Below are 113,201 nucleotides of genomic sequence, written 5' to 3'. Positions count from 1 at the left end.
GCATTCGAGCAACACGAATAAGTGGGTAGCCAGTTCGGAGATCCAGTTCGCGCATCGTCATACGTGATCCGTTCCGTTGCAGCCATCGAAGCCTCCGGCACCGGACACCCGGCGGCCGGCCAGCTTACGCGACACGAAAGCGGACATCTCTATCTAGCCGCAAAAGAAAAGTTCGGTCATTGTATTTATGTAAAATGGAGTCCTAATAAATCGACAAAGACACTTCGCGTGGCTTTCGCAACTCTCTCGCGACCGTCTCTGTTGTGATCGCGGGTCTTCTCGCGATTGGCGCAACTATAAGGTTCTCATGGATTCACGCGGTCGCTGCTAACGATATCTTCGAGAGGGGATGGTGGTTCTTTGGTGGTGGCGTCATATTGTTGCTCATTTGGATTTGCTGGATCTTCTTACTTCACCGCATCCCCAATGAGCCCAACGGAGCAGACTCTTCGCGGACAGAGTGAAATGCCGCCTCGAGCGACCGATAGCCCTTCCGGGTTGACAGCACCGGCAAAGAAAAACCCGCAAGTCTCGGAAGAGAACCGGCGGGTTTGAGTAACAGCTGTATGGATCATATTCCCGGCGATGGGGTCTCGCACTTCGACTCCGGTTCGTCTCCGTACTGATTCCAGATAGCCTCAACAGCCGTCTCGATACCTTCCAAATATGCAGGTGAGTTGACGTCGATCCCGGCTACTGCATGTGCCAGGATCATCGACTCCACGCCATCGAGTGCCGCTTTCGCTTCAAGGCTTTCGCCTGCATTGTGCAGCGAAGACTGGATCGCACCAGCGCCCAGCGGCGACACCGTAATGACTATGCCGTGCCCCCAGAGACGAATCTCCCTCGACGCGTTCTGCAGGGTCCACTGTCCGTCGGCGCAGAGGTCCTTGTCGCGGAGGTCGCCCCCCAGCCGCAGATATTCAACCGCTTCTAAATGCCCGACCTCCTGCGCATCCCCTGCCGTTGCACGTACCCAGTTCCCGAAAGTCGCGTCACCACCCTGATCTGCATGGGTGGTTCGGAGAAACGTCTCGAGCGCCTGCAGTTTCCCTGATGCCACCCACTGCGTTTCCGGCAGAATCAGTGTGTCGGCTTCCGGTACAGGCAGCCCGACAATCTCTAGAGCCTTGACGGCAACCAAGTCGCCCGCCTCGGCCCGCTTCCGAACAAACTCGATAGCAGCGTCATCGCTCGCAAAGACCGATACCTCGTCGTCCCGCTGAATCTCACCGCGACCGGTGGCATCATCGATGTTAAACAGATTCCAGCCCTGTTCGTCTGCCACTGCACAGTCTTCATCCGTCCACTCCGGCAGTTTCGGCGGAGTGCCGCTTTTTAACACGTCACCAAACATCTGCATGATCGCCTCCTGCATTGGCGTAGTGAACTTACCATTCAGCTGAACTGCTGCAACCCAGTCATTGGCATCGAGTAGATGGTAAAAGTTCGCGTCACCGTCCGCCCGAACTCTGACATTAGGTATCGGCTGGACGATTACCGGCTGTTTCCCTTCAGAAGCGCCTACCGGTAGACCACCTTCCAGCTCGCTATAGCTGACCAACCGGTACAGATCCGACCAGGTCGCGCCGCACTCCCCACAACCAACACGCTGGAAGGCCGCGCCGTCTTCGATCTCGACTTCCTCGCCTCGAAGCCCAGAGCTCGTGCCGCACGACGCACAGCGAACTCCGCGCGAGCCCACGTACTCTGATTCGGTCATTGGGCCAGTGGCTGGTACCCCTGGCCGGACACGCTGAAACTGCTCTTCGTTTTCTTTCATCTTGCTGCTCCGTGACGATGGTGCGAGCGACGCCCCCTGACGGGAAAGCGTTCCCGCGGGGTTGAATTGGCATTGCCTGGAGAGATACAGAACAGCTGGTGGAATGGGGGAACAAGAAACACGCTTCCCGCATGCGAGAAGAATCCCCAGGTCTCAATGAGACACCGGGGATTGAGTTCAACAGCGGTCGTCGATCATTCGACCCCGACCAGTACCGTCACGCGGACACCATTTCCGTTCGCGCGAACGTCGGGAACGCGATGCTCCCAACTCGTCGGAATGCCTGCAGTGCGCGGCCGATCGCGTTGAAGACGGCGATGAATGGCGGGACGCTGACAGCCTGGCCGAGCACCTCGTGCCCAAACGTCTGGGTCACACCTTCCACCAGATCCTCCCAGACGCCCTTGCAACGTGCGTGCTCGCAGACCGTTGGGATCCGCAGCAGCTCAGGATCTGCCGGATGCCGGATGAACGTGCCGGTGCTTTGCCGTTTGGCGAGGGTCTTGTTCAGCGTGAAAACCTTCTCGGATTCGGCGTCGACGATGTTCATCTTGAAGCCCTTGCCGGCCGCCGCGTCCCGCTCTTGCTTGTCCTTCAGGTACGTGAGCGGGCTCCACGACTTGTCATCGAGCGCTACGGTCTCCAGTATCTCGCCAACTTTCCGCGAACGCCGCGCCGGACGTTCGACGAGATCGAAGGAGAACTCGAGGCCGAGCGTTACCGCAACGATGCACATCCGCTCGCGATGCTCGAGCATGTTCCAGTCGGCCGCGTGCAGCACGGTCTCGTGGACGATGTAGCCCAGATCACGCAGCGTCGACCGCGCAATTGCCGCGGAGGCGGTGTTCAGCCAGCCCGGTACACACTCGACCACCACGACACACGGCGAAGTCTTCGCGACGGCCGCGAGGAACGGCACGACAAGATGACCAACGTCCGGGTGCGCCTCGGGGCACGTGAGCTTGCGCTTCGTGCGACCGGCGTTTGACGCTCCTGAACACGGGATGCCGATCGTGAAGACGTCCAGCTTCGGCAGCTGCGCCATTGCCCAGTCGTCGAACACGACCTCCTGCATCGGTGCGGTCAAAAGGATCGTCCGCGCGTCGAAGACTGGATTGCGCTCCGCCGCGTGCTCCATGCAATCGGCCCGGATCTCGTTCGCGACCGCGAGGCGGGAGCCGACCCCTGCTTGCGTGAGGCCGACGTGCGCCGCGCGATCCAGGATGCCGACACCGGACGAAAACGAACCCATGACGAGCGGTTCGTCGCGTTCCATCTTTGCCTTCAGGCGACAGAGCCGTTCCTTCGCACGCAACTCGGACGAGATCGGCATCACGAAGATCCGGTGCAGTTGGACCACGATGCGTACAGCGGACAGCCCCATTCGCACGAAGTGTCCGAGGAGACCTTCGTTCTGGATGTCGATCACCGGAATCTCGCGCTCGCGCACGACCTTCTTCGACACGATGCGGCGACCCTCTTCCGACGCCTCGATGATGACCATGCTCCGCTCCGGGTCAAGTTTTGCGGTGAATTTCACACCCGGTACGAATCCCGCCTTCACCGCTTGTGCACCTTCAATCCAGAGGCGCGGTGTACCCTTGTTGCTGCCGATTCGACGGAACTCCATTCCTTGAAACGTGTTGGCTTGCGACATGTTGCTTCTCCTGAAGTGGATGGGAGATCGACGTCGCGCCGGTCGGCGCGGTGTCGAACGACGTGCATTGCTTCAGGAGATGCCGGCTGCGAGATGGAATGACGATACGACGGATCCTGCCGAGGAGCGCTACGCAGGCGCCGGAAATGAAAAAGCCCCTGAATCCGTGGATTCCGGGGCGATGGGTCATGGCAAATCTGAGGCGTCACCGGCGAGAAGCCGCGTGAACGCTCCACGGCCGTGGTTCTTTCCGCCACAACGGCATTCGCATGTACCGTTGAACTTGCCATTCAGGCACTTCGCGTTGCATTCGTGACGGGAGGGGTACGACTTGTACTCGATTCTCCGGGTCACCGGTAGCCACCGATCCGACCCAGATGTGGGCTCTCAGAAGAGATGTCTTTGGCCCCCTAGACAGATCAAGGACTTGGACATCTTTTTTGAGACGACTGCATGGCGCCTGCCTCAGAAAAAGTGTCCTTGGGCACGGGAATTCTCAGAAAAGTCGTCCTTGGGCAGGTTGCCCATCTACGTCGGGATCCTTCGCGCGCGCAGCTCTCGAGGTGAAGAAGAAGACTTTCTTGTAACCGCGATTCGTGGCCATGATGCCGGCAACGTCCGATCGCGCCTTATCTGCCCAAGTTTTCTTCGCACTGAAGGCGAAGGCCCAACGCTCGCTGCCGCTGTTCGGCAAGCCGATATAAGAAGGCTTGCTGATCGCATCGGACATCTTTCTCGCCAACCCTCCGAGATGACGCGATAACCTTCTACAGAATAGGCGTTCGCGACGAATCCGCATCCGTGCTCGATGCCGTCTGCACGACCACACCTACACCGTCACCCCGACAGGCGATGGCGAACCATGTCGTCGATGCGCTCACCCGGCACTTCGCGGTACAGGCGGATCGTCCATGGTCATCTCGAACAGCATGGAGGGGCCGCAGGCGAACTGCCGCCCCTCTGCACGCGACTAGAACAGCGTGGCGACACCGGCAAACGCACCGAACTGGCTGTGACCATAGTTCGGATTCAGGCTCGACGGATTACCGTTGACTGGATCGTTGTTCGTGTTCGCCCCGTACGATCCTCCATTGAGTCCGAGGTTCGAGGTCGCACTATTCCGCAGATAGCCAAGTTCCGTGTACAGACGAGTCCGCTTCGAGAGCTGATATCCGCCGGACAGCGTATACATGGTCGCGTTGCCGTTTCCGCGATTGGCATTCGCATGATAAATCGCCCCCGTTACCGAAGTCGCGGGCGATATCTCCCATCGCGCGCCTGCCCACTCATGGTCGACTGCGCTCGGCAGAGACGTGCCGGCGGGCAGGGTGGACGCGGCTGTCGTTCCGTAATAGCCGGCGTCGGACGCATCGGGCGCGGAAAGGTGCTGGTAGCCGGCATAGAACGTCACTGGCCCCCATGCATACGATCCGCCAGCGAACAGGGAGCGCGACGCGAAGTAGACGTTGCTGAACTTCCCGTTCCCGTCGCGCACCTCGTCGTAGATCACCTGCAAGTCGAGGCTGTGCGTGTTGTATTCCAGCTTGAGGCCGGCGACGCGGCCCTGCGAACTGCCGACTCCCGTCGAGGTGCCGAGCTGGCTAGGTGCGCTGCCTGGCGTACCGGAATTCCACTTGGTGGAGTTGGTCAGGTTGTACTGGCCTTGAACCGTGAATCCACCAAAGCTCGGCGAAACGTATTCGAATCCGTTTGCTGCCTGCGGGAACATGCGACCGCGCACAAGGGTCCCGAACGAATATTTCATTGTCTGCTGTGGATCGAGAATCCCCGCATATTGCAGCAATTCGCTCGCACCAAAGTTACCGATCCGGAACGAACCATAGCTCGCGTTGCTCATCCCGACAGTCGCCTGCCCCTCGAAGAACGAGCCGTTCGCATAAGACCCGTTCTGCGTATTGAGCCGGGACTCGAGCTGGAATCGCACGGACGTGCCGCCACCGATATCCTCGACGCCCTTCAGGCCGAATCTCGATTGCGCCCAGTTGCCCGATTCCGCGGACAGACGATGGCCATTCGGCAAGCCCGTCTCGTACTGCACGCCGTTGTCGACGAGGCCGTACAGCGTTACGCTGCTCTGTGCACTGGCGACGGTGGCCAGACTCATGGTCAGCGAGCCCAGAATGATACGTTTCATCTTTATCTCCGATCCCCAAACTTTGATAACTGCTCTTTTTAAATACGTACTACTTATTAAAAGACGGTTTCTGTTTTTTTCCTCCCCTCTGTTCCGACCGAATCCTCGGCCGGCGTCACGCCTGTCTCGGGCTCAAGTCCGATTGGCCGGCGCGCAAGTCCCGCCGACGCGCTGCCTGCGCCGCTGATGTGTCGCTGTCGGATGTGCTTCGATTGCCGGACGGACCGGCCCTTGTCGATCTGCCGGCGCGGCGTGTCAGGCCGGATGATCTCTGGAGCCGTGTCGGCAGGATGATCTCGGTTTACCGGAACGCGAGCCATTCCTGTCGTCGCGTTCCGGCCGTCCCGGTCTGGATATCAGGTGCGGTTCTCGCCGTTGCGGCGGAAGCGGTCGAGTGCTACGGCCGCGATGATGACGAGGCCCTTGATGATGAATTGCCAGATGTCGGACACACCGAGAATCACGAGGCCGTTGGAAAGTACGGCGATGATCAGTGCGCCGACGAGGGTGCCCCAGATAGAGCCCACGCCACCGACGAAGCTCGTTCCGCCGAGAATCACGGCCGCGATCGCGTCGAGCTCGTAGCCCTGCCCGATCTGCAGCCCGTTCGCCGCATAGAGTCGCGCGGCGGACATCACGCCGCCCAGGCCGGAAAGCAGGCCGGAGATCGCATAGACAAACAGCAGGATCAGACTGACCTTGATGCCCGACAGACGCGCGGCCGCCGGATTCCCGCCGAGCGCATAGATCCAGATGCCGAGCACCGTGCGACGCAGGATGAACCACGAAATCAGGATGACAGCCAGTGCGATGATCGCCAGTACCGGCACACCCAGCACGCTTGCGTTACCGATCCACGCGAAGCCCAGGTTCTGGTTCATCACGGTGCTGTCGTCGCCGAGCAAGCGTGCGAGCCCACGCACGGCGGTCAGCGAGCCAAGCGTGACGATGAACGCCGGCAACCGCAGATACGCAATCAGCAAACCGTTGACCACGCCGAGAAACGCACCGGTCAGTAGCCCGACCGGCAGCGCCAGCGCACCGAATGACGGACTGAGCGACACCATCATCGCCGTCATCGCGGCGGTCGCCACGATCGAGCCCACTGACAGATCAATGCCGCCCGTCAAGATGACGAAGGTCATCCCCGCCGCGAGGACAGTATTGATCGCGGCCTGCTGTGAAACGATCGCGATGTTCTGGCCAGTGAAGAACGTACCTTGCGTGGCGAAATTGAATGCGACGCAGAGAATGATAAGCACGGGCAGCATGCCAATTGCGCCGATCAGCCTGCGAACTTGCACCTTGCGGGACGACATGCCGACGCCGTCGGTGAGCGTCTGGCTCGCCTCGGTAACGCCAAGGGTCGATTTGTTCATGATTTGTCTCCGAAATCCATGCTTCATGCGGCATCCATGGTTGCATCGGCGCCTGCCGCCAGGGCCATGATGCTTTCCTGCGTAATTGCTTCCTTGTCGGGACCACCGACTTCACCGACGATCTGGCCCGCGCGCATCACAAGCGCGCGATCGCAGACGCCGATGATTTCCGCGAGCTCGCTCGATATCACGACGACGCCGATACCCTGACGGGCGAGGTCGTCGATCAAGCGATAGATCTCCGATTTCGCGCCGATGTCGACGCCGCGCGTCGGCTCGTCGAGAATCAGGACCTTTGGGCCGATCTGCAGCCAGCGTGACAGCAGTACCTTCTGCTGGTTGCCGCCCGAGAGGCTACCCACATTCACCAGCGGGCTTGCCGCCCGTACGCGCAACTGCTGGAACGCCGACTTCGCGCGGCTGCGGCCTTTCGCGAGATCGAGCAGACCGCCGAATCGCGAATCCGGCGCGATCACACCGACGTTGATATTTTCGGCGCAGGACATGTCGAGGAAGAGACCAAGCGCCTTGCGGTCTTCGGTCAGATATGCGAGCCCGTGCCTGATCGCGTCTGCCGGCTGCCGGATGTCCAGTGCCTGGCCGTTGATGAAAACGCTTCCGCTCGTCTTGTCGTCGGCTCCGTAGATCAGACGGGCAAGTTCGGTACGGCCCGAGCCAACCAGCCCGGCGATGCCCAGCACCTCGCCACGATGGACCTGGAAACTGCAGGGTTTGATCTTGTCGCCGTCCGAAATGTCCTTCGCCTCGAAGATCACCGGGCCGCGGCTGCCGCCGGCGTCATGCTCCTTCATGTAGAACGTCGATAGATCCCGGCCGACCATCATCTTGACGATCGCCTGAGCCGACAGCTCGGCGCGATCGATCGTGCCCACATAGCGACCGTCACGCAGTACCGAAACGCGGTCGGACAGGTCGTAGACCTCTTCCATCCGGTGGCTGATGTAGATGATCGCGATGCCTTCGGAGCGCAGTTGTCGGATTAGCGCGAATAACCGTTCGCTTTCTCGCGACGAAAGCGCCGTGGTCGGCTCATCGAGCACCAGGATCCGCGATTTCGCGTGCAGCGCGCGGCCGATTTCAACCAGTTGTTGCTCCGCGATCGAGAGCGTACCGACGATCGTTCGGGCGTTGAACGGCACGTCCAGTCTCTCCAGCACCTCGCGACAGCCGGCGTACATCGCCTGACGATTCGCCATGCCACGGGATGCGAGTTCGCGGCCGAGATAGATGTTTTCGGCAACGGTGAGATTCGGCGCGAGGCTCAGTTCCTGATAGATGATCGAGACGCCGTGCTGTTTCGCCTCCAGCGGATCGGCGATGCTGACCGGCTTGCCGTCGATCAAGATCTCACTGCCCGTATCGGCCTGATACGCACCGGAGAGGATCTTCATCAGCGTGGATTTTCCGGCGCCGTTCTCTCCCATCAGGGCAAGAACCTCGCCGCCCCATGCGCACAGCTGAACGTTGTCGAGCGCCTTGGTGCCGACGAACGTCTTGCTGACGTTCCGCATTTCGAGCAGAGGGGTTCGGTTATCCGTTGGCATGATGTCTCCTTTTGTTGGGGGGGCTGCCGCGCATCGGAACGCGCATGCGCGGCACCGGTGTCAGGCGATATGCACCGCCGATCACCTGCCTCAGTTGGCTGCCCACCCCTTGTACGAAGCGACGTTCTCCGGCGTGACCAGCTTCGGGTCGAGGAGAACGACGGGCTTTGCCGGCGGTTTGCCCGTCTTCAGAATTTCGTTACCGACATCGACCGCCTTCATCGCCATCGCGAACGGATTCTGCGCCACCGTGCCCTTGATCAGCGACGCCGACTTCAACGACGCTTCGACTTCAGGCGAACCGTCGACGCTGACGATCGAGAAGTCCTTACGGTTCATCTGCTTGGCCGCCAGATCGGCGCCGACTGCCGTCTGGTCACAGACGGTGAACACGCCGTCGATCTTCGGGAAACGGGTCAGCAGCGACTGCATCACGGCAAGGCCGCCCTCTCGGGTCGCTTTCGCGTTCTGATTGTCGGAGAGGATTTCGAACTTGCCCTTGCTCAGCACCTCCTTGCAGCCCTTGACACGGTCCTTGATGGACGACACGGACGGCCCGTTCAGGATCACGACCTTGCCTTTGCCGCCGAGTTTGTCGGACAGATACTGGCATGCCATCTCGCCTGCCTTGATGTTGTTGGTCTGGATGGTCGCCTTCGCACCTTCCGCGGACACGTCGACCGCCACAACCGGAATGCCGGCCGCTTCCGCACGCTTGACTGCCGGCAGAATTGCCTGCGGATCGGCAGCGACCAGCAAGATAAGGTCGACCTTCGCGGCGATAAAGTTATCGATCTGGGAGAACTGCTTGTTCAGGTCGTAGTCGGACGCAACCGCCGTGACCCGGACGTTCGAATTGATCTGCTTCGCACGCTCGGTGGCGCCCTTGACGATCGAGGTCTGGAACGGATCGCCCAGCGTGCTGACGGTGACGCCGAGCGAGGTCAGGTCCTTCGCCGACGCCGTGCCCGCCAACAGGCTCATCGCTGCCAAACTCACTGCGATTTTCTTGAACATCATTGTCTCCATTTCTGATTTGAAAGAATCTCTGCTACGTCACGTCCGTCCGTGTGATCCGATTCAGACTACTTGCGTGCCGAATTCGAAGCGTCTTGATTTGCATGACGAAATTTTTTATGGCGTATCCGACGAATCCACCGTGTCCGATAGATCAGCCGTCTTGACGACGTTGGCCGGCCCCTGCCGATGTTCCATCTTCGACGCGGGGCCCGGCTCGGGTCCTCAACGAGTTCGATGTCGTGCGCTCATCGAGTGAGCGCGGTCCACGCCCCGCCCTTCTCGCTGGACCGGACGGCCGCATCGATCAACGCCATCGTCTCCACGCCATCGGCGATGCCCGGAATGCCATCGAGATAGGACTGATAGGGCAAGTCGAGACGTCGTGCGATCAGGGCCTTCGCGAAATCCGCGTACAGGTTTGCAAATGCCAGCGCGTAACCCTCGGGGTGGCCGGCCGTGAAGCGCGTGGCCGCGGCGGCGGCCGGCGAAACGCTGCCGTACCCGCGGGCCAGTCGCTGTGCCGGCTTGCCGGGCGGCTTGAACCAGAGTACTTCCGGTTCTTCCTGAACCCAGCTGAGACTGCCCTTCTCGCCGAAGATTCGGAATGACAGACCGTGATCGTTGCCCGTCGCAACGTAGCTGCCCCACAGGCGACCACGCGCACCGCCCTCAAAGCGAGCTGTCAGGTAGGCGTTGTCGTACACTTCGCGCCCCTCGGCAAACGTCGTCATTTCGGCAGACACTTCTTCGACCTGAAGTCCGGTGATGTACGAGACGATATGGTGGGCATGAGAGCCGACCTCACCCAGCAACACGCCCTTGCCCATCGCCGACTCGCGGAACCGCCAGTGACGATCCGGATTTTGCGGATCGACGACGAACCCGGCACACAGCTCGCCTTCGATGCACTGAATCTTGCCAAGTGCACCCGACGCCACCAGAGCACGCGCCTCGCGTACCATCGGATAGCCCGTGTAGCAATGCGTGAGGAGGAACAGGCGGTCGTGTTTCCGAACGATCGCATCAAGCCGCTGTGCCTCGCCGAGATCGCGGCTCAGCGGCTTTTCGCAGATGACGTCGATGCCCTTTTCCAGGAACGCGCTCGCCACTTCGAAATGCAGCTGCGGCGGCGTCGCGATGACGACGGCATCAATCCGGTCCTCGCGTACGGCCTCACGCTCTGCCATCACGCGAAAATCTGTGTAGATCCGGTCTTCGTCGATCAATTCAGCGCGTGCAGATGCTTTCGCCACCTCGGGATCGACCGACATCGCACCGGCCACCACGTCGTAATACCCATCGACCCGCATAGCGACGAGATGGGTACGCCCGATGACGGAATCCTTACCGCCACCAACAAGGCCTACTCGCAAGCGACGGCCCAATTGAGAAAGAAGATCGATAGACATGAGTTTCACCTGCTGCACGCCTTCGACAAACGCCAAAGGCTGTTGGAATGTGCCGGCCGTGCCGAGGAGCGAACGGCCAACGTCGATGGAAGTACCTTTTCTTCAGCGCCTCGATGCAGGCGCCACGCAGCGGAGACTACTGGGCGAGATAACCGCCGTCGATCACCAGTTCGCTACCCGTCATGAAGGACGACTCGTCGCTGGCAAGGAACAGTACGACGTTCGCAACTTCCTCCGGAGTACCCATCCGCCCCATGGGCGTCTTCGCGATGATCTCGGCATTCATGTCGTCGGATTGGCTCGTGACGAGAGGCGTCCGAATCAATCCCGGATGCACCGAGTTCACGCGGATGTTTTCGGGCGCATACGTGACGGCCGCGTTCTTGGTCATGTTGCGAACGCCACCTTTTGCTGCGGCGTAGGCCGCGGCGCCGGCGACACCAACGATGCCCCACATCGACGAGAAGTTGATGATAGAACCCTTGCGCATCGCGCGCATCGACGGCAACACCGACTGAATACCGAGGAAGCTTCCGGTGAGATTGACAGCGAGCACGGTCTGCCAGCTCTCCAGATCGGTACCGTCCAGGGTTTCATAGCACCCGACGATGCCCGCGTTGTTGACCAGCACGTCGATGCGACCGTGCCTGGCGATCACCGATGCCACCACTCGCGACCAGTCCTCGGGCGAGGACACATCCAGCTTCTCGACCTCGAAACCGTTCGACTCGCTCGCCGGCTTCACATCGGCTGCGATGACCGTCGCACCTTCGCGTGCAAAAATCTGCGCCACCGTCAGTCCGATGCCCTGTGCGGCACCGGTGATCAAAGCGACTTTTCCTTTCAGCCGGTCCAATTTTCATCTCCTTGATTGATATTTCACTACTCGTGCAATCGTCTCGCCGCCCTGACGGAACGGCCGCCTCGTTCGGCAAGCCCGCGCTCTTACCGAGGCATCGCGACGAGGATCTTGAGCTTCGCGCTCGCCTTGTCCAGCAGCGCATCGAAGCCATCATGCTTCACGTCGGCCATGCTGATTTCGGCATCAACCACTTTCTCGACGGGAAAGAGGCCGCTGCGCATCATTTCGAAAATCCGCGGCCAGATCGTGATCGGATAGTTCAGCGAACCCTTGATCGTGATGTCCTTCACCGTCCAGCGGAATGGCTCGACCTCGACCTTGCCGCCCATCAGCCCAACCTGCACGATCGTTCCCTGCGGCTTTACCGCATCGACGCAGGCATTCAGCGCACGGCCGTTGCCGGAACATTCGATCGCCGCATCCACGCCGACCCCGTCCTCGGTCGCCTGACGAATGAACGCCCCCACATCGCACTCGGCCGGGTCAAGCACGACCGCGCCGATACCGAGACCCTCAATGCGCCTGCGCCGATTGGCGTTCGGCTCGCTGACGAAGATCCGGGCGACACCGGCGGCGCGGCCCGCGAGCGCGGCCATCGCACCAATCGTGCCGCCACCTGTCACCAGCAGACTGCCGCCGGGCTGCACGCCGGAGCGATCGACCGCGTGCACGCCGACCGCTGCCGGTTCGACAAGCGCGCCTTGTTGATCGGTGATGAACTCCGGCAGTCGGACCGCATTGCTCTCGTTCACGATCGCCAGCTCGGCCATTCCGCCCCACGGCCAGCTCAGGCCGATGACCGATGCCCGCGGCCCGAGGAACGGAACATTTCGTCGTCCAAAGTAGTCATCACGTGGGCCGGTCTGCGGTTGAATCGAAACGCGATCACCGGCTACCAGCGTGCTCACGCCCTCACCGACCGACACGACACGGGCCGCGAACTCGTGGCCGAGAATCTGAGGAAGGGAAGCACGGCTGTAGGGGTTCGGCTCCGAGGAGGTCCACGTCGGGCCGTGGTCGTATTCGTGCAGATCGGAACCGCAAATTCCACAAAACGTGGGCGCAACCAGCACTTCTCCGAACCCGGGATTTCGAGGGGCATCGACGTCGTCGATTCGAAGATCATGCTTGCCGTGAAACCGGACTGCCTTCATCGAATGTCTCCTACCAAGCCTGCGAGGGCGAGATGGTTTGGCAACTGTTGTTTGTGCTGCAATGCTCAGTGGCCACAGACTATTCGAACGTGGGGTAAAGAAATATGCGCCTCCGTGAAATCATATTTCCGGTGGGCGGAAATATCCGTGACTTCGTGATGGCGACCCCGGCTGTCCATCGGGATTTCCCCGAAAATCACGTCGTCATATCGACTGACGCGTTCCCGTCGCCGAGAGATTTCCTAACGAATGGCGCGCCATTTGGCGGCGAGTTGACGACGCTCGGTCCACTCGATCAGGAACTCGGTAAATACCCTGATTTTTGCAGGCTGATAACGGCGGCTTTGATAGGCGAGATTGATGGTGAGGCGCGGCAATTGCCAGTCTTCGAGGATCGGCACCAGCCGGCCAGCCACGACGTCGTCGTGGATGATATAAAGCGGCTGTATCGCGATGCCCAGGCCGGCGCGTCCTGCGGCAACGATCACCTGCCCTTCGTTGGAATCCAGGACACTGGTGATCGGCACATCGCACGTTTCCTCACCGCGCCGGAAGTGAAGAACGTACGGATCGACAGCCAGGTTATAGACCAGCATCCTGTGTTGATTGAGATCTTCCGGCCGGCTCGGGCGGCCGTATTCCGTGAGATAGGCGGGCGATGCGGCCAAAATGCGATTGGTGTCGGCCAGCTTGCGGACCGTGATGCCTGAATCGCCTTCATGCTCGCGCGTGCGGATCGCGATATCGATCCCTGCCTCGATGAAGTCGGGGTAGCGGTTTGCCGCGATGACCTGGACCGATATGTTTGGATACCGGCGATTGAACTCGGTCAGAAACGGCGCGATGTGAAGCGTGGCAAACGAGACCGAGCTCGTGACTCGCAGCACGCCGCTCGGTCGCAGCGTCGCCTCGCTGGCCGCGGCTTCGGCCTCGGCCATTTCGGAGAGGACGGCGACGCAACTCCGTTTGTAAGCTTGTCCCGCATCGGTCAACCACTGGCGACGCGTCGTCCTCTCGATGAGGCGCGCACCCAGACGCTCCTCGAGCGCGCTCAGCGTCCGGCTCGCCGCTGCGTTGGACATGCCGAGTTGCTCCGCAGCCTTCGACAAACTACCTAGTTCGGATGTCAATACAAATAATTCGATTTGCGTCCAACGATCCATATCGTGCGATTAATCCACCTAGCGGAAATGTCATTTCACTATAGCGCATTTCTTTTCCGTTGCGAGGCCATTACCCTGTCGTCTCATGCATAAGCGCACATTGGAGACGACAGGGATGCGCAACATCAACGAAGACACCATTACGCAGGCCGTACTTGCGTCAGTGGACAGTCGCTGCGACGCCAGGCTTCGCACGATCATTACCAGCCTAGTGCAGCATCTTCATAGCTTCGCGCGTGACGTCAAGCTCACCGAAGCGGAATGGTTCAAGGCCATCCAGTTCCTTACCGAGGTCGGGCATATCACCGACGATAAGCGGCAAGAATTCATTCTGTTGTCCGACACCCTTGGCCTGTCCATGCTGGTGATGGCACAGAACAACAAAAAGCCGGCCGAGTGTACGGAGGCCACCGTATTCGGCCCGTTCTACATCGAGGGGGCACCCGAGTATGAAAATGGCGCCGACATCGCGAACGGTGCACGCGGTGAGCCGTGTTTCGTCAGCGGTCAGGTGCGCGGCCCGGACGGCACGCCGGTGGCGAACGCCCGGATCGATGTATGGCAATCCGACGAAGACGGATTTTACGATGTCCAGAAATCGTCCGACGATCCCGCTCAGCCCACGCATCAGGCACGCGGCCGACTGCGCAGCGATGCGGACGGCCGCTTCCGGTTCCGCTCGATCCTGGCCGAGGCCTACCCGATCCCGCATGACGGGCCGGTGGGCCGGATGCTGGAGGCGCTGGGGCGGCACCCGTGGCGCCCGGCGCATCTGCATTTCATGATCAAGGCACCCGGCTACGAGACGCTGATCACCCACGTATTCCGTGACGGCGATCAGTACCTCGACTCGGACGCGGTGTTCGGGGTTCGCTCGACGCTGATCACCGACTGGATCAGGCATGACGCCGGTGTCGCGCCTGATGGCTCGATAGTTCAGGAGCCGTTTTACACGCTTAATTACGACTTCGTGCTCAACCCCGCGGAGGTGCCTGCATGATCCGGCATATCGTCATGTGGCGGCTTAGAGGTGAAACACCCCAAGAACGCCAAGAAGCGCGGCGGCTCGTCAAGGAGAGCTTCGAGGGACTGCGGGGGCGGATCCCCGGCATGCGCAAGCTCGAGATCGGACTCGATTCGAGCGAGGTCGACTATGCATGCGATGTCGTCCTTGTCACAGAATTCGACTCCCAGACCGCGCTCGACGCATATGCAACGCACCCCGAGCACCAGCGGGTTAGAGCGCTACTGGGCGACATCAGGACGGCCCGCTTCCAGGTCGATTACAGCGTCGAGACGAACGCGTATTCCGAGCGACGCGCGACCGCTGCCTCCACATCCTGAACCCGTGCACAAGCATATTCCCGGGCTCGTGTTGGACTACCGACACTTCAGGCCCGTGGCCGAGCGCAGGAGTGTATGCATTTCACGGTCTATTGTCGTGACCACTCAGGGACATTGCAGCAGCGCCTGGAACAATTTCTGTACGAGACGGACCGGATCGACGTGCTGCGGCTTTGTGTGATGAAGACCCGTTCAACAAGCCGGAGGGGTGTAAAAGTATCGAAATCCGCCCCTCCCTGAAGCGTGTCGACACATTAAGTCAGCCCGGCTGATCAACGCGCACGCCACGCGAGCCAGCCCGCGTGAATACCCGTGGCTGTGATTTTCTACCCATTGTCCTAACGCACGCGACCCCGACAGCGGTCTCGCGTGATTACTTTCCAAGTACTTTCCAAGGAACATCATGTCCGAACAGAACTCGCTGCGCTTCGTCACCCTCGTCGGCAGTCTGCGCCGCCTCTCGCTGCACGCCGCCGTTGCCGACTCTCTTCAGGAACTTGCGCCCGACAATGTCCGGATCACTCGGTTGCCGTCGGTCGGCCTGCTTCCCCACTACGATGCTGACGTACAGGCGGAAGGCTTTCCGCAAACGGTGCTCGATCTCGGTAACGCAATTGCCGAGGCTGACGGCATCATCATCGTGACACCTGAGTACAACTACTCGATTCCGGGTGCGCTCAAGAATGCGCTGGACTGGCTATCGCGTCTTCCGACAACGCCGTTCGTGGGCAAACCCGTGGCGATCCAATCGGCATCGCCCGGCATTTTCGGTGGCGCGCGCGTGCAATATCATCTGCGTCAGAGCCTGGTGTTCCTTGACTCACAGGTGCTGAACAAGCCGGAAGTAATGATCGGCGGCGCCGCGAACAAGGTCGATGTCGAAGGCAAGACCATTTCGGACGCGCCGACACGCGAGATCGTCTCGACCCAGCTGAAGGCCTTTGCACTCTTTGCCGCGCAGCGCAAACTGCTGAACAAGTGATGCCGTAACGGTGGCGGGGCGAAAGCAGCACGGTCGCCCTTCAGCTCCCCCAATTCATAAAAAGGAGACGCGTTGATGAAGCTGCTGATTACAGGCGGTCATGTGATCACGATGGACCCGGTCATCGGCAATGGCCGTTTCGATATCCTGATCGAAAACGACCTGATCGTCGAAGTCGGGCCGCAGATTCTGGCGAACGATGCGCAACGACTCGACGCCACCGGCTGCATCGTCATTCCGGGCCTCGTCAACGCACATATGCATACGTGGCAGACCGCATTGCGCGGAGTCACAGCAAACTGGACGTTACCGACGTATTTCCGAAGCGTTCACGCCGGGCTCGCGACGTTGTTCAACCCGGACGACCTGTACATCGGCACCTTGGTCGGCGCGCTGAATCAACTGAATCTCGGAACGACGACGCTTGGCGACTGGTGCCACAACAATCCGACGCCCGAGCACACGGATCGCGCGATCGACGGGCTGCTCGAATCGGGGATCCGCGCGGTCTATTTTCATGGCTCGCCGAAGCCGGACCCCAAACCCGGTCAGAAGCACTTCAGCGAGATTCCGCATCCGCGTAGTGAAATCGAACGGCTGCTGAAGGACCGATTCATCCGGCGCGATGCGCTGGTCACGCTCGGGATGGCGATCCTCGGTCCGCACTACTCGACCTACGATGTTTCGGAGCACGACTTCGAGCTCGCGGCGGAGTATGGGTTGATCGCCAGCATGCACTGCGCCGGACTCGAACCAAAGACACCGGATGGCTGGGAGCGCCTAGCCGAGCGCGGATTGCTCGGCCCGAGTACCAACATCGTCCACGGCAACAACCTGAGCGAGGCACAGCTTCGCATGATGATCGGCCGCGGCGTCACGTTCTCGGTCGCACCCGAGACGGAAATGACCCAAGGACACGGCCACCCGATCACGGGCCGCCTACGTGATGTCGGCGGTGCACCCTCGCTCGGCGTCGATCTCGAGTCAGCGATTGCAGGCGACATGTTCACGGTAGCGCGTGTTGCGCTGGCATCGCAGCGCGCGCTGGACAATGCACAGGCCCGAGCCGACAGCGGGCAACTGCCCGCTCACTCTACGATTTCCACCTCCGAGGCGCTCAGTTGGATCACGATTCGTGGTGCCGAGGCGCTCGGCCTACAGGATCGTGTCGGCTCCCTCACGCCGGGCAAGCAGGCGGATATCGTTTTGATCCGCGCCGACGGGCTCAGCATGAGACCGGTGCACGATCCCGTCGCGTCCGTGCTGATGCAAGGTAGTGCGGCGAACGTCGATACCGTGCTAGTGGCCGGCGCTATCCGGAAACGGGCGGGCAAGCTTCTTTACACCCACCTTGAACAACGTCTCGACGAACTCGATGCGTCGGGCAGGCGAATCAGCGACCGCTTCGCGGAGCTGGCTCCTGCCTGACGGGCTTCCTGCGCCGAGGCGGAGCCGACGGAACGGATGGCGAGGCGCGTCATCTGTCAGTCCGGCTGGCGTCGCGCCTCGACTTTCTGTTTCGTGAAAAGACCCGGCACGGCTTGCAGGCCGTCACGCACCGCAACACACATTCAAATTCTGCTTCCGGAGCACCTCAAGTGAACACAAGTGACATAGATCTGCTGGCCGCGTACTGGACGCTCGCCGGAGACGTGGATCCGCTGCGTCCCTCCATCAGCCCTTACTCGCTGCAGGCACGGGTCGAAGCGGCATCCAGGGCTGGCTGGCGGGGCATCGGTGTGATCCACGAGGACCTAGCGGCGACGATCGATCAAGTCGGCATCGACACGGTCAAGCACATTCTCGAAGACAATGGAATCCGCCATCTCGAACTCGAATTCCTCGTCGACTGGTATCGAGACGGTACCCAGCGCGAGGTATCGGACCGTGCTCGCCGCGCAATCCTTGAGTTCGGTGCCAGACTGGGTATGAAGAACGTGAAAGTTGCGGCTAGCGTTCTGGACCAGCGCGCCCCGGACTTCACGCGAATGGCCGACGAATTCGCGAAGCTGTGCCAGGAAGCCGCCGCAGTCGGATCGAACGTATCCCTCGAAGTGATGCCGTTCTCAATCGTCAGGACGCTCGAAGACGGTCTGGCCGTCGTGCAGCAAGCGAATCAGCCGAACGGCGGCCTGCTGCTCGATATCTGGCACATCGTGCGCGGCGGTATCGATTTCGGCGAGATCGCAAAGTTGCCGTCGCATTTCATCAAGGGCGTCGAACTCGACGACGCCAGCTCGACGATCGAGGGCACCCTGCTCGAAGACACGGTGTTCCGCCGCAAGCTTTGCGGTGAAGGCGATTTCGACACGCCGGGCTTCATTGAAGCGATTCAGGACGCCGGCTTCGGAGGCGAATGGTACGGAGTCGAAATCATTTCCACCGAGCTGCGCAAGCTGCCGCTTGAAGAGATGGCAACCCGCGCGTTCGACACGACCCGGCAACAGTTTCTCGAGGTTGCCGCGCGCAAGAACAAGGCTGCCCTCACTGGTCGATGACCGACGGCGCATAACGAAAGCCAAGGATGCATCCATGTACGATTTCATTTATACGTCCCAGCCTTCAAAGGTGATATTCGGCGCGGGCTCCCTCGCTCGCGTCGAGGAAGAGGTTAAGGCACTGGGCGCGCGAAAGGCCCTGGTTCTCTGCACGCCGGAGCAGGAGGCACAGGCCACGGAGGTTGCGCATCTGCTGGGCCCGCTGAGTGCGGGCGTCTTCCCCGAAGCGAGGATGCACGTGCCGATTGAAACCGCGAGGCGGGCGCGCGACCATGCCCGCGAGATCGGCGCCGACTGTGCCGTGGCGATCGGTGGCGGATCCACGGTCGGCCTCGGCAAGGCGATCGCGCTCGAGTCGAGCTTGCCGATCATCGCGATTCCGACTACCTATGCCGGTTCGGAGATGACGCCAATCTACGGTGTGACGGAAAATGGATTCAAACGGACTGGACGCGACGCGCGAGTCTTGCCGAAGACGGTAATCTACGATCCGATGTTGTCGTTGAACCTTCCGCTCGCCCTGTCGTTTGTCAGTGGCATCAACGCTATCGCGCACGCTGCGGAAGGGCTCTATGCGCGCGACGGCAATCCCGTCATGTCGTTAATGGCCGAGGATGGAATTCGCTCGATGGCGGCAGGATTGCGTGGCCTCCAGGAGCGCTCCCCGAGTCTCGCCGCACGTAGCGAGTGCCTTTATGGCGCATGGTTGTGCGGCAACGTCCTCGGTCATGTAGGGATGGCGCTGCATCACAAGCTTTGTCACACTCTGGGCGGAAGTTTCAATCTCCCGCACGCCGAAACTCACGCGATCGTGCTGCCGCATGCGCTGGCCTACAACAGCGATGTCGCACCGGACGCGATGCGGCGCATTTCCCGGGCGCTCGGTAGTGAAAGTGCGGCGCTGGGTGTCTTCGAACTCGGGCGCGACCTCGGCATTCCCACCGGATTGCGCGAGATCGGAATGCAAGAATCCGATCTCGAACGAGCGTGCGAAATCGCGCTGGCAAACCCCTACTGGAACCCACGCCCGATCGAACATGACCCGCTCCTATCCTTGCTTCACGACGCGTGGACAGGAAGCGCGCCGCGTTAAAGCGTAAGCGGCTCATTGCGACCGTTGTTGAGATACGCGCATACTTGACGACTGCAAACAGGGAGCGAGGCATACTGGACTGGACGTCGTTCCGCGGTATGTTTCGTGCCCCAATGCATTCGTCAAACTTCCGGGCATAGCCCAGGGAGAAATCGCGCAAAATTGATCTATAGGTATTCAAACATCACACCGATTTTCGGCAACAGATGAACGGCGCCGATTGGCCGACAAGCGTCCGTTGCGCCAAAGTTACACTTTCAGTGCAAGTTGAGCCGAGTTGCAGATCGTCGTTCCCAGTCGACCGAGGACCCATGCCTTGAGGAATCGTATTGGCGTCAACCTGGACGCGTCTCTCTCGTACGCCGCAATCGCACCTCCTTGAAGTGCAAGTGCATGCCACCCCGACTAAAAGGGCCGTGCGTAGCATCAAATTAGCCGCAAGTTCGTACGCGCAAGTCTCAACGGTGAATTTGCGGTTTAAGCGCCGCCAACGTGGCAACAACGATCTGACACTGTTGAGAAAACATTGCACCACGAGTCTATACAGATAAATATTCCGTGACTCTTTCGCTCTTGAGCGATGCCAGACACACCATTCGAGCGATCGGATGCGGTCAATTGTTCAAAGACAACAAATTGAGACTGCGGACATCTTTTCTGAGAAACAACACCAGATCCGTCGTCGGCCCACCCCGCGTACCTCGAGTACCCGTCACTACGCATACCTTTCACGTCCGGGAATCGCGCCGCGAAGTCCTTATTGAGCATCGTGGTGATGCCTTTCAACAACACGGACTGGCCGTTCCAGTCACTGAAATAGCGCATCGTTGCCATCATCGTTCTCCAAGAGTTGCCGCCCTGAAAAGAAAAACACCCAGGAATCCGAAGACGCATGGGTGTTTGGGTCCTATATGCCGATCGACCGATCATGCCGGTGCGATCGGATCCGCGTATCTGCCCCAGTCGCTGGCTTCTGTCAGCAGAACCGGATCGATCACCTTGGAGGGCAAGCCCTCCTTCTTCAGATGTTTGATAGCACCGATGCACGGCTTCGTCGGCTCGTCGTGACACGCCCACGTTTTGCCGTGATCGACACGCATCACGACGATCTCGCGCGGCGAAGGCAAAACGCCATAGTTCTGGCATTGCTCCGATATATCGGTAAACGCGAACGGGCAGGTACATTCCTGCGATTGATGGTCACAGGACATAGCGTCGATCTCCTCGATACACAAAAAGAAAAAGACCCAAAAATCCGAGGATTAGTGGGTCTTTTAGATCACGAAATTACATCTTTCGATGCATCGCCTTAGAACGGAATCCGTTCGTCCATTTCATCGTAGCGATCACCTGCCGGTTGTTCGACGCGGCCGCCGACGGGTTCGTCGCGCGACTCGTCTTCGACCTTGAACTTCGGCTCGATCAGGGTTTGAAGAATGCCCTTGTAGTACTCGGTTACAGCCTTCGAGCGAACAGTGGCGAGCATCTTGTTGTCGTCGAAGCCAGCCTTCTTCGCTGCTTCGACCTTGGACTTCACGGCTTCAACACCACCTTCGAAGATCCCGTCTGCCTGCTTGATTTCACCGCCTTCGCCCTTGAGCTGAACGGTGGAATCGTAGTACACACGACCGGTTGCCGTATCCTCGCGACCAGTCCCCGGGAACACCGAGAAGGCTTTGATGATCGTGCCACGGGTAACCGTGTCGTTTGCCAACTTGCGGATCAACATCTGAGCCGCATGACTGTAGAGCGGCAGCGTCACGAGATAGCCTTCCTTCGTGTCGCGATCGACGAACTTGACGCGGATGTCCTGGTAGGTACCGTTGTCATGCTCACGCTCGGAGTAGTAAGCCGAGACGATCTCGCCGTCGAGCGTTGTGCTCGAAGGGATGCCGTTTTCCTCCAGGAACTTGCGGACTTGACGAGCAATCGTCTTGCCTGTGAGCCCGTCGAACCCACGCTTCCAAGAATCCTCGCCGACCAATTCGCGCGCTTTGGTGACAATCGCGCGATTTGCTTCGTTGGAGATCAGGAGGACGCCCGGCGTCGAGCTGTATTCCAGATAGATCGACTTCGACGCACCGCCGTTTTGTTGGATAGCCATGGTGATTCTCCTTCAGAGAGTTGCCCGGTTGAGGGCGTAAGAAAATGGTTCCCGAGTGGCTCGGGGAATTGACATAGCGAACAGAGATGCAGGTGGAAAAGTAGAATGGCGCGATTCGAAAATTTTTTTCGGTTCCCCGCACTGGCCCCTACGCCTTCGAATCCGCCGCCTCGCCGGCGGCACGACGGTATTCGCTCACGTCTAGCGACAGGAAGGCGGTGGATTCGTCGTTCGGGTCGTCGAACTTGATCCAGGCGGCGAGCCGCAGCTTGTCGCCTGTCTCCGGGTTGACCGACAGATCCCCGGTGTAATCCGGGTGGTTCCGGCCCTCGACCTTCCGATCGTTGTCGAACAGGTTTCCTCGGAAGTAGGTCTTGTTCGCGCCCTCTCCGGCAACAAATGCGAGACGGATGTACATCTTTCCGCTCGCGGCAGTGTCACGGATCCCCGCGATCGCGATCTTCGTCCCCGACCCGCTACCGGTTACGTCGGCCGCATAGTCGGCAGCGACGCTCTCGCCCTTCTTCTTCCAGAACAGTCGCTTCGGGTCAGTATTGACCCGCAGTTCGGCGCGAAACGCCCTCAGCATGGTTGTCCTCCTCGATAGATCTCAAGCCCGCGCGCATCGACACGCTGCGTTTCTGCATGCGGGAACCGTGTGATAGAACACGGGGGCATTATCGAAACCTGGGGGAGAATGCAGAAATGATTCCGAGCGATACGCTGGTCATTGCGGAGAAGTTCAGCCTCGCGATGGATATCGCGAATGCGATTGCGAAGCCGTTCCGGGGAAATCCCAAGGATGGCTACCTAACGGCTGATTCGATGGTCATCAGCTGGGCCGCAGGCCATCTAATCGGTCTAGTCGACGCAGATATCTACGACCCGCAGCACAAGCGGTGGTCAATCGGGCCGCTACCCATCAGTCCGGATACGCTCCGTAAGGACGTTGTGCGAGATAAGAAGACCGCCCAGCCGAGCAAGAGCGCAGCGAGACAGCTCAAACTCCTGGGCTGTCTCCTGAAGAGCGCGAAGACCGTGATCCATGCAGGCGACCCCGATCGAGAGGGCCAACTGATCGTCGACGAGATCCTCGAGCGATTCCAGTTTCGCGGCGAGGTCAAACGCCTCTGGCTGAACGCACAAACGATGTCGGGAATCCGCGATGCGTACCGAAAAATGGAGCCCAACCATTCGCGCGCGAACCTCCTCGCGGCCGCGAAAGCGCGCGAGGAGCTGGATTGGCTCGTCGGCGTCAACGGCACACGCGGCTACACAGTCCTTTGGCAGGAGAAAGGACATGAAGGCATGTTGCAGGTCGGTCGCCTGAAATCCGCGATCGTCGGGATAGTCGAGATGCGTGAAGCTGAAATTGAGGCATTCGTGCGCACGGCATACTTCACGATCTCGGGGAAGATCTCATCGTCGAAAGGCGGATTCAGCGCAGGATGGCGGCCGCCGGTTGACGCGGCGCCGCCGCGCTTCGATCTCGACGGACGGCTCCTCGATCGTGCATATGCGAATTCCGTCCGTTCGCGAACTGAAGGTACGAAAGGCACGATCACCGTGGCCGATACGAAAAAAGGGGAGCGCAAACCGCCACCACTACTTTTCTCGTTGAGCGAACTCCAGAAAGTCGCTGGCGCTGCTTTCGGCCTGTCGCCTGGCGAAACGCTAGAAGCTGCGCAAAACCTATACAACAAGTACAAGCTCACGACCTACCCCCGCGTCGACTGCCAGTACGCGCCGGTCGAGATGTGGAAGGAGGCGACGCAGGTTTTCACCGCGGTGCGCGAGAATTTCGGTGCCGGATGGTCTTTAGGCGATCAGGCGGACGCGTCACGTCGATCTCGCGCGTTCGACGACAGCCGGCTTGAGGAGCACTTCGCGATCCTTCCGACGACGACACGTGCGCGCGTCGCAGATCTACCGGGTCCGGAGCGACTTGTCTACGGCGAGATAGTGCGGCGCTACATGGCGCAGTTCCACGAGGACTACATGTATGACTCGACGTCGCTCGAGGCTTCCTTCGCCGACGAGCGATTCGTGACCCGCGGCATTGTTCCTGTGTCGCTCGGATGGCGCTCGCTATACCCCACTACGGCTGACGACGAGAACGAAGCCTCGCAAGGTCTTCCGCCTCTCCTGCTCGGCGATGCTGTTCACATGGACGAGGTCGCCATCGACGACAAGGTGACGTCGCCTCCGCCCCGCTTCACCAGGACGACACTGCTCGAGGCGATGAAGAACGTCCATCAGTTCGTGACAGACCCGGGCATCAAGAAGGTGCTGAAGGAAAATAAAGGATTGGGTACGGCCGCGACGCAGGGCCCGACGATCGACGAGCTCGTCGACGCGCATTTTTTCGACGAGACGAAGGACGGGCGCACCAAGGTACTGCTTCCGACGCCCAAGGCACGTGCGTACACACGGGCTCTGCCTCCTGATCTTATCCGACCGGACTTTACCGCCTGGCTTGAGGACAAACTCGGCGACGTTGCTCAGGGCAAGCTCTCGAAGGCCGATTTCGACACGTACGGTCGACGGTTTGTGCAAAGGCTTGTGACCGGGATCAAGGACGGCTCCGTCGCCGCCGCGATGCCCACTCCGCAGGAGCTTCCACCCGCTGTTGTCTTGAAACGTACACGGGGAGGTGGCACCAAATCGGCATCGCCCCGAAAGACGCGGGCGAAGCCTTCCGGCTCGAGCGCGGGTCAAGGGCAGGCGGCAAAATCGACAGCGATTGCGCCGCCCAAGGTAGTCACGGCACCGTCGACCGTGCCGGCCGCCGGCAGCGGTTCCCCGACGGCAACACCGCGTGCCAATCCGTTCGCGCTCTCCAAGACTCCCAAGGCGCCGTCTCCGCGACCAGCGGACGGGGCATCCTCAGCGCCGGCCGCGAGCAAGCGGGTTGGCAATCCGTTTTCGCTCAAAAAATGATGCGGTTCTCCTTCTCGATGTTCATTTCTTGGTGCTCTGCCCTTTCCACATAGGAGATCACCATGAACACGGCTGTTACCCGCTACCGCAACCAGCTGTTGGTCGCCCGAATTCTCTCCGGGCGCTACCAACAGGAACTTGTCGTTAGCACCAAAGCCAGCACCGCCTCGACTGACGGCGACCGCATCACCTTCCCCGCAGCATGGATGCTTGCCGACAACGAAGATGTCGCGACCGTCATGGACGGCATTATCGATCACGAGGCCGCGGGCCATGGCCGGCACACCGACTTCCACGCACGTCGCTCGCGGACCCCCATCGTCAACCGGTTGGAAAATATCCTGGAGGACATTCGGATCGAGCTGGCCGCCGGCGTCGATTGGCCTGGCATTCCCCGCAATCTGGCTCGCATGGTCGCCGTTCTGGTCCGATGGGGTGTATTCGGAAGTGCCGAGTTGTTGACGTCTCCGAACTTGGACCCCGGCGTGCTGCTCTGCAATGCGATGTTGCTGAATTGCCGAGCGAAGTTTCTACCCGGGCAGGACGAACACCTTGGCATGCTCGCGGCGGCCTCCGGTCGCGCAGCGGAGCAGCGCTTCGGGATGCTTTGGACAGAAGCTTGGGGACTTGCCCAGCGTGCGCCGCGGCTCACGTCAACGAAGGACGCATGCAAGCTGGCGGCCGACATCGTCAAGTTGTTCAAACTGCCTCCCAGACCGGATTGCCCGACACCCCCAGGTGTCGGGAATGGCAGGAAGGGTGCCGAGCCCGACGATGGTGATGCGGGTAGCGGAAGCGGGTCCGCTGGCGTGGGAGAGGTGACCGGTCCAGCCACACCGGACGGGACGCCTGAAGAGGGGCTCACACCTCTGCAACGAGCCGCCGCTGCGGCAGCAGTAGACTCCACGGACAAAGACCTACCTCAAACGGATCTCGGCGATCTCGCCGGTGCCGCCGTCAATACGCACTCGAAAGATGCTCGCACCCGAGTGGCTCTCCAGGTTCCCCAAGCGGTGAGCGGAACACAGCCGGTGCCGCACAGCTGGCAGGTCCTCGCGACCAGACTGCGCAACAGTCTCGCTGGCGACTTGGCAGCGGAACTAGACACGTTGGTCTCTTGCCATAGGTCGTACGGCTACACAGGACGCGAGCTCGCTACCGGCAAGCTGTTTCGACTTCGTCTCGGCGACGGTCGCGTCTTCCGAAAGCGTGTCGACACCTATGAGTTAGACACGGCCGTCACGCTACTCGCAGACGTATCGTCCAGCATGGGTGGACTGATGGGTGTTGTCGACCGGATAACCCTCCAAGCAGCTCAACAGCACGGATCCGGATATGCCGACGACTCCGCTGTCATCGGTACCACGCGGTATAGCGTTTCACGGATGGACGTCTCCGGTGGCGCAGCGATCGCAATTGGTGAGGTGCTCGAGCAGTTTGAAATACCCAACGAAGTGATTGGTTTCGGTCGGGCATATCAGATCATCAAGTCTTTCGACGACACGTGGACGTCACTTGCCGGGCGAAGCGACGTCGTCGCACTTCGCGCCAGCGCAACGGCGACCGGGATGGCAATGACAATCGCACTCTCGCGGCTTGACTTCCGTGAGGAGGCGCGGCGTCTGCTGATTGTGTTGACGGATGGCGAAGCAGGTGATCCGGAGATGCTGGCCAGCGCGTACGCATATGCGAAGTCTGTCGATATTGAAATCGTGACGATATTTATTGGCGATAGCACCCGGGGCATTCAGCAGACACGGGCCGCGATGAAGTCGGGCGGTTACGCGGGACAGATGTCTGTCGTAAGGCGACCCGATGAGCTTCCGCAACGCGTGATCGAAGCTGTACGTCGATCAATTTGATCCAACCTCCTCCCAGTCGCCTGCGACCGGGAGGTTTTTTTTGCCTGCTCGATCGAAATGACCAGGATTTCGACGCCACTCCATTTCTCGATTTTTAAGACAGCTGGCAATATCACTTTGTCACTCACCAACGACGAGGAGAAAACCACATGGCGGGGTATTTGGAGCTTCTGGCGCAACGAAAACAACTCGATCAACAAATTGCATCGATACGCGACCAGGAGCGCGCGTCGCAAATCGAATCGATTCGAGAAACGATGCGGCTCTACGACATCTCGATCGACGAGATCCGCGTGAAAGCCAGCGGCCGCAAAGGGCAACCGGCGGTGCCGAAGTATCGACACCCGGATACCGGCGCGACCTGGAGTGGCCGCGGCAAACGACCGCGCTGGCTGGGTGACAATCCGGCTCAGTTCCTGATTGAGAAGCCGGCGGAAGTGACGCAATAACTATCTCGGTCCTCAAACAGGAGGCAGGCGCCGGACTCGTCGAGATCCGGCACCTGCCACGCTGTAGGATCGGCGAGCGCTGAATGGAAATGGTGCATCACCTTGAGCATTCACAAGCAGGATTGGATTTTCGAGGGCGACCGCGCAAATGGGTTTGTCGCGTTGCTCGCGTACCACCTCCCCCCGTCGGTCGAGCGATCCAATTGCCATTGGATACGGACCAACGAACAAGTCGACGGCATGAGATGCGGGCAGCTCGAGGCTAACGTCCTCCCGCTCCCTGTGGCGCGCAACCGACTGATCGAGATTCTCAAAGCGACGGACTGGCACGGGGTCAATCTTGAGCGAGGTTGGCGTCACGACCTGTCGTTGCACAACACCTCGCTGGATACGTCGGACGACTCCACGGTTCAGGCCTACATTCATGCAATTCATGCACTGGGACTCTCGTGGACACCACCGGAAGCGATGAGTGCGAATCCGTTTGGATGGCGACTCGCCCAGGCGGTCTATCCGTTTGACCCATCGCAATCGAACTGGGATTCGCTCGGCCTCAAGGGAAACGCCGCCGATGCGCTGGGCGAACCGGTCAATCCGGCTCGCCATGTCATCGTCCTGCTGACCGAAGGCGACGACTGACCGATCCGGTCAATCCTGCGCCGATCCCGCAAACATTGCTCAGCATTGCGAAGTCATCACGTCCATTCCATCTACCATCCCTTCTCGAAGTCCGGATCCACTACGTACGACCCTCGGGGCCCGCAAACTGCGAGAGGACGCTCGCGCACCGCGCGCAAGAACGTCTGCCACCGGATCTTCCTTCTGCACAGCAGCGAAGCCGCGTTGAACGTATACCTGATCGCGTAAAGCATGGCATCGGCTCCATACGTTATGCAGCAGTGGTCGGGGCACGGGTCGATTCGCGCCGCTGCGCCGCATACCAGACCATCATCGCGAAGTTGCCGACGTGGACCGCAAGCCTCGGATCGTTTGCGCATTGGATTCCGTGCGCGAGCAGGTTGTCGACGATGTCAGGCAACAGTGCAGGATCGTCCCAACCCACGCGCCCCTCGGCGACCTTGCGCGACATCGCACCCTTCATCGCGACCGTGAACGCGTCGATCGCCGCGTTGATCCCGGCGAGCTCGGCGGCGATCTCGTCGGCGCTCAGCACTTTGTTGTCGGGCAGTTTGCGCATGCGCTTCCTCCTGGGTTCAATCGACGTCGAGGTGACGTCGTCGCGGTAGTATCGCGACCGGGCAAAAAATGCAGAAATCTCGGAGGAAAAAGAAAAACCCTCGATCACCAAAAGGCAATGCGAGGGTTTGAGATCAACGAAGCTTCTTGCCCGGGGGCAATCCGAGGACTTGACTGTTCGCGCTTTGAGCCCAGAAATCCACATCTTGGCCGACAGATGCAGCCATGATCTCTTCGAAACGGACGAAGTCCTGATAGAGGCGCTGACGTTTGAAGTCGCCCTGCCGATCCTTCTCACGGACGTAATCCAGGCGGGCCTGGAAGTCCATGTAGAACCACTTGCTGTTGTACGGGACGAACGCGATGTGATCCCCGATGAAATGCGTCACGGGCCCAGGCATATCCCCTCGAATGAAGCTTGAGGGAACGCTAAGGATCATGCCGGCATGCTTTCGGAGCAGCGGTTCATCCAGCTTCGACGTGCCGTAGCACACAGCGGCATACAGCGTGCCCGACAACTCAAATTGAGTGACGGACAGGCAATAGTGCGGCCGTGGGCCAGGTTGGTTCGGGTGGGAATCGTAAGGAAAGCGGCACTTCAACACGGCGCCTCGCACAAACGGCGAGGAGCTCATGAGCAGGCCTTATCGGGAGGGTGTAGCCGGTTCGTTGAGTCGATCGAGCCCGTACTTCTTTCGGAACTCCGGCAGGGTCATGCCAAGCTTGGCGATCATCTTGTCCCGCATTCCGATCAATGCTTCGGCCGGTACGGACGCAGCGATATAGCCCGTCACTCCTGAGGGAGTCACGACCTTGACTACTTCTTCGCCGTTGGGTGCAGTGAACCGTTCCATGAGGGCATGATACACCCGCACGATTTGGCCGAGCAATCGCCCGATTGGGATGTCGGATTTGAAACGCATGATGGATTTCCTCCAAGTGTTGGCCATCGGCCAGAAGTCGTAGTGGAGAGAAATGCACGCGTGAGCGTGGAATGGCGACCTCCGCCACCGCGCCACGGGCACCGCGACCGCGCCCTTACCAGGCTAACGCCTGTGCTCCGCCCTCCCTGCAAGCCAATGCCTGCAAGGTGCGAACTCGACTCGCGCGCGCCGGCGCGCCCGGATCGAGGCGCACGGGGACCCGCGCCGAAGGAGCGGGGAGAGCGCCGACCGCCCGCAGGGCGGGCGATCCGGACAGGCCCGGGCGAACCGACGGCGGTCGGGGGCCGTCCAGCCGCCGGACGGCGGCGATGTATGCCCCCGCTCGCGGGGGCGACAATGTCTGCACGGCGGACAAAAAAAAGCCTCGACCGGGGAGATCGAGGCTTGAAGCAGGGGTAGCGCGAGAAAACCGGGCGAGGGGGCCCTTCCACACTTCCCTTCACGCGGAAGCTACTTTACCTTTCGGCGGCCAGTTAGGAATGGCCGGCTGTAACCCCCATTAAACACGCTGACTTGTGAAAGCTCGCGCCGTTCATGGTCGCGTCCACGACGCTTCTCCGGTTTGCCCCTTGTCCGTTGTCGCGACTACACCGGCCGTTTTCAAGGTCGCGAGCTGCTGGCCTGTGAACGTGATGAAGGCCGACGACAACGCTGTCTTCTCGCCATTGACGAGCCAGTTGATCCCGAGCACCTTGCCTTGCGTCACGGTACATGCGGCCCGCAGCACGATCTCGGCGGTCGACCCGGACTGCGTGATCGTGCAGACAGGGTTGTCGCCGGTCACCAACGAGAAGCTGCGCGAGGCAGTGAAGCTCGCCCCACCCTTCGTCGTTATGGTGGCACTGATCGTGTGGTCGCCGGCGGTCGACACGGGGATAACCGCCGCGGCCGCCGGGTTGGTCGCCGTGAGGGCCGGCACACCATCAAGGGCATACACGATCCGCGAGATTTGGTCCCCCTTCGGCATCGAGCTCAGCGACAGTACCGCCTGAACGTTCGACGGTGCACGGGACCACCGGTCGCTGCCCTGCAGCGTCAACGACGCGGCGAGCGTGGGCGCGTTCGCGACGGTGAACGCTCTCGTCAGCGTCTGGCTGTTGCCGCGGGTGTCGCTCACCTTCACCGACACCTGCTGGTCTCCCGCTTGCGTGAAAGTCGCACCGACGGTGGCGCCCCGTTCAGACGTGACGTTGGCACTGGCCGGCAACGACCAGTCGAATGTGAATTTCTCGCTTCCGACGTTGCGCGCGTCGGCCAGGTTCTCGTAGTTGGCGGTGAATACGCCGATCGCCGGTGCCCGAGCATCCGGCATCGACATCGTCATCACCATCTTCGGGAACTGGTAGGTCCACGTCGAGAAAATGAAGCCCGACTTCGTGAGCGAGGCATCCTTCAGCCCGTCAACCCAACTCTCGTAGCTGATCGACGTCTGGCCGGGCTGAATCGTCACGGTCACCGGATCGAAGCCGTCACGGGTCGTTCCGTCCGGCAGCAGCCAGTGTCCGACGATTGTTTGCGTCGTCACCTGGTTCTTGTTGAACGGCGAGTTCTGGGTGACCGTGAACGTCGCGGGCTTACCCGTCTCGAGTACGTGCGCGCCCGTGATGATCGGCTTCGGGAGAGCCAGCGCCGCCACTGCGTAGATTGCCGACGCCGTGCGCGTGCGCAGCGGGTTTGCGATGGTACCCGTGCTTTCCTGCCCCGTCAGCGTCACCCAGAGCGTTCCCGGCGTATCCGGCGTGAACGTGACCGTCTTCCCGGTGAACGTCTTCGGGTTCTGGTCGTTGTAGGCCGTCTTGATCGACCACGTGAACGAGGTGTCAGCGACGTCGGAAACAGCAGTCCAGGTCACCGGGCTGCCCGCATACCCAGCGGTCGCCCCGGTGATCGAAAGGGTCGGGCGCTGGAAGGCCTCGACGGTCACCGTGTTCGTGTCACTGGTTTGCCCGGAATGCTTGTTCGTCACGACCGCCTTGAATTGGTACGTCCCGGACTCGGTAATGCGCGGCCGCAAACCCGGGGAAGCGGTGTCGCCAGCGGTTTGCCACGTTGCACCGTTATCCGAGGACATCGACCAATGGATTGTCCCGAGATCCTGCAGTCGCTTCGAATCGTAGATGACGTTCAGTGCAGGCACGAACGCAGCCGAATTGCTGACGACCCCGCTCGTTGCTTGCGCGACGGCCAGCGACACCGGGATCGGCGAGCCGTTGGACACGGCCAGCATCAAGTCCGTTGTGGTGACCGTTCGGCTCGTCGGACCGTTGTTGTCGTAGAGGATCGCCTTCACGACGATGTTGGCCGTGCCAGCCGGCAGCTGGCCAACCGGCAACGTGAAGGTGCCGTCCGCGCGTACCGGCGTCGGAGAGTCGGACAGCGGCTCCAGCTTCGTGTCGATGATGATACCGGTCGGCGCGCGCGTAACAGTCTTCACGAATGCCTGAACGCGCCACTCGCCCATCGTCGCCGCGTTGTAGGTGAACGCCCCACCAAAAAGCATCCCGACGCTACCCGACAGGGTCGCGTCATTGGTCGACACGAGCGCCCCGACCTGACGGTTGAGGTTGATCGTGACGTTCGGCGGCTGGACGCTCAAGGTGAGCTCCGTGTGCCAGACCTTGTCCGGCCGGCGCGTGTAGTGGACGTCGAACGCATAGTGGAGCGTGTCCCACAGCGCTTCGTCGGTCGTATAGATCTGGCTGCCGAGGGTGTTCGACAGCGTCGCGAGCGTCGTGGCCTTGCTTGCGGGATCCGTGACGACCATCGTCAATCCCGGGTTCTGCGCAGTCGCCTTCAGCTGGCCGGCATACTGATTCGCGCCGAGCATCGCAATCGGGTTGGTGATCGATGAGCCCGCGGCCTGCGGCCCGTTGCCCGGCTGGTACGTCCATACAGGTGCGGCATCGTCGAGCGCCGAGCCAGTGAGCATCAGCGTTTGCTTTCCGGCCGTGAAGAAGCCGATCTTGCTCGTGGTCGGATCCCGATACAGAACACCCGGCTCGTAGACAGCGCGGTTCTGCCCAACGTTGTGGACATAGCCGACGATACCTTGCGTGGTGGTCGTGTAGTCGACGAGGTCACCGTCATCCGCATCGACCTGAATCGCGCACTGGTATCCGCCCGGGTTCAACGTGCCGCCACGCGAGTTGATTGTTGCCTGCGTCCCGTACTCGATCGAGCCGGAGCAGTCGCTACCGACGTCCGTCTTTGCGCCGATCAACGTCACGGGCGCGACGTCGACTGTGTAACTCGTCGCCTTGCCGGTAGCGACGAGCGCGATCTGCTGCCCGGGCGTCCAGGTGTCGAACTCGGCCTGCACGACCGGCGCGTTCGGGGCGAGCGTCGTCACGAGTAGGTAGGCTTTCCCGACCGCTCCGGTCGTGACCGGGCTGACAGGGAACGTCAGGACACTGCCGTTTTTCGTCAGGTCGAACGACGATGCAATCGTCTGCGTTTCGCCTGGCTGGATGGTCACACCGTTGACCGACAAAGGAATGTTCGAATCGCTTCGGAGCGTCGCCTGCACTTCGTACTGCCCGGTCAAGGCCTGGCCGTTCGGGAGCGTGAGCGCCGGCGTGCGCACGTTCGTCACGACCTGTGGAATCGCCGGCGTGCGCGCGACTCCATTTGCCATGCCCAGTGGGGTGATCGTCGGCGGCCCATAGGTGAAGGGCAGTGTCTGCGTGCCCGTGATGCCGTACTTATTGGTCGCGGTGACGGTCAGCTTGTACTGCCCACCGTCCCCAAGGGACGGGAAAAGCACCGGATAAAGCAACGAATACTGGTTCGTCTTGTCCGTCGCCTGGACCGGCAACGAGATGTTGATGTTGGCTGGCCCGCCCGTAATCGTCGTGGACTTGATCACGGGCGCATCGTCGAACGGGTCCGACAGCGAGATCAGGATGTCACCGATACTTGCGATCGACGCGCCGTCCTTCGCATTGAACGATACTTCCGGCGGCGTCCGGTCAAGCAGGAACGTGCCAACGTCGCGCGTCACCACGTTGCCTGCGATGTCGGTCACCGTCACGCTGAAGGCGTAGTAGCCGTCGGCAAGACTGCCTGCATTCGCCGTGACCGCGAACGCATTCGACGTCGTCGCCAACGTCGTTTTCAGATTCGTGACCGCGTTCGTCGCCTTCGATGTGGCCGTGACTTGAGCGGACTTCATCTTGGTCATGTTCCACTCGAAGCCCGTGGTCGACTTGGTACCGGTCGCGGTGATGTCGTAGGTTTTTTGGTCGTAGCTCGCCGAGTCGAACGTGGGAACCCCGTTATCGACGATGAACACACCGGTAGTGCTCGTGTTGAGAGACTTATCCGCGTTGTAGACGTGAAAAAAATCGATATAGACGGCGGTCGTGCCCGGCAGCATCGAGTGGATCCATGGGCCGACGATCGTGCACGATGTCTGGCCCGCAGGAATCGTGCATTGGACGGTCCCGGTGACCTTATTGTTCGACGATCCACTCGCGTGATTGGCAAGCGAGTCGATTACGATCTGGTCCGTCGGTTGCGCCTGCACGCTGACCGTGACCTGGTCCACCCGCACATCGCTCGTATACGCAAGATAGGTCGTTCCGGCCGGCAAAACGACCGGTTGCCCATTGACAATGTACGACATGCCGGTGACGATCGGTGCTACGCCCACGCTCGGCGCAAGCACCACGTTATAGGTCAGTGCCGTTCTACCATCTCCGTTGTAGAAATCGGAGCGCCAGTACATCGAGTTGCCGGTCGAGAGGGTGGGACTGTACTGGGTCGAAACCGCCTTGTACGCGTACTGGCTGTCGACATAATCCGGCTTTGTCGGTGTCGTATCGCCAAGGCTCCCGTAGAGATACCAGCCGTTCGCAGAATTCCCATACCACTGACTGAGAGGCACCCGCACGACAAACTTCAGCGGGTTGCTGTAGGTAGTCATGCCTGGGGTGTACGGGTCATAACCGGTAAACGGCGACCCAGCAATGAGGTTTGTCTTCGTACTCGGGTTGAACACCCCGACGATGCTCCAGTTCGGCCCAAGTGAATCGTTCCAGATGAACTCGCTCGACACGGTCGTCTTATTTCCCGCCTTGTCGTAGATATCGAACTGCGTGACAACCGGACCGATAAAGTTCGTCGGAAACACGCCCGGGCCGATATTCGCCGAGCTGTTCCCGATTGTGACGGTACCTGCGGACGCATTGTAGGTCGCCGCGACGGTGTTGTAGACGACGCCGTCGGGAGTCTTGGTCGTCAGGGTTGCTGATGCGACGCCGCCCCCGGTATCCAAGACATTCTGAACGCCAAATGCCGTGAAATAGTACGTGGTGATCACGGCGTCCTTGTTCATGACGCAAAGCCCCGTGGCTGCACCGCCGGACGACTTACACGCACCTACCCCCGTGCCGACGATAGCGCCGGCGCCCGGCCCTTTAGTGACCTGAATGAGCGGGTAAGTGCTCGCAGATACGACCTTCCCATTCGAGTCCAGAATGTCCGCCTCGACGGTGTAGGTGCCATCCGCCGGCGCCGGCAGCTGAAGCTGCTTGCCGTAGTAGTTGTTCCCGTTGAGCGCGATCGTGTCCGACGGACCGATCGGCGTACTGATCGCGGAGTTCACCAACTGGTTCTGGCCGTTCAGCAACTTGACCTGAACCTTGTTCGTCACGCCACCGTCCAGCGTGAATGTGATCTGGCCTGCGGCATTCGCATAGGTCGCGTTCGGAGCCAGAGTCTTTTGCGTGCCGTCCACCGCGGTGAAGCTGTATTGCACGAGCGACGCATGCGTGAGCGAACTCACAGCGAGCGTTGCGACGGCCGCCGCGCCTCGCAGCCACGCACTGACGCGATCGCGCCGCGCGCGAATGGACGTGCCGAATCCCGGCCCGCCTCGATCTTTATCGATGGTTTGCATTTCCACCCCCGTAATCATTTGGTGGGCCCCACCCCGTATAGCTGGTAACCCACTGTGGACCCTAAAGGGCGTCGATCGAGTTAGGAAAGCCCTTGAACAACCCCGGATGATCATGCGGGGTTCTGCGGGCACCCTGCGGCGAGCAGGATCTGCGTTGGTCGGCCACGCTCGGGTGTTTCTGCATTTCGAGAGCCGAAGGCACACTTCGCTCATCTCGAATTACTCGCCCAGAGGAGCCTCCCGATGCAAAATTCGTGGATCATTTTGTCGACCACCCTGCTCGCGACAGTCGGCTGCGCCGGCGTCCCCGCTACGCCACCGTCCGCACACTTCGCCGACGGCGCTGGAATCCTCACCTTCCGAGTCGGCGAACCGTCGCCGACGGTCGCGTATGAGGGCTCCGGTCCCTCACCCAACGGCATGAGCGCTTCGCAGGTCTTGGCGGCCGCTCAGGACGGGACGCTCGCACCACAGCGCGCGCCGAGCCGGGTTATCCGAGATTCCGATCGGGCCGCCGCAATGTCGTTGATGCACGGTTCAATCGGCAGAATCACGACGCCCGCAGAGCAGCCCTCGGAGAGCGGCACCCCGATCGCGCGCGTCGAGCAGTTGCCGGTTTTCGAAGGAGCGCGCCGTGGCGAGTAACCCGATCCTCTCTCCGTTTGAACAATCTCCGCGGACCGCGGCACTCCAGATGGTGATCGGGGGCGCACTCGCGGCTTTGGCGATCGTCGCACTGCTGCATCGTGATCCACGCACCGCAAGCCCCACGTCGCTCCTCGTCGTCGCGCTGTTGGTGTGTGCAGGCGCGTACCTGATCCGACGCGGTGCGCCAGTGATCGCCGCGCACCGCTTCGCGACACGATCCGCACGCGCGATCCAGCGGAATCTCAAGAGGACCTGGGTACTGGAACGCCCCAAGGGCCAGCCATTGCCTGTTGTCGTGCTGACGTCACCGGACGAACAGCGCTGGGTGATCTTGATCCATACGCTGCCTCGGGTGCAGATCCGTCGAGCGTTCGGCGGTCTCGGCCGCCAGCGTCTTTTCCTCGGACGCCACGAAGGCGAGCTCGCTGGAACCGCGCAGGCCGCAGCGGCTGCTTTCGGCGGCCACCCAATCGTTTGGTTGCCGGCGGTGCCTGGCAAAGGGGGCCTTTTCGAGATGGACAGCGGTATCCCGATCGCCGCTGGAAAGGTGCGCGCGTTACTCGACTCTATCGACGCACGCAAAACGTGGAGCCTCTTCTGATGGGTGCACGCGAGCCGTCGGCGACTGCTGCGGCCGGCGGCGCCGCCGGCAGCTTTCATCTAATGCTACCTCCCGGGCCCACGACAACGCCGGACCAACTTGCTCGCGCATTCCTCGCGTGCCCGCGGATCCGCAGGATCGTGTATAGCGTCGTTGATCGGCGTGGCGTGCGTCTGGAATTCGAACCGATCATGAACGACACGTTCATGGCGTGCCTTTCCGTCTTCGACAAGATCGACCTTCCGATCAATATCTACAGCTACATCTACCGCACGGCAGACAATCTCGCGCTCGTGGCATTCCGCCAACTGGTCGACTTCGAGTCCGACGAGCTGATCACCGCGAAAGAAGAGCAGGACGCACGCGATGCGGTCGAACCGGACACGCTTGCGCACTCGCCGATGTCCGAACTGGAACAACGCCAGGAGGTGACGTCGGTTTCGGAGAATCGCGCGCGGTTTCGCGAGAAGCTGGCGAAGAAACCATTTCCCAAGCACATCTCGCGCGACCTCGAGCAGAACCTGAAAGGCACAAAGGAGCGCCGGCGCGGCGCGTCAGTGAATCGCGAGCGTCCACCTCATCCGCTATCCGCGGAGCTATGCAGCATCCGCTCCCAGCTCGGTCTCACGATCTTCGAATTCGCCGAGCGTTGCAGCGTTCCCAAGGCGCGCATGTGGTCTTACCTGCGCGGGCTCGTGCAATCGGACGTCGTCATGAAATCAGTGCTGGAGACGGCGCGTCTTCTGCTCCCTGCCCATCTCCAGATGACCCGCGGTGCTGAAAATCGCGATTCGTGACTGGCGCTCTCGCGCCCCGACCGGCCGGCTGCCGAACAAGGACTGAACATGAAGAGACTGATCATGGTGTTGGCCGCCCTCGCTGCCACGAATGCGGCGTACGCTCGCGATTCACTGACGCGCAGCGCCGAGCAGTTCGTCGAGCAGCTACAACTCGGGCAGCAGGGCGCGACGCTCGATCGAGTTGCGCTCGCAAGCGCCGAGCGTGAGCGACTGGCTGCCGAGCAACGTATCGACGATACGCGATTCTGCTATTACGCCGGACAGGCCTTCTCAGCAGGGGCCGTCCTCAACGGTATGCGATGCGACGATCCGCACGATAGCGTCGCGGTGGTAAGCGGCGTCGCGCGCCGTCTTCCGACGTACAAGCTGCGATGGATTTCGGTCAAAGTGTCTGCGGCCGCAGGCGCCCATTGAGGAGGTAGCGGGCGCGCCGCGCTGGTGTCTCGGCACTGCGCGCCCCAAGCGACCTTGCGATTCTCTCGACGCGCTCGAATCGAGATCCACTCCGCTATTTCGGTACCACGAGTTCCCGCGCTTACCTGAAGATGTCCTTCGCCCATGCTTCAAGGACCCCGAAGTCATGGTCGACCTCCTTCCGAGCGAAAAATCGATCGAGGCACGCAAGCCGGAACGTCAGCACCTCGCGATCGGCGAAGCCGGCGTCAACGTTCCAGTCGTAGTTGAGCGCCTTCAAGTCTTGCTGGTCCGACCGAATTGCCGCCGCCAGGCGCGCGGCGTGTCGAAGATCAGTGACGAACATGACGAACGGCCACTGCCTGGCCGCCAGCCCGAGCATCCTGTGTCCCTCGCAACTGCTGACGGTGCGAACGACCCCCTGCACGTTCATCGCCGCAACCAGACCGCGAATACGAACGTCGATCACCTGTAGTGAAAGAGCCTCACCGTGCGGTCGCACCGCGCCCTTGAAATGCTGATCGCAAGTTAAGATCATTGCCCCCCCTAGAACTTGATCTGCAGACCCTCGGAGACCTGATAGTGCCCACCGCAGTCATCGCAGACTTGGCTCGTCCCGCGAGGGTCACTTACCCATCCATGCTGGTCCTCTCCGCAATACGGGCATGCGATCGCGAAGGAATGGACGGTCATAGTCTCAGCGATCTTCGCATCGGGCCCAGGATTGGATGTAGCGTTCGTCATTTTTGTCTCGCTTCAGCTGGTAGAGGGACTGTGTCTACAGGGTGGATCGGGTTGGTTACCACGCGTCTTCGACCGTTCGCGCCGCGGAGCCAGCAAGCGCGACACGGATGATCTTGACGCCATCGATCGTCATAACGTCCGCGCCATGGATCCGCCCTGCTTCGACGTCAGCAATAAATACCGCTGCGTCCGAGTATCCAAACGTCTCGAGATGCAACGCCTGTACAAGATACTCGCTGTCCCCTCGGACCAGTAGCACCCCAGCAGTCTCGTTCACTCGTCCCTGCAGCGTGCCGCTTTCGAGGCCTCGCTTCGCGTGCTCCGCGAGCACCGCGGATGCAATCGGGCGAACGGACGGTGGCGGCAGGGGTACTGGCAAACGATCAGCAGCCGGTAACGGTTGTGGCGGAAGTCCCGAGATCTCGTTCCCGCATGCGGAAGTCGATTCGCCCACCGAGGCCGCGTCTTCTTGCGATCGCGGCATGTCAAACGGTGCAGGCGGAAGCGTGTCGCTGCCTCCGTCGACGGCACTCTCCTCGTCGACATGGTCAGCGCCACCAACGCGATCGGACGCCTCGGGGATGACCCAGCCACCGGTGTCGGCGGCGGTCTGGCCGTCCGTCGCTTTCGGCTTGCGTCCACGACGCCCCGCGCTTCCAGTCCGGAAGTGTCGAATCTCCGGTACGAGGTTGTTGTCGGGCAGAGCAAGCAGCTCGGGCAGCACGGTCTTCGATATCTCCAGTACGAGAACCGAACCAAGTTTGAGGACCTCTTTCCCGCGAGCATGCACTGGCTTGATGGCCGTCTTCGTCTTCACGTTTTCAAAGAACTGCGTCGGCTTGTACATTCGCGCGACGTAGGTGAGCATCTCCGGGGATCGCGAACGTGCGTCCTCGAAATCCAGATACAGTGCTCCCTGCTCGAAGCATGCACACAGGATCTTTCGGGTAAGCGGATCGACCCCAGACCCCGCAAAATTCCCTTCCATCTGATCCTCGAGGCCGCCACGGCCCGCGACGAGTTGCACGAACTGATCCTCAACAAGGAAGAGCAACGTCTTTTCGAGGTGCGGAAAGTGGTACTTCCAACCGAGGTTGCGGCGCCGATCCTGCCCGTTGATGCGGCCCGGCTCGAGAACAATGCTCCGCACGAGATCCCAGAGCAAAACTTGCCGACCGGCCTCCGACTTCGCGTCGACAACCTTCTTCGGCGGCGCCTCTGTCGGCACTGCCGGCGCGCCGACCGTCTGCTGGGCACCTTCACGGTTCTCCAGCGCGGATCCTTCCCCATCCCACTTGATGAGCAGCTCGGTGATCGCGTGCAGACGATCGGATCGCACGGTCCGTGGCGAGCTCATCGGCATGCTCTGCGGTGTGTGGTAGTAAGCGCAGCAAAGCAGCAGCACATCGCGATCTTCTTCCGGCAACGCCCAGAACTCAGGCATGCGGGCCAGACATCGCGCGCCAACCTTGTCGTGATCATGTCGACTGCCCGTTGGCATACCGAGCTTCTTCCGGTCGTCTGGCGCGAACTCGTAGCATTCGATCTTCCCGATGTCGTGCGCGACGCCGGCCAAGAGAATGAGTGGGTCCGAAGAGTTGAAAGTGTATTGTGGGTCGAGCAGCGGAAGATGCGGCTTCGACGGGTTGACGGGATACGAAAATTTCGGTGCATTCCACTCCATCAGGAAAGCGATCAGGAGCGAATGCTCGATCAACGACCTCCCGCCGTGGTTCCGCGGGCCGTCCTGGACATGGGTCGCGGGCAAGTGCTGGTAACGCATCAGCACACGCTCGAGCTTATCGAGCAGCGCTACGTGCTTGGGATAGCTTTTCTCGTAGTGCTTGCGCCACACCGCAAGCACGTCGACGGGCAGCTGGTCCCGCTTCATGATCACGTTCGCAAGAGTTGCGACCGAGCGCAGAATTTCAGGCGCGACCCCGTCTTCTGCAGCCTCCAGCTCCTCGACGATGATCGGCACTCGCCCGATACCGGTGCGAATCCCGCCACCTTCGTGCGCAGCAACGCCTTCCAGCGTGAATCGGCGGAATAGATAGATCGACAAAACGGCGATACCGGCACCCGCGATCGCGCCGGCGATCGGCCATTGCAGCGTGTCGAGGTACAGCTGCGGGTCGAGGAGAGCAGTGAGTTCCGTCTTGCCTTTGTAGATCGAGTATCCGGTCAACGCGATGATCCAGAAGACCAACACATTGCGGACCGACGAGACGAGGGGTTCCCGATGCATGGCGAAATCCGAAGGAAAGGAAGTCAGCGGCCGCGGCGCAAGCGTCACGGCTGCCCGACGCTGGCTAGCGCTTCATTCCCAACGCTTTCAAATCCTCGTCCGAAAGCCCAGAGGCAGTACCCGCATGCAGTTGCTCAACCGCCGCGCTCTCCCCGACAGCTACCGCTTCGCGCTCGAGCTGGGACACGCCCTCCTCCGGGCGCGCCTCTGCGCGACGCGAGGTCGACGGTTTCGGTGCCACGTCGAAAATCCACTCGGGCGTTTTCTCCTTCCAGAGCAGGCGCCCACCACGGATCCCGTCGATATAGAGGATGTCGCGCTCGACGGGCTGCGACGGAACGTCAATTTGGATCATCGGCGTCCCGGTCACGTACGGCTTACCAGTGTCGGGGTTGATCTTGTCCAGCTCCCTGATCCCGGTAATCCGGTAACGTCCGGTCGCATAGATCGGCGCGCCAACGCGAATGTCTTCGGAGAGCTTCTCGGACAGCTTCCCGTAGTAGATCACCGGGATGTCCTGCCTTTCATTCGCCGTCTGCCGCACGAGCATGATGAGTGCTGCGCTCTTCTCGCCTGACGGCGGGCGGAATCGTTTGGCCGAAACGATACCGGCAATCTCCGTCTTGTTCGACGCGCCGCTGCTGCGATTTCCCGAACCATACGGCTTGAACTCGGTGTTGTTCGGGGCCGACGCCGGCACTGCCTTCTCAAATGCGGTGAGCGGCGGCATTTCCAGGGCATTGATGCGACCGAATCCTCGAGCGATCACGCTCACCCGCGGCTCTTGGGTTTCTTCGTCGCGGTAGCCGCGGACCTGGCAAATGCACTTCAGCCCTTGGAAATCTCGGGTATGTTTCGGCAGCTCGATGCCCGGCGGCAGATCCACCGGCACCATCAGGTTCTCGTTGTTCGTCAGTTGCAGCCAGAATCGCCGCGTCGTCCCGGCCGGCACGACATGGGGGTTCTCGCGGCGAATGTAGCCTGCGAGGTAGCAGACGTTTTTAAAGCCAACAAAGTACTGATGTTGGTCCGGATTGCGCTGTGCGTCGAGCGACAAAGGCTTCATCAAATGCTCCTTTTCTACGTAGGATTCGGCTAGGAATGTGACGTGAGGGTATCGGGCTTATCGAAAATGCAGAAACTCGGGAAAGGCAAAAAAAATCCCCACCGTCGCGCGCGACGAATGGGGATTGAGGGGGTCACCAGGAGTTCAACCAGTCAGGTTGTTCCGGCGGTTCGGTAGCCTCGGAGATCGACTCCGAGCTCGGAGTCGGCTGAGGGCTGACCGCCTTGGTCGCGCGTCTCGGACGCCGAGCTCGCTTGGCCGGCTTCGGTACCTCTTGCGCAACCTGTGCGCCTTCTGCGCCGGGGTGAGCAGTCTCGGTAGCCGTCAACGGGGGCTGCGTGCTTTCCGATGCATTCCCCAGCACTGCATCCGGCGTGACAGGCGCGGTGGCCACTGGCACTTCGGACGATTCCGAAGGTGCTGGCGGGGACACCGCACTGGACGCCGCGGCAACCTGCCCGCTTTGCTGGGCTGGGCCAAACACTCGCTCTTCAATCGCCTTGCTAAGCGAATAGGCCACGCCGGACACCTTCATGAAGCGCACCCCGAGGTCGGGCACCGCCGGCAGTCGCTCCGCAATCACATCCATCGCACCAGTGCGGCGCATGAAGGCGATATCTGCAGCGAGACGCTCAACCAGCTCCGTTTCATGCTGCTCGAGCGGATCGGATGTGGTCGCTTCCTGAAGCCACTTCCGCAAGCTCTGCGCCGCTACTCTGCAATCCGACCATCGCGTCGAGAGACCCGTTATATCGGCGTGGACTAGCCCCGGGTCGAAATTGAACTCGACACATTGCGCGACGTTGAACAACTGGACCGGCTGCATTATCCGAGAACCACTCGGTGCAGATGAGCCGCTCGGAGCGCTCGCGACACCGTCGTCTCCAGACGGGGCCGCTGCGTCCTCCGGAGCGGCGGAGGTAGCGCCGGCCGTACGAGAGCCTGATTGACCAACATTGGGCTGCCTGCGTCCGAAGTAGATCGCATCGGTGTGCACCGAGTCTCGTTTTACCGTCAGTCCTTTTTCCTTCAGCGCTTTGAAACTGCCCCACAACGCGGACATAAGCTTCCCGCGATCTTGCTCGGCCAACAAAACGAACACGTTCGTTCCGACATAGTACGAACCGTCGACGATCTTCCTCGGGAGGCCAACGAGACCTTTCCACGGATGACTCGGCAACAGCGAACGCTCCGTGAGCCAACGATTCGCACGCTCGGCCGCTTCCCGGCAACGTTCGATCCTGCCCGTGCCGCTGGCCGGACCTGACGGCCGACGGTTGCTGGTTGATTTTGATGCCGTCCCGCGCCCGCGAGGGCTCGACGTCTTGATGCCCATAGCTCGCTCCTTTCCAGGTTGGTTGAAGTGGGATTTCTTCCACTGCCTTTGCGGGGAGAGATGCGATTGAAGATGTGGAATGCGGGAATATTCGTGTGGATGCGGGAAAGATCCGGTGAAGGTAAACTCGACGGGCCGCTAGGGTCCCGCGTACGACCGCACGACCTGTGCCGCTTCCCTCTCGTATGTGATAACGCACTCGATCAACGGCGACCGTGCGCAGCCTGGAGAAAATCTCGATGAGTGACCTCACCCGTAGGCAGCATTACGTACCACGCGTATACCTTCGCAGATGGGCGCCAGACGAAACGAACTTGCTCGTCACAGACAAGGAGACCGGCAACTCGAAGACGATGAGCGTTGCGGACACGACGGTTCAAAGCTGGTACTACGAGAACCCCAATGCGGAACGCGACAACGAACTCGAGATAGTTTTCCAGGAATTTGAAGGTGAATTCGGTGGTGCGATGCGGCTGTTTGACCACGTCTTTGCCACGTCACACGAGCTCGGACAGAATCCTGAGCAGACAATGAAAAGCATGCTCGAGGCACTCGACCGACGACGCAATCAAATCACCCGATTCGCGGCGACGCTCTATTTCAGGACGCCCGGGGCGTTGGAGGCAAAACAAGGCGAAGTTGCAGCGGCCGGCGGCCCGCTACCTGGTCTTGGCGCCGCCATTGCTAACGCTTACGAGTTCACCAAAGCTGGCCTCAGTTCGCCGATCATCGACCGGCTTGTGGCAATGAGGATGTGTCTGCTGCAAAGCGAGGATGGATTCATCACGTCGGATCGCCCTTGCTTTGACATCGATCGGTTGTCGAACCGCATCCCTGGATTCGGAGACGAACTTGGAATCAATGACGATGTCGTCTGCCTGATGCCGCTCACGACACACTGGTTCGCGCTGTACATTCCGGCATTCGGTAACGGGAAGCCGGCGTTGCAGGCGAAGAAGCTGACGACGCAAGAAACCGGCGCGTTCAACGACTTGGTGCGTGGCAAAGCTCGACGATGGGTGGTCGAGATCCAGAAATAGCGCGATCGAGAAGGCCCCCTCAGCTGCTTCAAAGAAAGGGGATCCGCTTTCGCGTTTGATGGATAGTGCTGCGTGGTAGAGATCGTGAACGATCGCTACGCCGTGTTTTCCGCTATCACCTCGTATCCGCGACGAACTCGCCGTTCGGACGCTGTAAAAGGGTGACGGGGAGGCCGTCAGACGCGAAGAAATTCCTGCTGCGTGAGTGGTTTAGGCTGCGTTTTTGATGCCATTCGCTTCTCGTATTACGCGCCTAAGCGCGGGCTATATGTCGTCGTCGCAGATCTTGCTAAGCCGCGTGACATCTTATACCCCCACTGGGGTGACCTCAACAGCAGAATTCCGAGACAAAGCTGGCGTCGAGTGCGTCAATCGCCTCACGCTTTACGCGCGCGGAGACGGGTAAAAGCCGGCGTAGCGGTCATTCGAAATTCTGGGTGCGTCGCGCCACCCGTCAACCTTGAAAAGCGGACAAAAAAATACCCTCGCATGCGTAGCATGGAGGGTGTTAGATCCGAATGGGTCAGCGCGATATGGCCGATCGTCCTGCCGCGCCCACCTGCGGCCGTCCGTAGCAGGCGATACGTCGCCGCAGCATTCGAATTGCGCTAGCGTTCGCCGCGAGCTCGGAGCGGGTGTAGCCGATCTCGCCGTTTGCGTCAGGGCACATCATGGCTTCGACGCCGCGATCGCTGACGCCAAGCAACGCAAGCCGGCGGCGGTCGTCGACGCGTAGCAGAGCATTTACCTCGCGCATGTAACGGTGCCGAGCCTTGGCGTTCGACAACAGCGACTCGAGGTTCGCTACGTCAGCCATCAACGCGCCAACGGATCGTGGTTGCGTTCCACCGGCCTGGATTACCATCGGGTGCGACATGGGAAACTCCTGTTCAGGTTGCCGGGCGTTGCCGGAAGCGTTGCGAACAGAAATGCAGTCGCGCCGATGGAATGGCGGGCGCCGCAGAAAGGAGAAAAAAACGGCGGCGTCCAACAATGTGGACTGCCGCCAGGTGGGTCGAGAGTTGCGTCAGGGTTGCTTCACGAGCTGCTTTCGCTGCAAGACTTGCGTCACGGTGTTGCTGATCATCGTCCGGTCCGAAGCAGGCACACGAAACAGCATCGTCGTCTCCAGAGCCGGGAGGATCTGTTCGGCTTGCTTAGCGGGACTGGTTTGGCGATGTACCTCGCGTGCCCATCCGTTCAACAAGACGCGCGTCGAAATCGCGACGCTGAGATCGTCGGTCTTTTGCGACGCACGCGTGGCCGTCGTGACATCCATCATCACTTCGATGACCTGGTCATCAAGCCGCGGGTACATCCTTTGCAGCAACGCACGCTCTTGGTCCGCCGGCATATAGTCGAGACGAATGCCGAGCAGGAAGCGGTCAAGCAGCGAATCGTTTTGCCTGCGGGTTCCCCGGTACTTCCCGGCATCCGTACCATCAATCGCATTGCCGGTCGCCGCGATTCGAAAATTCGGGTGCGGGTGAACCCGTTCCGACGTCGACGAGATCAGGAGCGATCCACCATCGAGGATGGCATTCAGGCCGCCGACGATCTCGGGCCTCAGGAAGTTGATCTCGTCGAGCAAGAGGATGCTGCCAGTACGCATCGCCCGAATCACCGGACCATCCGCCCACATCATGCCGCCGGCATCGTTCAGCGTCCGCGTCCCGATGAGATCCTCAAACTCGAGCTCGCCATGGCACGGGACCTTGACGCATCCGAAGCCGATGCGAGCCGCCAATTGCTCAATAAGCGATGTCTTGCCAGACCCGGTCGGACCGGTGAGCATCAAGTTCGTCTTCTGCCCTTCACGGCCTTCATCGTTGATCCAGAACTGCAGGGTCAACATTTGCTCCTTCGTGAATACGTAGTGCGGGTTTGCCGTTGGAGTATCTGGGCCCGGAGGGACCACACGAATCTGCGCGCGCTTGCGGAACTCGGGCGGCACGTCGATCGCGAACAGCGTGTCGATGAACTGCATCCCAGGGTTCGGCAGTACTTCAGCTTCTTTCTCTACGGTCTCAAGCATGTGAGTCTCCTTTGTCGAAATGCCCCGATAGGGCAAAGTTTTCAGGCATTGCCAAGGGAGATGCGCTCGCGTGAGTGGAATCGTCGAGGGACAAGGTCACTTCGGTTGCGGCGGTGCAATGCAGTTAGTTGGTGTTTGGTATGGCGGATCGTTGTATTCGATCTGGATGACCGCATACCCTTCTCCGCCGCCGCCGACAAGCAGCGAGGTCTGCGTCGATACGATCCCACCGCGCTGAAAGACCGGAGTCAGATCGAGGAATCCCGGAGTGGTCGTACCCGGCGGATCCCACACGACTTGATACGGCAGCGGTGGGCTAAAGGCCCGCCATGAAGTCGTGTGCTCGCACGAGCCACCGGGCTTGAAATACGAGCTCGAGTAGTAGTACGCCGACGTGAATACGTCCTGGCCATTGATGCGAATATTGATGTCATCGTCCCACTCCACGTCCGTCATGTGAGCACGAACGATGAGGTCTGGCCGGAGAACCTTGAAGTTGTAGATCTGGTTCCAAAGTCTCGTACAGTTGTCGTGAATATAGTCGTCAGCCTGCTTCCCGAGGTTTAACTGGATGCAGTGCGCGCCGACCGTTGGCGAGCAGTTCGTGATCTGGTCGAACCCATAGTCAGACTGGACGGCCCCAGTCGAGACGATGACGTCGGTCGGTGCGACAGGCGGGCCCTGGTAGGTGGGTATGCCCGATGGATCGGTGTAGCACGTAGGCTGCGTCAGCGTCGCATTGGCTCGCGACGCCTCAAGCTTACCGTCGGCACTCAACTGGTCTGCCCGCGTCTTGACGTTCTGCTGCTGGTCGACGGCCGGACCATTGCCACCGAGATAATAGGAAACCATGCTGGTCGGGGTGTTTCCGGTAGCATTCACGCGATCCGCCACGTCCTGCGCGTTCTGGGGCAAGCCGAAGCCGGTCTGTTGGAGCGTGTCGAGCCATTCGCTCAGGTCCACCTTCGTCCAGTCGACGTTAGCGAGCTGCGCGGGCGAGAACCCGCCGCAGTCGGGGTTGTCCGACGGCCCAAAGCCGCCATTCGGCGCGCCGGCCGAGATCTGCTTCTTGATTTGCTGCGCGAGCACACGTGACACCATCGAACTGTAGCAGCACGCCTTCGTTGTTTCGACCGCGCAGACAAAGCCACCGTTGGCGGAACAGTAGGACGGCATCGTCACGCATAGCTTGTTCTTCTGCTTCACCCCAAGTTGCAGTTCATCCGGCGAGCACGCCGTCGCGAACTTCCCGATTGTTGACGCCACGGTGTAGATCATCATTGCAGTGTTGAACATCTCGTACGCCTGCATCACGTTCTGTGCGACCTGTGGGCCGACCAGTTCCGTCAACTGGTTCTTGATGAAATCAGTGATCCCGGTTGAAATGGAGCTTCCGCTTCCATCCACGCTCAGCTGCGCGCCCGCCTGTATTTCGGACCCGGCGCCAGCGCCGAGCGCCTCGGTTCCTAGCCCGGCGCCAACCGACCCCGACGACAGCATGTTGCTCAGTCCGCCCTGCAACTGGCCCGCGAAATCGCTGATACTCTGCCCCACACTACGAACCGCATTGGTGAGGGGGCTCAAGGCGTCCTGAACCTGCGTGGCCAACTGGGTCTTGAGCTGCTTCACACCCGGAATCATGTCTGACAATGAGATCAGAGCGACCAGATTCAGAGAGCCGGCCGCCTGCGCGCCCATGGCGCAGCAGTTGTTGGTGAGCCCCACCCCTGATCCGAGGTAGTTGTTGCACTCGTTCACCTGCCCTTGAAACACAGTCGGCGTACAGTTGGCGGGAAAGGCGCCGACTGGCTCCGGTGCTGCGTACAATTGGCAGCTAGGCGGAATGTCGTTCGCGATGGTTCCGTCGAGGTCCTGCTGGGTTCCTCCGCAACTGATTTGGACGGGTTTCCCAGTCTCCTGGCAAATGTCTTGCTTCTTTGAGACCGGAATCGTGCAACTCGGGCAGTCGGGCTGATTGGGGTCTTGGACATAGACCAACTTGGTGATCTGCTGCGGCGTGCAACTGTTTGTCTGACTCGGCGGCTTGCCGGTCTCCTGACACACCATGCCGGTATGGATCCCGTTGATGATCTGCGCCGCAGCCGCAAAGCTTCCAAAATCCGCGTTTGATTCGCTGCCCGGGTTGTAACAGCTGTTACCCAGGCACTGGACCACGCCCGAGCAGTTCTGGGCGACCCCACCCGTTGCGCTCGACGTCGACGTGCATCCCGAGAACAGACTCGACATCAGGCCCGTTTGGCCGGCCGGGTCTCCGCCCTTGTTGATCTGAGTGAAGTTGTCGGCAGCAGACGAGCCGATGGAGGTCCCCAGGTTGCGGTTCGCTGCACCTTGGTTCGCCGAGTAGTAGAGCCATTGCGCGGGGGTCGACCCGTTTCCGCCGGCGGCCGCAGCTTTGTCGTTGAGCTGCTGCTGATACGCTGCGCCTTGAAGCGCCTGCGCGTTCCCGGTGCCGCCGTACTGACCGGAGAACTGCTGCAGTGTGCCCTGGTTGTACTGTGACGGCAGGACATCGTTGGCACACACCGTGCCCTTTGTTGTATCGCAACCTCCCTGCCCGCCTTGTCCGTAGGTGACATTGCCGGTCGCGATGCCGTTGCCCATCTGCACGAAATTCATGCTGCCCGGAGAGCCGAGCAACATGCTCTGCCCGTCCACAAACGGATCGGCAAGCGCCAGACCGACCGACGCGTAGAGCAGCGTAAATAGCGCGGCGCCGCAGGCCACAACCCTCGTTGCATGCGCCGCCATCAGAACACCCCCACGCAACAGTCGACCCATCGCCAGATCAGGTAGACCTGATCCTCGCCGGTTCCAGGCCGGGTTCGCCACATGCCCCAGCGGAACGGGGTTTCTCCAATCCGGTGCGCACAGCGGCCATTCGTGACCGAGCTGAAGTCGACAACCTGCCCTGCTGCGCTCGGCGACGACGGCGAGGATCCCGGGCCCGTGTTCGCCCCCTGGTTCATGCCTGGCGTAATCGAGGCCGGCTGCCCGTTCGCTCCGAACCCGCCGGAGAAAGGAATACCACTGCCGGCCTCCGCCACCGGGAACAGCATCGACACCTTGAATGCTGATTTCTGAAGCGGCGGGGAGAACACCGGTTGGCACATACCGGACACAACGTCGTCGCCAAGCGTGCGGTTCGCGAGCGACGACACCGGCATCTGGCTGAACAACAGCATCGCGCGCGCCATCACAAGCGACGAGTTCTGGACCTGGCTCGCCATCCCACCGAACCCATCCAACGGGAACGCGTTACCCCAGCACCCCATAGCCCAGAACATCAGGTCATCGGTTTGAGGTGTCAGGCCTGAGCTCGCCAACGCGCAGCTGACCGGCAATGCCAGCATCGCCGCCGGGTTCGCGAAGATCGCGGTCTCCGGGTTCATGTAGCCCGCCAACTCCGGCTTGTCCCACCCCGGGATCTCCGCAGACGACGCCGCGAAATCGAGGCCCAGTGCCCCGTCCGGGTTGCACGGAACGTTGAGCAGTTGGAGCATCTGCATGAGCGGAAACTCAAACATGTTGAACTGGCGCAGGCCAGATTCACTCGGGCTCGAGTCGTCGTCTTCGCCGCCGAGCGCAGGTCTGCCGAAGTTGCTGATCCCGTTCGGAAGGTTTCCGCTCGTACCGAGGCCGTCGGGCGGCGCACTGGTCAGAGAGATGCCGCCGAGGGTCGGTGAGCAATACGGGTACCGCGTCGTCTCGACAAGCTTGTCGGGCATCCAGAAGCCGATCGTGAACCCAACCGTCGGGAGCTTCCCCGGGCCGCCGGCGCATTCGCAGAAGAGGTGCTTTGACGCGTTGTACGGTGCACCGATCCCGTCGGCAGGTGAGAAGAGATCGAATCCGGCGATACGCAGGGGGAAAATCGACGACCAGCAAACCCCGTTGAAGAGATTCGAGAATATATGCGCATCGGGACACGACAGATTCGACATGCCCATCGAACTGCTCTGGGCCTGCGCCGAATTGCCCGGCGCAAACGCCGAACCGGCAAAAATGGAGATGGCAAGTACAACCATCACGAAGAATCTGCGCATACTCATTTCCCCGAGGCAAGCGAAGCCGGCGTGTACGTTGTGACACGCATCGCGCGTCCTTCCTGTACAACGCGCGTCGGCACCGCGTGAATGTCAAACCGGCTCACCGCCTGCTCGTTGAGCGTGAAGGTGCGTGTGCCGAGCACGCTCCAGGTCGGCCTCCCGTCCGCATGCATCGCATTGCGCGTCACGTAGACGAGCGTCCTCGGGTTGGATTTCACGATGTTGGTCGCCCACCGCATCTGGCGTGCGTCATATGGATCGATCGCGACCACGGTGTATGGAAAGGGTTGCAGATCGAGCGGGTTCACGCGCGTTCCGCGCGCGGCGAGCAGCCCACCGTTTGCTGGGTTGGTCACGTCGCGCGAAAGCGTAATACTCGGGTCGAAAAGGTGGCTTTCAGACGCTGTTGCGACAGGCATCTCGACCCCGTTGAACGGCGCCTGCAGCGCGGATTCGCGCGCGTGCATGGTTTGCTTCTTCCAGTCGATTCGCGCCATCCGCTCGCGGATGACGTCGAGAATATTCGGCTCCGCAATCGCGTAGGTGTTGCCCACCACGCGTCCCGCGCGCCCGCGCTCGATCTCTTCGATCGCACCGTCGACCGAGATCTCCCCAGTGAGCTGATACCAGCGCTTGTCCGATGTGCGCTTATGGATGGTCACCGGTACGGCCGATATCCCGTACTTCTCGAACGCCTGCGGGTCGATGAAGACATTCGCCTCCGGTTTTCCTTGCGGCATCGCCTTCTTGATCTGCCCAATGAGCTCGCGGAAGTAAGGCGCCTTCCACCCACGCAACAGAAACGCAACGTCCTTGCGCCCGGACGCTTGTTTGAAGAGTGCCTTGAGCGACGCCTCCGGCATCGACGTCGAAATGAACACGACAGTCGTCATGTTTGCCATCGCACCGGCGTCCGGATTTTCCTGCCCGGCCGAGAGGTTCTGGACGACGTACCGGCGTGACGGCTCGAGCATTGCCTGGGCGGACTGAAGCAGCGACTCGGGGACCTCTCGCCGCAGCTGCGGTACATCCGTCAGCGTGTGCGTGTTGCCAGACAACAGCGCATCGGCCTGCCGATTCAGCACGTCCGCAAGCCCGTCGTCGATCGTGCCGATTGGTGCGACCGAAATCGGCGCGGCGATCGTCTCGGCATGTGCCGCAGGGACGGACGTCACGATGGCTGCGGCCAATACGTTCGCCGCAACATTAGAAAAGAACGGAAAGCGTGCCATCGACTTGATCATCTTTTATGGGGCCCCAGTAGCGGGAATCGAAGCTTCGAGGCTCGGTGCCGAGCACGAAGATCTGTCCGGGCAGAATCGTGAACTCGCGATCGAAATAGCCTGACGGCTTCTTGTAGTAGAAGAGGCCTCGGGAGACCGAGCCCCAGTACAAGCCGTTGATGTAGAGCCGGTCCCGACGGATCGCGATTCGGTCACCAGGGAGTCCCGCAGCGATCTTCGCCATTGGCGTACCGTCCCGAAACATCGGCGTGATTCCGCGTGCGCGGAACCGAACCACGTCGCCGCGATGTACGGCACCGTGCTTCGGAGCATTCGGAAGATAGAAGTCCCACGGGAGGCACGCTACGGCCTGGGCCTCGAAGTAGATACGGGGGACTTTTCCAGACGTGACCGCCCAGTGCATCCCGACGCATGCCAGAACCGCCACCCCGCCGAGCACGAGGTTGCGCAGCGGCAGGCTAGTCCAACTTGCTAAGCGGCGAAACATTGGCAGCTCCTGATGCGGGTTGCGCTACCCCAGACGCGGCATTCGCCGGCGGAGCGATCTCAGTCCCGGTTGTCGCAGGAGCCGGCGCCGCGTCCGGCCCCGTTGCTGCGGCACCCGACGCCCCAGCGATCTCTTGCTGGTACGTGGACGCGCGTCGCGACAAGCGGCCAGGCACCTGCGCTACCTCGGCTTGCAGCCCCAGCTTCTCGGCGACGCGCGCGGTGATGTCGACACCGGAAGCGGGCGTAAGTACGGCGTCAGCGCGCACGATGACGATGCCGCGCTGCGCGAGCGACCGTATGATGTCCCGCGTCTCGGTCATGAACTTCGTCATAGCGGCGCCGTACTGGGCGACGTCGGTCGTCCTCTCCTGTTGTATCCGCTTCGCCTCGATCAAGGTGTCAACGTCCAGCGTGTAGAACGCCGGCGCCGCACCGGCTCCCGAATATGTTCGGTACACGCCGAAGGCGCCAAGCGCGATCGCGAAGAGAAGTGCGACGATCACCCAGGCCGGGGTCATATTTCCTGCCGGCGCAGTCGATCCTGCTGCCGGTCCTTCCTCCGGCAGCACAGCCTTGAAGTCGACGTCTTGGGATTGCTCATTGGACATGCTTAACCTCGTTCAGCGATGAATTCTTCGATAGCCTCGACCACGTTTTCGCCGCGCTCGCACGCAGCAAGGATCTCGGTTCGCTCAGCCCCCTCCGTACTGAAGAGGACTTGATTGAACCGTGAGTCGATTAGCCTGGCGATACCAAAACCATTGGGGGTGTGGAAGGCGATTTCTGAGTACCCCTGAGGGCCCTTCACCGTGCTCACCGACTTTAGAAGGTCGAACACGGCATCGGGCAGATCGATCCACCGCTTCGTGCGGGTAAGCTCGATTGATTCGGGTTGTTGCTGCATGATCAGTTTCGTCGCAGCAGACGCGGCGATCTCCTCGCCGAAGGCACTGTTGTACAGCTGCGCGAGGTTCTGGAAAATCAAGCCGAGCGATCCTCGATGCTTCCGGATTTTCGCGTTAAGTTCGGCGGCGAACTTGGAGAAGTAATACTGTTTGAATAGATCGCCACACTCCTCGGCGATCATCATCTTCTCGCGGCTGTCGTCCCCCTTGAACATCCCCTGCTGCACTGTAATCATGACCTGCAACAGCACGACCTCTTGCAGGATCTCGTTGTCTTCAAGATCTTTCAGTTCGAGCGTAACAATCGGCGCATCCGCATCGAGGTTGTTACGTCCGTTGAACCATGATCCGTAGGGGCCGAGCCTGGAGAACGGGAAGAGCCGATTCGCTAGATCGACCGCCAGCTCGCTCTCCCGTTGATTGAGAAGCCACGCATAAACGTCGTGAGGCGTCATGTCAGAGCTCAAATTTGTCCAAACACTCTGAATAGCCTGCATGATCATCGCTTCCTCGCGATCCTCCAGTTTCGATCGCGGCGCCACCATTTTGCTGATCATCGCCGTCAGCATGCCGATGTCTTCCTCGATCTCGATGACCTTCGTAAACGGATTCAGGCAGATCTTCGAGTCACGGTTGAACGAGATGACGATGCCGCCATTAACGATCGTCAGTTTGGTATGCGACTTCCCTTTGTCGACAATCCAGATCTTTGCCCCCCGCGCGAGGTAGTCCTGGATGATCCGCTGCGCCGCGAACGATTTCCCGGCACCCGACTCAGCGAAGAGTAGCCAGTTGAAATTCGGGTTGAACCGACTAAAGAAGTCGTAGAAGAACAGCGCCATACGCCGCGTATGCAGGAAGAACCCGTCTCCATAACCCTGCCAGTCCGCAAGGATCGGAAGCAGTTGGGCCGCGTGTTCCGCAGCCATAGTCCGGAAGCGTCTTGTGTTCTTGATCGATTCCGTCGAGGCGTGAAGCGGGAGTTGGTTAACGTAAGTGGGCAGCGTCAAATACTGTTCACCGTAGGCCTGCGCCTGCAACGAGTTGTAGTAGGTCATAATCGTCGCAGCACGTCGTTCGAGCTCACGCGGCGAGTGGCCGTACAGCATGAGAACCGTCGACGCCTGGACAATCTGTTGGCGGCGATCCAGGGCTGCGCCCAGGACGTCATGGCCTTTCTTCTTCGCAGCGAGAATCGGCACCCACCGGAGCATCGGCCCAAATGCCTGATTGTTGATCAATGCATGTTTAGACCGAAATCCGTTGATAGCCGGCGACTGGTCCGGGATATGGATCGTCGTCGTCAACACGAATGGGATGCCTATTTGTGTCCCAAGGCCCGTCAAGTCACCTGCGAACATGTCCATCAGGCCGAGGTTCACATTTTCAGGATAGCGGTTCATCGCTATCTGCTTGACATACTGATGACGCTTCCCCGGAATAGAAATCCGGATCTGCTTGCGCGACGGGACAATGCGTGTGCGGGGAGGCACGATCTGTTCGCGCAGCACTTCGTTTTCGTCGTAGTGCTTGTCCCAATCGCCAAAAATGTCGAAGTACCGGCGCATTACGGCAAGAAATTCGCGCGCCTCAGCGATCGCGCTCGGCATGCCAGCCGCCTCAAGGGACCCCCTAAAGCGCTCGCGCAAATCCTTGAAGTCTTCGATCTCCTGGTCGGTTGGATACGGTACGCCAGAAAATGGTTGCGCGATCGAGACGTAGTGGCGTAAGTCTAGGGTGAGGGCATCGTTAATACGTGGCCTGACGGGATGGTTCGAAGCTTCCTTGATGAAATCGATACGGCGCGCGCAGAGTTCCCGTGCAACCTCCGGCGCAGGATTGTCGGGTCGCTCGCGCGACACGTAGAAATTTTCGAGCGCTTCATTCAGATCCGGGACACCCATCTTGATGGTTTGGATCATCGTGCCCGGCAGGTATGCCTGATTGATCAGGTTGGTCAACATCTCCTGCGTTCGCTCATTGGCTCCTGCGAGTGGGACGTATTCCATCAGCATGCCGATCCGCCCGTCATCGAGAAAATAGATACCGTCGTTCGATGCCATCGGCAGAAGTAGGTCGGAGGGCTTCTGCCGCTCCATCATTGCCTGAATCTTTTCGGTGACGCCCATGCTTCCGCTCCACACTCACTCTATCGAGAACGGGGGAAGCCTCTCATGCGATCGCGAAATGCAGAAATCATTCACAAGAAATCTCACGATACAAAAGAAAAGGCCTCCGAACGAAAGTCGGAGGCCTTCCGGGTATCGCGGCCGGCGGTCGCCGGCGCTAGATTAGAAGGTAGCCGTGAACAGACCGGTCAACACAGTCGGACCGTACGTGGCCGAAAGCGCAAGGCCCAGGCCGATCGCGACACCCATGATGCTGCCGCGAACTAGGCCGGCGCCCAGCGCGATCGCGAATCCGACGAGCGCCAGAACCTGACCGAGCGAGCCGGTCAGCCAGCCCTGCACCATCGTAACAATCGCGTTGAAGGTCGTGTCGGTGCCCGCCATCGCAGCCGACGACAGGAAGATCAGCGCGAGCGACAGCGCGACGACCGACGCGAGGAACATCGGCGACATGCTCGTGATTGCCAGCGTACCGTCTTCGCGTACCGTCGGCTCGAACATGTCGTCGCGCTTGCGCGCAACAGCGGCTGCGACCTTCGAATAAGCCGCAACGGTGGCCCGGGCGAAACGCGTGTTTTGGATTGCAACTGCCAGGTGATTCTTTTTCATATATACCTCGAGAGAGTGTGAATGAACGACGCCCCTACCCCCGAAATGACTCGATCTCGGAGTGTCGTCATCGTAGGGAACGTTGTTCAGTTAGGAATGCCCTCTCAGAGGCCCCCTTGTTCATGCGGACATATTCATTCGTGCGCGGTTAGAAATTGTCGAAACCAGTTCGTCACCGGCGGGAATGAATTTCATCCTTGCCTAGCGTGGCATTTTTTTCCCGCTACCACGTCTAGCTGCGCTTACCTCGTGGAAGAGGTCCTTCATGCGAGCGTACGTTTTCGGGCAACTTCCCTGCCGTTTGCGCCACGCTGGAGCCTCTGCATCCATCGTCGTTTCGAGCTCCAGCCAGTGCACGGCGTTCAAGCTGAGCGTCTTCAGAGGCGATTGGTCCAATTTTCCGCTCTCACGTTGATTTTTACTGGGACCCGAACTGGCCGGACGTCGAGTACGTGTTCCGGCCCATCGGTCGCTGCGATGAGAACGACGACCCGCCGGAGAAATTGCGAGAGAACGGCGACGACGATGACGAGCTCGAGCTGGTCGAGGAGCGATCGGGGACCGGCAAGCCCGGCACGATCGGCCCTGACGACGCTCCGGGGCCACCGGCCCCAGCGCTCGTACCCGACGCCGCATACGGTTGAATGATCGCTGGCGGCTTTGCGATAACACCGCCCGGCATTGACGGATCGCCATCCTGAACACCCGTGTCGCGCGCTGAAGGATCGTCGATTTGCACGGGCGCCAGCACCTGGCCCGACGAGGTGCCGGCGACGTTCCCGACCGCCCAGCGGCGCGGTGTCACCTCGGTGTAGACGAAGCCGGGGTAATGGAGGTCACCATTCTGATCGATCCATGAATTGATCCAGATGCGCATCACCTGCGCCGGTTCCAGCAGCGGTAGCGGCTGCTGGATCGGTTGCGGAAGCGTGACTGTCGCCCCACCCTTGAGGGCCCCGCCGGCCGAAAGCGGCTCGGCGCCGGCGACTGCTGTTTGCTTTCCGTTATCGTGCATCGTCAGCAGGGCGTCCCGGTGGTTGGTCATTTGATAGACCTCACGAGGTGTCTTGCAGATGACGCCCTGGGGGATGCCCGGGCAATCGAAGTCCGAGTTTCCGACGCTCCAGAACGAGCTGCAGCCAGAGAAAGCGACCGCCACGATTGCTGCGGCCGCCGGTACGCGCAAGGCGCGAAGTACGCGATGTTCCAAGGTTCCCCCCATGTTCAATGCTGGCCCATCTTCAAGCTGACGCCGTGCACGAGAATGATGTCGGCTTGCCGACCTGCATCGATTTCCACGACGGGTACGATTTCCTTCGCGATATCGAGGTAGAAGTTCGCAACCCGGTCGAGGGCGTTGCCAACGCCCTGCCCCGCGGCGTCTCGAATCACCGTGGACATCGGAAGCTGCTGGCCGCCTGAGATGTTGAACCCGCCGTACTGCGATGCACCGGAAAGCCCAGTCGACAGGCCTTGCCCGAATGCGCCGATGAAGCCGGCCGCAAGCGAGCGCGCGATGACCGCCCCCTCTTTCGACACCAGGCGACCGCGCATGCCGACCTTGCCGTCTTCGCCGGTGATGTAGCCGTCAAGCGCGACCTCGATCACGCCCTTGTCCTTCCGGATGCACGTGAGACGCTCGGTGCGCATATATGCACGCTCGGTCGCCATCGAGCCATAGCCGCTCGCGAGCACAAAGCACTCTTTGACATCGGCGGTGTAGAAGTTCGGAAGAATCGCGTCTTTCTTCACGCGAATCAGCACCGGTGTCGGTTGACGTTGTGACGCCTGCGACGCCGGCGCGTCCATCCCGTTGATCAGCACGCCGGAGAACATGCCGCCCGCGGGGAGCCACGTCTGTGCGCTTCCCTCGCCTTCACCCGTGTTTATGCGATCGACCGACGGGGTATTCGGATTCCCGGTGAAGCCGGTCTTGATCGGCGCGGCCGCACCACTTGTTGCGGCCGCCGCCCCAGCGGACCCACCCTTGCCCTGCGCTGAACCCGAAGCATCGTCGTCGGACGAGATGCGCAACTTAGGCTTCGCAGGCTCGGGCGCCGAAGCCGGATCTGCACCAGCGATCGGGCCCAGCGGCAATGCCGGGTAGCTTGGATCCCCACCCGTTGGCGCGTTCAGGTTTGAGCCGGGAGCGCCCGGAAGCCCAACCATGCCGGGCTGGCCCATCGCGCGTTCCTTCTCGATCTTCGTCTGCACCGCCTTGTCGATCTGGTTGTCGATGTGGTCCTGCAGGTTCTTGTCCGTCAACTTGCCGGTGGCGACTTCGTTGATACGGTTCGCAAGGTTCTGCTGCAACTGCTGAAGTTGCTGATCGGACGTGTTCGCGTGCACATTCAGGTCCTGCAGCTGTCGCTGCACCCCGGTAATCGCAGCTGCGAGCGACTCGAGGTCGGTGTTCCGTTTCGGCGGGGCCACGACCGAAACGTCGAGGGTAGGGTCGACCGCGGGCGCCGGCTTTTTTGAGGCCTTCGTCATCAGGAAGAAGAGCGCGATGATCACCACCCCTGCACCGGTAACCAGATAGCGACGCTTCTTCGTCGCGTCGGCAAGTTTCCACGCGCGGACGGCGTTGTCGACGAGTTTCATTGGTCACCCCCATCCCCGTTGCCCGCATCGTCGTCCGGGCGGTCCGCGATGATGAACACGCTGGTCGACTGACCCGGCGCGAGTAAGAGCAAGGGGAAGAACGAAACGGCGCGCACGCCTTTTGTTGCGAAGGCTTCCTCCGAAAGAGTGACCGGCGTCGGCCCCCGGTTCGTCAGCCTGTACTCGTAGATGTCGTAGCGGGATCCGCCATAGAGGCTCACAGGCTTTGCCTGGATCCCGTTAGAGATCGCCATCGGGACGTCCAGCCGCTCGACGCTATAGCCGCGCGGGATGATGTGACGGGCGAGCGAGCGCATCAGCGTCCGCAGTTGGACCGAGTACTGCCCTTCACGGCCGGTTTCTTCCGAGTCGGGGCCAGCGCCCGACGCGGTTGCGCCCGACGGTCCCTCGAGCTGAAGGATGATGTTCTGCGCCGGAATGTTCTGGGGAATCAGCGTAAGTGAACACTTCGGGGCGTTGGGCTTGCTGTCCGTAATCCAGATCGCGATCGGCGTCGATTTGTTCGGCAGGATGTACCGCGAGTTACCGACCCGGAAATTCTCATCGTCGCCCTCGATATCGATGACCTTGGGATCGGAGAAAGGCGTGTCGAACTGGTTCATAAACCCCGACGCAACCGGCACCATCGCATTCACGCCCGGGCGGCAGCGCACGACCGTCGGCTTAACGGGCCGATCGGATCCCGGCGCGAAACCGAGCGCCGGCAGGGGTGCGTCGAGCGGTGTCGGGGGAATCGGTCGAGCAGATAGCGCTGCGCTGGTGTCGACCGTGGAAGGCGACACCTTCGACAACCGACGCATACGGCTCTTGGTCGGAACCGCGGCTGGCGCACCACCGTCGGCGACCGCCCCCGCCGCGGGCTGCGCACCCGGCGCGGACGCCGGGACAGCCGGCGCGCCAACAGCGCCGGTCGACTTGCCGGCGCCCGTCGGCAGCTTTTCCGGCAACGGCGAACCCCCGAGGGCTCCCGTCGTCTGGATGGTACGAACAGGCGGAACTGTTGCCCCGTTCCCACTCGGTGCAACGGCAGGCGTATGTGCTGCCGCTGCGCTTGCTCCGATCGCGATCGGCGGCACCGGCGTGGTGACGACGCCGCCGACCTTCGCATCCGCTGGGACCACGGGTGACTGCGCGCTCGCCGTGAAAGCGAACGCCGCGAGCGTCGCGATCGCGGACAACCGCGCGCCCGCGGCGAGAGTTTGAATCGGGTTGAACATCACAACTGGCCTCCAGGGTTCGATGCCGAATTGGCCGGCGAGGCGGCGTTCAACGGTGGCGATGTTGCAGAGCTAGTCGACGCACCGCCTGCCCCGTTCGCAACCGCTGCGCCACTCGCTGCCGGCGCCGATGCAGCTTCAGCGGCAAGCGCGTCCTCGCGAGCCTTGTCCATCTGCGCCCGCAGTTCGGATTCTTGCGGGATGATCGACGTCGGTGCGGATTGCCCCGGCTTTTTCGCAAGCGAGGGGTCGCCCTGGTGGTTCGACAGCCACTTCAACGTACGCGGCGCGCCGGTGTACGAGTTGAAGTACGACACCTTCGGCAACCCGTTGACCATATGGAAGCTCATCTCGTACGTCACGATGATCTCGGCCACCGGCAACGACGAATTTCGATATGCCGTCGTGCTGAGCATCCCAGAGACGTATACCTTCGAGGTCGAGGGCTCCCACATCACGTCACGCGGCGTGAAAACGTTCAGGGTGCCGTTACGGGCATAGTTCGGGTCCTCGGGGATCGACATGATTTGCACCGCGATCTTGGGCCAGAGCGCAGCGTCGAAAAACGGTTCGAGCTGCTGTGCGATGAACACGGCGTTTCTGGGCGTCACCGATCCAAGCGTCGCGGCGATATACAGGCCCCAGCCCTTGTAGTACTCGGAGTTCGCCGAGTTCCAGCCGACCTCGGCCTTTCCGTTCAGATGTGGCGGCGTCAATACAAGGCGCTCGTGATCGGTGCAGATCTTGATCACGAGGGCGATATTGGCGAGCGTGAGCAAGACGACGGCCAGCGCGAGCTGCTTGGCGACAGCCGTCGTGTCGTCCCAGTTGAGGCGAAATTTTCCGAGCTTCACTCGATCCACTCCCGCATAAGGCCGTTCTTGAAGACTTTATTGAGGCCCATGAAGCCCCACCAGAAAAGCATGTGGAGCAACGACCCGTCGAGCGACTGTCGCTTGTGCTTCATGTAGTACCAGGTGATGACGGAACCGATCGCGAGCATCGGTGACATCTGATGCAGCATCGTTCCGGCGCCGAAGCACGCGACGAACGGCATCACCTCGTCGATCTCGAACCACATCAACTGCGCGTACGAGTCGATGTACTGCGGCATGCTGTATGTCTTCACTGGATCGCCTCCGTGACTTCCGCTCGACGGTTCTTTGCTCGGCCCGCCGGTGTGCGGTTCGACGCCGCGGGATTTGACGAGCCGTGCCCGCGCGCGCTGATTCGCTCGCCCGGCATGCCGCGGGTCATCAGATAGTGTTTGACCGTGTTCGCGCGGCGCTCGGCGAGCGAGCGGTTATATCGCTCGGCGCCGACGTTGTCGGTGTAGCCGTCGACCTCGACATGTGTGGCGTCGACCGGCAACACGTTCAGTCGGGCTTGAGCTCTCGTGTCGAGCTGCGCCGAATCGAACCGGAAATACACGGTGCTCGATGCCGTTTCGAGCTCGTGCTGCGGCAGCGTGCTTTGCATGATTTCGGCGAGATCCGGCTGCGGCACTTCCCATCGGAAGTTCAACGGCGTGTTGGGAACCCCCGGCCCCTTCCAAACGAAGAAACGAGGGACTTCCTGCACGACCGCTATATCGGATACAACAGGGACGCTCATCACCTGGAAATCGCCGCGTTGCGCACCGTACACCGGCCGGGTTGGCGCCGGTTCACGCGCGCACCCAGCGAGCAACCCCAGTGTGATCGCAGCCACCGCAACGCGTTTGACTCGCGATCTTGAGAAATAGGACATCGATCTAGCCTTTTCGAGAGGACCGAACGGATTGTCCCAAGCGCCTTCGAAATGCAGAAACGATCAGGATCGATACAACGCAGCCCCAGAAATATCGGAAGCGCTGGAAGGCGGGATAGGCCTTCGCCCGCAGCAGTTCAAACTGGTCAGGGGTCCACCCGTCCCGATAGTCGCCAACCACACGAACATCGTTGGCGAACGCGCGAGGCCATACGCCGAGCGTGAGTGCGCTAGCGAAACCGGCGAACGCGACGTGCCTCACCTGGAAGCTCGTGACGAGCGCGCCCGGCGCATCAGCAGCGCTCGCTCGATCTCGCGCACCGGAGTTCGCCGGGCCTACGGCGGCGGCTGACAGGTTTGTAGCGGCAGGAGCGCCATTCGGGATCGGGCGGACAAACGTGCTTCCCGTGATCGCAATTGCCACCCCGATGATGAGGCCAGCCTGGAGCCGCTTTCGGTGATTCATCGCTCAATGCCCGAACGCTTCGACGCCGCCCCAGCCTTCGATCCGACGCGCGCCGGCTGATCCCCGCGGCTGCTCGTAGAAGCTCGGAGTCCCGCTGTCGCCGAGTTGCTGGAACAGCGCGACGTTCTGGGTCAGCTTCTGCGCGGTCGGGTTCGATTGGAAATTGAACGGCTTCACGGGCGCGAAGAGCTGCGCGACGCGAGCGCGGCCGTCCCCGGTGCCGGACAGGGCTGCCACACCCTGCTGCGCTGCGTCGTCGGAGAAGGCAAGCGGAATCCAGCGAATCGTCGCAGAGGACAAAGGAGTTCCCGGCGTTCGCTGCGCGGAAAGCATCGCGGGCGCTGCACGTTGGCACCATCCGCAGTTCGGCTCGACGAATGCGTAGATCGTCGAACCACCCGTTGCGACACCCTTCGTTTCGATATAAGCCGCGCCTTGCAGGCGAGCGATCGTCGCGCTGTCGACCTGGTCAGTCGGCCGCGCAGCAGCCGACTGTGCAGCGGCCGGCGGGACCGCAAAATTCTGGCTGCCCGCGCCAAATACGGTTTTCACCACTTCGGCACCGAGAAGGGTATTCGTCTTCAGGTCGAAGCCCAGGCCGTACAGGACCATGCGGCCCTCGGGATCGACAAACAGCATTACCGGGCGTGTCGCACCCTGCTTATCGGCCGCTTTCGCGACCACGCCGATCATCCCGTTGGGCGTGTTGAAGGTCTTCACCGCCGTCATGCCCTTCGTGAGGCGTGCGATCAACGTAGCGGCGGACCCGCTCACATTCGGTGTCGATGCGGCGCCACCTGCGTCGGCCGAAAATGCGGACGAGGCGAGGACGGAAGCAATAAGCACTACACCCAGATGTTTCTTGAACGACATGGTTTTCAAGCTCCTTAACGGGACGGTTGGCCGAGGATTTCAGGCGCGGGTCTTGCCCTGTTCGATTTGCCGGGACACGAGGCCGCTCAGCAGTTTCGCGAGCAGCACGTAATCGCCGTTTGTGAAATTTGCATTCGTTTCGTACTGACCACCCACGCCGAAGCTAGGGGTCACCTCGACGGTGTAACGCTGGGTCAGCTCGACCGCTCGTCGAATACGATCCAGGACGTCGGCACCGCGGACCGTCTTGACCACGAGATCACGGTCGAGGCCCATCGACCGGAGAATCGCGCCGTATTGGGCCGCGGTTCCTCGCCCCGACTCCGCAGTCGCATATGCCCGGGCCTTGAACTCCTCGAGGCGCGCGGGTGCGAGCACTTTCACCACATAGAAAGCCGCAGCCGCGACCTTGCTGTCGGGTGTATCAAAAACCACGGGGACATCGATGAATCGGAAGCCCTTCGGTAACGTCGAGCCCCACAGCGCCATCGCGCGCCAGTTCGCCTGGCAAAAATGGCAGTTGAAATCGAAGAACATGAACACCTTCCCGCGATCCTCAGCGAAGTCGCCGACGACCAAGTAAGGGGTGAGGGTTTCCGGGAGGGCACTCTTCGGGCCACCGAGGGTCAACTGAGAAAAGGCACGCATCGGAGCCGCAATGCCTGCGGCCGCTACTACGCCGAGGACGCGCCGGCGACGACTTTGGTTCATTGCGCATCTCCTTCGGACACGGCCAACGCTTCATGGAAGTCCACGAGGCCTTCTGTGCACAGGTCAAGGGCAGTAACCGGCAGTGAGCGGTACTGCGGCTGATTCAGGCACGCGGCCATGATGGCGGGATAGTCCACGCGTTGAATCGCTGTGCGCAGCTCATTGGTGCCACGCAAGATGGCGATGACCGGCACCCGACCGCGAAACCCGACACCGAGCCGGTGCGCGAGCGCCGTTTGGACTTCAAGCGGATGGGCTTCGAGGGCCTTCGGACGACACTTCGGACAACCGTCACGGTTCGCTCGAAAGAAGGGGCGATCCACGGGAATGCCACGCGCCGCAAGCAACGTTCGCTCCGTGTCGCTGGGTGAGTAATCGATACGGCAATCGCAGAGCTTTCGCAGCAGGCGCTGCGACAAGATCGCGACAATCGCGGATCCGAATGCGTACGGCTCCACACCGAGATTCAGCATCCGCGTTACGACCGACGGGCCACTATTCGTGTGAATAGTCGTCATCATCATGTGGCCCGTGTTGCTCGCTTCGACCGTAATCGCTGCTGTTTCGTGATCGCGAGTCTCGCCGATCAAGCCCGCATCGAAGTCTTGACGCAGAAAGGACCGCATGATCTTTGCGTAACTGCGTTGCGGTGGCTCGACCTGGACTTGCGTCGTACCCGGGAGGTCGTATTCGATGGGATCTTCAGCGGTGACGATGTGGCGCTCACGCTCATTCAGGTGATTCAGGCCCGCGTAGAGCGTAGACGTCTTGCCGGACCCTGTCGGCCCGGACACGAGTGCCAGCCCCTCGCTACGACCAAGCGCCCACAGGAATGTCTCCCGCACGTCATCGCGCATATGGACTGCATCGACCGACCGCCCCGCATTGGCCTGGTCAAGCAATCGGCACACGATCGACTGCCCGTGCTTCGTCTGGAGGACGCTCACACGCACTTCGAGCATCCGATCGCCAAGGTCGAACATGAATTTGCCGTCAAGCGGCGCCAACCGTTCCGTCGGATCGAGCTTGCACCGCGCGCGCATCTTTTCGTCGATCTCCTGCCCCGCCTCGCGATGCAGAAAGTAGATGTCGCGCAGCACCCCGTTTACCCGATATCGGATCGTCGTGTACGCAACTGCATCTTGGAAATGCACGTCGGACGCACTCATGCTGACGGCTTCGTCAAACACGTGGTTTAGCAGCGCCACGAGGGGCTCGTCGCCCCGCTTCGTGTGTGCAAACCGGCGGCTCGCCGACTGGGTCAAAGGATTGGTCGCCTTCGCCGGATCGACAAGCAAGTTCTCGAATAGCGCCGACGCGTGAATAGGTCCGTTCATAGCGATCCCGGATTGTTCGCGTTGGGGATCGCGGGGGGCGCCGGCGCGCCGATCGATGGCGGCGCAGATGCACTGCTCGCGCCGCTCGCGGCTTCGACTCCGGTAGATGGCCCCCCGTAGAGCGCTGGGTTCGCGGCCTTACGCACGTTCTCTTCGTGGCGGGCCAGATCTGCCGCGCCCTGCGTGAAGCCGTACATCATTGCGGCGCACGTTTCACGCGCGCCCTCACGTTGACCGTAGATCAGGTCGCCAACGGACGGCAGCGGTTCGTGCAACATTGCGCCGGTGCCTGCGACTACGCGGAAGCATCCCGCCGCGACCTGGTCGATCCGATCGGCCTGGTTGGGTACGAAGTAACACCACGTGAAATAGGCGCCCGCGGCGATCAGGATTGTCATGAGCCACTTCTGCATTTCAGTCCCCGCTCACACGAAGCACGCGTCGCGGCGGGGTCGCCGGGACGGACACCGGGACGATCTTGCCGGAAGGCGCGGATTGCGCTCGGTACGCGCGCATCACTTTCGAGATGTATCGTTCCCGGGCTGCCCTGCATGCACTTCCCTTGAGGCGTGAACACCCAGCGTTGTACGCACCGACGGCCTCCCACGTGGGCCCGACCTTCCGGATCTTCGTCTCGAGAATCCATGCCCCGACATGAATATTCAGGCACGGGTCATTCAGCAATTTCTCCTCGGTGATCCGGTATTGCTTCAAGAACGGAAATATTCCCGAGTTGATCTGCATGCAGCCGACATCACGACTTCCGTTCTTGTTGACGTTGACGGAACTTCGGCATCCAGAGGATTCCACGGTTGCGATCGCGGCGTAGAGCCCCGGATCGCGGCCGTACTGCGCCGCCGCCTGCTCAAAACACGCGCTATATGGGCCGAGGTCCGCCGCGTGCGCGGTGCACGTCGCAACGATCGCGGCTGCGGCGGCAACCGCTCGTCGTGTCAGCTTTCGAATGTCGTCCATGCTCGAGAACAAATGATTTCTGAATTTCTACCGATGCCGCAAATAATCGGATTGCGTTTGTCCGTAGAGTCCGCGGCGGGTTGAACTGGAATCCATCGCGATACAGGGCGCAGTGTCCAAGACAGATGCGTTTATCAGAAATCATTTTTGGCGCGTGTCGTGCATCGCAGTTCTATGCAGGGCAGCGCCTTCATCTCGGTAGGTGGCTCGATGACGGTTGGCAATAGCGGCACATGGGTGCCCAACGGACGCCCCGGCGAAAGGCGGCCAGCGTGGCGAAAATTCCCGCATGCGGGAAAGATCCGGTTCGCGGTTGCGGTCGCCATGGGTGGCCTTGTGATCGCGGCAAACGTCGCATCCGCCCAGCTCGTCGCTGGTGCTTCCCGTCAGTCCGCGCAGAACCCGGCGTACTACTCCGGAAAGAACGACGGCTGGTTCTTCTATAACGACCCGAAGCCGAAGCCACCGCCTCCGGTTGTCGAGGCACCACCACCCGGATCTGCGCCGCCTGCGCCGAGCGAGGCGGCACCGAAGCCGAAGATGTTCTCGGTCGAGTGGCTCCGCGCATCGATGCCCAAGCTGCTCGACAACGCGATCGACAACCCGACCGAGGAGAACGTGTCGGCGTACCTCTGGTCGCAGCGGATGATGCTGGACATGACGGACGACTTTAAATCGACGGCAGAAAAGGTCGTTGCGTCCGATCCTTACCTCAACGAATCGGTGCGGGTACCGTCGGCAACCTTCGCAAAGCGAGACATGCTCTTCGCGATCTCGAGAGCGAAGTCGCAGATAGTCGCGGATCTCGCGAAGTCCTCGGGGCTCTGGTTCTTCTTCGACAGCCAGTGTGCTTTCTGCAAGACCCAATACTCGACCCTGCAGCGGATCGAAAAGAATGCAGGCTTTACGGTGAAGAACATCTCGCTGGACGGTGCCGGCCTGCCTGGGATGAGTGGCTTCGTCACCGACAAAAACCGGCAGGTGTTCAAGTCTTTCGGTCTTCTCGTGACACCGGCCGTGGTCATGGCGGTACCCCCTAATCGGTTCCTGGTTGTCGCCCAGGGTGCGATGGCGGAGTCGGATCTGGTCGACAAGATCGTGATCGCCGCGGCCGACCAGCAGCTCATCCCGAAAGAGCTCACCGATCTCGTGAACCTCGAGCAACGGGGGATCTTGACTCAGCAGGATTTTGAGGAGCTTCGTGCCATCAACGGTGACGCGGACGACCCGAAGGTTCTGGTGAAGATGATGCGCAACGCCGTACAAGGGCGACTGCAATGAGGAAATCAATCATGAAGAAGCGTCGTTCGCTGCGCATTAGGTACCTTGCTTGCTGGTCCTCGATCGCACTCCTCACCGCAGCTGCAACGCCGGCGTCCGCGGGTGTCTCGTCGCAGATGGACGTGATGTGGAACACGACAGCCGCGCGCGTGTACAGCGGAAATACCAGTGTGGGAGTCTACGGCGGAAATTTCTCGATGCGCGCACCGATCAACACATTCTCGATCGTCGCGTTCGACCCGCCGCACTTCAATGCAGGCTGCGGCGGGATCGACATGTACCTCGGTGCATTCTCGTTCCTGAACGGTCAGCAGTTCAGTCAGATGATCCGCATGATCATCCAGAACGCCGCGGGCTACCTCGTTCACCTCGCGATCAAAGCGATCTGCGACCCCTGCGAGTCGATCATGGGGAAGCTCGAGAAGATCATGCAAGAGCTAAATTCCGCGCAGGTGAACACGTGCAAGGTCTCGAAGACACTGGTTGCGACCGCGGTCAAAGCGTCTGGCCTGGAAGACATGATGTCCTTCTTGGGGCCGGCAAAGGGCGACATCGACCAGAACGCATTGACGGTGGCCGGCGGTAATAACGATTGGCTGGGCACACAACAGCAGGTATTTAGCAGTGGCATTGACTCTGTCACGAAGTCGCAAGCGAACTCGAGCACGAGCTACGGGAATGTCGTCGTGAATGCGATCATGACCACGGGCGCGATGTCTACGTTTTCGAACACGGGGATTTTCGGCGGGCGACTCGGAACAATCGAGATGGTGCTGAATGTGTTTGGCACGAGTGTCATTCAGACGACCCCTGCTCCGGGGCAATCCGACGGCGGGCCAAATAGTAGCCTACCAACACCTAAGTATTCGCCGACGCTCACGTTCGCAGACCTTGTCGCAGGCTATGACGGCACACCGAAGTTAATCAACACCTGTGTCGACTGGACGGACGGCGACGCTTTGACCTGCCAGCATCTCGAGAGGCGGAACGACTTTCGCGCACTAGGCTTCCCCGGCACGTTGCGCTACGTCGTGCAGCAACTCGCGGGCGACCAATCGTACTCGACCTATCTGGGTGCCGACGAAAATGCGGATCGCTTGGTTACGGTGGTCATGCCTGGCAGCATCATCTCGAACATGCGTACGGGCCAGCCCCTCACCGCCGAGCAGCTCGCCTTCCTCCGTTCAATGCCCGTGGGCTATCAGAAGCTTCTCCTTGACGCTTTCCGAAGCGGGACTCCCACCGCAATCTACAACCAGATCGCGCAGTTGATGGCGGAGGATCTCGCCGCGTCGCTGGGCGAGGGGCTGCTGACAATCTTGAACACGGCGTTTGTCCCTGGCTCGATGACAAATCAAGCGAACGGCAAGGCAAATGCACCGATGCCTTCCGAGGTGGACGCCGCACGAATCGCGTTCTCGAAAGACTTGGTGCAGTTTGAAGGTGAGCACCAGCGTGACCGCCTCGCACGCATCAGCCAGATCGTGAGTGCAATCAAGATCGACGCCGAATTCAATGGCCCGATGAAGGGAGGTTCCAAATGAATCGTCGTAGATTCCGTCTCCCGTCTCGCCTCTGGATCACGTTCGCCGCGCTCGCGGCCGGCGTTGCGCCGTCGATGTCGTATGCAGGTTTGACCAACATGCAGGCGCCGAGTGTGGGCAGCTTCCCGACACTCTACGTGGCCGGCGACCCCGTGCCGATCGTTGCCGGGTTGAACGCAGTCGCGATGCTGTTCGGTCACGGGAACACCATGGACTCCGTCGTCGTTGGCGGAATGTCGTGTATGGCGCTCGTCGGGCTGATCTCGATCCTTGGTCAGTCCATCTTCCAGCAACGCTTCCTCATCGGGCAGTACTTCGTGATGCTCTTGGCTGCGGTGATGCTGTTCATACCGACGACGTCCCTGCAGGTGGTTTCATACTTCGGCGATTCCGGAGGCGCGATCAACGGCTCACCACCGCGCTACGTTGACAACGTCCCGATCGGCATGGCTTACGCTGCGGGCATCGCCGGTCTTGTCGACTACACGATCACCACGAAGCTCGAGACTGCTTTCTCGATGGCTGACTCGGACAACAACTACATGTCGCTGGGAACGGACGGATTCGCAAAGCCGCTGAAGATCCTGTTGTCGATGCGTACGCTCTACGATCCGAACGTTCACCAAACGACGACCGAGAACATCCAGAAGTTCATCCACTACTGCCAGCGTGGTGGGGTTGACGGCAGCAAGAGCCTCGACTTCACGCAGCTCGACAATCCAGCCGCGGGCGCCGGGATCCTGGGACTCCTCGCATCGCAACCGGGCGGCTACACCGAGTACGTCGACCAATCGGTCGATCCGCTTCCGCCGCCGGCGCTCGTGCCCTGCTCCGTTGCCGCGAACGGGCTGGCGAACGTGATGCAGGCCTACGTCCAGAACCAGGCCGTTCGGGAGCGTTTCGCCGCACAGCCGGTGACGATGGGCAAAGACCTCCAGGTAGTCACTGCCGCGACGGACAACACAATCGAGACGCCGAATTCGACGTTTGGATCCGGCGGTTCTGCCTACGACAGCTACTCGACCTTCATCCAGAACATGGTCGCGAGGATCGGCGCGGACAGCAATACCTTCATGATCAACCATACGTTCTCGCCGACTGTACTGGCGGCGATCCGAGCCGATGCAAATCCCGATTCTGCCGCGCAGTTCGCGATGATCATGGGTGAAGGCGTTGAGCGTGCGCACGCGTCGATGGCTGCGAGCGGGTCCATGTTCGTCACATTCATGACGAGTTCCATGAACGTGATGACCTTCCTGTTCGTGGCTCTGACGCCGATCATCGCGATCATCGGTGTAGCAGTCGGGCTCGCGGCGTTTCGAATCTACTTCACGTACCTGCTGTTCGGCATGTGGACCCAATCATGGATGCCCTGTGCGGCGATCATCAGCTACTACATCCAGGTGAGCTGGCAGAACATGATCACCGGGTCGAGACTGCAGGGTGCACTCTTCGCCCCCAGCCAGATCGACACGCTCTACAACCAGACCGCGAATATGTTGGCGTCAGCCGGCTCGCTGATGGCCGAGGCGCCGCTGATCATGCTGATCGTGATGACGGGGTCTATGTTCGCACTGACGAGCCTGGCGAACCGCGCCAACGGCTCCGACACCGCAGTAGATACGAAACAGCCCGCGCCTTCTCTCGATGCCGCTACGAACGCCGCTTCGATCTCGAACGCCTATGCAATGAACACCGGTAAGGCACTCGCGGGCCCGTCGTATCAGGGGATGCTGTCGAGCGGAACAGCGTTGACCAGTGCAGACGTCGACTCATCTCCATCGCTGACCACTGGGGCAGGGTTCGCAGACGGGCTCCGGACAAGCGCCGCCGCTACCGCGAGCGCGCAGACTTCGGTTGGTGCATACGCTGATGCAATGTCAAGCATCTCAGCGCGGTATGGCCGTTCGGCCGCGACAGCCCTCAACGCTTCAATCACCAAGCAAGCCGGTATGAGCCATCGCATTACTGACGTGGCTCAGCAGGCGATTGACCATGCGTCAGCGACTAGCGAAGGCACGTCGGATTCGAACCGAAATACAACCAGGGCTGAAGTGAGCGGGAGCGCAGGCTTCAAGCTCCTCGGCAACGGTGGTGGGATATCGGGGAGCATTTCTAAAGACGTTTCGAGCAGCCGCGAGAAATCCGCCAGAACCGGGACGTCGATCACTGAAGGCAGCCGGTCTGGCAAGGAGGACACCGCTGATCACGGCACTTCTTCCAGCGTGACCAGCCAGGGAACCGTATCGACCCAGGCCGGCTTCGACCGCGCGGCGCAGGAAGCGCTCCGTCTCGGGACTTCAGCTCAAGAATCACTGCAGCGCGCGAACAGTGCGGAACATTCCCTGCAGGCCCAAGCGCAGGCCTCTGCGCAAACGTCCATCAAGATGGGCGCGCTGACACAGAATGCCCAAATGGCTCCACAAGCGGCCCAGCAGGCCGCGGTCGGCAACGCACTTGTTGGGGCACGAAGCATAGCGCAACAAGCCTTCGGGAGCGACATCGAGGGGGCACGAGCGGTTATGTCGAGACTGACCGAAGGGATGAGCACGGACGGCGGGTTCTCGCCGATGAACACCGCGCGCCTGATGCGGAATGCTACGCGCATGCTCCGCTCGAACGATTTCGGCGACCAAGCCGTCGGATACCGCGTCGCAGCGGCTGTCTCGAGCGCGGTTGGGTACGGAGATAGTGAAGGGTTGTCGCGCACCGCCTCGGCGTATGCAGATTCTGCGCGGACCATGAATCAGGTCCGCAGCACGCTCACACCTGGAATGTCCGACTCTGACCTCGCGAAGGCCGGGGCGCTGCCCGGTGACGTTCATGCGCGGATCCATGGCTCAGCGAGCAAACTGGCCGTACAGGATCCGGCGAATCCAGACTCTGTCGCTGGCCGCGTAGGGTCAGGCGGGCTTCCCGCGATGATTGGGCAATTCGGTCGAGTAGAACGAGGAGCAGCAGGTGTGACGGGGGCGGCTGAAGCTGTGCAGGATGCTGCCGCGGTGGAGGAAACGAAATTAGAACGGCAAGGTGGTGAGCGTCAGGTGAATGCACGGGTCGCTCAATCTGATGACACTGGCGGTAATCCCGCAAACTCCTATCGGCTCGGAGGCCACTACAACGATCACGAACAAACAGGACGGATTCGAAAAGATGGTGAGTAATGCCACGAGGTAACTCCCCAAACGAAAAGGGCGACTCAGTCGCCCTTTTTCTTTGCCGCTCACCCTCGCATCAATGCATCACCGCGTGACCATCGACGTCGATCAGGCTGCCAGGAGAGATGTACGCGCCAGAGCCCGAGTTATACATCGGCGACATCGTTTCGATAGCGCGCGAGTCCGACGGACTGACGTAGCCATCGCCCTCGACATTCGCCATTTGCCCCTTAGCGCGCACGGCCTGAACTACATTCCCGAGGATGACGAGCGCCACCACCGCTACCACAAGCAGCGGAACGGGGTTAGTGATCACTTCGCTCAGCCAATCCATGATTTCACCGTCGAGACTAACTATATTGACCGCGCACCAAACGCGGCTTACGAAGTCATTCCAGCATACGTATTCGAAATATGCAAGGGCCCGAAGCGGTTTGTTGTTAAAAAAATGGAGCGCAGCGGTCGAGGATGACCAAATTCACACAAGGGCGGCCTCGAAGGAGGGAAACGCGAAACATCGGGGGTTGCTGCGCGTACGCGCAGCGAGGTGCGCGATTCAAAACCCGCGGAATTTGGTCCGTCTAGATAGAAACAGGTCAAACGCTTCGTGTGTCCCTGCTCTTGGAATCCCCTCAAGAACTGCATGGAGCGGAAATCTTGAGCCGGGCTTCCCGCATGCGGAAAGAGCACTACGGTACGAGATCAAGTTGAGTAGCCGCGGGTGTCCCGGCGTCATATCACTGATCCGGAAATGAAAAAAGCCCAACACGATGGTTGGGCTAGAGTTCAGAGAACGGGGAGGAGATCCTCGATATCCTTGGCGAACCAAGATCGGACGTCGTTCCCTGCAATCCAGTAGTGGTCAGTGAACTGGACATCGATCATGGATAGCGGTTCAACGAGCGCCGAATGAACCTCGCCTGCGAGCGTCATGCTGCCGGGGCGGATCGGGCCGACCTCGTGCATCACAAGCATCAGTCCAGCTGCAAACGACTGCATTGCGACCTTCACCACCTCCCGACGCCGGATTCTCATTTCACGCTCGCTTACGCGAAGGTCTCCGTTAGCCTCATCGGTGCGGGCAATCTCGAGCGCGCTGACGAGCATGTGGTCTTTGCACAAAAACAAAGCGTACAACGCTGAGTGCCGCACGAAGACGAGTGTCTCCTGCAAAAACGCCGATGCGAGATCGGGCCGCCCAAGCGTTCGTGGCCTCATCCCGACGGGCTGATGCCGGTGCATGAATACGTCCCTCCCAGCTTGCCAACGGCTCAAGCTGACAGAACGAGGAAGCTGATCGCCGTATCGGTATCGATCGCGTACTTCAACAAGTTGAATCATGAGTTTTCTCCAGGAATGTCCATAGTTCATGGAGATGCTTGCGATGGCGTCGAATGGCTGTCGCGCCTGCGGGGCGAGTCAATCGGTGGGCGGCGGGAAGCGGTGCCGACGGTCCGCCACGGCGAACAGGTCCGCATTGGCGCGACAGCCATTCGACGCCATCGCGCGCATGGCTCGCGCGCAATCCGGGTCGCATAGCCGGTCACCCTTCTCTTCGAGACTACGCGCGGCGATTTCGACCGCGACCCGGGCGCTGATGCGAGATGCCCGGCTACCGCCCGATGACTGCTTCGTCTCCTCGGGAAAGTTTCGCTCGACGTCGCTCATGAAACACCTCCTCAGGAACTGTGTCCCGGCCCTTCCGCGACGCAGTCGACTAAGCCGCCGATCACCGCTATTCCTGCTGTAAGCGCCGCGGCCGTCAGCAAGACAGTCGCAAACAGCGGCCCGAGATCCTCGCTAACGACTTCGCACACGCCGGCGGTCAAAAGTAGCGCGGCCGTCGCAGCGAGTTGGACCTTTGTGAGAGTCGACAGCTTCATGGTTTCGCTCCTTGCGCGAGACGTTGACTACAAGGTACCGACGCTTCTCGAAATACAGAAACTGGGGGGCCGGCTGCCGATCTCGTCGGCGACGACATTGCCCGATCGCTCAGCGCTGGATTATTTCTGATAAACGCTCGCGTCCCGTAGATTCGGCATGCTCGGCAATCGACGCCGAGCATCTCGATCGGGTCGCATGGCAAGTTCCGCGACCCGGAATAGTCAACTGCATCGACTTAGGGAAGGACAGACATGGCTACGGAACTCATCTCGCGCGAGCTCGCGCTCGATCGCATCAACAAGATCCTGCAAAGCACGGAAAGCGCAGGACACGACAAGGCAGGGTTCGTCCTCGAGTTCGTCGATCGGGCGGGAATATTCGACGGGTTGGCACCCGCATCAGACGCGGTTCTGTTCTCCGGCGAGAATGCCCGAGAAGCACTCTCGGCGATCTTTGGCGTCTGGGATCGACTCGGCGTCCACTACGACCTGAAGAAGGTGGTCGATGTTCTGACCAGTAGCACGCTCCTGGCCGACCTCGAAGATGCCGCAACAACGGCGATCGGAAAAACCGATCCCGTGTATCTTCGGTTCAGCCAATGGCATGCGCTGTACCAGCGCGTGTCGCGCCCGGGCGACCAAGTCGGGGGCCGCATCGACACAATGAAGGTTCGGTCCGCGCTCGGACCGTACTACGAGGCGTTCGAGAGCATCGTCGGCGCGACCGAAGGCAAACCGTCGCAAGGCAAGTCGAGCCCCGCAAGCCCGTCGGCCCCCACGGTTCCGAAGCCGGATGCGCCGAAGAACCAGATGTCGATGCAGAAGAAGTTGGTGGTCGCGGTGCTCGTGCTTGGCGTCGCAGCGGCATGGACGCACAAGGTCTGGACGGATCGCGCGGTTTCCGACGCGCCGCAGGCCGCGACCCATGCCGAGTAAGTGGGTCGACGCGGCGACGGGGCGGGTATTTTCCGCCCTGTCCGGACAGCGCCGCCGAAAGCGGCAACCGCACGAGGAAGAGCCGTTCAAATTCTCAACGCTCGTGCAGTCTCTCTATGATGTCCGCCTCGGTGGCTTCAAAGACGCGTGGGCGCTCGCCTCGACTGGCCTCTCCGTCGTCGCCGCATGGCGCCCGCTCGAGGCGCTGCTCCCACCGACCGTCGCGTCGCTGCTCGGCGGTGGACTGCTCTCGTCCGTGCTCGCGTTCGGCGGGACCAGTTTTCTCGCGAATCGGTTCCTCGAGCCGTGGGAGAGCCATTTCTTTCTGAAGAGCAGTCTCGGAATTAAGTCCAACCCGTCGCCGGCCAAGTATGGCGATGGGTTGCTGTTCGGGTATTCGACCGACAGAGGTGAGCCCATCGTCCTGCCGGACAGCGAGCTCTTCCGGCACGTTCAGATCCTCGGGATGTCCGGCGTGGGGAAGACCGTCGCCGGGTCGTATTTGATGCTGCAGCAGATCCAGCGCGGTGGCGGTGTGATCTTCATCGACGGCAAGCTCGATTACGACAACATCCTCACGCTCTATCGTTTCGCCTGCTGGGCAGGACGTGGCCATGAATTTGACGTCATCAACCCGGGCGATCCGAACCTCTCGAACACGTACAACCCGCTCTTCGACGGAGACCCGGACGAAAAGGCGACCCGCTGTCTGGTCCTGGTGCCAGCAGCTGCCGCGGCGGACTACTATCGCGGTGAAGCCTTCGACGCACTGAAGACGCTGTTCGCCGCACTCGACAAAGCCGGCAAGACCTACACGATGCGGGACCTCGTGATCCTGCTCAACAACGGGACCGCGCTCGACGACCTGGCGATCCAGCTCGAGAAGAAAGGGCCGAGCGAAGAGCTCGACACGCTTCGGTTGTGGCTGAATCGGTTCCGGCGCGCACTCAATCCGAAGGACCCCCTGTCAGGTCAGATCGACATCAACCGGTTACGCCAGGTTCTCGGCGGCATCGCAGGCAAGCTATCCGTGTTCGCTTCCGGCACCTTCGGTCAGGTCATGAATTCGTACGCACCGGACGTGCGGCTGTACGAGAGCGTGAAGAACGGGCGGATCACGTATGTGGCTCTGCCCACAATGGGCAAGGGCGAGACCGCGGAGCCGTTCGCCAAGATGTTTGTGGCCGACCTGAAGACAGCGTGCTCGTGGCTTCAGATGCGACCGGCCGACCGTCCCAAGATTCCGTTCCTGACGTTCCTGGACGAAGCCCGCAGCTACCTCGAGGAAAACTGGGGACCATTCTTCGAACAGGCCCGATCCGCCGGTCTCTTCCTCATGCCAGCGATGCAAACGCTGCCGACTACATCGGAAGAGCGCGAGACGAATGAGCGCGTCGCCGGCAACGCAACGACGAAGATGATTTTCCGCGTGGGCTCACAGAACACAGCGAAGGAATGTGCGGAGCTGATCGGGTATCACAAGCGCATCCAGCGCTCGATGAGCACTTCGTCATCTCAAAACAAGAGCGCCGAAATGCTCAAGACGACGCCCGGCCACAACGTCGGTGATTCTGAGGGCTCCAGCTATGGTGAGCGCGAGGTCGAGGAGCACCGGGTTACCCCAGACGACCTGAAGAAGCTCCATAAGGGCGAGGCAGTTGTGTTGTACGAGGGATCGCAGATCTTCAACATCCGGATCCCCATGGTCATGCTCGACAAAATCATGATCAAAGCGACGGCCGCGACACTGAAGGACGTGAAGCTGAACTATCGCAGGCACGATGCGCAGCTTTTCAAGCGCGCTTACCGCTTGAGCGAGCGTGTTGACGAGCTGCTCGCGCGCGAAGGCGGTGGGTCACCGAAACAGTCGGACGACCCCAAGGACTACCCGAGCCTCGACCAATCGGCTTAAAGCAAAGACTCTACGGATTCGATTCTAGGACCAGCAACAAGGAAGAATGATGTCATGGGGACTGGTGATTTTCGCTTCGATATTGATCCTCCTGATTCCACCGCTTCGAACGGTGATCGGTATGATCCTGGCCCAAATCTTGACGCCCTCGGCGATCTTGATTTTGAAGCAGACTGCGATCTGGATTCTCTACCTGGTGAAGAGGGTATTCACGAGTCATCGGGTAGTACTACGCAATTTGACGTCGCCCAGGAAAGTGATATACAGGACGCTCGAGTCCGACGACGAGGCGTAGTCTCGAAGCAGCACGACCGCATCACCGAAGAGGACTTTGACGACGAGGATGAACGCGACGCGTTCTTGCTTGTGAATGGGCACAAGTGCACCCTCTTCGAGAACGGGTATACGGCCCGTGAGAAGGCCGCGGCGATCCGCTTCTTCTTCGGTGAATCGAGCCGTGACCTGGTTCTTCGAGACGCTCTTCTCGCGATCAGTGAGTCGATTCGGATCGACGTCTTTCGTCTCCGGCTCGTCTATGAGATGTACCTTACCGAATTCCGGGTGAACGCAGCCTTTGGATTCGACGCGGCACCCTGCCCTGACCTGGTGGTCGGAAACGCGGGGTGGATCTGCGGCGACACGGGGAAGTGGATCGTCGCGGAGGCGTGGCAGCAGCCAGGCATTTCGAAGCACGAACTTCTCGGGGAAGCGATCTCGCGCATGCCGCGCCCATTCGGGCATCAGCACAAGGGTGATGCAGACGAGAAGTGGGTGATCGACAAGGTCAACGCTGTTGTCGACCGGCTCACGGAAGAATGGATGATCGGGACGAAGGTGTCGGTCCACGATGGCCGTGTCGACGACTTCCTTTACGTGATAGGACGCAATCCCGTGCTCGAGCAGGAAGAGTACATCCGGGAGAACCACTTCCGACCACGCGCATTCAGCTACGCGTGGTCGAGACTATTCTGAGCCGATAAAGCAGCTTTGCTTATTGAGGCAGAAGCGCGCCGAGCGCAGAAATTTCCGCGCGTGCGTCCTTCGTCAACTTGCTCGGCGCGGTCGGCGGTTCGAGAGAAATCGTATCGAACTTGCTGACATCCTCGCAGTTTCCGCTCCGGGAGCAACCGCGCTTTCCGAGATACTCAGAGCGAGTGATGAACACCAGTTGCCCTTGCGCGGTGCAGTTGCTCAGGCTTGCGGACCGACCGTCGATGGAGAAGCGCTGGGTCGACAGCGCACCGCCGCGTGACGCGCAGAAGCTGTTGTACAGAGAACCGGCGTCGACATGGGCTGCGCTAAAGGCGAGATGCAGCGCGCTAAAGCCGCTCCCCTTGCGGAACGCCCCCACCTGCCCGAGAGTGTCGCGTGAGGCGCCGGAAAGGATCATGTTGTCCGTGTTCGCCGGCGCCCCGGGTTGCTGCGCTTGGGAGCTGGCAAAGGTGAGTTGCCGATGAAGCGAATTCTTGACGAGGGCCATCTGATAGTCGATCACGTCGCGATATGCGCCGGCGTTCTGTTGCAGCGATGGGTCGACCGCCGCGCATGCCGAGAGGCCGAACACGACGGCTGCTGCTGTCAGCACGCGCATCGCGTTCCCCGAGATCTGCCTATCTTCCCCGTACTTTTTCTCAACATGCATGGCCATGTTGGCTCTCCAATTGCTTGTTTGAAGTGTTGTTCCCTACATCCGACGATGTATGAATTATCGAGCTCAATTTTGACAACCGTCGGATTTCCCACACTGCTGTAGCCCGTCGTAGATCCCCCGACCAGCCGCGGCCTGCACGGACGATCGCGCCTATCCACAGTAACGTCGCGCTGATCTCGTGACGTAGAAAGCTGCCAGTGGGCCAGCGCTTCGTCCTTAATGTGTCCCTGTCGCAAATTGCTCTTCGCTCTACATCTTGATATCGGTGCTATGGGCGACGCGCTTGCATCCTTCGTACAGGATGCCGATCGGGCGCCGGCCGACTTCGCTCTGCGGCTGGTGCAGTTCGTCGACAGCGAAACCAAGTGCAGTGGAATTGCCGACAGTTTTCTCTATCACGAGATCGAACGTTACCAGCACATTCGGCATAAGTGCCGAAGGGGATCAGTATCGAGGAGAGAGTGCACATCCAGAAATACCTGCTCGAATGCTTTCGGTTCGCGTGCCGTCCGATCGTGGAGCTGGAAGAGAGACAGCCCGTCGTTGACGGGCCGTCGCTGGCAAACAAAACGGCCGGGCCCTCGCACCGTCCGCTATATCGGCATAGTCTCCGCTATGCGCTACCCCTACACGACGGATCCTATCTTTGGCAATAGACAGGCACCGTCAATGCGCTTGCATCGTACCATCGGCCTCTCTGTAACGCTATATTAAACGCGGCCGCAAAGTGATATGTTCATGCGCCTTGTTCTGACTCGAGTTAATCGCAAAACTGTTAGTGCTCCAGTAGGCCGAGGTGTGCCGCCTGTTCCACAACACGCGTAATGTGATTCACGCTGAACTTCTGGTTCAGTTGTTTGTAGTACGCGTATATCGTGGGCACCTTCAAATTCAGCTCGTGGGCGATGTGGCTCGCCGAGTATCCACGGCGCAACAGATTTAGGATGCTCGTGTGACGCTCCGTGAGCCCGAGCGCCTCCGTCATGTCGCGGCGCAACTGATTGTGGAACCAGTCGAGGAGTTCGAGCGCAAGCATGCGGAACAGTATCTTGTTCGCGAACAGATCCGGCTCGCCCTCCCATGTGTCTGCATCGCTACCGACATAGAGCACACCGAGTCGCTTCAAGACAGGTAGATGCGCGGGCACGACGAGTTTCGAGCGAAACCCGTAGGCGATGTCGTGTTGCCGGAAGATCCTCTGTCCGTCAGTTTCGTGTGGGATCGTTGTGGCGGTCGCGGGGGTAAAGTTGCGCCGCGCATAGTTCAGGCCTGGATCCGTCACAAACCATTTTCGCTCGCGATAGGTTTTTAACCATCGCTCGTCGCAACCCATCAAGATCTGCGTATCAAGTAGCAGCTCCTCCGGTCCTTCACACGAGGCGTGAATAAAAACGAATCGTTCGACGCCGAGGGGTGTCAGGAGCGCCCGTGTCAGACTGTTCAGGGCGATCCGATCCTGCGCTTGAGCGATCTCCTCTAATCCGACCAACCATCGGGTCTGGGCGTCAGTACGCATGATGCCCTCCCGCGGAAGCGCGCTGCGCCGTCGGCTGCGCAGCGATTGTGGTTACAGATCGTAACAACGATTGTCGCCCCGGATAGGGTAAATCGGCGGATTTAACACGTCTTTGATGCCTTAAAATGCTGACAGCCATTGGAATGCTCTCTCGCGATGCCGTGGCCAGGAAGATGGTGGTGTTCCAGCACTGTCATCTTCCGCTTACATCAGCCACCGCGTGTTTCTTTTCTACCCTTTATACGTGGTCGTCGAAGCCGGTCATGACCACCATTGTCGCCTGTCGGTTCACCGTTGCGAATAGCAACACTTCCGCCAGTCGTCGCCACGTCTTCGGATAACCCCATTGCACGATCGCATCGGTACAATCCCCGAAGCTCGACGCATTTTTTATCCACCCACCTTGAGCTGTGCTCGGTAACTCGTCTATCAGATCAGCCATTTCAGGCTGCGCAATCGGCATTTGACGTCCACTCCCTCCAGATGGAAGGAGATTCCTACCGCGGTTACGCCGGGTTGGCGTAAGTCGCCTCGGTGGGTTCCTGCTTCGTCGAGCGGCCTACCTGCACCTTCTCTCCACAGGCTAGAACGGCGTGCCCCGCCGCTAAAACGTTGAGAGCGCCGACATAGTCGGCGTTCGCCTCAAAGCCACACGATATGCAGGCAAAGCGTGCTTGGGTTGTTCGATTGGCAGCCGCGACATGCCCGCAACACGGACACGTCCGACTGGTGTTGCGGGGCGATACCGCCACGAACAATCCTCCGCACCATCCTGTCTTGTACTTAATCTGCCGGCGGAACTCCCCCCAACCCTGGTCCAGAATCGCCTTGTTCAGTCCTGACTTCGCGTGGACGTTCCGGCCCGGTGCGTCTGATTCACCGCGAGCCGACCGCGTGATGTTGCGAATAATCAGGTCTTCGACTGCGACCATCGAGTGGTTTTTGCAAATCGCTGTGGAAGCCTTGTGCAGAAAGTCCGCCCGTGCGTTCGCGATGCGAGCATGGATCCTCTGGACACGGGCTCTTGCTTTCTTCCAGTTCGAGGAGCCCTTCGACTTGCGCGCCATACGGCGCTGATACTTCGCGAGACGGCGCTCGTGCTCCCGGAAGCGCGCAAGCGGCGCAAGGAAGGATCCGTCAGAGAGAGTCGCGAAACGTGCGACACCGACATCAATCCCGACGGCAGGTCCGGTCGGGCTAGGCGAATTCACCTCGCGCTCTGTGAGGATCGATACAAACCACTTCCCTGCGCGGTGCGATATCGTTGCGTTACGGACCTCGCCCAGCACTACTCGGCTCATGCGGTAGCGTAACCAGCCAAGCTTTGGCAGAGATACGCGCCCGTTATCCCGATCTAGCTTGATCTTGTGTCGGTCCGGGAAGCAAAAGCTGTCTCGCTGGTCGCACTTGCGCTTGAAGCGTGGGAATCCTGCTCGGCCGTCGAAGAAATTTCGGTATGCGCGATCTAAGTCCTTCAGCGCCCTCGCCTGGATCGAGTACGGGGCTTCGCTCATCCACATCGTCTCAACATCGTTTCGCCAGCTTGTCAGCCACTTTGTCATCCCGAAATATGGCACGAACTGGCAGCCTTCCGTATGGAGGCGTTGTTGTTCGGCCAACGCATCGTTATAGACACGCCGGCACACCCCGCCGAACCGGCGCAACTTGCGAAGTTGTTCGCCTGTCGGCATCAGCTCGAATCGGAAGGCTTGAAATCGTTGCATGGGAAGAATAACGTCTGCCGACTTTTGGGGTTCCACGTTTATGGCGAATTCACCGTGTATTTACATCGACACGCTAATACACTGAAATCTCCATCTAAATTTACCAAAAAATCACCGGCAGAAGTGAAATAAAAATCACTTCGCAAAAATCAATTCTGAAATTTGATTTTCGATTCCTGATTTAAATTTCCTCGACAAAGTAAAATTCACATCACCCAACTTACGAGAATTATAAATATCCATCAAGACACCACCGTCTCTCACCAAATTGCGTTTTTCGTGTTGCCAAGATAAATACTCCTCTCCCATCACGCCCTCACCAACAATCGACACGAATTTGACATCATCAAGTATAGAAATTTTAAACAATAAAAGTCAAGCAAAACGATACCACGCGAGTTAAGTTTTTCTCTACCATTTTGGCTATGACTCTTGCTGAATGGCTCAAATCTTCCCGCGAAAGCGCCGGACTCACGCTCGAACAGATCGGCGACGTTGTCAGCAGGTCTAAAGGCGCCATTTCGCAGTGGGAGAACGGAAAAACCGAACCAAGCTATTGGCAGATACTTGCCATTTACGAGCGAACCAATCGCGCGGTCGATTTACCCACTTTGTCTGGTGCTCCTGTAGCCGTAGGATTAAGTGAAAACGCTCATTTCCTTAATAACCTCAGTAAGAGTGCACGATCTCTGATTGATGCGGTTGTAGACGCAGATCGTAGAAGGGTACCCGCGGAATCATTCTCTGCCACCAGTGCGTTGCTTAAATCCATCCCGGGAGAAGGGGACCAAGCTTCCTCGAATCCATCGGAGAAAGGCGATCACGTCCGCAGGTCGCATCAATTATCCAAAAAGTGAAAGTGTCGCCTTGACGATCTCCATCGCAACAAACCTATAACGGATGATCACGCACGGGACTTGAATCACAAGCCGGCATGTGGGTTCACGTGCACCTGGTCCGGCCGGTCGTCACGGAGTGCCCGCAAGATGCGAGATACCCAAAGCGACTAACGTCGCCGCCATCTTTAATAGGGATCAGCCCATCTCCGCGCAACAGCAGATGCGTCGACTTCCCGGGCGAAGGGGACCCCGTCGAGCCACGCGCTTGCGGCATCGGGGGGCTTTGGGACAAGAATCGGTGGAGGCGTGCCCGCGCCGTACGAGGCAGTCGAGATTTTCCCGAGATCGGAGTGCGTGGCCCTATGGTGGCAAGGCACCGTCTTCGCCTACGCGGAGAATACGGGCATTTGCAGGCCCACGGCTGAACACCCCGGCTAACAAGTTAGCCGGTATATCGCGTCTTCGACGCTCATATCGCGACCCTGTCGCGGTAGATCGCGCGATGCGCGAAATATGGCGCTACGCGCCGGATATGCCGCTTCGCGGCAAGAGATCGCGCTTCGCGCGAGCGGCGCTGGTGGACCCTCGTGTCATGGGCGTGGTTCTATGGGGTGGATCTCCCTCGGCCATGCCGATCACCGTTGGTATCGTGGCCAAACGATCGGTGACAGCGGCCGCGGGCTGCACCTGCTAACGCAAGCCGAGCAAGCTCGTCATGTTCGCCAGCTTCACCAGGCCAATGCGTGCTCCTTGTCCATCTTTACGGGAATGCCTTGGCGTCGGAAGGTTTCCCACTCTTCCGAGTAGCGACGCGCGATCTCTGGGACGTACATCAGGTAGATCGCGTTCTCTGCGTTACGTTTTGCTGCGCTGCTGTAGTTGAAGCTACCCAGCTCAACATGCTGCCCGTCGACGACGAAGAATTTGTGATGGAATGCGTCGCCCTGGTCGACCAACAGAACCTCGATGCCGCGGTTGGCGAGAAATCGCACCATGGAATACGGCTCAGTATTCTGGTGCGCATCGGCAAGCACCGACACCCGCACGCCACGCCTTTTCGCGTCGACCAGGGCGTTCGCGATCGTGCGACTTGTGAAGCTGTACGCGGCGACGAGGATGGACTCGTGAGAGCTGGCGATCGCGTGCAGAACGATGGTCTCGGCGGTGCCCACCGGGGAGAAGCCAACTTCGTAGGTAGATGTCTTCGAAAAGTGGCCTCGATCGACGTCGGCATGCGTGTGGTTGCGAGCTATCGCGATTGCGGCCGCCGACGCAATCAGTAGGATAGCTACATTTGTTACACTCATTCCTCGCATCTCGGATCCCATCCACTCTCGAGTTACACCCTCAATGCCGAAGAGTCCCCTCGTTTTAGAGTGGCTCACCACGGTTCCAGAGGCTTTCCCATTCCTTGCGAAAACTTGTGACCAGGTCAAGGTCCGCGACAAGAAGCACACCGCCCATATCGCCCATTACCACGTTCCCCGACTCGTTGCCTTCGCCGTCGATCACCAAGAACTGACGAAACGCAGGGGCCTGAGTAGCTTTTCTGATTTCAACACCGTGACGAGCGAGATCTTGTACCGGTACTGCGGTCGCTTCCAGATCGCGTACAGCCACCACCACACGGACGCGCACGCCTCGGTTCCTCGCGTCGCCAAGCTCATGTGCAATCGCTTGGATATCAGTGGCGTCCGTCGAAACGAGGATCGACGTCCGAGCGCTGCGGACCGCGTTTCGAACAATGATCTGCGCAGCGTCTTCTTTGGAGAATCCAAGCTCGTAGTACGGCTTCGCCATTACGCCGCGCTGTATCTCTGTCTTGGCAGTCCCCGGCGGAAACTTCCACACAAGCCCTATCGCCAGGACCACCATCCCAAAGATCAAGGATCCTTTCAACGCGCGAATTTTTGCCATCTCTTCTTCTCGTACTCGGTATCACTTCCCGATTGATTTACGCCGCGACAGGAGACAGTTCACGGGCCTCAATCGCCGCAACCCGCAAGACGAGTTCGTCGGCGTCAAAGCCGCCATCCTGCACCTCCGCGCTCGGCAAGCGCGCGGTCGCACATGCTCGAACGAGCACCTCGGCGAATTGAACTGCACCGCTGGCGTCTCTGACGCCGACCCACGACAGAAGGCGACCGGGGGTGGCTGCGAGCTCCAACATGCTGACCAGGCGCCACCAAATAGCCGCTCGCGTTTGGCCGTCGCGCTGCTGCAATGCCGAGTCGTGCAAGACGGCCAAGAGACCGCCGGCGGACGGCAGATCGTTGATCGTGCGAATGCCGTGTGCGGCCGCGGTGTTTTTCGGCTGCTGTTGTGCCCTCGTGAATACGGACGCGCAGTGCACAAAAAGATCTTCCTCGATCTGGCGGGTCCACTTCACTTCTGCGGCCCGCGGAATATGGCGGCGTCCCCACCGTTGCGCCGACGTGCGTTGTTGATTGCGGTTCATCTGCTGCTCCCTGAGCGAAAAGGCGCAGCCTTTTTCTTCGCGACCCGAATGGATCGCTCTTCAGAAATTGAGGACAAACAGCTTCCCGCTGCGCCCACACAATGTAGACGCAGACCAGAAAATGCAGAAATGCTCCTTCGATTATCGAAGAATCTCCGCGTGGTAGCCGGGTCGCGCGCCACGGTGCGCGCGACCCGGCGGGAGGGTTCATTTAGGCAACCATACCTAGCTCCTTTAACGTTGGAGGATTTGCGTCCGGATCACAGGATCCCCAGATTGCAGGCCCGCCAAATCACGGTGTCGACAGTGCCGATCCGGTCACCGCTCTCGCGCGCGAGGCGCTCGCAGAGGTCTTGAGGCGTCGTACCGTAGCGATCGGCGACGCGCACCAGGTGCCGATCCGGTTTCGCGACGTCGACGCCGTAGTTCTTCGCTAGGTGCCACTTCGTGATCGAGCCGATCCACGGCATCGTTTCGAGAAAGGTGATCGGGTCTTCACTTTTCACGAACCGCTCATACCAGGCGTCACGGGCGGTCCAGACCTCCCAGATTGCCGCGGCCTTCCCGGTATGGCCGAACACGGTGTCGGGACGCCGGCCGGCGTCGAGGGCGCCCATCACCTTCATGTAGATGCCGCGCGCTATCTGGGCCTTCATGCCGGAGTTACAAACGACGAAAATGTATTCGCGCACGAACGCGTCGGCGTCTTCGGGCTTCGCCACGGCTTCCGACCAAACAACGTCACCGGCGTATCCTGATTCGCAGACGGCTGCACGCAGCCGGTGATATTCAGTCAGCTCCATGGATCACCATCCTCCAGCTGCGACCGTCGGTGCGCGCGTCGATGCGTACGCCGTCGGGTACACCTCGATCGCCGAGTGCAACTCGAAACCGGCGCACGCGCGAAAGCGCTCGGCGGCCGCGCGAATGTAGTCGAGCATCAGCTCGATGCAGATCCACCGCCGCTGCAGCTTCTCCGCTGCCATGCCCGTCTTGATGGTTCCAGCGAACTGGTCGACGACCAGGTCACCTGGCTGGGTCAGGAATCGGATGAAGAAGTCCGGGACGGAAAGCGGCATCATCGCGCCGTGCACGGGAAGCCGAAGGTTTTCCGCATCGTCGCGGTACTGCAGCGTGTCGGCGCACCGGTTTCCGCGCTTCAGAATGTTGCGCGGCAAGCTGCCGGGCGTCTGCTGGCTGAAGCCGCCCGGCCGGTGCTGATGCGCGCCATCTCCATACGAGGCGCGCCGCTGGATGCCGCCGGCCGCAACAAAGCGCCGGTGCTTATCCGTGTGCGGCTCGAGCACCTGTCGGTTGTCGGCGCGCACGCGCGCCGGATCGTTACTCAACCAAAGGACATGCTCGTAAGCCCACACTAGCTGGACGTTGTTCACGCAGGCCCAGTGCGTCGGACCCGGCGGCTTCGAGCCTTCCCAGATGACGTCGTTCATCTTCCAGAGGCCGAGCCGATCGCGCAGCTCAACCACGAGCCGCTCGAAATAGATCGACTGGGCTGGCGTACCCGGTTCGTAAGCATCAGCGGTGAGATTCAGGCAAATCGATCCGCCCGGCCGGAGGTTCTTCAGCAGCGGCTCGATCGAACGACACACGAAATCAACATACGCTCGTTCGTCGGCAATCCCGCCGTAGGCGCGCGGCTTACGCAGTAGATACGGCAATGAGCTGAAGACGAGCGAGATCGGTTCGTCGATGCCGTCCATCACGTCGAGATTGCTTCCCCAAACCGCCATACCGAGATCCGTCGAGAAGGCCACAAGTTTCACGCCGGCGCGCGCCGCGCGCAGTTTCTTGCCGGCGGCCTCGGAGAGCGTCCACACACCGCGGCGATCCGCAACGCGTGAGAGGACATTCATCGCTTTCAGGGTCTGTTGCGCCCATCGGATCCGGTGGCGCACGCGATTCTGCCCGGTACTACCCCCGATCGTCTCGCGGGACACGAGCGCATCGGCGTGAATGCCGGCGCGCGCGGCGACGCGTGCATAGAGGTCAGCGTTGGTCAGCGTCCCGTCGTCGGCCTCGGCGTATGCCGAGGCAACATGTGCGAACAGGTCGAGCTGGATGTGGTTGGTTGGATGCATGTTTCCTTCGGCCCGAGGGATTACGTCAGTTCGAGAGGGAATTCATCGTGCAGCTTGCCGTCGAGCAAGCGCCCGGCTTCGCGCGTCCCGATGCGGTACAGGTCTGGTTCATCGTCGCTGGGGCCATCGACTGGGCCCACGTACTTGCGTCCGTATTGCCAGCCTGCCGGAAGCCACCGTGCGGTCGCGACAGCCCCCGTGCGACGAGTCATGTGCGCTCGCGGAGCCCACATGCCCCACTGCTTGAACATGAAGGGCACGCCCGCCCGCGCACATTGATCGCGAAGCGACTGGATCCACACGGGGTGCATGGGCCGCGCGAGTCGGCCACTTTCACCGCCTGCGATCACCCAATCGGGTAGCAAGTTCGCAGGGATCTCGCCAAGGTCGCCCAACATTGGCTCGACGCTCCAGAACCGCAGGCGCACGTTGAGCGCCTTGAGCTTCGGTGCGTCGCGCAGCATCTCGGTGCGGTCGACGATCGTCGCCCCGACCCACACGTTATCCGGCGTGCCGTTCGGGAACATCTCTGCGAGCATCGCAGCAGCATTGCCGATGCGCTTCGTTAGCAGCAACCAGATCAGGTTCGGCGTGTCGAGGATCAACTGCGCGAAGCGCATCCGCTCTGCGGTGGGCGCTGCGTTGTCAAACGGATCGCACACGCTGGGGAACACCTGCACGCGCCGGCGGGCGCGGCCGGCGGCCGCGTCCCACCGGCGCGGCTTCTCCCAATGCGCGTCGCTATACGTGCGCCTCGGGGCACCTGGCCCCCAGTTCTCGCCGCGGCGCAGCCAACTATTCATGCTCTCGGCATAGCAATGATCGCAGCCGGGCCCGACCTTCTGGCAGCCTTCCCATGGGGACCATGTGAACGGGGACCAGGATATTCCGCTCTTTTCGCCCATCGCCTTTCTCCTCGCGATCTATCGGCCACGGACAGCCATGCAAAGCGCGACACGCTTCGCGATTTCGCGGTCATAGCCCAGCAATGTGGACCTGAGGTTCGGCCCGATCTGGGGTCCGGCGACAGACGTATCGAGCGGCAACGATTGCGGCGCCTCGGACACCGTCGGCCTCTTGCGCCGATAGACTAAGTTCCGATCGGCCTTCGGTATCAGCTCGAGACGCCCGTTGTACAGAAGCGTGTCGAGGACGGTCTGAACCTTCTGTTGCTTCGCGTCGAGCACAACCGCAATGTGGTGAGCGGTCATCTCGGAGTTACCAAGGACCTTCAGTACCGAGGCCTTCGTTACTTGAGCGTTTGCCATAAAACCTGCACCTCTTCGTCAGCTCAATTTATCGATCGGACACAAACGGGCAGCCCGAAAAGCTGGTCGATCGAACCCGTCTTCACTGCGCCGATCCAACGCGATCGCCAACTTCAAGATTGGAGTTCGTGTTCGAATTCACCGCCTCCGGTTCTGGGTAACAAGCGTCCGGTGCATCCGGCCATTCATCGCGGCACGCGTCGAAGCGGCCCTCGCGCCAAAGCGAAAGCCACGTCATGCCCTCTTCCGCAGTTAACGCATAGTTGATCGCTGCGATCGCGCAGGCGAGCCCGCTGCGTGCCTCGAGCGCGTCGACGACCATCGCGGGCGATTCTGGTGACTCGGCCTTCTTCGTAGAAGATGGGCGCGCCGATATAGACTTCAGTTGATCGGCGTAGAGCGCGACCATGTCGCCGCGCTCGCTCTGGGTTGGAATGAGCGTTCCGCCAACATCAAGTGCGCGCTGGAACGCAAGCTGTTCGCTCGCTTTCTTTCTGCATTCCTTCCTATACCTCGCTTTCGCGCCTGTGTCGCGATGGCGCTTCTGCCTCGCCCTCTTACAGATCTTGCAGACTCGCTTACCGCCTTTCAGGACGAGGGTATTCTCAGGACTGAACGGATGACCACTCCTGCAATGGGTCCCCCGCTTCGGTCCCGATGTCGCCTTGACACCCAAAGACGAAAAGAGGTCGGCATCTGAAATTCCGCCTTCTAGCAAATCAACATCGATCACGCTTCGCCTCCCGCTTCACACGCAGCATTTGTGTTTGCCGATCCGCCCGTCGCGGATTCACCGCCTGATCGGTCGCCTGACCCATCAAGCGCAGCAACAGTGTCACCCGTGGTACTCAGAACACGCTCACCATCTGCGCTTACCTCGACATACCAGCCTTCGACCGGTGCAGACTTGTGTTCCGCCATATTTGTCCTATTGTTCATCTCCTGTCCTTCTGCCCTGCGGAGGTCGTCATGGATACTTGGTTGTGCATCAAATGCCACAAGGAATGGAACGTCGATGCTGAGAAAATCGGGATCGATTCGTTTGGCATTTATGTGTTCTGTCCACACTGCGGACGACGGAATCAGCTCAAGAGCCTGGGTCATCGGAACGGGGCGCTAACCCTTCAGCAGACTGGGAAATAGCATCGATCCGCGGATCGTTTCGTTCAATCGGTCGATCTCGGCACGCAGTTCGCCGTTCTCACGCTCTAACTCACGCGCAAGGGGCGCAAGTGCCTGATGCACCTCTTCGAAGTAGCGCGCCAGCGATGCTTTGCCGATGCCGGGGAAGCGGCGCTTGTACCGTTCGATCAAGCTCTCGACGCGCGGAGCCTTCGTGAGGGTTGCGAAGTAGGCCGCGGCCTCCTGGTCGTGCTTCGTCAGTTCGCTCATGATGCGTCTCCCGCGCGGACCATCTTCGCGATTTGCATCCGAAGTTCTATTGCTGCCGCCTTCGGATCGTTTCCATGTTCCAGCCACTGAGCGGTACATTCGAGCGAGATGCAGATGCCACGCGCTATAGATACCGTCGCCTCCGCGCGCGGCTCCGGCTGCTGAGCGGCGAGGATGGCGCGAAGGTCGCTCGCTAGACGGCGCGCGTCACTGTCGCCACCGAAGATTCGGACAGAGTCCTCGAATTCATCCAGTTTCGTTGCCGCCTTTCGGATCGTGTCGCGTGCCTTGTTCGTCAGCGTCTTATTCATGCTTGGCTCCCTCAATCGGCTCGCGCTTGTAGTACGTGTTGTTCCCGCATTTCGGGCACACGAGCTGTTTGATCCCGAGCTTCGTGGAATAGCCCTTCGCAGGGCCACCGTCGACGAGATCAGAATGCACACCTTTCCAGCCGCATTTCCGAGTCTTCGAACACTCGATCGGGATGTCGTGTTCGCTGGCGGGCGTATTGTTGATGTCAGGCATGCTTGGCTCCTTCGAGAAGGACACGGAGCACCTTGCAATAGCCGGCATACGGCGTGTCGGGGAGCACGGACTGATCGAACCACTTGACTGCGAATTCAATCGCTTCCCGTTCCTCGTCCGTCAGCTCCTGCCGAGTGGCGACCTGCGCGGGCGGGGCGGCTTCCGGCAATGGCGAATGCTTCGGCTTCGCTGCCTGCTTCGCGCGGATCTGCTCGACCTTTGTCCAGACTCGTGCGAGTTCCGTCTCGCCAGCTGCGTGCATGTCGAGGTCATTCGCGAGGCAGAGCGCAGCGAGCGTCACCATGACGCCGCCGACCTCCTGCGCCGGCTCGCCGTTCGGCCGCCCGAACGTGTAGTCGACGAGCTGGTGCGCCTCGCTCGCGGTGCAGCCGATCGCCTGCACAAGTTCGAGCGCCTCTTCAAGGAACCGGTGATTGCGCTCGATGCGATCGGCCGCTATCTCGGCACCGAAGCACGCGAGCATCCACGGCTGCACGCGTGACTGGAACGACACCGCATCTTGCCCCGGTGCCGATGCGGGCTGCGATGCTGCTCCGTCGCAAAGCGGGTGATGCGCGCCGTCCCAGTCTCCTAGCCTACGGCACTTGCACGAGATGGGCTGCGACGCTGCCGCTGCATCTGCGGAGGGAGGCTGCGGGGCGGCTTCGAGAGCGCATCCCCACGAGTGCGAGCCGATACCGCTGGCGCGCATCATCGGCTGCGTGATCACTTCCGGCACCAGCTTCCACCCCTCCGGCACCGCTCCCGCCACCTCAGTGCGAGGGGCGCGGGCATAGGTGCAGCCACGCTGGAACCCTTCCCATGCGCATTCTCTGTAGTCGTCCATGTTGCTGTTGGCGTCGCTGGACAAATACTTGGCGGGGAAACGCTCTTTCGCCCAAGTTTCGAACACCGCCCGCTTATCCGCCCCATTGCCCGTACCTTCGAGCGGGGCGGAGGGTTCGACGAGCGGATGCCAATGATCCTTGATCGAGTCGCCGTCTAGCACGAGGCCGGGCTCATTGAAGCCATGCGGCTCGGCGGCATACACTCGACGGCCGGGCCAATCCGTGTAATAGGCGAATGGCTTGGCCGGCGCTGCTTCGTGCTGCTCGACAGACGTCACGAGCAACGCGCGAAGCTGCTTTTGCGCGTGCAGCACGCACTTCAGCGCCTCGCCGGTGCTGCTTCCGTCGAATCGCTCGATGGCTTCCTCCATCGCTTCTTCGTTGACGCTCAGGATGTGCAGGTGGTCCGTCAGCGCACCAGTGCGGCTCTTGTCGGCGGTCATTGGTCCCGGCCCTCCATGTCAGCCGCGGTGATGATGTGTTCGCGAACGTTGATGACGCTGTAGAACGTCGGTTTCGCGTGCTTTTCGATCCAGCCAGCAATCAGCGATTCCAGTTCGGCTTTCGCTTCCGGCGAGATGTTCGGGTAGTCGTCGGCAGCTTCACCAACCTCGTCATAGGCCCGCTCGCCGAGCATGTCGATAATGTCGTCTGCGTCGCAAAGGTGCTTGGTCGGAATCGGCGCAACATCGCCGAAGTACACGACATCGCCGACGGCCAGGTCGTCGTGCATATCGAGTAGCTCATCGAGCGCATCACACGAGAAATATTCGTTGTCGCGGCTCCACGTGGTTCGGAGTTCAGCTCCGGCGCCCTTGTCGGTGGTGGCGGTCATGGTGTGGTCCTCAGAAAGTCTTCGTGAGATCCCGATCCACGGCTTTGCCGAGTGATCGGAGAAGGTTGGCCAGCTGCGCACGATCGTGATGACTGGCGGTTGCTTGGCGCAGCAGCCCGAAGTACGAATTCGCGACCGGCATCAGATCGCCGGCCGGTGTCTCGGCGACGCGCCGCAGCGCTTCGTTGCGCGTGCGTTTCCGCGTCTCGCGGCGCCAAGGCTTGATGACCTGGCCGACAAAATCGATGCCGCGGTCGATCGGCTGCAGAATGGTTTTGCGCGGGTTGATCCGTGCGCCGAGTCGCTCAGGCAGGAACGCGGTGACATCGGCGAGGATCATGTTCAGATGTGCCGCCGACTCATGCAGGAACACGAAATCGTCGACGTACCGGATGTAGTGCTGCGCGCCGAGCACATGCTTCGCGCGCTGATCGAGAACGTCGAGATACACGTTCGCGAAGAACTGGCTCGACAGGTTGCCGATCGGCAGGCCGAGGTGGTCGGCTTGTTCCATCAAGCGCTTGTGCGGCGGGACGAGCTCCATCATTGCCGGGTCCCCGTGGTATTCGAAGTCGGCCCGTGGATCGTGCATCAGCACGCGCTCGGTCAGCGCGCGCCAGAACGGCTCGGAGATCTTCGCAAAGAGCAGCTCGAGCAGGATTCGCTTGTCGATACTGACGAAGAAGTTCGCGAGATCGCACTTCAGGTAGAACGCGCGTCTCGACCAGTTCTGCGTGATCGAGCGCACCTTGGATTCCAAGCGTTGAGCGGCGTACAGAGTGCCGCGCCCTTTGATGCAGGCGCACGAATCGGCGATGAAGCTGCGCTCGAAGCGCGGGCCGATCCGGTTGTAAAGCAGGTGATGCACGATGCGATCTCGAAATGCAGCCGCCCAGACTTCGCGCGGCTTCGGTCGCGTGATGACGAAGCACTTCGAGCGGCCGGGCATATAGCTGCCGTCGGACAGCTCGTCGTACAGGCGTCGCAGGTTGCGTTCGAGCCGCATTTCGAACGCGAGCGCTGCATTGCTGTTTCGCTTCGTTCGCCGGCAGTCGAGATACGCGTCGACCAGCTCGGCGAACGAAAATGGCCCTCGATCTGCGGACGGCGCGGGCGCGCAACTCGTTGTTCTGGTGGTTGTTGTTCTGGTTGCCATTGTTGAAGTTCTGGTACCACGCCCAGCCGGAGGTATCGTGCGATCTACGTCGCCCGGCCGATTGCTCAGTCGGGAAACTGCGCTGGACCTTTCCGCACGCCGGCGGCTGGTTTCCTCATTGCGCATGGCGGTGGCCTTGTGAGCCAGCGGCACGACCAGATTGATATATCGCTCAGCCGCGAAGGCCTTGACCTTAGCGGAGCGGGCGACGGTTTGCGGCGTTCTTCCAGCCTGTGGCCTGCTTCCCGATGCTCGTCGTCTTCTCGACGGCAGCTGCGTAGCCGTCACGTGCGATAAGGCGCTTGTCCATGCTGAGACGAAGCAGCAGCTCGATCACCTGCAGACGCTCAAGCAATTCGACGAGGTGCGGAGCCTTGTCGGCCGCGACATTCGCGCGGAACACCAACACCATGATCTCGATGCATTCCGCGCTGATCTTCTCGCCGATGCTGCGCTTGAAGTCGCGGGGCATGTTCTTGACCAGGTTGGTAACGTCATCGAGCAGCCCGTAGGCCGCTCGATATATCGGAAGTTGGTTGTGCAGTGCCACGGTGGGTTAAATAATCAAAAAACTGAAGGGATAAATCTGCGGACGGCGCGGGCGCGCGACTCGCTGGTCTGGTGGTCGCCGTACTGGTCGCCACTGAAGAAGCCCTGGTACCACGCCCAGCCGGAATTCGATTCATGGCGCTCGCCGGACCAGTAATAGGCCGGCTCGAACTCGCCCTTCAGGTTCGCGAACAGGAGCGATTGCTCCCGCCGCGTCGGCAGTTCGCCGCCACGTTCGGCGGCCCATGCCTTCGCCGCCTCCCAGTCCAGATCTTCGGCCTCCCCCGGCAGGAGAATCAGGTAGTGGCTCAACGAGCCATCTTCGAGAAGGATCTGCCCGGCGATGCGCTCGCCCGCCGCGAGCGGGATGGTGACGGCGTCGACGTGGTACTCGGTCGCCCGCGGTTGCTTCTTGAACTCGTCGATCATCGCGGCGATGCGCGCGTGATCTGCTTCGATCTGTTCGAGCGTGATCGTCATTGCATGCTCCGATTGTGAATGGCTGAAGGGTTAAATCGACAATCTGCGGACGGCGCGGGCGCGCAACTCGTCGTACTGGTGGGGGTTGCACTGGCCGCCACCGTCGAAGATCTGGCACCACGCCCAGCCGGCATAATCGGGATCGTCGTCCGGCGTGTTGGACCAGTACGCAGCCGTCTCGAACAGGTCGCGGTGCTGTTCGTAGGCCATCACGAGCTCGGCGCGCGTCGGCAAATCACCACCGATGCTCTTGGCCCATTCCATCTGTTCCTGCCATGTTGCGCGATCGTTGTCGCCGGGTAGCAGGATCGTGTGCGTGACGTCTCCGTTCTTGTCGACGAAGCCGCCGAGATAGATCTCGCCGTCGGCGAGCGTAGGAAGCTGGATCTGCATGGTTTCTCCGGAAAAGAGAAGGGCGCCGATTGGCGCCCTTCGAATGCCGCGCGGACCGAGGTATGCCGCGCGGGATAGGCTCTGTTGAATCAGCGGGGCATCCACTGCGTGCCGCGCACGATCCGGCCGACTGGTTCGAGCACGAGCACCTCGGATTCCTTCTCGCTGCGCACGAGTGCGCTGCCGCGACGCTGGGCTTTCTCCAGCGATTCGTGGCGTTGCGGCTTGCAATTGCGGCCGACCGTGACGAACAGCGGCGCGCGTGTGCCGACCGGGCCGAGCGTCAGCTCGTCGATGCGGGCCTCGAGAGCCGCAGCGTTCGCTCGCCAGGTGTCGGCTTTCTGCTGCGCGGCGTCGCGCTCGGCCGCGAGGCGTTCGACGTCGGCGCGCAGGTCCGCGATGACCCGTGCAACGTCGATGACGCCTACGTTCGGGTCCAGCGACTTATCGACCAGGCCGACCGATGCCAGCGCCGGCGCGGCTGCGGCCGGCGGCGTGTCGCCAGGCGGCGGGGGCGCCTTCACTGCGCGCGCGAGCCAGTACACGTACTCGTTGCCGCCGCCCGCGCGCTTCTCGCGCTCGACCAGCCCATCGCCAAGCATGCGGTTCAGCTCCTTCGTCACGTCGAGCTGCGGAAGCCCGGTTCCGGTCGCCACTGCCTTCGCCGTGGCTTCCGACGTATCAGCGAGATACCGCTCGATGTCCTCTCTCACGCTGCCTCCCGTATGGCGCTCGGCGCGGTGGCGCCGACCTGTCCACCCTCGACCCAGAATGCCTCGATGCCTTCGGGCAGCCCGGTGGGTGGCGTTTTCAGGCTCATGAACACGAGCGCCGTGTCGACCTGGTCGGCGTATGCGAGGTCGTCGAGCCAGTACAGCAGCCGGTCGCGCTCTGGTCCGACCAGCACATCGGCGCGATCAAGAACGAGCAGTTTCAGGCCCGAGAAGTGGCTGATCGCCGCGGCGATGTGCGCGTCGGCGCGCCAGCGTTCTGATTCCGACAGTAGGGCGTATGCACGACCGTTCGCGAGGATCTCCATTTCCGGCGTGATCGTGACGTCGGCCCATTCAGACAGCTCGGCGAGCGCGGTCAGGCGCTCGTTCATCGGGGTCAGCGCTTCGCGCAGCAGGTCGGCCGGAATTCCGTTCGGCGCCAGCGCGTCGGCGATTGCTTCCCAAGCGGCCACGTCCTGATGCAGTGCGAAAGCCTTACCCGTGACCTCGATTGCGGCGGCGGCGCGGCGCTCGGCGTCGCGCGCGGCGCCGATGTCCGTGTCGAGCTGCTTGCGGCGTTGCATCAGCGCGCCGAGCTCGCGGCGCGCCGCGTCGATCGCTTCGCCCGATGAGTCGCAAGCGCCGGCATTTGCTTCGTTCTCCAGGTCCTTCAGCTGCTTCGCCGCCGCGTCAGCCGCTTCGAGTTCGGCGCGGCGATTGCGGGCAGCGTTTTGCAGCACCGTGAGGCTGCGCTCGTACTCGGGCAGCTTCGCGATCGCTTCCTCGTCACGCATACCGGTCGCGGTCGCGGCAGTGAGCGCACCATGCAGGAAACGCAGCAGCGCGCCGCATTCCGGGCAGCTGCATTCCGTGCCGGCTGGTGCGGCACCGGCGCGTACGCGCATCGCGTCGACCTGCGGCTGGAACTCTGCGACCTGGTCGTCGGCCAGCTGCGCCAGCTCGGCGGCTTTCGCGTAACCGGATGCCTTGTCGCGCAGCGCGGCGATTTTCGAAGCGCGGGCGCGCGCGGAGGCTTCGTCGGCCTCGGCCGCGCCGATCTGGCGCTGCAACTCGCCGACGTCGCCGTCGAGCGACGCGCGTTCGCCTTCGAGCTTGCGCAGCGTTGCCGCGTCGAAGTTGATCGACGCCGGGCGCCAATCCGCGGCCTTCTGGCTGCCGTATGTTTCCCCAGTCGCCGCGCGCCATGCCTGCTTCGCGCCACGTGCGCGATCCGCCGCTTCCTTCTGCGCGGCCTCGAAACCGGCGCGAAGCATCGGCGTGATTGCCTCAAGCTGGGCGTCGACAGCGAACTTGATCACGCGGGCTGGAGACGTCAGCTTGTCCACCAGTCGCTCGCGGATTTCCTTCGCGCCGATCTTCACGCCCATCAGCTCGTACAGGAACGCACGGCGCGCGGCGGCGTCGAGCTGCGCGAAACGCTGCGCATCGAGCACGAGCGGAAGGCGTGGATCCTCTGCGAGCTCGCGCTTCATCTTTCCGCCGGGCAGCATGATGCTGTTCGCATGCTCGCCGCACGCGACGACGATCTGGCCAGCGTCCGAGCCCTCGGTGACGAGCGAGCCGTATTCCTTCTTCAGCGCGACGCGCACGGTGTCTCCGGTGAGCGCCATACGCACGGCTTCCTGCAGGCTGCTCTTGCCGGCGCCGTTCGGGCCGGCGAAGAGTGCGACGGGTTTCGACAGCCGCAGGTCCGCGGCGTGGATCCCGAGCACTTTCGAGACATAGATGTCGGTGATCTTCATGGGAGGTTCCGGTTAGTCGGCGCTGATCGGTCCGCGTGCGCGGCGCGGCGCGCCGGCTCGCGGCTGTTGCTGCGCCTGTTCGGCAGCCGCGGTGATGGCGCGCATGCGCGCCGATGCCGCCGCGTTCAGGTCCGCCTTCGCGGCTTCGTCCGGCACGCCGGCGATCGCGCTGCGCGCGAGGTCGAGATCCTCGGCAGTCGCCGCGGACTCGATGTCCTCGCGAATGCCGCGCACCAGGCCGTCGACGTCGAACTCAAACCCGCCTTGGCTCTGGCCGGCCTCGCCGCGCGGCTCGTCCTGGTCGTCGACCGGATCTGCTCGGGTAGCTACCGGAGGCATGTCGGCCGCGCGCGATTCCGTCGCGGGACCGGTCTGCGCCGGCTCGGCGCCGCGCGGCACTTCCTCCGCAGGTTGAGCGCGGCCGTTGCGCAGTTCTTCGAGAGTACTGGTCACTGCGACCGTTCCGTCGGCTCGTACTTCGACGGTATCGATCAGCTCCTCCTGTGACGAGAGGCCCATGCTGATTTCGGGAGCATAGGCCCGTTGCCAGAACGCCGCTGAGCGATACACGAACATCTGGTCGGGCATCGTGAGCCACTTGCTGCCGCTCTTCTTGTTCCAGCCTTCGGCCTTGACCATCTTCCAGTCAATCCAAGTGCCATTGAGGCGCTCGCCGGTCGATTTTTCGATCGTCCATGCCCGACAGCCGAAGTCGTCGCTACCTTCGGTGCCGCGCCATTCGTAGCGAAGCGTCTCGAACCGGCCGCAGGTATTCACACTGGCGATCAGGAATTTGCTCGACCATCCGGGGTTGCCGTGGACGATGTACAGGTTCTGCATGACCATCAGTTCGTCGGCGCCAAGACGGCGTGCGAGATTCAGCGCGATCATGCAGTTCGCGACGTTGTTTTGGTAGTGCGCGGGGACCAGCGACGAAGACGCGAACGCCTTGGCGACGCGCTGCAACAGCTCGAAGCCTTGGAGGTCGAAAAAGCCCGCGCGGACTGGCGGAAGCGATGCCTCGCGCGGCGCGGGATTGCGGATAGCTTCGAGAGTGGTAGGCGTTGACATGGAGATCTCGCGGGTTAGTCGTGGAACTGGCAGGTGCCGTGGCGCGGGCAGTACTTCTTGTCGCACAGCAACGATTTCGGGTTGGGGTAAAAGCGGCCGGACCGGAACATGTCCGCGGCGAACTGGATCAGCCCGGGCGCTTCCTCGGTGCCGACCATCACGCGCTTCGAGTTAGCGATCGGAGCGGTCGCGACCTCGGGCGTGCCCTTCGTTTTCAGGCCGATAATCTCGGCGGTGTCGCCGATTTCCTCGCCGGTCGTGTGCTCGTACAGAAGCTCGTACGTGCCGATCTGCGGGCCGTGCCCCTTCGTGACGGCTGCGCCTTTCTGGACTGCGGACGATCCGCTCTTCAGATCCGCGATGCCGACGCCGGCCGCTGAACGGCGCACACGTGCGCGGTCCATCGTGCCTGTCAGGCGCACGATGACGCCGCCGCCGCAGTCGATTTCGAGCGGCTTCGTTTCCATCTCGACCGCGACGAAGTTGTAGCGCGGCGCGACCTCGAGGCAGTACTTCGTCGTCAGCGACAGGCCGATGCGCTCGGCGTCCGACATGCTCAGGTCGTCGCGAGCCGGGTCAAACTCGTTCTCGGGGTCGCGCAGCTTGTCGACGAACGCGCCAGCGGCATCGTCGACGGTCAGGCCGGAGCCGTCGAGGCGCGCCTGATCGAACACGGCCGTGCCAGCGTGGATCGCGGTGCCGAGCGCCGCACGCAGGCCGACCACGTTGCGCATATTCAGGAGGTGGATGCCCTCCCAGCGGTATGCGCAGTCGAAGAGTGCGCCCCAGCTGGACGCGCGGACGGTATAGACGGACGGGTTCATCAGGTTCTCACGAGGTTAGCGACAGCGCTGGTGCCGTCGGCATTGAGGGTGGCGACGGCATACATGCACACGGCGGCGATCAAGCTTGCGACGATGTAGCTGACGACCGGACTGCGCGCGTGGATGCGTTCGAGCAGCGCGCCGAGGAAATCGAAGGGAGTCATCCGAGGCTCCGCAGGTAGGGGCCGGCGAGCAACGAGCCATACCAGAGGCCGGCGATCGCAAAGCCGTAGGCGACCATCCACGCGCCGGCCTCTGCGGCGCGGCGCATGCGCGGCGCGCGCGCGGCGACGCGCAGCAGCGTGTTGTCGGTCGGTGCGCGGGGAATCGTGAGCGTGCGCATCACAGACCCTCGCCACAGACACGCACATGGCGCACGGGGTCAGCGACCGGCACAGGTACTGAGTAGCCGGCCTTGCCGAGCGCGGCGTCGACGACAGCGCGGATCCCGGACGTGAGCACGGTTTTCGAGGCAACGAGCCGCAGCGCTGTGACGATGTCCGGAGCCGCCGCGATCAGCTGTGCGGTCGCCTTCGATTCATCACTGGTGCCGAGCACCACGCAGATTCGGATGTCTTCTCCGAGTACGACGATGCAGTTTCCGTCGTAGTCAAGGTAATCGCCAGGCTCACACGCTTCCCACGGCCCAGTCGCATGTTTGATCATGTCCATTTGGTCCCTCGAGGAGGCATCAGTCGTGATGCCAGTGGTCGTTTTTGGATATCCGTTTGACCCGGTCCACAACCAGGATCACGAGCGCAAGAATCAGGATGGCGCTTACGCCTATGACGAAGCGGGCCATATCAGATCCCGCGAAAGAGGCGCGGGGCGGCTGCGCCGTGGTCGGCGCAGTGGCTGACGCCAGCGTTGCCGGGGCCGAGTTCCGCGCCGCATGCCGAGCAGATCGTCTGTGCGAAGCGTGGTGCGACAGCAGCGAGATCGGCGCCTGCGATGCGGCGCGCTATTTCCGCCTTGAGAACGTCCTGGCACATGTTCCAGACCTCGTACACGTCCTCGATGTAGCCGCGGCGCAGCGCGGCGTCGAGCACCGCGATCTGGTCGGCCGAGAACGGCAACACGTCGAACGTGACGCCTTCCGCGATTGCCTCGTTGCGCTCATCGCGCGCCAGCGCCGCGTCGTCGCCTGCCGCTTGTCGGCGGTCGGCCATAGCATCCATACGCGCAGGGAGCGTGCGGACGTTTTCGACAGTGGGATTGTCCAGATGCATTGCACCCTCCATGCTGTTGAAATGGACGAAGGGTTAAATGGGCAATCTGCGGACGGCGCGGGCGCGCAACTCGTAGCTCTGGGGGTCGTTGCTCTGGCCGCCATCGCCGAAGTGCTGGTACCACGCCCAGCCGGAGTAGCCCGGATCGGTGTCCGGCTGGCACGTCCAGTACGCGTCGCGCTCGAACTCGTCGCGATGGTTTTCCAGCAGGAACAGCATTTCGACGCGCGTCGGCAAATCGCCGCCGATCGACTTCGCCCACTCCATCTGGGACTGCCACGTCGCATCGTCGTTGTCACCCGGAAGCAACACGACGTGATGCTGTTCGCCAGCCGTGTTCGTGACGATTCCGATGTAGATCTCGCCGTCGGCGAGCTGCGGAATGGATACAGCGGTGGGGGTGAGCGCGTTCATAGAAACTCCATATCGGAAGAAGTACTAAGTAAATTTGAGTGTGAAACGGCAAACGGTGCTTGCTGCTGCAGCTCTCACCGGTGGCGCCTCGAAGAACGAACCGCCATCGGTCAGAACTGCTTTCACTCGCGCGCCCGACTACTCCCGGCCGTGCCGGCTTCGGGCCGCGCGAGGTTTGTGCCGATTACCACGCCATCGGTCACGTGTTGCTGGCTGTCTTGCATCAGGCTCGCTCGACGCACAGCGGTCTTCCGCTGCGTCCGTCCCGACTCACGACGCTGATCGCGCCGGCCGGTTGCTCCGCATGTGCGGTCCCGGCATACCTTCGATTGTTAAAGAGCATCCTCTTTAGAGGCGCGCCCGTTGGCGCTGGTCTCATCAGTGCACGCGTCACGTGCAGACAGCGAGCCGCTACTACATTGCTTCACCGTTTCGATCTGTCCTGTGCCGTCTCTCCGGCTGTCACGCCTGATTCCGTGGCGTTCCGGCTAATGCAACTCCCCGTGCTAACTTATTGGTCCCACAACCACGCACAAGGAGTGTGCATATGGCAAGTCCTGAATATTTGGCCTATTTGAATGCCAAAGAAACGCTAAAAGACCTCATTGCAGGTCAAGCGATCAAACTTCCGTCTCAAACTGGGCAATTTAGCGATCCCGGCGAGACGGACGCGAAGTACATCAAAGATCTCGTGACGGTTCTTGCAGAGTTCTACAAGAGCATTCCGAACGCTTGACGTAGCGCTCTATGGCGCGGTCCGCATCAATGCAGATCTGGATCGCGCCCATCACGATGTCGATCAGTTTCTTTCCGTCCGCACGAGGGTTGCGCGCGATAGCCGTTCGCAGTACCTCCATGACGAATTCCTCACTCAGGTAGTCCAGATTCACATCGCCCTCCGGCTCGTCGCGCAGCGCGTTGTGTGCTGCGTTGGGATGAAATATAGGGAAACCGATACGCCAAGTCAATAGGTTTGCCGATATTTCCGATCCGAATTTGTAACAGCGATAGAAATACCTATACAGGAGGCGCGGCGAGAGGCCGTAAGCGGAAAGATAGGAACTGACGTCGGACGATTAAGCGTTCACGGAATGATATTGAACAGTCCGTCGAATCAATGCAAAATACTGTACAAATATACAGTGCTATGGCCGACGTTTACGGGAGGAACCATGCGGCGCGGCGGCGAAGGGCGGGGGACTTTGCGGTGCAAGCCAGGAGACCTGGCTAGGATCAACTCGGCGTGGAACGAGCTGCTCGTGGGGAGTGTCGTTCTCGTGCAGTCGAGGCGGCCGGGGAGGAAATGGCGGATTTTGCTTTTGGGCGAGCCGGCTCTTGCGAGGCGCGTGACTGACGGGGGGTATGTTGCGACGCGCCTCTATATCGCTGACGACATATCGCTGGATCCGCTCGATGATCGAGAGGCCAGAAGTGTATTGGCGGAGCTCACCGTTCGAGCTTCGCTTCCTCATCATTGCCCGGAAAGAGCCGCTGTACCAGCTTGAACGTTTCAGGGGACTCACCAGCGCGATCTGCACGCAGGATCGCGCGAATCGCTTCCTTTGCTTCAGAACTTGCGGCAATCACGGCAGCCGCAAGGGAGGCGCCTGACGTGCCGAGGGCGCCAGCCCCGACATATCTGTCGCCAGTTCCTTGTGCCAACCACAAAGCGTCGACCCCAAGTACTTCGGCCATCTCAGCGGTTTTGGCGGAGCCGCTGTACTCGTCATTTTCGAGTTCGGAAATGGTGGCCTGCTGCAGGCCGACTTTATCGGCAAGCTGCTTCTGGGTGAGATGGGCCGCCTTGCGTGCGCTCCGGAGGCGTTTCCCGTAGGTGTCGATCGTCATATAGGCATTCTTATATAAAGTGATATCGGTTTGCCTATTGACACGGACATCGGCAAACCTATAATTCGGCTATGGACCTTCAATTCATAGCTCTAGAACTCAAGCGCCTTGGCATGAGCCAGGTGGAGATCGCTCGTGCCGTTGATTGCTCACAACCGACGATCTCGGAAATTCAGAGTGGACGGATAGGGAAGAGCAGGCCGTCGTACCACATCGCTTCAGCGCTCATAAAGCTGTATGAACAGAAGCTCGCCGAATCGGCGAAGGAGGCGAAGTGAAGAAACTCATCCCGCGGCCGCAGCCGGCGCCGCTGTCGTACGGCGCTTCTTTCGTCGACGCCGTCCGCGAGACGCCGCGCATGTACTTCTCCCCAGCAATGCGCATATGGCGCGCAATGAAGAATTTTCTGACTTTCTCCGAGCGAGGCAACGTGAACCCCACGAGCACCAAAGAGGCGCCGCGTACGGCGGTGACCACCCATAGGCGCATCAGCGATCGGCAGGTCGAGATCATGACCGCAGCAATTTGCGAGGTCATTTGTGGCGCAGGCCACGTCACTGCGGAAAACGCAGCTGACGCGGCTCCTGCGCTGATTAAGGCAATCGTCGTGCAGGTGTCGCGTTTGAACGAAGCGATCGCCGATGCGAATTCAGCCGCTACTGCCCGAGCCTCTTCCAAATCTCGAGGCTGTCGCTGCCAGCACTCTGATCTTCGGGAAGATCCATCACAAGCTTGATGGTCACTCCGCCAGTTTTGAAGGTGAAGTCGCGATCTACGACCAAGAATGTTGTTGGTCCGGCCGTGTACTCGAAGGTGATGTGATCTCCGATTTGTGGAAAGGGGATCCCGACTTGGTATTCGAAGCGTTGGGTCGGTTCTTCCTCGCGCAATGCGCGGCTGGTGAAACCGATTTCGATGCTTATGTTCATGCGAACCCCGTTGTGTGGTGGTTGAGGAAGGGAAGAGCCTTAATTCTCGCATAGCGGTGGTTCGCATCTTTTTCAATAAAAATCGGGGCTATCGTCATGTCAAGACGCGCCGAATTTCGAAACGAAGTAAAAACGCGGCTGCGTGATCGCGTGTACGACGCGCTCCAGTTCTACAAGCAGCTGCACGGCATCGATTCCGACTCCGCCGCGCTCAACCGCATTGCGGAAGTGGCGCTGTTCGGCGTTGTTGGTACTTTGCCCGTACAGCTCGCGGGCGTCAGTGCCGATGTGGGACAGACTGGCCCACAGGTGAATGCATGACAGGTCGCCGCGTAGAGCAGGCGGTCCTGCTGCCAGTGGCCGAAGCAGCTGATCTGGCAATGCGTGCGGCGGCGGAGGGCATCCCCGTTACCGATTTCCTGGGAATTCAGGTGCTACGCGGCGCATACGGCGCCATGCACCCGCTCGTCATCGAGTTCGAGAAGCGGCCCAAAGCGGCCCAATCTGGGACCGATGGTGAGGAGCAACAGCCGTGAACGACCTCCCGAATCCCCTCACCCCCGCGGACTGCAACCTCCGCGATTTTCCGTTCATGCCGCTCGAAGTGAAGCGCCTGCTCACGTCCGAGACATGGATCCTTGGCAGCGGCGATGAGCGCGCGGCCGCGATCACGTTGTGGCTGGAGAGCTGGCATCAGATACCGGCCGCGAGCCTGCCGGCCGACGACCGCATGTTGGGTCACCTGTCTCAGGCGAAAAACTGGAAGCGTGTGAAGGATCACGCGCTGCGTGGCTGGGTGAAATGCGCGGATGGCCGCCTCTATCACCCGGTGGTCGCGGAGAAGGTACTCGAGGCGTGGATCTCGAAGCTGACGAGCAGCCTGTCGGGCTCGACAGGCAACGCAAAGCGGTGGGGTATCGAAGTCGATACCGAGAGCGTGCGCGCGCAGATCATCGAGGCCGTGAACCTTCTGCAGGCGATCGCCCCGCAATCAGAATGGCTGCGAAAAACCCAGGTGAAAAAGATCGTATCCGATTCGAGTCGCGATCGCATGCCGATCGCCCCCCGATCACATGACGCATCGCCCCCCGATTCGCCCCCCGATCGCAATAGAGAGGGAGAGGGAGAAGTAAACCTAAAAGCAAGCGGCGGCGGCACAGCACAGGCAGTAGCGGACGAGGCGCAGAACGCCGCCGCCGCTTTCGTCGAGATCCTGCGCTCGAGTGGCGTCGGCTTTGCCGCCGACGACGAACGCGTGCGCAGCTGGCCGTCGCTCGGCGCGACCCCCATCGACCTGCGTACGGCGATCCAGGTCGGGCTGCTGCGCCGGAAGCGCGAGGGCTCGACCCAGCCGCTGAACATCGGCCTGCTGAACTCGCTGCTGCCCGAGGCGATCGCGCAGCGCACCGGCCGTACCGGTGCCACTTCGCCTGGCGCGGCCGCCGGCCCATGGCATACGACCTGGCCCGGAATCGTCGCGCACGGTCGCACGCTCGGCCTCGAGCAGGGCGAGCACGAGACGTGTCCCGATTTCAAGTTGCGCGTGCTGCGCGCTGCGGGTGATGGCCCGTGGTGGGACGAGCACAACCGCGCATTTCGCAACAGCGCCGGTCCGATCGCGGCCGGCTCGATCCTGGAGGCCGGCCGATGAGCCACGAGCAACAGCAGCTGATCGCGGCTCCGCTCGCCATGCGCAGCGTCGAATTCACCGTTCCCGGCACGCCTGTCGCGAAGGGCCGGCCTCGTTTCTCCCGCCAGGGCGGCCACGTGCGCACGCATACGCCCGAGAAGACCGCGCGCTACGAGAACCTCGTGAAGATGGCCGCAAGCGTTGCGATGCGCAGCACCGAGCCATACGCCGGCCCGATCCGCCTCGTGGTGCACATCGGCATGCCCATCCCGACGAGCTGGTCGCAGAAGCGTCAACGCGCTGCGGCCGCCGGCGAGATCGGCCCCACCAAGAAGCCGGATTGGAGCAACGTCGCCAAGGCAATCGAGGACGGTCTGAACGGCATCGCTTATATCGACGACGCGCAGATCGTCGACGCATGCGTTTTGAAACGCTATACGCGAACGCCCGGCGTGCGCGTCGAAGTCATCGAACTGAACCTGCAGCGAGCATAGGGAGGGCCCTTTGAAGACGAAAACCACGAAAATCACCCTCGACACGGTGCTGTCGGTCATGAAGCCCGGGCAGCGCTATACGGCGCACGACCTGTCGCGCAACGCGAACGTTCCGCTGTCGACCGTGCGGCATCTGCTCGCGAGCGATCGCGCTGCGACGCGCGTCGACGTCCGCAGCGGAGAGAAGCGCGGCCGCATGTTCTCGTTGGCCGGCACGTGTGGAGGCGAAGGACATGTCGACACGCGCATCCGCCCGGACTTCACGAGCCACCTCACGGGGTATGCCGGCTGGCTCGCTAGCCACCAGACGCTGGCCATGACGACGCGGGGTGCTCGATGAGCGCCATCTTCGAGGGCACGCAACAGGCGCTGCACGTCAGCTTTCTCATGATATCGCTGCCGCCGAGGCAGAAGCAGCAGTTCCGCCTTGCGCTGATCCAGATCCTCGAATCGGTCGGCCACCTGACAAAGCGCCAGGCTGAGTTTCTCGACTACCTCTACGGCAGTTCGTCGGGGACGATCAACTTCGAGGGGCTAAACGGTGACGAAATCCGGGCCCAGTGTGCGATGGTCGTCGGCGCGGTGCGTGATCATCTGCTGAAGCCTGAGCGGAATGCGGTATGGCTCCGCTATGCCTGCGGCATGCCGTCGCGTCCCGCAAGCGCCACGCGCGCGGCAGACCCTGGAATTCCGCCGTCGGCCGAGTGGAAGCGGGCGCTAGTCGAGATGCGGACATACCTGAGGCCGTCGCTGACCGTGACGGACAGCAAAGCAATCATGGCGCTGATTGCCGGCCATTCGCAGGCGCGACTGCGCCATGACGGGCTGTCGTATCGAGCAATCTCAGAGGAAACGCACATCACGGTCCGGACGCTCGAGCGCAACGCGCAGATTATCCGGAAACGACTCATCGCGCTGGAACACCAAGCCGTGAAGCGGCTGACACCTCTCTTCGAGCGAAACAACGTGACGATCGCGGAGGCCGTTGAGGCATAAAGGGCGGCGGCGAAATTCCCCTTGCAAATGTGGCGGATAGGGTGTAGATTTTCGCCATATTGCAGAGTTGCGACCAAAGCCCGCTGAGCGAAAGCAAGCGGGCTTTTTCATTGGTGCCCCATGCCGAAAAAGACCGAACCGAAACGCGTCGGACGCCCGTCCCGCTATCGGGCGGAATATGCAGAGCAGGCGCGGAAGCTTTGCCTACTGGGCGCTACCGACAAAGAGTTGGCTGATTTCTTCGGAGTAAACGAAGCCACCATCAATCGATGGAAGCATGACCACACCGAGTTTTGCGAGTCCATCACGCGCGGGAAGACATTGGCTGATGCCGAAGTTGCCGACCGCCTCTACCAACGCGCGCTCGGATATTCGCATCCTGCGGTCAAGATCATGCAGCACGAGGGCGTTGAGCTCGTGGTGCCCTATACCGAGCACTACCCCCCTGACACGCCTGCCGCATCTCTTTGGCTGCGCAACCGCCAGCCCGCCAAATGGCGCGACCGAACGCAGCATGAGATAACCGGCAAGGACGGCGGTCCGGTTCAGTCGATTTCCACCGTGACGAACGACCCTGTCGAGGCGGCGAAAATCTACGCCAAGCTCATGAACCCGTAGCATGCCCATCCCGTTCCCGTTCGACTTCCGCGCACCGGACTACGTGCAGGTGTTCGAATGGCGAGCGGAGCGGCTGAAGCGCATCCGCGCGAACCCGGGCATGCTGCCGGCGCTGCGCACGTTCTACCGCGACAACCCGGCCCAGTTCATCATTGACTGGGGCATGACGTTCGATCCGCGTAACGTCGAGCGCGGGCTGCCGGCGACGATCCCGTTCCTGCTGTTCCCGAAGCAGGAGGAGTGGTGCCAGTGGTTCATGGAGCGCTGGAAGGCGCAGGAGCCCGGCATCACCGAGAAGACCCGCGACATGGGCATGTCGTGGCTCACGGTCGGCCTGGCCGACACGATCTGCCTTTTCCACGAAGGCGTCGCGGCCGGGTTCGGCTCGCGCAAGGAAGAGTACGTCGACAAGATCGGCGCACCGAAGAGCCTGTTCTGGAAGGCGCGCGAATTCCTGCGGCTGCTGCCGGCCGAGTTCCGCGGATCATGGGACATCGGTACGCACGCGCCGCACATGCGCATCCTGTTTCCGGACACGGGTTCGGTGATCACCGGCGAGTCGGGCGACGGTATCGGACGCGGCGACCGCGCCAGCTTCTATGTGGTCGACGAATCGGCGTTCCTCGAGCGACCGCAGCTGGTCGACGCGTCGCTGTCGGCCACGACGAACTGCCGCCAGGACATCTCGACGCCGAACGGCATGGGCAACTCGTTCGCCCAGCGGCGGCACAGCGGCAAGATCAAGGTCTTCACGTTCCACTGGCGCGACGACCCGCGCAAGGACGACGCATGGTACGCGAAGCAGGTCGCCGAGCTGCCGGCCGTCGTCGTCGCGCAGGAGATCGACATCAACTACGCGGCGTCCGTCGAGGGCGTCGTGATCCCGTCTGCATGGGTGCACGCCGCGATCGGCGCGCATGTGAAGCTCGGCATCGAACCGAGCGGCCTGCGCCGCGGCGGTCTCGATGTGGCCGACGAGGGCAAGGACAAGAACGCATTCGCGGGCCGCTACGGCTTCCTGCTGAACTTCCTGCGGTCCTGGTCTGGCAAGGGCGGCGACATCTACGAGACCGTCGAGAAGACCTTCGGCATCTGCGACGAGCTGGGCTACGAGTCGTTCGACTACGACGCCGACGGGCTCGGCGCCGGCGTGCGCGGCGACGCGCGCGTGATCAACGAGCGGCGAATCGAGATCGGCAAGCGGCCGATCAACGACGAGCCGTTCCGCGGCTCCGGGCCGGTGCATGACCCGGAAGGCGAGATGGTGCAGGAGCGGAAGAACAAGGACTACTTCGCGAACCTGAAGGCGCAGGCGTGGTGGGCACTACGGCTGCGCTTCCAGGCGACATATCGCGCGGTCGCCGAGGGCAAGCCGTACAACCCCGACGACATCATCTCGATCGACCCCGCGCTGGACGAGCTGTCCGCGCTGACGATGGAGCTCGCCCAACCGACCTACACAGTGAACGGCGTCGGGAAGATCGTTATCGACAAGGCGCCGGACGGCACGAAATCGCCGAACTTGGCTGACGCGGTCATGATCGCGTATCAGCCGGCCGGGCAGGTATTGGATATCTGGACAAAGTTGGGGTCGGCGGGATGAATCGAAAGCAACGCAAGGCCGAGCAGCGGCAATACCGCGCGATGGCTGCGGATTCCGCCAACGCGAAACGCTGGCTCACGCCCGACAGCTTCCAGAACTTCGAGGCACGTGTTGGCCTCGGCACGCCGAACCAGGCATCGGCGTACCAGTACGGCTTCGACTTCATCTCGCGCAACCGCGTGCAGATGGAGGCGATGTACCGGTCGTCGTGGATCGTCGGCCAGGCCGTCGACGTCGTCGCCGAAGATATGACGCGTATGGGCGTCGAGATCGGCTCAGACATCGATCCCGAGGACAAGGACGCCCTGAATCAGGGCTTCGAAAATCTCGCGATCTGGGACAGCTTCTGCGACACCGTGAAGTGGGCGCGCCTCTACGGCGGAGCGCTAGCCGTCATGATGATCGACGGCCAGGACGCATCCAAGCCGCTGCGGCTCGATTCGATCGCCGAGGGGCAGTTCAAGGGCATCTGCGTGCTCGACCGCTGGCTCGTGCAACCGACGCTCACGGACCTGGTGCAGGAACCGGGACCGGAGCTTGGCATGCCGCGGTATTACGACGTCGTGGCCGACTCGATGGCGCTCCCGCGCCAGCGCATCCACTACAGCCGCGTGCTGCGTTTCGACGGCGTCACATTGCCGTACTGGCAGCGCATCGCCGAGAACCTCTGGGGTCAGTCCGTCATCGAGCGGTTGATCGACCGGCTCGTCGCGTTCGACAGCACGACCATGGGCGCGGCACAGCTCGTGTTCAAGGCGCACCTTCGCACGATGAAGGTGAAGGACCTGCGCAAGATCATCGCAATGGGCGGCCCGGCGCTCGAGGCGCTGCTGAAAAACGTCGACTTCATTCGTCGGTTCCAGTCCAACGAAGGGCTGTCGCTGATCGATGCAGACGACGAAATGCAGATCGACCAGTACGGGTTCACCGGTCTGGATGCCGTGCTTTTGCAGTTCGCGCAGCAGCTCGCGGGCGCGCTGCAGATCCCGCTCGTGCGTCTGCTCGGTCAGTCACCGGCCGGCCTGAACGCCACCGGCGAATCGGACCTGCGCACGTACTACGACAACATCAAGCAGCAGCAGGAGCGCCGGCTACGCCGCCCGCTGAACGTGCTGTTCGAGGTGATGTTCCGCTCGATCCTCGGAAAAGCCCCTCCGAAGGGCTTCTCATACGACTTCCGCGCGCTCTGGCAGATGACGGACGAGCAGAAGGCGGCGACGGCGAACACGATCACCGACGCGGTGACGAAGGCAGTCGACGCGGGCTTGATCTCCCCGTCCGGCGGCATGAAGGAGCTGCGCGCGTCGGCGCATCGGACCGGCGTGTTCTCGTCGATCACCGACGAGGAAATCAAGCAGGCCGAAGACGAGCCGCCGCCGGCGGCCGAGATGGAGCTTCCCACTGATGCTGATGACCCGAACGACGGACCGCAAGCGACGCCGAAACCCGGTGCGCCTGGCCGCTCCCGAGCGTCAGCTAAGGACGCAGCTCCGCAAGATCGCCGAACAGGTGGGCGCGTTGGTCGATGGCTTTCCGCCTGGCGATCCCGCGTACGCGCCGACGATCGAGCAGCTGCTTAGGCGGTATGCCGAGGCACTCGGCCCGTGGGCGGAAGTCACCGCCGCACGCCTGCTCGACGACCTGAACCGGCGCGACGAGCAGGCATGGATGCAGCAGGCGGCCGACATGTCGCGCGCGCTGCGCGACGAGCTGCGGCGCGCGCCGACCGGCGAGACGATGCGCGCGCTGATGGCTGAGCAGGTGGGTTTGATCAAATCGATCCCGTTGGAGGCCGCCGAGCGCGTGCACCGACTCACGATCGAGGCGCTCGAAGACAGCACGCGCGCGGCTGCGATCTCGAAGGAGATTCAGCGATCGGGCGAGGTTGCAAAGAGCCGCGCCGACCTGATCGCACGCACGGAGGTTTCGCGCGCAGCGACGTCGCTGACGGAAGCCCGCGCGCTCGCCGTCGGCAGCACGCACTACATCTGGCGCACCAGCGGCGACAGCGACGTGCGGCCCGGTCACCGCGCGATGGAAGGCAAGGTCTGCGCCTGGAACGACCCGCCGGAGGTCGACGAAAACGGCCGCGTCATGCGGTTCCATCCCGGTCAGATCTGGAACTGCCGGTGCTGGGCCGAACCGATCATTTCCGAGGACTGACATGCGCTTCTACACGATCCAGAAGCTCGGGCCGAAGCGTTCGCTCACCCCCGAGGGTTTCCTGCTGTGCGAGGACGTTCCCGTCGCGCGCACCGGCGAGATGCTGTACGCCGATGGCGAAGTGCCGATCGAGGCGGGACCGGACGGCCTGATTCGCATCAGTCGCACGCCGGACGAAGTGTTCCGCGACGAGACGCTCGCGAGCTGCGCCGGCAAGCCGGTGACGCTGGACCATCCGGACGACTTCGTCACCCCTGCGACGTTCTCCGCGCTCGGCAAGGGCGTGATGCTGAACATCCGCCGCGGCGATGGCATCGAGAACGACCTGATCCTGGCCGACCTGCTGATCACCGCGCAGGAAGCGATCGAGGCGGTGCAGGACGAAGAAATCGAAGAGGTCAGCCTCGGTTACGAGGCCGACTACGAACAGGTATCACCCGGCCGCGGGGTACAGCGGAACATCGTTGTCAACCACGTAGCCATCGTCCCTCGCGGCCGCTGCGGCCCGCGCTGCGCGATCGGCGATAAGGAACCCGAGATGAAGACGAAAGACAGCAAGCCCTCGCGCCGGCCGGCGTGGCTCGATCGCCTGATGAAGTCCATGAAGGCCAAGGACGAAGCCGGCGTCGAGGAAGCGCTGAAGGAAGGCCGGGAATCCATGGACGAAGAGTCCGAGGAAGAGCGCGAGCGCCGTGAAGCCAGCGAACGCGAAGGGCGCACCGGCGACACGGCCGCGATCCTGAAGACGCTGCGCTCGCTCGATCGCCGCATGGCGCGCATCGAAGCGCGCGACGCCGACCGCGAGCGCGAAACCGAGGACGACGATGAGGAAGAGGACGATGACGATCCGGATACGACGAAGGACACGATCATCGAAGCCGAGACCGCTGGCCGCCTTGATCAGTCGGGCGTCGATCTGTACACCGGCGACTCCGCGCGCCTCATCCCGGCACGCGCCGAGATCCTCGCGCCGGGCGTCAAGCTCCCGACGCTCGATGGCCTGAAGACGAAGGACCGCGCGGCCGCGCTCTGCCGCTGCCAGCGCAAGGCGCTGGACCAGGCGTACGAGACGGATGCCGGCCGCGCCGCTATCACGCCGTTCCTCGGTGGCCGCGCTCCGGACTTCGACACCATGCCGGCACGCGTCGTCGACACCATCTTCACCGGTGCGGCCGAGCTGATGCGGGCGAAGAACAACGCCGGCGCCTCGAGCGGCAAGGTCAACACGCGTGATTTCGGCAAGGCCACCACGATCGCCGACATCAACAAGCGCAACGCGGAATTCTGGTCCAAGCGGGCCGGCCAATAAGGAGAGTGCCACATGGGCAACGCAATTCTGTTTCGCATGCCTTCGGGCATTCCCGGCGACATCAGCCGGCAGTCGCAGGCAACCGTCGAAACCGCGTTCTTCGATTCGACGAACCCGTTCTCGGCGTATGGCCTGTTCGGCAAGATCGCGAATGGCAAGTTCGTGCCGATCGGCTCGGGTGATGCCGCTACATCCGTCTATGGTCTGCTCGTGCGTCCGTACCCGACGCAGAGCTCGCAAGATCCCGTCGGCACGTCGACGCCCCCCACCAAGGGGCCAGCTGATGTACTGCGCCGTGGCTACATGACCGTTCAGCTGAATGCAGGTGTCGCAGCGCTCGACGGTCAGGTGTACGTGCGTGTCGCCGCTGCAGCTGCCGGCAAGCCGATTGGCGGAATCGAGGCGGCTGCCGACAGCACGAACACGATCGCCATCACCGGCGCGACGTTCATGGCAGCTGCAGATGCCGCCGGCAACGTCGAAATCGCCTACAACATCTAAGGGAGCCGACATGACGACTCATAACAAATCGCTGCTCGCCCGAGCAGCGGGTATCGCCATCGTCGGCGCGCCGGCGATCATCCGCGCACGCACGCGCGACGCGCTGATGACTTTCGACGCGGCGACGATCGACAGCACCGGCTCGTTCCTCGTCGGCGAGCTGGAACGGCTTGACCAGACGCTGCATATGCCGCTCGCGTCCGTCACCTGGTCGCGCGACATCGACCTCCGCGAGGACGTGTCGATCGCCGACGAGGTGTCGTCGTTCACGAACTCGACGTTCGCGGCCGCCGGCGGCGCTTCGCCGAACGGCAAGTCGTGGATCGGCAAGGACGCAAGCGCGATCGCAGGGCTGTCGCTGGACATCGGCAAGACGCCGAACCCGCTGACCCTCTGGGGCATGCAGATCGGCTGGACGATCCCGGAACTCGAATCCGCGCAGAAGCTGGGCCGTCCGGTCGACCAGCAGAAGTTCGAGGGCATGCAGCTGAAGCACAACATGGACGTCGATGAGCAGGTATACATCGGCGATCCGATCCTCGGCGTGACCGGCCTCGTCAACGCGGCTTCGGTGACGAATACCAGCAATGCCATCACCGGTGGCTGGGGCTCCGCGACGCCGGCGCAGATGCTCGCCGACGTGAATGAGCTGCTGAACAGCGTGTGGGCAGCGTCCGCATATGCGGTGTGCCCGGAGCGCCTGCTGATCGACCCGCTGAACTTCTCGCGCCTGAACTCGGAAATCGTGAGCAGCGCGGGCAACATCAGCATCCTGCAGTTCCTGAAGAACAACTCGCTGTCGAACGCGATCAACGGCCGTCCGCTCGAGATCTACCCGTCGAAGTGGCTCACCGGGCGAGGC

At 61.2% G+C, this 113,201-nt stretch carries 117 protein-coding genes (1 of these 117 only partly in view); 38 read left to right on the top strand and 79 right to left on the bottom strand.

Annotation, left to right across the window (positions count from 1 at the left end; genetic code table 11):
* Positions 1–571 precede the first annotated feature (571 nt).
* From DIE13_RS01690 to DIE13_RS01635, 11 genes are all read right to left on the bottom strand, one after another.
* Positions 572–1,783 carry a hypothetical protein gene (locus DIE13_RS01690; protein ID WP_124825514.1) on the bottom strand — a complete coding sequence of 404 codons (1,212 nt, stop codon included), beginning with the start codon at positions 1,781–1,783 and terminating at the stop codon, positions 572–574.
* Positions 1,784–2,000: 217 nt separating this feature from the next.
* Entirely contained in the window at positions 2,001–3,440 is a 1,440-nt protein-coding gene (locus DIE13_RS01685; RefSeq protein WP_124825513.1) for a DNA cytosine methyltransferase, read from the bottom strand.
* A 496-nt stretch (positions 3,441–3,936) separates the two neighbouring features.
* Positions 3,937–4,170 carry a hypothetical protein gene (locus DIE13_RS01675; RefSeq protein ID WP_179894970.1) on the bottom strand — a complete coding sequence of 78 codons (234 nt, stop codon included), beginning with the start codon at positions 4,168–4,170 and terminating at the stop codon, positions 3,937–3,939.
* Positions 4,171–4,410: 240 nt separating this feature from the next.
* A complete protein-coding gene (locus DIE13_RS01670) occupies positions 4,411–5,595 on the bottom strand; it encodes a porin (RefSeq protein ID WP_098557319.1) in 1,185 nt (394 codons plus the stop codon).
* Positions 5,596–5,951: 356 nt separating this feature from the next.
* The gene (locus DIE13_RS01665) at positions 5,952–6,914 is read right to left on the bottom strand and encodes an ABC transporter permease subunit (RefSeq protein ID WP_257146521.1); all 963 of its coding nucleotides are present in this window, start codon (positions 6,912–6,914) and stop codon (positions 5,952–5,954) included.
* Positions 6,915–6,997: 83 nt separating this feature from the next.
* Positions 6,998–8,539 (bottom strand): sugar ABC transporter ATP-binding protein, encoded by a 1,542-nt coding sequence (locus DIE13_RS01660; protein ID WP_124825512.1) that lies wholly within the window; start codon positions 8,537–8,539, stop codon positions 6,998–7,000.
* 90 nt (positions 8,540–8,629) lie between these two features.
* Positions 8,630–9,556, bottom strand: coding sequence for an ABC transporter substrate-binding protein (locus tag DIE13_RS01655; RefSeq protein ID WP_124825511.1), 927 nt, complete (start codon positions 9,554–9,556; stop codon positions 8,630–8,632).
* Positions 9,557–9,804: 248 nt separating this feature from the next.
* Positions 9,805–10,968: a Gfo/Idh/MocA family protein gene (locus DIE13_RS01650; protein WP_124825510.1), complete on the bottom strand. Its 1,164-nt coding sequence runs from the start codon at positions 10,966–10,968 to the stop codon at positions 9,805–9,807.
* Between the two features lie 136 nt (positions 10,969–11,104).
* Positions 11,105–11,824 carry an SDR family NAD(P)-dependent oxidoreductase gene (locus DIE13_RS01645; protein ID WP_124825509.1) on the bottom strand — a complete coding sequence of 240 codons (720 nt, stop codon included), beginning with the start codon at positions 11,822–11,824 and terminating at the stop codon, positions 11,105–11,107.
* Positions 11,825–11,913: 89 nt separating this feature from the next.
* Positions 11,914–12,984 (bottom strand): zinc-binding dehydrogenase, encoded by a 1,071-nt coding sequence (locus tag DIE13_RS01640; RefSeq protein ID WP_124825508.1) that lies wholly within the window; start codon positions 12,982–12,984, stop codon positions 11,914–11,916.
* 242 nt (positions 12,985–13,226) lie between these two features.
* The gene (locus tag DIE13_RS01635; protein WP_098557303.1) at positions 13,227–14,147 is read right to left on the bottom strand and encodes a LysR family transcriptional regulator; all 921 of its coding nucleotides are present in this window, start codon (positions 14,145–14,147) and stop codon (positions 13,227–13,229) included.
* 115 nt (positions 14,148–14,262) lie between these two features.
* On the opposite strand from DIE13_RS01635, the gene DIE13_RS01630 reads away from it, so the two are divergent.
* The 6 genes from DIE13_RS01630 to DIE13_RS01605 all read left to right on the top strand — a co-directional run bounded on the left by DIE13_RS01630 (position 14,263) and on the right by DIE13_RS01605 (position 20,064).
* Positions 14,263–15,147: an intradiol ring-cleavage dioxygenase gene (locus DIE13_RS01630; RefSeq protein WP_124825507.1), complete on the top strand. Its 885-nt coding sequence runs from the start codon at positions 14,263–14,265 to the stop codon at positions 15,145–15,147.
* A complete protein-coding gene (locus DIE13_RS01625; protein ID WP_124825506.1) occupies positions 15,144–15,491 on the top strand; it encodes a Dabb family protein in 348 nt (115 codons plus the stop codon). The genes DIE13_RS01630 and DIE13_RS01625 overlap by 4 nt, the downstream gene beginning before the upstream one ends.
* Positions 15,492–15,894: 403 nt before the next feature.
* On the top strand, positions 15,895–16,473 hold the full coding sequence (locus DIE13_RS01620; RefSeq protein ID WP_124825505.1) for an NADPH-dependent FMN reductase: 579 nt from the start codon (positions 15,895–15,897) through the stop codon (positions 16,471–16,473).
* Between the two features lie 75 nt (positions 16,474–16,548).
* Positions 16,549–17,901, top strand: coding sequence for an amidohydrolase family protein (locus DIE13_RS01615; RefSeq protein ID WP_124825504.1), 1,353 nt, complete (start codon positions 16,549–16,551; stop codon positions 17,899–17,901).
* A 170-nt stretch (positions 17,902–18,071) separates the two neighbouring features.
* Positions 18,072–18,971, top strand: a complete 900-nt coding sequence (locus DIE13_RS01610) for a sugar phosphate isomerase/epimerase (RefSeq protein ID WP_124825503.1) — start codon at positions 18,072–18,074, stop codon at positions 18,969–18,971.
* Between the two features lie 34 nt (positions 18,972–19,005).
* A complete protein-coding gene (locus tag DIE13_RS01605) occupies positions 19,006–20,064 on the top strand; it encodes a maleylacetate reductase (RefSeq protein WP_124825502.1) in 1,059 nt (352 codons plus the stop codon).
* 926 nt (positions 20,065–20,990) lie between these two features.
* Here the strand turns inward: DIE13_RS01605 and DIE13_RS01600 are convergent.
* The 3 genes from DIE13_RS01600 to DIE13_RS01590 form a co-directional block, all read right to left on the bottom strand.
* Positions 20,991–21,275 (bottom strand): hypothetical protein, encoded by a 285-nt coding sequence (locus DIE13_RS01600; RefSeq protein ID WP_124825501.1) that lies wholly within the window; start codon positions 21,273–21,275, stop codon positions 20,991–20,993.
* A gap of 98 nt (positions 21,276–21,373) precedes the next feature.
* Positions 21,374–22,168, bottom strand: a complete 795-nt coding sequence (locus DIE13_RS01595) for a hypothetical protein (RefSeq protein ID WP_175761986.1) — start codon at positions 22,166–22,168, stop codon at positions 21,374–21,376.
* Between the two features lie 148 nt (positions 22,169–22,316).
* On the bottom strand, positions 22,317–22,757 hold the full coding sequence (locus tag DIE13_RS01590) for a hypothetical protein (RefSeq protein ID WP_124825500.1): 441 nt from the start codon (positions 22,755–22,757) through the stop codon (positions 22,317–22,319).
* A gap of 116 nt (positions 22,758–22,873) precedes the next feature.
* Between DIE13_RS01590 and DIE13_RS01585 the strand changes: the two genes are divergently transcribed.
* The 4 genes from DIE13_RS01585 to DIE13_RS01570 all read left to right on the top strand — a co-directional run bounded on the left by DIE13_RS01585 (position 22,874) and on the right by DIE13_RS01570 (position 28,058).
* On the top strand, positions 22,874–25,108 hold the full coding sequence (locus DIE13_RS01585) for a DNA topoisomerase (RefSeq protein WP_185731183.1): 2,235 nt from the start codon (positions 22,874–22,876) through the stop codon (positions 25,106–25,108).
* A 62-nt stretch (positions 25,109–25,170) separates the two neighbouring features.
* A complete protein-coding gene (locus DIE13_RS01580) occupies positions 25,171–26,970 on the top strand; it encodes a hypothetical protein (protein ID WP_124825498.1) in 1,800 nt (599 codons plus the stop codon).
* Between the two features lie 149 nt (positions 26,971–27,119).
* Positions 27,120–27,419, top strand: coding sequence for an H-NS family nucleoid-associated regulatory protein (locus DIE13_RS01575; RefSeq protein ID WP_098557271.1), 300 nt, complete (start codon positions 27,120–27,122; stop codon positions 27,417–27,419).
* Positions 27,420–27,521: 102 nt separating this feature from the next.
* Positions 27,522–28,058 carry a hypothetical protein gene (locus tag DIE13_RS01570; RefSeq protein WP_124825497.1) on the top strand — a complete coding sequence of 179 codons (537 nt, stop codon included), beginning with the start codon at positions 27,522–27,524 and terminating at the stop codon, positions 28,056–28,058.
* Positions 28,059–28,308: 250 nt separating this feature from the next.
* Here the strand turns inward: DIE13_RS01570 and DIE13_RS01565 are convergent, their stop codons facing one another.
* From DIE13_RS01565 to DIE13_RS01550, 4 genes are all read right to left on the bottom strand, one after another.
* Positions 28,309–28,725 carry a hypothetical protein gene (locus DIE13_RS01565; RefSeq protein ID WP_124825496.1) on the bottom strand — a complete coding sequence of 139 codons (417 nt, stop codon included), beginning with the start codon at positions 28,723–28,725 and terminating at the stop codon, positions 28,309–28,311.
* Between the two features lie 25 nt (positions 28,726–28,750).
* A complete protein-coding gene (locus tag DIE13_RS01560; protein WP_124825495.1) occupies positions 28,751–29,251 on the bottom strand; it encodes a hypothetical protein in 501 nt (166 codons plus the stop codon).
* A 9-nt stretch (positions 29,252–29,260) separates the two neighbouring features.
* Positions 29,261–29,539, bottom strand: coding sequence for a hypothetical protein (locus tag DIE13_RS01555; protein WP_124825494.1), 279 nt, complete (start codon positions 29,537–29,539; stop codon positions 29,261–29,263).
* A 553-nt stretch (positions 29,540–30,092) separates the two neighbouring features.
* On the bottom strand, positions 30,093–35,459 hold the full coding sequence (locus tag DIE13_RS01550) for a DUF4165 domain-containing protein (RefSeq protein WP_124825493.1): 5,367 nt from the start codon (positions 35,457–35,459) through the stop codon (positions 30,093–30,095).
* Positions 35,460–35,702: 243 nt separating this feature from the next.
* On the opposite strand from DIE13_RS01550, the gene DIE13_RS01545 reads away from it, so the two are divergent.
* From DIE13_RS01545 to DIE13_RS01530, 4 genes are all read left to right on the top strand, one after another.
* A complete protein-coding gene (locus tag DIE13_RS01545; protein ID WP_124825492.1) occupies positions 35,703–36,104 on the top strand; it encodes a hypothetical protein in 402 nt (133 codons plus the stop codon).
* A complete protein-coding gene (locus DIE13_RS01540) occupies positions 36,094–36,708 on the top strand; it encodes a hypothetical protein (protein WP_124825491.1) in 615 nt (204 codons plus the stop codon). Before DIE13_RS01545 ends, DIE13_RS01540 begins: the two co-directional genes overlap by 11 nt.
* A gap of 191 nt (positions 36,709–36,899) precedes the next feature.
* Positions 36,900–37,505 (top strand): hypothetical protein, encoded by a 606-nt coding sequence (locus DIE13_RS01535; protein WP_148094080.1) that lies wholly within the window; start codon positions 36,900–36,902, stop codon positions 37,503–37,505.
* Between the two features lie 48 nt (positions 37,506–37,553).
* Positions 37,554–37,922, top strand: coding sequence for a hypothetical protein (locus tag DIE13_RS01530; RefSeq protein ID WP_124825489.1), 369 nt, complete (start codon positions 37,554–37,556; stop codon positions 37,920–37,922).
* 121 nt (positions 37,923–38,043) lie between these two features.
* Here the strand turns inward: DIE13_RS01530 and DIE13_RS01525 are convergent, their stop codons facing one another.
* From DIE13_RS01525 to DIE13_RS01510, 4 genes are all read right to left on the bottom strand, one after another.
* Positions 38,044–38,460, bottom strand: coding sequence for a hypothetical protein (locus DIE13_RS01525; protein WP_124825488.1), 417 nt, complete (start codon positions 38,458–38,460; stop codon positions 38,044–38,046).
* Positions 38,461–38,721: 261 nt separating this feature from the next.
* On the bottom strand, positions 38,722–40,914 hold the full coding sequence (locus DIE13_RS01520) for a hypothetical protein (protein WP_124825487.1): 2,193 nt from the start codon (positions 40,912–40,914) through the stop codon (positions 38,722–38,724).
* A 64-nt stretch (positions 40,915–40,978) separates the two neighbouring features.
* Positions 40,979–41,980 carry a hypothetical protein gene (locus DIE13_RS01515; protein ID WP_124825486.1) on the bottom strand — a complete coding sequence of 334 codons (1,002 nt, stop codon included), beginning with the start codon at positions 41,978–41,980 and terminating at the stop codon, positions 40,979–40,981.
* Between the two features lie 133 nt (positions 41,981–42,113).
* Positions 42,114–43,316, bottom strand: coding sequence for an ArdC-like ssDNA-binding domain-containing protein (locus tag DIE13_RS01510; RefSeq protein WP_124825485.1), 1,203 nt, complete (start codon positions 43,314–43,316; stop codon positions 42,114–42,116).
* A 239-nt stretch (positions 43,317–43,555) separates the two neighbouring features.
* Between DIE13_RS01510 and DIE13_RS01505 the strand changes: the two genes are divergently transcribed.
* Entirely contained in the window at positions 43,556–44,356 is an 801-nt protein-coding gene (locus DIE13_RS01505; RefSeq protein ID WP_124825484.1) for a DUF4238 domain-containing protein, read from the top strand.
* Positions 44,357–44,879: 523 nt separating this feature from the next.
* Here DIE13_RS01505 and DIE13_RS01500 read toward each other — a convergent pair.
* The 20 genes from DIE13_RS01500 to DIE13_RS01405 all read right to left on the bottom strand — a co-directional run bounded on the left by DIE13_RS01500 (position 44,880) and on the right by DIE13_RS01405 (position 65,787).
* Positions 44,880–45,233 carry a hypothetical protein gene (locus DIE13_RS01500; protein ID WP_124825483.1) on the bottom strand — a complete coding sequence of 118 codons (354 nt, stop codon included), beginning with the start codon at positions 45,231–45,233 and terminating at the stop codon, positions 44,880–44,882.
* Between the two features lie 150 nt (positions 45,234–45,383).
* Complete coding sequence (locus DIE13_RS01495) at positions 45,384–46,391, bottom strand: MoxR family ATPase (RefSeq protein WP_124825482.1); 1,008 nt, start codon at positions 46,389–46,391, stop codon at positions 45,384–45,386.
* Positions 46,392–46,487: 96 nt separating this feature from the next.
* Positions 46,488–49,190, bottom strand: coding sequence for a conjugal transfer protein TraN (gene traN, locus DIE13_RS01490; RefSeq protein ID WP_124825481.1), 2,703 nt, complete (start codon positions 49,188–49,190; stop codon positions 46,488–46,490).
* Positions 49,160–50,455, bottom strand: a complete 1,296-nt coding sequence (locus tag DIE13_RS01485) for a TraU family protein (protein ID WP_244107635.1) — start codon at positions 50,453–50,455, stop codon at positions 49,160–49,162. The genes traN and DIE13_RS01485 overlap by 31 nt, the downstream gene beginning before the upstream one ends.
* A gap of 2 nt (positions 50,456–50,457) precedes the next feature.
* Positions 50,458–51,702: a TrbC family F-type conjugative pilus assembly protein gene (locus DIE13_RS01480; RefSeq protein ID WP_244107636.1), complete on the bottom strand. Its 1,245-nt coding sequence runs from the start codon at positions 51,700–51,702 to the stop codon at positions 50,458–50,460.
* Positions 51,665–52,189: a signal peptidase I gene (lepB, locus tag DIE13_RS01475; protein WP_244107637.1), complete on the bottom strand. Its 525-nt coding sequence runs from the start codon at positions 52,187–52,189 to the stop codon at positions 51,665–51,667. Before lepB ends, DIE13_RS01480 begins: the two co-directional genes overlap by 38 nt.
* A complete protein-coding gene (locus DIE13_RS01470; protein ID WP_124825479.1) occupies positions 52,161–52,799 on the bottom strand; it encodes an OmpH family outer membrane protein in 639 nt (212 codons plus the stop codon). The genes lepB and DIE13_RS01470 overlap by 29 nt, the downstream gene beginning before the upstream one ends.
* Before the next feature lie 2 nt (positions 52,800–52,801).
* Entirely contained in the window at positions 52,802–55,225 is a 2,424-nt protein-coding gene (locus DIE13_RS01465) for a TraC family protein (protein WP_124825478.1), read from the bottom strand.
* A gap of 162 nt (positions 55,226–55,387) precedes the next feature.
* Positions 55,388–55,834, bottom strand: coding sequence for a TraA family conjugative transfer protein (gene traA, locus DIE13_RS32750; RefSeq protein ID WP_175762012.1), 447 nt, complete (start codon positions 55,832–55,834; stop codon positions 55,388–55,390).
* Positions 55,835–56,252: 418 nt separating this feature from the next.
* Positions 56,253–57,056, bottom strand: a complete 804-nt coding sequence (gene traV, locus DIE13_RS01455; RefSeq protein ID WP_124825477.1) for a type IV conjugative transfer system lipoprotein TraV — start codon at positions 57,054–57,056, stop codon at positions 56,253–56,255.
* Between the two features lie 2 nt (positions 57,057–57,058).
* A complete protein-coding gene (locus DIE13_RS01450) occupies positions 57,059–58,438 on the bottom strand; it encodes a TraB/VirB10 family protein (protein WP_124825476.1) in 1,380 nt (459 codons plus the stop codon).
* Positions 58,435–59,676, bottom strand: coding sequence for a type-F conjugative transfer system secretin TraK (locus DIE13_RS01445; RefSeq protein WP_124825475.1), 1,242 nt, complete (start codon positions 59,674–59,676; stop codon positions 58,435–58,437). The genes DIE13_RS01450 and DIE13_RS01445 overlap by 4 nt, the downstream gene beginning before the upstream one ends.
* Complete coding sequence (locus DIE13_RS01440) at positions 59,676–60,530, bottom strand: TraE/TraK family type IV conjugative transfer system protein (protein WP_124825474.1); 855 nt, start codon at positions 60,528–60,530, stop codon at positions 59,676–59,678. Before DIE13_RS01440 ends, DIE13_RS01445 begins: the two co-directional genes overlap by 1 nt.
* Positions 60,527–60,805: a type IV conjugative transfer system protein TraL gene (gene traL, locus DIE13_RS01435; RefSeq protein ID WP_124825473.1), complete on the bottom strand. Its 279-nt coding sequence runs from the start codon at positions 60,803–60,805 to the stop codon at positions 60,527–60,529. The genes DIE13_RS01440 and traL overlap by 4 nt, the downstream gene beginning before the upstream one ends.
* On the bottom strand, positions 60,802–61,200 hold the full coding sequence (locus tag DIE13_RS33220; RefSeq protein WP_244107639.1) for an OmpA family protein: 399 nt from the start codon (positions 61,198–61,200) through the stop codon (positions 60,802–60,804). Before DIE13_RS33220 ends, traL begins: the two co-directional genes overlap by 4 nt.
* 694 nt (positions 61,201–61,894) lie before the next feature.
* On the bottom strand, positions 61,895–62,764 hold the full coding sequence (locus tag DIE13_RS01425) for a disulfide bond formation protein DsbG (RefSeq protein ID WP_124825471.1): 870 nt from the start codon (positions 62,762–62,764) through the stop codon (positions 61,895–61,897).
* Positions 62,765–62,803: 39 nt separating this feature from the next.
* Positions 62,804–63,475 carry a disulfide oxidoreductase gene (locus DIE13_RS01420; protein ID WP_124825470.1) on the bottom strand — a complete coding sequence of 224 codons (672 nt, stop codon included), beginning with the start codon at positions 63,473–63,475 and terminating at the stop codon, positions 62,804–62,806.
* Positions 63,472–64,812 carry a GspE/PulE family protein gene (locus DIE13_RS01415; protein ID WP_124825469.1) on the bottom strand — a complete coding sequence of 447 codons (1,341 nt, stop codon included), beginning with the start codon at positions 64,810–64,812 and terminating at the stop codon, positions 63,472–63,474. Before DIE13_RS01415 ends, DIE13_RS01420 begins: the two co-directional genes overlap by 4 nt.
* Positions 64,809–65,210, bottom strand: a complete 402-nt coding sequence (locus DIE13_RS01410; protein ID WP_124825468.1) for a hypothetical protein — start codon at positions 65,208–65,210, stop codon at positions 64,809–64,811. The genes DIE13_RS01415 and DIE13_RS01410 overlap by 4 nt, the downstream gene beginning before the upstream one ends.
* 16 nt (positions 65,211–65,226) lie before the next feature.
* Positions 65,227–65,787 (bottom strand): lytic transglycosylase domain-containing protein, encoded by a 561-nt coding sequence (locus DIE13_RS01405; RefSeq protein WP_124825467.1) that lies wholly within the window; start codon positions 65,785–65,787, stop codon positions 65,227–65,229.
* Positions 65,788–65,961: 174 nt separating this feature from the next.
* Here DIE13_RS01405 and traF point away from each other — a divergent pair, with 174 nt between their 5' ends.
* From traF to DIE13_RS01390, 3 genes are read left to right on the top strand one after another with little or no spacing between them, the layout of a single operon-like run.
* Positions 65,962–67,068 carry a conjugal transfer protein TraF gene (gene traF / locus DIE13_RS01400; RefSeq protein ID WP_260435008.1) on the top strand — a complete coding sequence of 369 codons (1,107 nt, stop codon included), beginning with the start codon at positions 65,962–65,964 and terminating at the stop codon, positions 67,066–67,068.
* Positions 67,069–67,079: 11 nt separating this feature from the next.
* Entirely contained in the window at positions 67,080–68,612 is a 1,533-nt protein-coding gene (locus DIE13_RS01395; protein ID WP_185731182.1) for a conjugal transfer protein TraH, read from the top strand.
* Positions 68,609–71,776: a conjugal transfer protein TraG N-terminal domain-containing protein gene (locus tag DIE13_RS01390; RefSeq protein ID WP_124825465.1), complete on the top strand. Its 3,168-nt coding sequence runs from the start codon at positions 68,609–68,611 to the stop codon at positions 71,774–71,776. The genes DIE13_RS01395 and DIE13_RS01390 overlap by 4 nt, the downstream gene beginning before the upstream one ends.
* Before the next feature lie 70 nt (positions 71,777–71,846).
* On the opposite strand, the gene DIE13_RS01385 is transcribed toward DIE13_RS01390, so the two are convergent.
* The 4 genes from DIE13_RS01385 to DIE13_RS01370 form a co-directional block, all read right to left on the bottom strand.
* Positions 71,847–72,104, bottom strand: a complete 258-nt coding sequence (locus DIE13_RS01385) for a hypothetical protein (protein ID WP_124825464.1) — start codon at positions 72,102–72,104, stop codon at positions 71,847–71,849.
* Between the two features lie 452 nt (positions 72,105–72,556).
* Positions 72,557–73,111 carry a hypothetical protein gene (locus DIE13_RS01380; RefSeq protein ID WP_124825463.1) on the bottom strand — a complete coding sequence of 185 codons (555 nt, stop codon included), beginning with the start codon at positions 73,109–73,111 and terminating at the stop codon, positions 72,557–72,559.
* A 78-nt stretch (positions 73,112–73,189) separates the two neighbouring features.
* Positions 73,190–73,438 carry a hypothetical protein gene (locus DIE13_RS01375; RefSeq protein WP_124825462.1) on the bottom strand — a complete coding sequence of 83 codons (249 nt, stop codon included), beginning with the start codon at positions 73,436–73,438 and terminating at the stop codon, positions 73,190–73,192.
* A gap of 11 nt (positions 73,439–73,449) precedes the next feature.
* The gene (locus DIE13_RS01370) at positions 73,450–73,653 is read right to left on the bottom strand and encodes a hypothetical protein (RefSeq protein ID WP_124825461.1); all 204 of its coding nucleotides are present in this window, start codon (positions 73,651–73,653) and stop codon (positions 73,450–73,452) included.
* Between the two features lie 252 nt (positions 73,654–73,905).
* Between DIE13_RS01370 and DIE13_RS01365 the strand changes: the two genes are divergently transcribed.
* The 3 genes from DIE13_RS01365 to DIE13_RS01355 are packed head-to-tail and all read left to right on the top strand — an operon-like array spanning position 73,906 to position 77,473.
* Positions 73,906–74,589, top strand: a complete 684-nt coding sequence (locus DIE13_RS01365) for a hypothetical protein (RefSeq protein ID WP_124825460.1) — start codon at positions 73,906–73,908, stop codon at positions 74,587–74,589.
* Complete coding sequence (locus DIE13_RS01360) at positions 74,579–76,501, top strand: type IV secretory system conjugative DNA transfer family protein (RefSeq protein ID WP_124825459.1); 1,923 nt, start codon at positions 74,579–74,581, stop codon at positions 76,499–76,501. The genes DIE13_RS01365 and DIE13_RS01360 overlap by 11 nt, the downstream gene beginning before the upstream one ends.
* 54 nt (positions 76,502–76,555) lie before the next feature.
* Positions 76,556–77,473 carry a hypothetical protein gene (locus DIE13_RS01355; protein ID WP_124825458.1) on the top strand — a complete coding sequence of 306 codons (918 nt, stop codon included), beginning with the start codon at positions 76,556–76,558 and terminating at the stop codon, positions 77,471–77,473.
* Between the two features lie 19 nt (positions 77,474–77,492).
* On the opposite strand, the gene DIE13_RS01350 is transcribed toward DIE13_RS01355, so the two are convergent.
* From DIE13_RS01350 to DIE13_RS01330, 5 genes are all read right to left on the bottom strand, one after another.
* Positions 77,493–78,149, bottom strand: a complete 657-nt coding sequence (locus DIE13_RS01350) for a hypothetical protein (protein WP_124825457.1) — start codon at positions 78,147–78,149, stop codon at positions 77,493–77,495.
* Between the two features lie 778 nt (positions 78,150–78,927).
* Positions 78,928–79,668, bottom strand: coding sequence for an autoinducer binding domain-containing protein (locus DIE13_RS01345; protein WP_124825456.1), 741 nt, complete (start codon positions 79,666–79,668; stop codon positions 78,928–78,930).
* Between the two features lie 238 nt (positions 79,669–79,906).
* Positions 79,907–80,131 (bottom strand): hypothetical protein, encoded by a 225-nt coding sequence (locus DIE13_RS01340; RefSeq protein WP_124825455.1) that lies wholly within the window; start codon positions 80,129–80,131, stop codon positions 79,907–79,909.
* A gap of 43 nt (positions 80,132–80,174) precedes the next feature.
* Positions 80,175–81,392, bottom strand: coding sequence for an RNA-guided endonuclease InsQ/TnpB family protein (locus DIE13_RS01335; protein ID WP_124825454.1), 1,218 nt, complete (start codon positions 81,390–81,392; stop codon positions 80,175–80,177).
* 135 nt (positions 81,393–81,527) lie between these two features.
* Positions 81,528–81,725 (bottom strand): hypothetical protein, encoded by a 198-nt coding sequence (locus tag DIE13_RS01330; protein ID WP_124825453.1) that lies wholly within the window; start codon positions 81,723–81,725, stop codon positions 81,528–81,530.
* A 92-nt stretch (positions 81,726–81,817) separates the two neighbouring features.
* Here DIE13_RS01330 and DIE13_RS01325 point away from each other — a divergent pair, with 92 nt between their 5' ends.
* Positions 81,818–82,249, top strand: coding sequence for a helix-turn-helix domain-containing protein (locus DIE13_RS01325; protein ID WP_124825452.1), 432 nt, complete (start codon positions 81,818–81,820; stop codon positions 82,247–82,249).
* 710 nt (positions 82,250–82,959) lie between these two features.
* Here DIE13_RS01325 and DIE13_RS01320 read toward each other — a convergent pair.
* From DIE13_RS01320 to DIE13_RS01190, 27 genes are all read right to left on the bottom strand, one after another.
* Complete coding sequence (locus DIE13_RS01320) at positions 82,960–83,538, bottom strand: phospholipase D family protein (protein WP_185731181.1); 579 nt, start codon at positions 83,536–83,538, stop codon at positions 82,960–82,962.
* Between the two features lie 64 nt (positions 83,539–83,602).
* Positions 83,603–84,148 carry a hypothetical protein gene (locus DIE13_RS01315; RefSeq protein WP_124825450.1) on the bottom strand — a complete coding sequence of 182 codons (546 nt, stop codon included), beginning with the start codon at positions 84,146–84,148 and terminating at the stop codon, positions 83,603–83,605.
* A gap of 37 nt (positions 84,149–84,185) precedes the next feature.
* The gene (locus DIE13_RS01310) at positions 84,186–84,689 is read right to left on the bottom strand and encodes a hypothetical protein (protein ID WP_124825449.1); all 504 of its coding nucleotides are present in this window, start codon (positions 84,687–84,689) and stop codon (positions 84,186–84,188) included.
* Positions 84,690–84,949: 260 nt separating this feature from the next.
* Entirely contained in the window at positions 84,950–85,492 is a 543-nt protein-coding gene (locus tag DIE13_RS01305; protein WP_124825448.1) for a hypothetical protein, read from the bottom strand.
* Positions 85,493–85,495: 3 nt separating this feature from the next.
* Complete coding sequence (locus DIE13_RS01300) at positions 85,496–86,788, bottom strand: site-specific DNA-methyltransferase (protein ID WP_124825447.1); 1,293 nt, start codon at positions 86,786–86,788, stop codon at positions 85,496–85,498.
* A 20-nt stretch (positions 86,789–86,808) separates the two neighbouring features.
* Positions 86,809–87,693, bottom strand: a complete 885-nt coding sequence (locus DIE13_RS01295; protein WP_124825446.1) for a DUF5131 family protein — start codon at positions 87,691–87,693, stop codon at positions 86,809–86,811.
* Between the two features lie 18 nt (positions 87,694–87,711).
* Positions 87,712–88,056: a DNA-binding protein gene (locus DIE13_RS01290; protein WP_124825445.1), complete on the bottom strand. Its 345-nt coding sequence runs from the start codon at positions 88,054–88,056 to the stop codon at positions 87,712–87,714.
* An 82-nt stretch (positions 88,057–88,138) separates the two neighbouring features.
* On the bottom strand, positions 88,139–88,789 hold the full coding sequence (locus DIE13_RS01285; RefSeq protein WP_124825444.1) for a hypothetical protein: 651 nt from the start codon (positions 88,787–88,789) through the stop codon (positions 88,139–88,141).
* Positions 88,786–89,160 carry a hypothetical protein gene (locus DIE13_RS01280; protein WP_124825443.1) on the bottom strand — a complete coding sequence of 125 codons (375 nt, stop codon included), beginning with the start codon at positions 89,158–89,160 and terminating at the stop codon, positions 88,786–88,788. Before DIE13_RS01280 ends, DIE13_RS01285 begins: the two co-directional genes overlap by 4 nt.
* A 12-nt stretch (positions 89,161–89,172) precedes the next feature.
* The gene (locus DIE13_RS01275; protein ID WP_124825442.1) at positions 89,173–89,448 is read right to left on the bottom strand and encodes a hypothetical protein; all 276 of its coding nucleotides are present in this window, start codon (positions 89,446–89,448) and stop codon (positions 89,173–89,175) included.
* Positions 89,445–89,759: a hypothetical protein gene (locus DIE13_RS01270; protein WP_124825441.1), complete on the bottom strand. Its 315-nt coding sequence runs from the start codon at positions 89,757–89,759 to the stop codon at positions 89,445–89,447. Before DIE13_RS01270 ends, DIE13_RS01275 begins: the two co-directional genes overlap by 4 nt.
* Positions 89,752–89,973 (bottom strand): hypothetical protein, encoded by a 222-nt coding sequence (locus DIE13_RS01265; RefSeq protein WP_124825440.1) that lies wholly within the window; start codon positions 89,971–89,973, stop codon positions 89,752–89,754. The genes DIE13_RS01270 and DIE13_RS01265 overlap by 8 nt, the downstream gene beginning before the upstream one ends.
* A complete protein-coding gene (locus DIE13_RS33215; RefSeq protein ID WP_260435006.1) occupies positions 89,966–91,264 on the bottom strand; it encodes a hypothetical protein in 1,299 nt (432 codons plus the stop codon). The genes DIE13_RS01265 and DIE13_RS33215 overlap by 8 nt, the downstream gene beginning before the upstream one ends.
* Positions 91,261–91,656 carry a hypothetical protein gene (locus tag DIE13_RS01255; RefSeq protein ID WP_124825439.1) on the bottom strand — a complete coding sequence of 132 codons (396 nt, stop codon included), beginning with the start codon at positions 91,654–91,656 and terminating at the stop codon, positions 91,261–91,263. Before DIE13_RS01255 ends, DIE13_RS33215 begins: the two co-directional genes overlap by 4 nt.
* A gap of 10 nt (positions 91,657–91,666) precedes the next feature.
* The gene (locus tag DIE13_RS01250; RefSeq protein WP_124825645.1) at positions 91,667–92,662 is read right to left on the bottom strand and encodes an RNA-directed DNA polymerase; all 996 of its coding nucleotides are present in this window, start codon (positions 92,660–92,662) and stop codon (positions 91,667–91,669) included.
* Positions 92,663–93,005: 343 nt separating this feature from the next.
* Positions 93,006–93,362 (bottom strand): four helix bundle protein, encoded by a 357-nt coding sequence (locus DIE13_RS01240; RefSeq protein ID WP_059723702.1) that lies wholly within the window; start codon positions 93,360–93,362, stop codon positions 93,006–93,008.
* A 14-nt stretch (positions 93,363–93,376) separates the two neighbouring features.
* The gene (locus tag DIE13_RS01235) at positions 93,377–93,841 is read right to left on the bottom strand and encodes a DUF1566 domain-containing protein (RefSeq protein ID WP_124825438.1); all 465 of its coding nucleotides are present in this window, start codon (positions 93,839–93,841) and stop codon (positions 93,377–93,379) included.
* Positions 93,842–93,871: 30 nt separating this feature from the next.
* Positions 93,872–94,234, bottom strand: a complete 363-nt coding sequence (locus DIE13_RS01230; RefSeq protein ID WP_124825437.1) for a DUF1566 domain-containing protein — start codon at positions 94,232–94,234, stop codon at positions 93,872–93,874.
* Between the two features lie 89 nt (positions 94,235–94,323).
* Complete coding sequence (locus tag DIE13_RS01225; protein WP_124825436.1) at positions 94,324–94,947, bottom strand: 1-pyrroline-5-carboxylate dehydrogenase; 624 nt, start codon at positions 94,945–94,947, stop codon at positions 94,324–94,326.
* On the bottom strand, positions 94,944–96,710 hold the full coding sequence (locus DIE13_RS01220; RefSeq protein WP_124825435.1) for an AAA family ATPase: 1,767 nt from the start codon (positions 96,708–96,710) through the stop codon (positions 94,944–94,946). Before DIE13_RS01220 ends, DIE13_RS01225 begins: the two co-directional genes overlap by 4 nt.
* A 12-nt stretch (positions 96,711–96,722) precedes the next feature.
* Positions 96,723–97,781, bottom strand: coding sequence for a hypothetical protein (locus tag DIE13_RS01215; protein ID WP_124825434.1), 1,059 nt, complete (start codon positions 97,779–97,781; stop codon positions 96,723–96,725).
* 14 nt (positions 97,782–97,795) lie between these two features.
* Positions 97,796–98,605, bottom strand: a complete 810-nt coding sequence (locus DIE13_RS01210) for a RecB family exonuclease (protein ID WP_124825433.1) — start codon at positions 98,603–98,605, stop codon at positions 97,796–97,798.
* Positions 98,605–98,769: a hypothetical protein gene (locus tag DIE13_RS32745; RefSeq protein WP_185731180.1), complete on the bottom strand. Its 165-nt coding sequence runs from the start codon at positions 98,767–98,769 to the stop codon at positions 98,605–98,607. The genes DIE13_RS01210 and DIE13_RS32745 overlap by 1 nt, the downstream gene beginning before the upstream one ends.
* Positions 98,766–98,948 (bottom strand): hypothetical protein, encoded by a 183-nt coding sequence (locus DIE13_RS01205; RefSeq protein ID WP_124825432.1) that lies wholly within the window; start codon positions 98,946–98,948, stop codon positions 98,766–98,768. The genes DIE13_RS32745 and DIE13_RS01205 overlap by 4 nt, the downstream gene beginning before the upstream one ends.
* Positions 98,948–99,277, bottom strand: coding sequence for a hypothetical protein (locus DIE13_RS01200; protein WP_124825431.1), 330 nt, complete (start codon positions 99,275–99,277; stop codon positions 98,948–98,950). The genes DIE13_RS01205 and DIE13_RS01200 overlap by 1 nt, the downstream gene beginning before the upstream one ends.
* A 131-nt stretch (positions 99,278–99,408) precedes the next feature.
* The gene (locus tag DIE13_RS01195) at positions 99,409–99,774 is read right to left on the bottom strand and encodes a hypothetical protein (RefSeq protein WP_260435005.1); all 366 of its coding nucleotides are present in this window, start codon (positions 99,772–99,774) and stop codon (positions 99,409–99,411) included.
* Between the two features lie 93 nt (positions 99,775–99,867).
* Entirely contained in the window at positions 99,868–100,248 is a 381-nt protein-coding gene (locus DIE13_RS01190; RefSeq protein WP_124825429.1) for a DUF1566 domain-containing protein, read from the bottom strand.
* 547 nt (positions 100,249–100,795) lie between these two features.
* Between DIE13_RS01190 and DIE13_RS32740 the strand changes: the two genes are divergently transcribed.
* Entirely contained in the window at positions 100,796–100,984 is a 189-nt protein-coding gene (locus DIE13_RS32740) for a hypothetical protein (protein ID WP_185731179.1), read from the top strand.
* Positions 100,985–101,694: 710 nt separating this feature from the next.
* Here the strand turns inward: DIE13_RS32740 and DIE13_RS01180 are convergent.
* Complete coding sequence (locus DIE13_RS01180) at positions 101,695–102,096, bottom strand: helix-turn-helix transcriptional regulator (protein ID WP_124825427.1); 402 nt, start codon at positions 102,094–102,096, stop codon at positions 101,695–101,697.
* A gap of 71 nt (positions 102,097–102,167) precedes the next feature.
* Here DIE13_RS01180 and DIE13_RS33765 point away from each other — a divergent pair, with 71 nt between their 5' ends.
* The 15 genes from DIE13_RS33765 to DIE13_RS01105 form a co-directional block, all read left to right on the top strand.
* Complete coding sequence (locus DIE13_RS33765) at positions 102,168–102,374, top strand: helix-turn-helix transcriptional regulator (RefSeq protein WP_124825426.1); 207 nt, start codon at positions 102,168–102,170, stop codon at positions 102,372–102,374.
* The gene (locus tag DIE13_RS01170) at positions 102,371–102,832 is read left to right on the top strand and encodes a hypothetical protein (protein WP_124825425.1); all 462 of its coding nucleotides are present in this window, start codon (positions 102,371–102,373) and stop codon (positions 102,830–102,832) included. The genes DIE13_RS33765 and DIE13_RS01170 overlap by 4 nt, the downstream gene beginning before the upstream one ends.
* Before the next feature lie 289 nt (positions 102,833–103,121).
* On the top strand, positions 103,122–103,346 hold the full coding sequence (locus tag DIE13_RS01165; RefSeq protein WP_027787544.1) for a hypothetical protein: 225 nt from the start codon (positions 103,122–103,124) through the stop codon (positions 103,344–103,346).
* Complete coding sequence (locus DIE13_RS01160) at positions 103,343–103,561, top strand: hypothetical protein (RefSeq protein WP_089425295.1); 219 nt, start codon at positions 103,343–103,345, stop codon at positions 103,559–103,561. The genes DIE13_RS01165 and DIE13_RS01160 overlap by 4 nt, the downstream gene beginning before the upstream one ends.
* Positions 103,558–104,676 (top strand): DUF1376 domain-containing protein, encoded by a 1,119-nt coding sequence (locus DIE13_RS33130; RefSeq protein ID WP_124825424.1) that lies wholly within the window; start codon positions 103,558–103,560, stop codon positions 104,674–104,676. The genes DIE13_RS01160 and DIE13_RS33130 overlap by 4 nt, the downstream gene beginning before the upstream one ends.
* Complete coding sequence (locus DIE13_RS01150; RefSeq protein WP_124825423.1) at positions 104,673–105,149, top strand: RusA family crossover junction endodeoxyribonuclease; 477 nt, start codon at positions 104,673–104,675, stop codon at positions 105,147–105,149. Before DIE13_RS33130 ends, DIE13_RS01150 begins: the two co-directional genes overlap by 4 nt.
* 10 nt (positions 105,150–105,159) lie before the next feature.
* Entirely contained in the window at positions 105,160–105,489 is a 330-nt protein-coding gene (locus tag DIE13_RS01145; RefSeq protein ID WP_175786519.1) for a hypothetical protein, read from the top strand.
* The gene (locus DIE13_RS01140; RefSeq protein WP_124825422.1) at positions 105,486–106,145 is read left to right on the top strand and encodes a hypothetical protein; all 660 of its coding nucleotides are present in this window, start codon (positions 105,486–105,488) and stop codon (positions 106,143–106,145) included. The genes DIE13_RS01145 and DIE13_RS01140 overlap by 4 nt, the downstream gene beginning before the upstream one ends.
* Positions 106,146–106,265: 120 nt before the next feature.
* Entirely contained in the window at positions 106,266–106,763 is a 498-nt protein-coding gene (locus tag DIE13_RS33210) for a helix-turn-helix domain-containing protein (protein ID WP_124825421.1), read from the top strand.
* A 1-nt stretch (position 106,764) separates the two neighbouring features.
* On the top strand, positions 106,765–108,366 hold the full coding sequence (locus DIE13_RS01130; RefSeq protein WP_124825420.1) for a TerL protein: 1,602 nt from the start codon (positions 106,765–106,767) through the stop codon (positions 108,364–108,366).
* The gene (locus DIE13_RS01125) at positions 108,363–109,946 is read left to right on the top strand and encodes a DUF1073 domain-containing protein (RefSeq protein WP_124825419.1); all 1,584 of its coding nucleotides are present in this window, start codon (positions 108,363–108,365) and stop codon (positions 109,944–109,946) included. The genes DIE13_RS01130 and DIE13_RS01125 overlap by 4 nt, the downstream gene beginning before the upstream one ends.
* A complete protein-coding gene (locus DIE13_RS01120; protein WP_230204651.1) occupies positions 109,885–110,529 on the top strand; it encodes a phage minor head protein in 645 nt (214 codons plus the stop codon). Before DIE13_RS01125 ends, DIE13_RS01120 begins: the two co-directional genes overlap by 62 nt.
* Position 110,530: 1 nt before the next feature.
* Positions 110,531–111,838: a DUF2213 domain-containing protein gene (locus tag DIE13_RS01115; RefSeq protein ID WP_124825418.1), complete on the top strand. Its 1,308-nt coding sequence runs from the start codon at positions 110,531–110,533 to the stop codon at positions 111,836–111,838.
* Positions 111,839–111,850: 12 nt separating this feature from the next.
* On the top strand, positions 111,851–112,339 hold the full coding sequence (locus tag DIE13_RS01110) for a hypothetical protein (RefSeq protein ID WP_124825417.1): 489 nt from the start codon (positions 111,851–111,853) through the stop codon (positions 112,337–112,339).
* A 10-nt stretch (positions 112,340–112,349) separates the two neighbouring features.
* Positions 112,350–113,201 carry the 5' portion of a DUF2184 domain-containing protein gene (locus tag DIE13_RS01105; RefSeq protein ID WP_124825416.1) on the top strand. It continues 186 nt past the right edge of the window, so 852 of the gene's 1,038 nt are visible here — the first part of the coding sequence; it begins with the start codon at positions 112,350–112,352; the stop codon falls past the right edge of the window.

Source organism: Burkholderia sp. Bp9016, from assembly GCF_003857765.1.
In the GTDB taxonomy this organism is placed as follows: Bacteria; Pseudomonadota; Gammaproteobacteria; order Burkholderiales; family Burkholderiaceae; genus Burkholderia.
Note: the sequence above shows the minus strand (reverse complement) of the source record. Positions and strands in the feature narration are given on the sequence as shown.

Bases quoted from the DNA above. Each gene is read 5' to 3' on its own strand.
- DIE13_RS01690 (WP_124825514.1), bottom strand. From the start codon at position 1,783: ATGAAAGAAAACGAAGAGCAGTTTCAGCGTGTCCGGCCAGGGGTACCA.
- DIE13_RS01685 (WP_124825513.1), bottom strand. From the start codon at position 3,440: ATGTCGCAAGCCAACACGTTTCAAGGAATGGAGTTCCGTCGAATCGGC.
- DIE13_RS01675 (WP_179894970.1), bottom strand. From the start codon at position 4,170: ATGTCCGATGCGATCAGCAAGCCTTCTTATATCGGCTTGCCGAACAGC.
- DIE13_RS01670 (WP_098557319.1), bottom strand. From the start codon at position 5,595: ATGAAACGTATCATTCTGGGCTCGCTGACCATGAGTCTGGCCACCGTC.
- DIE13_RS01665 (WP_257146521.1), bottom strand. From the start codon at position 6,914: ATGTCGTCCCGCAAGGTGCAAGTTCGCAGGCTGATCGGCGCAATTGGC.
- DIE13_RS01660 (WP_124825512.1), bottom strand. From the start codon at position 8,539: ATGCCAACGGATAACCGAACCCCTCTGCTCGAAATGCGGAACGTCAGC.
- DIE13_RS01655 (WP_124825511.1), bottom strand. From the start codon at position 9,556: ATGTTCAAGAAAATCGCAGTGAGTTTGGCAGCGATGAGCCTGTTGGCG.
- DIE13_RS01650 (WP_124825510.1), bottom strand. From the start codon at position 10,968: ATGTCTATCGATCTTCTTTCTCAATTGGGCCGTCGCTTGCGAGTAGGC.
- DIE13_RS01640 (WP_124825508.1), bottom strand. From the start codon at position 12,984: ATGAAGGCAGTCCGGTTTCACGGCAAGCATGATCTTCGAATCGACGAC.
- DIE13_RS01635 (WP_098557303.1), bottom strand. From the start codon at position 14,147: ATGGATCGTTGGACGCAAATCGAATTATTTGTATTGACATCCGAACTA.
- DIE13_RS01630 (WP_124825507.1), top strand. From the start codon at position 14,263: ATGCGCAACATCAACGAAGACACCATTACGCAGGCCGTACTTGCGTCA.
- DIE13_RS01625 (WP_124825506.1), top strand. From the start codon at position 15,144: ATGATCCGGCATATCGTCATGTGGCGGCTTAGAGGTGAAACACCCCAA.
- DIE13_RS01620 (WP_124825505.1), top strand. From the start codon at position 15,895: ATGTCCGAACAGAACTCGCTGCGCTTCGTCACCCTCGTCGGCAGTCTG.
- DIE13_RS01615 (WP_124825504.1), top strand. From the start codon at position 16,549: ATGAAGCTGCTGATTACAGGCGGTCATGTGATCACGATGGACCCGGTC.
- DIE13_RS01605 (WP_124825502.1), top strand. From the start codon at position 19,006: ATGTACGATTTCATTTATACGTCCCAGCCTTCAAAGGTGATATTCGGC.
- DIE13_RS01600 (WP_124825501.1), bottom strand. From the start codon at position 21,275: ATGTCCTGTGACCATCAATCGCAGGAATGTACCTGCCCGTTCGCGTTT.
- DIE13_RS01595 (WP_175761986.1), bottom strand. From the start codon at position 22,168: ATGGCTATCCAACAAAACGGCGGTGCGTCGAAGTCGATCTATCTGGAA.
- DIE13_RS01590 (WP_124825500.1), bottom strand. From the start codon at position 22,757: ATGCTGAGGGCGTTTCGCGCCGAACTGCGGGTCAATACTGACCCGAAG.
- DIE13_RS01585 (WP_185731183.1), top strand. From the start codon at position 22,874: ATGATTCCGAGCGATACGCTGGTCATTGCGGAGAAGTTCAGCCTCGCG.
- DIE13_RS01580 (WP_124825498.1), top strand. From the start codon at position 25,171: ATGAACACGGCTGTTACCCGCTACCGCAACCAGCTGTTGGTCGCCCGA.
- DIE13_RS01575 (WP_098557271.1), top strand. From the start codon at position 27,120: ATGGCGGGGTATTTGGAGCTTCTGGCGCAACGAAAACAACTCGATCAA.
- DIE13_RS01560 (WP_124825495.1), bottom strand. From the start codon at position 29,251: ATGAGCTCCTCGCCGTTTGTGCGAGGCGCCGTGTTGAAGTGCCGCTTT.
- DIE13_RS01555 (WP_124825494.1), bottom strand. From the start codon at position 29,539: ATGCGTTTCAAATCCGACATCCCAATCGGGCGATTGCTCGGCCAAATC.
- DIE13_RS01550 (WP_124825493.1), bottom strand. From the start codon at position 35,459: ATGCAAACCATCGATAAAGATCGAGGCGGGCCGGGATTCGGCACGTCC.
- DIE13_RS01545 (WP_124825492.1), top strand. From the start codon at position 35,703: ATGCAAAATTCGTGGATCATTTTGTCGACCACCCTGCTCGCGACAGTC.
- DIE13_RS01535 (WP_148094080.1), top strand. From the start codon at position 36,900: ATGAACGACACGTTCATGGCGTGCCTTTCCGTCTTCGACAAGATCGAC.
- DIE13_RS01530 (WP_124825489.1), top strand. From the start codon at position 37,554: ATGAAGAGACTGATCATGGTGTTGGCCGCCCTCGCTGCCACGAATGCG.
- DIE13_RS01525 (WP_124825488.1), bottom strand. From the start codon at position 38,460: ATGATCTTAACTTGCGATCAGCATTTCAAGGGCGCGGTGCGACCGCAC.
- DIE13_RS01520 (WP_124825487.1), bottom strand. From the start codon at position 40,914: ATGCATCGGGAACCCCTCGTCTCGTCGGTCCGCAATGTGTTGGTCTTC.
- DIE13_RS01515 (WP_124825486.1), bottom strand. From the start codon at position 41,980: ATGAAGCCTTTGTCGCTCGACGCACAGCGCAATCCGGACCAACATCAG.
- DIE13_RS01510 (WP_124825485.1), bottom strand. From the start codon at position 43,316: ATGGGCATCAAGACGTCGAGCCCTCGCGGGCGCGGGACGGCATCAAAA.
- DIE13_RS01505 (WP_124825484.1), top strand. From the start codon at position 43,556: ATGAGTGACCTCACCCGTAGGCAGCATTACGTACCACGCGTATACCTT.
- DIE13_RS01500 (WP_124825483.1), bottom strand. From the start codon at position 45,233: ATGTCGCACCCGATGGTAATCCAGGCCGGTGGAACGCAACCACGATCC.
- DIE13_RS01495 (WP_124825482.1), bottom strand. From the start codon at position 46,391: ATGCTTGAGACCGTAGAGAAAGAAGCTGAAGTACTGCCGAACCCTGGG.
- traN (WP_124825481.1), bottom strand. From the start codon at position 49,190: ATGGGTCGACTGTTGCGTGGGGGTGTTCTGATGGCGGCGCATGCAACG.
- DIE13_RS01485 (WP_244107635.1), bottom strand. From the start codon at position 50,455: ATGCGCAGATTCTTCGTGATGGTTGTACTTGCCATCTCCATTTTTGCC.
- DIE13_RS01480 (WP_244107636.1), bottom strand. From the start codon at position 51,702: ATGATCAAGTCGATGGCACGCTTTCCGTTCTTTTCTAATGTTGCGGCG.
- lepB (WP_244107637.1), bottom strand. From the start codon at position 52,189: ATGTTTCGCCGCTTAGCAAGTTGGACTAGCCTGCCGCTGCGCAACCTC.
- DIE13_RS01470 (WP_124825479.1), bottom strand. From the start codon at position 52,799: ATGTCCAATGAGCAATCCCAAGACGTCGACTTCAAGGCTGTGCTGCCG.
- DIE13_RS01465 (WP_124825478.1), bottom strand. From the start codon at position 55,225: ATGGGCGTCACCGAAAAGATTCAGGCAATGATGGAGCGGCAGAAGCCC.
- traA (WP_175762012.1), bottom strand. From the start codon at position 55,834: ATGAAAAAGAATCACCTGGCAGTTGCAATCCAAAACACGCGTTTCGCC.
- traV (WP_124825477.1), bottom strand. From the start codon at position 57,056: ATGGGGGGAACCTTGGAACATCGCGTACTTCGCGCCTTGCGCGTACCG.
- DIE13_RS01450 (WP_124825476.1), bottom strand. From the start codon at position 58,438: ATGAAACTCGTCGACAACGCCGTCCGCGCGTGGAAACTTGCCGACGCG.
- DIE13_RS01445 (WP_124825475.1), bottom strand. From the start codon at position 59,676: ATGTTCAACCCGATTCAAACTCTCGCCGCGGGCGCGCGGTTGTCCGCG.
- DIE13_RS01425 (WP_124825471.1), bottom strand. From the start codon at position 62,764: ATGTCGTTCAAGAAACATCTGGGTGTAGTGCTTATTGCTTCCGTCCTC.
- DIE13_RS01420 (WP_124825470.1), bottom strand. From the start codon at position 63,475: ATGAACCAAAGTCGTCGCCGGCGCGTCCTCGGCGTAGTAGCGGCCGCA.
- DIE13_RS01415 (WP_124825469.1), bottom strand. From the start codon at position 64,812: ATGAACGGACCTATTCACGCGTCGGCGCTATTCGAGAACTTGCTTGTC.
- DIE13_RS01410 (WP_124825468.1), bottom strand. From the start codon at position 65,210: ATGACAATCCTGATCGCCGCGGGCGCCTATTTCACGTGGTGTTACTTC.
- DIE13_RS01405 (WP_124825467.1), bottom strand. From the start codon at position 65,787: ATGGACGACATTCGAAAGCTGACACGACGAGCGGTTGCCGCCGCAGCC.
- traF (WP_260435008.1), top strand. From the start codon at position 65,962: ATGCAGGGCAGCGCCTTCATCTCGGTAGGTGGCTCGATGACGGTTGGC.
- DIE13_RS01395 (WP_185731182.1), top strand. From the start codon at position 67,080: ATGAAGAAGCGTCGTTCGCTGCGCATTAGGTACCTTGCTTGCTGGTCC.
- DIE13_RS01390 (WP_124825465.1), top strand. From the start codon at position 68,609: ATGAATCGTCGTAGATTCCGTCTCCCGTCTCGCCTCTGGATCACGTTC.
- DIE13_RS01385 (WP_124825464.1), bottom strand. From the start codon at position 72,104: ATGGATTGGCTGAGCGAAGTGATCACTAACCCCGTTCCGCTGCTTGTG.
- DIE13_RS01380 (WP_124825463.1), bottom strand. From the start codon at position 73,111: ATGATTCAACTTGTTGAAGTACGCGATCGATACCGATACGGCGATCAG.
- DIE13_RS01375 (WP_124825462.1), bottom strand. From the start codon at position 73,438: ATGAGCGACGTCGAGCGAAACTTTCCCGAGGAGACGAAGCAGTCATCG.
- DIE13_RS01370 (WP_124825461.1), bottom strand. From the start codon at position 73,653: ATGAAGCTGTCGACTCTCACAAAGGTCCAACTCGCTGCGACGGCCGCG.
- DIE13_RS01365 (WP_124825460.1), top strand. From the start codon at position 73,906: ATGGCTACGGAACTCATCTCGCGCGAGCTCGCGCTCGATCGCATCAAC.
- DIE13_RS01360 (WP_124825459.1), top strand. From the start codon at position 74,579: ATGCCGAGTAAGTGGGTCGACGCGGCGACGGGGCGGGTATTTTCCGCC.
- DIE13_RS01355 (WP_124825458.1), top strand. From the start codon at position 76,556: ATGGGGACTGGTGATTTTCGCTTCGATATTGATCCTCCTGATTCCACC.
- DIE13_RS01350 (WP_124825457.1), bottom strand. From the start codon at position 78,149: ATGGCCATGCATGTTGAGAAAAAGTACGGGGAAGATAGGCAGATCTCG.
- DIE13_RS01345 (WP_124825456.1), bottom strand. From the start codon at position 79,668: ATGCGTACTGACGCCCAGACCCGATGGTTGGTCGGATTAGAGGAGATC.
- DIE13_RS01340 (WP_124825455.1), bottom strand. From the start codon at position 80,131: ATGCCGATTGCGCAGCCTGAAATGGCTGATCTGATAGACGAGTTACCG.
- DIE13_RS01335 (WP_124825454.1), bottom strand. From the start codon at position 81,392: ATGCAACGATTTCAAGCCTTCCGATTCGAGCTGATGCCGACAGGCGAA.
- DIE13_RS01325 (WP_124825452.1), top strand. From the start codon at position 81,818: ATGACTCTTGCTGAATGGCTCAAATCTTCCCGCGAAAGCGCCGGACTC.
- DIE13_RS01320 (WP_185731181.1), bottom strand. From the start codon at position 83,538: ATGAGTGTAACAAATGTAGCTATCCTACTGATTGCGTCGGCGGCCGCA.
- DIE13_RS01315 (WP_124825450.1), bottom strand. From the start codon at position 84,148: ATGGCAAAAATTCGCGCGTTGAAAGGATCCTTGATCTTTGGGATGGTG.
- DIE13_RS01310 (WP_124825449.1), bottom strand. From the start codon at position 84,689: ATGAACCGCAATCAACAACGCACGTCGGCGCAACGGTGGGGACGCCGC.
- DIE13_RS01305 (WP_124825448.1), bottom strand. From the start codon at position 85,492: ATGGAGCTGACTGAATATCACCGGCTGCGTGCAGCCGTCTGCGAATCA.
- DIE13_RS01300 (WP_124825447.1), bottom strand. From the start codon at position 86,788: ATGCATCCAACCAACCACATCCAGCTCGACCTGTTCGCACATGTTGCC.
- DIE13_RS01295 (WP_124825446.1), bottom strand. From the start codon at position 87,693: ATGGGCGAAAAGAGCGGAATATCCTGGTCCCCGTTCACATGGTCCCCA.
- DIE13_RS01290 (WP_124825445.1), bottom strand. From the start codon at position 88,056: ATGGCAAACGCTCAAGTAACGAAGGCCTCGGTACTGAAGGTCCTTGGT.
- DIE13_RS01280 (WP_124825443.1), bottom strand. From the start codon at position 89,160: ATGACCCAGGCTCTTGAGCTGATTCCGTCGTCCGCAGTGTGGACAGAA.
- DIE13_RS01275 (WP_124825442.1), bottom strand. From the start codon at position 89,448: ATGAGCGAACTGACGAAGCACGACCAGGAGGCCGCGGCCTACTTCGCA.
- DIE13_RS01270 (WP_124825441.1), bottom strand. From the start codon at position 89,759: ATGAATAAGACGCTGACGAACAAGGCACGCGACACGATCCGAAAGGCG.
- DIE13_RS01265 (WP_124825440.1), bottom strand. From the start codon at position 89,973: ATGCCTGACATCAACAATACGCCCGCCAGCGAACACGACATCCCGATC.
- DIE13_RS33215 (WP_260435006.1), bottom strand. From the start codon at position 91,264: ATGACCGCCGACAAGAGCCGCACTGGTGCGCTGACGGACCACCTGCAC.
- DIE13_RS01255 (WP_124825439.1), bottom strand. From the start codon at position 91,656: ATGACCGCCACCACCGACAAGGGCGCCGGAGCTGAACTCCGAACCACG.
- DIE13_RS01250 (WP_124825645.1), bottom strand. From the start codon at position 92,662: ATGCGGCTCGAACGCAACCTGCGACGCCTGTACGACGAGCTGTCCGAC.
- DIE13_RS01235 (WP_124825438.1), bottom strand. From the start codon at position 93,841: ATGACGATCACGCTCGAACAGATCGAAGCAGATCACGCGCGCATCGCC.
- DIE13_RS01230 (WP_124825437.1), bottom strand. From the start codon at position 94,234: ATGCAGATCCAGCTTCCTACGCTCGCCGACGGCGAGATCTATCTCGGC.
- DIE13_RS01220 (WP_124825435.1), bottom strand. From the start codon at position 96,710: ATGAAGATCACCGACATCTATGTCTCGAAAGTGCTCGGGATCCACGCC.
- DIE13_RS01215 (WP_124825434.1), bottom strand. From the start codon at position 97,781: ATGTCAACGCCTACCACTCTCGAAGCTATCCGCAATCCCGCGCCGCGC.
- DIE13_RS01210 (WP_124825433.1), bottom strand. From the start codon at position 98,605: ATGAACCCGTCCGTCTATACCGTCCGCGCGTCCAGCTGGGGCGCACTC.
- DIE13_RS32745 (WP_185731180.1), bottom strand. From the start codon at position 98,769: ATGACTCCCTTCGATTTCCTCGGCGCGCTGCTCGAACGCATCCACGCG.
- DIE13_RS01205 (WP_124825432.1), bottom strand. From the start codon at position 98,948: ATGCGCACGCTCACGATTCCCCGCGCACCGACCGACAACACGCTGCTG.
- DIE13_RS01200 (WP_124825431.1), bottom strand. From the start codon at position 99,277: ATGGACATGATCAAACATGCGACTGGGCCGTGGGAAGCGTGTGAGCCT.
- DIE13_RS01195 (WP_260435005.1), bottom strand. From the start codon at position 99,774: ATGGCCGACCGCCGACAAGCGGCAGGCGACGACGCGGCGCTGGCGCGC.
- DIE13_RS01190 (WP_124825429.1), bottom strand. From the start codon at position 100,248: ATGAACGCGCTCACCCCCACCGCTGTATCCATTCCGCAGCTCGCCGAC.
- DIE13_RS32740 (WP_185731179.1), top strand. From the start codon at position 100,796: ATGGCAAGTCCTGAATATTTGGCCTATTTGAATGCCAAAGAAACGCTA.
- DIE13_RS01180 (WP_124825427.1), bottom strand. From the start codon at position 102,096: ATGACGATCGACACCTACGGGAAACGCCTCCGGAGCGCACGCAAGGCG.
- DIE13_RS33765 (WP_124825426.1), top strand. From the start codon at position 102,168: ATGGACCTTCAATTCATAGCTCTAGAACTCAAGCGCCTTGGCATGAGC.
- DIE13_RS01165 (WP_027787544.1), top strand. From the start codon at position 103,122: ATGTCAAGACGCGCCGAATTTCGAAACGAAGTAAAAACGCGGCTGCGT.
- DIE13_RS01160 (WP_089425295.1), top strand. From the start codon at position 103,343: ATGACAGGTCGCCGCGTAGAGCAGGCGGTCCTGCTGCCAGTGGCCGAA.
- DIE13_RS01150 (WP_124825423.1), top strand. From the start codon at position 104,673: ATGAGCCACGAGCAACAGCAGCTGATCGCGGCTCCGCTCGCCATGCGC.
- DIE13_RS01140 (WP_124825422.1), top strand. From the start codon at position 105,486: ATGAGCGCCATCTTCGAGGGCACGCAACAGGCGCTGCACGTCAGCTTT.
- DIE13_RS33210 (WP_124825421.1), top strand. From the start codon at position 106,266: ATGCCGAAAAAGACCGAACCGAAACGCGTCGGACGCCCGTCCCGCTAT.
- DIE13_RS01130 (WP_124825420.1), top strand. From the start codon at position 106,765: ATGCCCATCCCGTTCCCGTTCGACTTCCGCGCACCGGACTACGTGCAG.
- DIE13_RS01125 (WP_124825419.1), top strand. From the start codon at position 108,363: ATGAATCGAAAGCAACGCAAGGCCGAGCAGCGGCAATACCGCGCGATG.
- DIE13_RS01115 (WP_124825418.1), top strand. From the start codon at position 110,531: ATGCGCTTCTACACGATCCAGAAGCTCGGGCCGAAGCGTTCGCTCACC.
- DIE13_RS01110 (WP_124825417.1), top strand. From the start codon at position 111,851: ATGGGCAACGCAATTCTGTTTCGCATGCCTTCGGGCATTCCCGGCGAC.